We start from the raw sequence: 110201 nt of genomic DNA, 5'->3' as shown, positions 1-110201 counted from the left end.
CGTGGGCTGAACGCCTGTTCCTGCCCGAAGTCGACGAGCGGCAGTACCAGGTCGAAGGTGTAGATGGCGGCCTGGAAGCGGGGCGGCTTGCCCGGGTCGACGGGCTGCGGGGGCCAGCGGGTGAACAGCAGGATCCCGCTCAGCACGATCGCGCACAGCCACCAGACGGCGCGCATCGGCAGATAGCCGTAGCCGACGGTGATGTCCTGGAGGCCGCTCCACACCCGCCCCGGCCACGGCAGGGTGGTGCGCAGCCGCCGCTGCTTGGCGAGCAGGACCGTACGGGCGTCGCCGTCGTGCCCGTGCTGGCGGTAGGCGGCGGCCAACTGCTCGTAGGGCTGTGGGGTGAAGCCCTCGGGGTCGCGGGTGAGCAGGGGAAGCCGTTGCGCGGCGGGGAGTTGGGGCAGCAGGCTGTCGTAGACCACGCCCTCCATGCGCAGCGCCGTGGGCCAGCTCTCGGGGGTGCCGCTCAGGACGGTGACGCGGGTGTGGCTGAGGTCGACCGTGCCGCGTACGGGTGCGCGGAAGCGCATGTCGAGTTCGGAGGCGGTGGAGCGGCGGCTGAGGAGGGCGGGCTGTCCGACGGGGGCGTCGATGAGTCCGTCCTTGAAGCAGAACCGGCTGCGTACGGTGACGCTGCTCATCGAGAGCCGGCCGCGCGCGGTGAAGCCGTCGCAGAGGTTGAACTCGGCGCCGACGTCTATGCCGTGGGCGCGCAGCGCGGGCCCGTGCTCCGCGGTCAGCGAGGCGTCCTCGAACAGCGCGCCGCCACCCACCCGGGCGTCGCACAGATCGACCGTGCCCTCGGCGACGAGGCCGCCGCGGCAGTTCAGGTCGCCCCCGATGTGCAGCCGGTTGGCCTTCAGCGCCATCCCGGACGGGTTGCGCAGCTCGGCGCGCTTGAGCACGACGCTGCCCCGTACGGAGGTGTCGCGCAGGTCGGTGCAGCCGTCGACGCGCAGGCCCGAGCCCGCCTGGATGTCCCCTCCGACGGTGGCGCACAGCAGTTGCAGCGCGCCTTCGCCGCGGCGCTCGCCGTGCCCGGTGAGCCGGCTGTCCTCCAGGTGCAGGGTGCCGCCGATCGAGGCGCCGTAGAGATCGATGGGGCCCGCCACCCGGCACCGGGTGAGTTCGCACTGCCGGCCGATCGTGACGCCGACCGCGGAGAGCCCGGGCAGCTCGCAGTCGCGGAGCTCCAGCGCCCCCAGGGAGGCGCCGTCGAGGCAGGGGACCTGCTCGAAGCGGCAGGAGCGCAGCCGTAGCGTCCCCGCGACGAGCGCCTCGGCCAGGTCGAGTCGCCCGGTGATCCGTACGTCCCTGAGCCTGAGCCTCGGCAGGTGGCCCGGTTCGGCGGGCGGCGGCGCGAGCAGCAGCCGGCGCACCACCGACGCCCGGACCTCGCCCCCGTCCGCGTACCACTCCCCCCTGCGGAACGCGGCCCACATGCCCCGCTCGTTCCCGCTCCAACCACCCGGCGCGAGGCTGCCCGACACGTCAACTCCCCCTACGGCAACGGAAAACGCAGCATCGCTACCCCAGGGGGCGCACGGGGCAACCTGAAGCGCCCCGCGACTTCCTGGACAGCCGTCCAGCTATAGTGGACACCTGTCCAGGAGATATCTGTCCAGGAACGCCGTGGACAGCCGTGTACGAGGGAGCTTGCTGACGATGGAGACGGTCGCGAACGTGCTGGTGGGCCTGGTGGCCGCGCTGCACGCGTACATACTCGTGATGGAGATGTTCCTGTGGGAGAAGAAGCCGGGGCGCGGCCTGCACGGCTTCGACCCGGAGATGGCCCGGGCGACCGCGCCGTTGGCCGCCAACCAGGGGCTCTACAACGGGTTTCTCGCGGCGGGCCTGGTGTGGGGGCTGATCGCCGCCGATCCGACCGGGTTCCGCGTCCAGGTCTTCTTCCTGGTGTGCGTCGTGGTCGCCGGGGTGTACGGGGCGCTCACCGCCAACCGCCGCATCCTCTTCGCGCAGGCCCTGCCCGGCGCGCTCGCCCTGGCCGCCGTCCTGCTCGCGCGGTGACGCCCGAGGACCCGCGGGCCGCCCGCACCCGCGAGAAGCTGCGCCGGGCGCTCCTCGCGGAGTGCGCCGAGCACCCGCTGGAGGAGGTCGGCGTCGCCGCGCTGGTGCGGCGGGCCGGGGTCGGCCGGGCCACCTTCTACGTGCACTACGCCGACCTGGAGGCACTGGCCGTCGACGCCTGCGCCGATGTCGTACGGGAGGCCGTGGAGGCGCTGCACGCGTGGCGCGGGCGGCCCGACCCGGTGTCCGCGCCGCCCGCCCTGCTCGCGTTCTTCGCCGACCTCGCCCCGCACGCCGGCCTCTACCGCGCGCTGCTCAGCCCGGGCGGGGGCGGCCCGCTCGGGCACGTCCTCCATCGCGACCTGCGCGCCCGAAGCCTGGCCGAGCGCACCCTCGCGGGCGCCGCGGACGCCCCGCTGGTGGCCTCCGCGGTCGCCGCCACGTTCGCGGGGGTGCTCGCGGACTGGCTGCACGGACTCCTTGAGGGCACCCCGGAGGAAGTCGCCGACCAGGTCTGGCAGTTGCTGGTCGCCCTGCACATGAGCCGCTGAAGTCTCATCTGCAGGCCACCTGCTCCTTCGTGGCGGGCCATGCCTCCACCCCGTGGTTCGTGCGTACGTACGCCGTGGCCTTGTCGTCCGTCAGCCAGAGCGCCCAGCCGTGGAAGCGGTATCCGGTGTCGTGCGCGACGGCGGGCATACGGACGTCCCCCTTGTACGCCGCGGTGAGCAGGTGGCTCCCGAGCACCCCGCGCGGATCGCGGGCGTACTGCCTGACGTCCTTGCGGCCGCCCAGCGCGAGGAAGTGGACGCTCTCCCAGTCGCAGTGCTCCGGCCCCGTCGAGCTGCTCACCGTCGTGGTGGGCAGGCGACGGCCGTCCCGGTCGGTCCAGATCTCGAACCTGCCGTCCGTGAAACTCGCGGGGAGTTCGGCCGGGTCGCAGGAGGCGTAGGTCTCCGGGCCCCAACCGGGGCGCTGCGGCTGGTCCTCGGCGACGACAACGGCGATCTTGGTCCTGCCGTCGACGTCGTACGAGAACAGGACGCGGCCCGCCGCCCTGCGCTCCACCCGGTAGCCGTGATCGGGCAGTTCGGGCTGGTCCATGTCGACATACGCGTTCAGGCCCTCCTCCGGCGTCGAGCCGCCGTCACGCTCGGCCCACCCGTCGCCCCCACCGCCCGAGTAGATCGCGCCGTCGCACTCCAACGCCCGGCCGGCGGCGCCCGAGCTCTCCTCGAATTCTCGGGCGCTGCCGTCCGCGCCCTCCCTGAACGGCAGGTCCAGCCGTCCCGCGTACGGCGTTGCCGGGGGCGTACCGGTGACGACGAGGTCCTCGCGCACCCCGTCGTCGTCGCACCCCACCGCCGCCAGTCCCACCAGCGCCACCGCCGCCACGATCCCTCTGCGCATCCCGCCCCCTGTTCGACGCACACTCGCTGTCCCTCCTCCGACGCACGAGGGACCCTGATCGTTCGTACGAGGGACGGTGAGCGTTCACACGAGGGACGGTGAGGGCTCGTCGCTCAGCGAGCCGCCTGGAACGTGCGCCGGTAGGCCCCCGGCGAGACGCCGATCGCCGCGTGCAGGTGCTGACGCAGCGAGGTGCCCGTCGCGAAGCCGACCTCGCCGGCGATCTGGTCCACCGAGAGGTCGCTGGACTCCAGCAGATGGCGGGCCCTGACGACACGCTGCTGGATGAGCCAGCGGCCGGGACTCATGCCCACCTCGTCGTTGAAGCGGCGGGCGAAGGTGCGCAGGCTCATGCGGGCGTGACCGGCGAGATCGGCCAGGGTCAGCGGGTCACCCAGTCGGGCGAGAGCCCACCCACGGGTCGCCGCCGTGCTGGTCGCCGCCGCGTCCGGCACGGGCTGCTCGATGTACTGGGCCTGACCGCCGTCGCGCCAGGGCGGCACCACACACCGCCGGGCCACCTTGTTGGCCAGCTCACTGCCGTGGTCATTGCGCAGGATGTGCAGACAGACGTCGACGCCGGAGGCGGCACCGGCGGAGGTGAGGATCGTGCCGTCGTCCACGAAGAGCACGTCCGCGTCCAGGAGCACCCCCGGGAACAGGCGCCGGAACTCGTCGGCCACCTGCCAGTGCGTGGTCGCCCGCCGCCCCTCCAGGAGACCGGCCGCCGCCAGCACGAAGGCGCCCGTGCAGATGGAGACGATGCGGGTGCCCGGGCGGATGAGCGCGAGCGCCGCGGTGACCTCGGCGGAGAGCTCCGCGGTCACGGCGGCCGGGTCGATGGCGGGGATCACCACCGTGTCCGCCGTGCCCAGCACCTCGGGGCCGTGCTCGACGGTGACCGAGAAGTCCGCGTTGCAGCGCACCGGGCGACCGTCGACGGTGCAGGTCAGCACCTCGTACCGGCCGTCCGCGGCGCCGAAGATCCGGCTGGGGATGCCCAGCTCGAAGGGGTAGACGCCGTCCAGTGCCAGGACGGCCACGCGCTCGACACGCTCCACTCGACTCATGGCACGATCTTATCGAAGGTTGGCAATCTTGCCATTTCGCGGAGCGCGCCGGCCCGGCACGCTGTGTTCATGAGCACTGCGAACACGATGCGCGCGATCAGTCAGGACGTCCTCGGCGGGCCCGAGGTACTCAAGGAAGTGGAGACGGAGCGGCCGGCCCCCGGGCCGAGCGAGGTACTGGTGCGGGTGCGGGCGGCCGGGGTCAACCCGACCGACTGGAAGCACCGGGCGACGGGCGGGTTCCTGGGGCAGCCGCCCTTCGTCCTGGGCTGGGACGTCTCCGGAGTGGTGGAGGCCGTCGGAGTCGGCGTCACCCTGTACGAGCCCGGCGACGAGGTCTTCGGCATGCTGCCCTACCCGTTCGGGCACGGCTCGCACGCCGAGTACGTCACCGCGCCCGCCCGCTCCTTCGCGCCCAAGCCGGCCGGGATCGACCACACGGAGGCCGGCGCCCTGCCGCTGGTCTCGCTGACCGCCTGGCAGGCGCTGGTCGACACGGCCGATCTGCGGCCGGGGCAGCGGGTGCTGATCCACGCCGCGGCCGGCGGCGTCGGGCATGTGGCCGTGCAGATCGCCAAGGCGCGCGGCGCGTATGTGATCGGCACGGCGAGCTCGGGCAAGCACGAGTTCCTGCGCGGTCTCGGCGCCGACGAGCTGATCGACTACCGGGAGACCGACTTCACCGAGGCGGTCCGCGACGTCGACGTCGTCCTGGACACGATCGGCGAGGAGAACACCTTCCGTTCGCTGCGGGTGCTGCGCGAGGGCGGGATCGTGGTGTCGATCCTGCCGATGGGGTCGGAGGAGCTCTACAAGGAAGCCGCGGCGCTCGGCGTGCGGGCGGCGCGGATGCTGGTGGAGGCGGACCACGCGGGCATGCGGGCGGTCGCGGACCTCGTCGACGCGGGCAAGCTGCGCGCGACGATCGCCGGTTCGTTCCCGCTGGCCGATGCCGCCGAGGCACACGCGCTCGGCGACACCGGCCGGACCACGGGCAAGCTCGTGCTCACGGTCGACTAGAAGGTCGGTACGGGTTGTCGACTAGAAGGTCAGTACAGGCTTGATCGTCTTGCCCGCCTTCATGTCCCGCACCGCCTGCTCGATGTCCGCGAACGGATAGTGGCCGATCAGGCGGTGCAGCGGGAGCCGCCCCTCCTTCACGAGCTGGACCAGCGCGGGGATGAAGGTCTGGGTCTCGCCGTCCCCGAGGGTGAGGCCGACGATCCGCCTGCCGGGGATCAACCCGTTGACGTCCAGGGCGACTTCGGTACCGAAGGGCGGGGCGCCGACCACGACCAGGGTGCCGCGCGCGGCGAGCGCGTCGGCGCCCTGGCGCAGTACGGCGACGCTGCCGGTGGTCTCGACGACACCGTCGGCACCGTGACCGTCCGTCAGCAGCGCGACGGCCTCGCCGAGGTCGGCCTCACCCGCGTCGATCGTGCGCGTCGCACCCAACTCCTCGGCCAGGGTGAGGCGTTCGGCGACCCGGTCGACCACGATGATCCTTGTGGCGGGGGTCAGGGCGGCGGCCATCACCGCGGACAGGCCGACCGCTCCGGCGCCGAGCACGACGAGGGTGTCGCCGAGCCTGGGCTTCAGCACGTTCCAGACCGCACCGACCCCGGTCTGCACCCCGCAGCCCAGGGGGGCGATGGACTCCAGCGGCACATCGGGGTCGACCTTCACCAGGCTGCGCGCGTCGACCAGCGCCCGCTCGGCGAAGGAGGACTGCCCGAAGAAGTGTCCGCCGAGCGGGGCTCCGGCGCGGCTGATCGTGCTGGTGCCGTCGGCGCGCCGGCCGCCGATGAGGTTCAGCGGCAGCCAGGTGGCGCAGTAGGCGGGGTGTCCGTCACGGCAGTTGTGGCAGCCGCCGCAGGAGGTGAAGGACAGGACGGCATGGTCGCCGGGGACGACGCCGGTGACGTCCGGTCCGACGGCCTCGACGACGCCCGCTCCCTCGTGACCGAGGACGCCGGGCAGGGGGAAGGGCAGACCGCCGCTCGCCACACCGAGGTCGGTGTGACACAGGCCGGTCGCCACCATACGGACGAGGACTTCGCCGGAGCCCGGCTCGTCGAGTTCGACATCGGCGAGCGTGAACGGCGCGCCCGAGGACTCGACCACGGCCGCGCGGGTGGGGGTGGACATCGTACGAACTCCCTTTGGTGGTGGTGCGCGGTTCAGCCGAGCGAGACGACGACGGACTTGACCTTGGTGTAGGAGGCGAGGGCCTCGGGCCCGTACTCCCGGCCGAAACCGGAGTCCTTGACCCCGCCGAAGGGCACCGCGGGGTCGAGCATCGCCCAGTCGTTGATCCAGACGATGCCCGCCTGGAGCCGGTCGGCGACGCGGTGCGCGCGGGTGAGGTCGCTGGTCTGGATGCCCGAAGCCAGGCCGTACGGGGTGGAGTTGGCGAGTTCGACCGCCTCGTCCTCGGTGTCGAAGGGCTGGACGGTGAGGACCGGGCCGAAGATCTCCTCCTGGATCACGCGGGAGTCGTTCGGCAGGCCCGCGAGGACCGTGGGCTTGTAGTAGTAGCCGCCGTTCAGGTCGAGCCGCTCACCGCCGCAGACGATGCGGGCACCCTCCTTGCGGGCCAGTTCGACGTACTCCTCGACCTTCCGGAGGTGCTTCTCCCCCGCCATCGGACCGACGACGGTCTCGGGGGCGCGGGGGTCGCCGACCGGGACGCCGGGGACGGCGTCGGCGAGGATGTTCAGCAGGGTGCTGTACACCGGGCGTGCCACCAGCAGCCGCGGGCCGCCCATGCAGAACTGCCCGGTGTTGAAGACGAATCCCTTGATGACCGCGCCGACCGCCTTCTCCAGGTCGGCGTCCTCGAAGACGACGTGGGCCGCGTTGCCGCCCAGTTCCATGGTGACCGGCTTGAGCGCCTCGCCCGCGACGCTCGCGGCGTGCCGGCCGACGGCGGTCGAACCGGTGAAGGCGAGCTTGTCGATGCCGGGGTTGCGCAGCAGGGCCTCGCCCGCGACCGGTCCGCTGCCGGTGACGACGTTCACCACACCGTCCGGGACTCCGGCCTCCTGGAGCAGGCGGGCCATGTACAGGGCGCTGAGCGGGGTCTCGTCGGCGGGCTTGTGCACCACGGTGTTCCCGGCCGCGAGAGCCGGGGCGAGCTTCGAACTGGACAGGATCAGCGGGAAGTTGAAGGGCGTGATCGCGGCGACCACGCCGAGCGGTCCCCGGCGTGTGTAGGCGAAGGCGCCCAGCGGGGTGTCGCGGGTGGCGCCGTCCAGGGTCTGGGCGAGCGCGGCGCAGTACTCGTACTCGTCGGCCGCCGTGAGCACGTCGACGGGGCGGCACAGGGATATGGGCTTGCCGACGTCGAGACTCTCCAGGGCGGCGAGCTCGTCGGCGTTCTCGCGGATGAGCTCCGAGACGCGGTGCAGCACCCTGCCCCGCTCCCGTCCGCTCAGACCGGCCCAGGGGCCGTGGTCGAAGGCCTCCCGTGCGGCGCGTACGGCGGCGTCCACGTCCGCCGCACCCGCCTCGGCGACCGTCGCGACCACCTGGCCGGTGGAGGGGTCGATCACGTCCGTACGCGCTCCGTCGGCCGCCTCGCGCCACTGTCCGCCGATGAACAGCCGCCCGGGCCCGCTCTCGAAGGTGGTCGTCATTGCCCACTCCTCAGCCTTGATCGGCAAGATTTCAACCATCAGGATTCCTGTTGGTTCGCAGTCTCATTACGGACAGGTTTCCTGTCAATGCCCTAGGCTGAACCCATGGTCGGCACCCAGGTAACGAAGGCACCTCCATCCCTGCTCTACATGGTCAAGCGGGTGGAGCTCGTCGTGCGCTCCCACCTCGACGAACTGGTGAAGCCGGCGGGGATCACCGCACTGCAGTACACGTCACTCACCGTGCTGGAACGACACGACGGCCTCTCGGCGGCCCAGCTCGCGCGGGACTCCTTCGTGACCGCACAGTCGATGGCCGACCTGGTGCGCTCACTGGAGAACCGCGGACTGATCCGCCGCGAGCGCAATCCGCACAACCGGCGCGAGCTGCTGATCCTGCTCACCGACGAGGGGCGCGAGCTCCTCGCGCGGTACACCGACGCGGTACGTGAACTGGAGGAACGCATGGTGCGCGAGCTCAGCGCACACCAGACGGATCAGTTCCGCCAGGCCCTGTCCAAGGCGTGGCACGCCCTGTCGTGATCCGCGTGGCCGACACGAGGGGCGACTTGCCCTTCAAATCGCAGACATATGTCAATCGAACATGCTGGAATTCACTCCAACGAGGGTAACTTGCAGAGCAGGGAACGGTTTTGCGGGCCCTGCCGCCAGGAGTGGGTCAGCAGCCGGTTGGAGGCGATGTCGCCGTGACGTACGACCCCGCACCGCCCACCCGCCATCTGCGCGTCCGCCTGGACCGGGGTCACACGGTGCTGGAGTTCCACGGGGAGATCGACATCGTCGCGGCGCTGGAGATCACGCCGTACCTGGACGCGCTGACGGGTCATCCGGAGCCGCAGATCGTGATCGACCTGCGGCCCGTGGACTTCTTCGACTGCTCCGGGCTGCGCCTGCTCTACCGCGCCAGGAGCCGCGTTCTCGACCGGGGCGGCCGGCTGCACCTGATCTGCACCCGGCCGCTGACACTGCGCGTCCTCAAGGTGACCGGCCTGGCCAAGCTCCTGCCGCCCTCGGCGTCGCTGGACGCGGCGCTGGGGCAGCCGGAAGCCACGTCGGGCACCTTATGACCCCTGCCGACCGGACGGTGTGACCTCGGCCGGCTGCCCCTCGCTCACTTCAGGATCTTGGTCACCTGTCCCGCCCCTACCGTCCTGCCGCCCTCCCGGATGGCGAACTTCAGGCCTTCCTCCATGGCGATGGGCTGGATGAGCTGCACGTTCATGGTCGTGTTGTCGCCCGGCATGACCATCTCCGTGCCCCTGGGAAGAGTCACGACACCCGTCACGTCCGTCGTGCGGAAGTAGAACTGCGGCCGGTAGTTGTCGAAGAAGGGCGTGTGCCGTCCGCCCTCGTCCTTCGACAGGATGTACGCCCGCGCCTCGAACTGCATGTGCGGGGTGACCGAACCCGGCCTGATCACGACCTGCCCCCGCTCCACGTCGTCGCGCCTGACCCCGCGCAGCAGCAGGCCGACGTTCTCCCCCGCCCGGCCCTCGTCGAGGAGTTTGCGGAACATCTCGATGCCCGTGACGGTCGTCTTCGTCTTCTGCTCGTGGATGCCGATGATCTCGACCTCGTTGTGGACCTTCAGCACCCCGCGCTCGATCCGGCCGGTGACGACCGTGCCGCGACCCGTGATGGTGAAGACGTCCTCGATCGGCATCAGGAAGGGCCGGTCGACGTCCCGGACCGGCTCGGGCACGAACTCGTCTACGGCCGCGAGCAGTTCGAGAACGGAGGCACTCCACTTCGGGTCACCCTCCAGCGCCTTGAGCGCGGAGACCTGGACGACCGGAACGTCGTCGCCGGGGAACTCGTACTCGGTGAGCAGCTCACGCACCTCGAGCTCGACGAGTTCCAGGATCTCCTCGTCGTCGACCATGTCCGTCTTGTTGAGGGCGACGACGATGTACGGGACGCCGACCTGCCGGGCGAGCAGTACATGCTCCTTGGTCTGCGGCATCGGCCCGTCCGTCGCCGCGACCACCAGGATCGCGCCGTCCATCTGCGCGGCCCCGGTGATCATGTTCTTGATGTAGTCGGCGTGCCCCGGACAGTCGACGTGCGCGTAGTGCCGGGCTTCCGTCTGGTACTCGACATGGGCGATCGAGATGGTGATGCCGCGCTGGCGTTCCTCCGGCGCCTTGTCGATCTGGTCGAACGGCGTGAAGGGGTTCAGGTCGGGAAACCGGTCGTGCAGAACCTTCGTCACGGCCGCCGTGAGTGTCGTCTTCCCGTGGTCGATGTGCCCGATGGTGCCGATGTTGACATGCGGCTTGGTCCGCTCGAACTTCGCCTTGGCCACTGCGAGCCCTCCTGATCGCCTGGGTGACGCCGAGCGTTGCTGCGCCGCTTCCTGGCGGGGGGCCGAGCGAGGTACCGAACGCTGAACGAGGTCAGGAAGGGTCGCTCTTCCTGTTTATTCGCTCGGGGGCGCGTCGAACAGGGCGCTGACGGACTCACCGTTGTGAATGCGGCGCACGGCCTCGGCGAGCGCCGGGGCGATGGACAGGATCCGCAGCTTCTCGGTGTGCTCCTCGTCCGGCACCGGCACGGTGTTGGTGCACACGATCTCCAGGACGTCCTCCTGCTCGCTCAGCCGCTTGAGCGCGCCCGCCGCGAACAGCCCGTGGGTGCAGGCGACCCTGATGGACCGCGGCCCCAACTCCCGCAACCGCTCGAGGAGTTCGAGGACCGTACTGCCCTTGGCGATCTCGTCGTCGAGGACGATGACATCGCGCCCGGTGATCTCACCGATGACGGAGCTGATGCTCACCCGGTCGTCGGCGAACCGCTGCTTGGCACCGGCGGCCACCTGGGCGCCGATCAGCCGGGCGAAGGCCGCGGCCTCCTTGGCGTTGCCCAGGTCCGGCGACACGACCGTCGTACGCGACAGATCGTGACCGCGGAAGTGCGCGGCGAGCTCCCGCAGGGCGTGCAGATGGTCGACCGGCACCGAGAAGAACCCGTGGACCTGCGGGGAGTGCAGCGTCATCGCGAGGACGCGGCTGGCCCCGGCCGCCACCAGCAGGTCGGCGACGAGCCGCCCGCCCATGGAGATCCGCGGCATGTCCTTCTTGTCCGAACGGGCGTACGAATAGTGGGGCATGACCACGGTGATCCGCCCCGCGGAGGCACCCCGCGCCGCGTCGCACATCATCAGCAGTTCGACGAGGTGCTCCTGCACGGGAGTGACCAGCGGTTGCACGAGGAACACATCGCGCTCGCGACAGTTGGCCTGGAGCTGGACCTCCAGGCAGTCGTTGGCGAACCGGCTGACCCGGGTCGGGCTGAGGGGCACGCCGAGATGGGCGCAGACCTCTGCCGCCAGCTCGGGATGGGCACTACCGCTGAACACGGCGATGTCACGCACGACCGCTCCTCGCAAGATCGATCCGGGTGCGCCGCCGGTTGGCATGATCGACCCGGGATGCGTGCCTCATGCTACTGGGCCCAGCCCAGGTACTCCCACCGGGGGAAATTCGGTTGCGCACGGTCACGGGGCATACGCCAGGATGGTCCGGCCAGCACCCCCACCCATGGGAGAACGACATGCGCCGATTCCTCGGAACTTCTCAGCGCCCCCACCGGACGACTGTTCCCGAGGACTCGACCACGCATGGACACTCTGAACATCGGCATTCTGGCCCACGTCGACGCGGGTAAGACCAGCCTCACCGAGCGGCTGCTCTTCGACGCCGGCGCCATCGACCGGCTCGGCAGCGTCGACGCCGGTGACACCCGCACGGACGACGGGGAGATCGAGCGCCGGCGCGGGATCACCATCCGCTCGGCCGTCGCCGCCTTCACCGTCGGCGACGTCCAGATCAACCTCATCGACACCCCCGGGCACGCCGACTTCATCGCCGAGGTCGAGCGCGCCCTGGAGGTCCTCGACGGCGCCGTGCTGCTCCTGTCCGCCGTGGAGGGCGTACAGGCACAGACGCGCGTCCTGATGAAGACCCTGCGACGGCTCGGGCTGCCCACCCTGATCTTCGTCAACAAGATCGACCGGGCGGGTGCGCGGGAGGCGGGGCTCCTCGACGACATCCGGCGCCGCCTCACGCCGTACGTCGTCCCGCTCGTCGGTGTGCGCGGCCTCGGCACCGCGCGTGCCCGTCTCGTCCCGCGTCCGCTGGACGAGACGGCGGCCGGCACACTCGCGGAGGTGGACACGGACGTCCTCGCCGCGGTCGTGGACGGCCCCGCGCCGACCCCGGACGACCTGGCGGCCGCGCTCGTCGCGCGCACCGCCGACGGCTCCCTCCACCCGGTCTTCTTCGGGTCCGCCCTGGGCGGGCAAGGGGTTGCCGAGCTGGTCGAGGGGCTGAGCCGGCTCGTCCCGCGCCCGACGGCCTCCGACTGCGCCGAGCCACGAGGCACGGTCTTCGCCGTGCGCCCCGGACCCGGCGGCGAGCGCACGGCGTATCTGCGGCTGTACGGGGGTGAAGTGACGCACCGTCAACGCCTCACGTTCACCCGGCGCGAGGCCGACGGGCGCACCACGCAGGTCCCCGGCCGGGCCCAGGAACTGGAGGTCGTGGGGCGGCCGGGGGCGGCCACCTTGACCGCGGGAAACATCGCCGCGCTCCGGGGCGTCGCCGGCATCCGTGTCGGCGATCGGCTCGGTGAGCTCACCGAGCGTGCGCCGCAGTTCGCGGCGCCGACCCTGGAGACCCTCGTCCGGGCCCGGCACCCCGCCCAGGCGGCCCCGTTGCGCTCGGCCCTCCTCGCGCTGGCCGACCAGGACCCGCTGATGCACGCCAGGGCCGCCGCGTCCGGCAGCACCGCGCTCCTCCTCTACGGCGAGGTGCAGAAGGAGGTCCTGGCGGCCACGCTCGCCCAGGACTTCGGCATCGAGGCGGAGTTCGAGCCGAGCCGGGTGCGGTTCCTGGAACGGCCGGACGGCACCGGCGAGGCCTGCGAGGAGATCCAGCGGCACGGGCACGCCGGATTCTGGGCCACGGTCGGGCTGCGGATCGAGCCCGGACCGCACGGCTCCGGCGGCGTCTTCACGTACGAGACCGAGCTCGGCGCCCTGCCCCGGGCCTTCCACCAGGCGATCGAGGACACGGTCCACGCGACCCTGCTCTCCGGTCGGCACGGCCGGCCGGTCACCGACTACCGGGTGACGCTCGTGCGTTCCGGATTCGTCGCGCCGCTCAGCACGGCAGCCGACTTCCGCGGCCTCACCCCGGTCGTGCTGCGCCGCGCGCTGGAGCGGGCGGGGACGCGGGTGTACGAGCCGTACCACGCCTTCGAGGTGGAGCTCCCGCTCGATGCGCTGGCCCCGGTAACGGCTCGGCTCGCCGCGCACGGCGCACGCTTCGGGGAGACGACCGGCGGCCGGACCTGCTGGCTCGTCACCGGCGAGCTGCCGGCCCGGCAGGTACGGGAGGTCGAGCTGCTGCTGCCGGGGCTCACCCACGGCGAAGGGGTCTGGTGGTCCCGCCCGTCGGGGGACCGCCGCGTGTAGTGCGGCGGATGCGGTACGGCCGGCGGACACGGCGCTCATTCGGCGTACGGCGATGGGCGGTGACCGGTGCCGCCGGAGTGGACGCGCTCCCGCCCGCGCTCCCCATCAGCGACATCAATCCGCCAACAGGGTGGCCTAGTAGGTGATTTGGGGGGCATCCGGTGAGCAGGAAGGAGGACCGCCGAATGACGACGTCCATCAAGCGCCTGCCCAGGCGCATGCCCGCGTGGGCCAAGGCGATCACCGCCGTCGTGCTGGTGCTCGTGGTGCTGTTCGCCGGGCTGCGCCTGGCCGTTCTGCCTGGGCTGCGCGACCTGTTCGGCACCCAGACGCACGACCGCTCCGGACCAGCCCTCCTCAAGTCGATCCAGGACATGAGCCGTTACGACGCCGCCTCGGGCAACTTCCAGGTGGTGGTGGACCTGGAGAAGGATGCCAAGTACCTGCCCGACGCGATCCGCGGCACCCGCACGCTGTACGTGGGGGCCGGCACGGTCGAGGCGTATGTCGACCTCGGTTCGCTCGCCAAGAAGGACGTGACGGTCGACGCCGACCGCACCACGGCCACCTTGCGGCTGCCGCACGCGTTTCTCGGCAAGCCCGCGCTCGACCCCAACCGTTCGTACGCCGTCTCCAAACAGCGTGGTCTGCTCGACCGGCTCGGCGACTTCTTCTCCGACAACCCGGACAGCGAACAGGCCGTGCAGAAGCTCGCGGTCAAGCACATCGGCGACGCGGCGAAGGACAGCGAGCTCACCAAGCGGGCCGAGGAGAACACCACCGGCATGCTCGACGGCCTGCTGCGCTCCCTCGGCTTCAAGGAGGTGAGCGTGAGCTACGGCGCCTGAGCCGGGCCGCACTCCGTCGAGGGTCCAGTGGGCTCGGCATCGAAGGGCGCTTCGCGGGTAACCGCCCTTACCTGCAGAACAGTTGAAACCGGGAGAATCGAATGGTCCGTACGGCGTCACTCATGAGCACCCTGCGCACCACCGGTACAGCGAAATCCGGTCGACGGTCGTCGGTACCCGCGCAGGAGCGCAAGGCGCTCCCGCTGCCCGTGCGGCTGCTCGTGATGCTGCTGGCCTTCGTGGCCATGGTGGCGTTCGCGGTCGCGCTGGCCCGCCTGACGCTGGAGCCGTCACCGGCGTCGAAGGCGCTGATCCACACCAATCTGCACCCCGGCAGTTCTCTGCGGGCCTATCTCGACCAGCCGGCGCTGCGCGACGCCGTGAAGCAGATCGGCGGGAACGTCGTGCTCGGTGTGCCGTTCGGCGTGCTGGTGCCCGTGCTGATTCCCAAGGCCCGGGGGATCCTGCGCGTTCTGCTGCTCACCGCGGTGGTGATGCTGCTGGTCGAGTTGGTCCAGGGCACGCTGATCACCGGACGCGCCTTCGACATCGACGATGTCATCCTCAACACGTCCGGAGCGCTGGTGGGCTATCTGCTGCTGGGACGACGGATCGGCCGGGCGGTGCATCCCAAGCGCCGTCGGCAGGGCCGGCGCAACCGGCGCGAGGCCCCGAAGGCATGAGGGTCCGCATGTCATGACCGTCCGCCCGCGGCCCCCACCGCGGGCGGCCGGAGTCGATCGGCCGGAGTCGATCGACCGGGGGCGATCGACCGGGGTTGGCCTCTCAGCAGCCCATGGACCAGGTGTGCGAGTCACCGCGGTCGTTCGCCACGGCGTTGTAGCCGACCTCCTCCCCCGGTCCGAGACAGATGGTCATGGCGCCGCCCTGCCAGGCGTCCTCGTAGACCTTCACGTGGTCCTTGACGCCGGGGCCCGAGATGCCGTGGTTGGCCCAGGAGGAGTCGGTGTCGGCGATCCAGCTCTCCCACCACCCGTCGTCCCCCGACCAGTTGGCGCGCTGGCCGTCGAAGTTGGCGTTCTCCCAGACGCAGAAGTTGCCGCTGGGACAGTCGGCCGCGCCGGAGGGGGTGGCCAGGGCGAGACCGCCGGTGAGGGCGAGCAGGGCCGCGGCGGCGGAAAGGGCGAGACGCTGGGTGATCACGAAGGGTCACTGCCTTTCTTCAGGGTTACCTGGACGGTCCGCTCGGCATACAGATCCGCCGCGCGGCGCAGTGCGCGGGTGCGCAACTGCCGGTAGGTGGTCAGTTGTCCGTGCCGCTCGGCGCGGACCCGGGCCAGCAGGGCCGGTTCCAGCCGCGCCCGCAGCCGGGTGAGGCCGCTCTCACGTGCACAGCGCGTGGAGACGGCGGGGTCGGGGCGGCCGGGGCGGGCCCCGTGCGCCGGGGCGACACAGCGGGTCCAGCGGGCGGTTGCGGCGCGGTAGCCGGGATCGCGCTTCATGCGCTGCTGGGCCTCGGCCCGCAGGTTGTTCACCACGACCCGAGTACGGAACCAGAGCCGCTGGTCGCCGTAGAGATCGCGCTCGGCGGCGGCGAGGCAGCCGTCCGTGTGTGCGGTGACGGTGTAGCCGGTGGCGAGGGTGACGGAGAGCTCGGGGTGGCCGCGGCCGAAGAGAGCGCCCTGCAGTCGGCGGTCCTGCGGGGCCGTGGCGCTGTGGTCCTGTTGGGCCGAGGCGTTCGGGAGGGTCAGTCCCTGCCTGGCCAGACAGCGGTCGACGAGCACCTGCTGGGCGGTGTCGATGAGGTCGTCGCGGTCGCGCTCGGTCCTGGGCAGCGGGGGCAGCGTCCGCTGCGCCGTCGCCGTGGAGCACCCCGTCAACGCCAGCACCGCGAGCGCGGCGGCGGCGAACGCGCGAAGGAGTCGCACGGGTCAGCCGACCTCGCAGCCCATCCTGGTGTCGGCGACGCCGTCGAGCCGGGCGCCCCAGGGCCAGTTGTCGGCCAGGTCGTGCGCCCGGATCAGCCGGGCGTAGCAGGTGCCGCGGCCCCAGTCGATGGCGTACACGGCGGTGTCGGCGTTGGACCTGAAGGATGCGGCCTTGTCGTGCAGGAACTCCGGGACGTCCGTATAGCCCGGTGGGGTGTAGCACCACGACGAGCCGTGCTGTCCGGAGGCGGTCCAGAAGCACACGTCTCCGGCCCGCGACGCGCCGTACGTCGCCGCGCTCGCCGGTACGGCGGCGAGGAGGGCGGTCGAGACCAGCAGACCGGTCGAGGCGAGGAGGGCGGCGGCGGGCACGGCGAAGCCACGGGGCATGACGACTCCCGGAGGGAAGAGGGGACGCCGGGGCGGTCGCGATCACCCGGCAAGATCAACCGTGCCCTCGCGGGGATCGGCCCATGCCGGGTTCCCGCCTTTTGGTGATCTCTCCTGGGGTGCGGGGTCATTCCCCCCGCGACAGCTCACACCGGCGCGAACCCCGAGGTCCGCGCGCTCCCCACGCCTCGGCCCAACTGCCCGGCGCCGCGACCTGATCCTCGGACCGGCCCTGGCGCGCTGATCCGCCGGATCGGCCCTAGTGCCCTGATCCGCCGGACCGGCTCTGGTGCGCCGCCCAGGTGAACTTGTCGCCGCCCACCCAGCGCACCACGTCCGGGTCGTCGAGATCGTGGATATGGATCCCCTGGGAGCCGGCGAACGTCAGGACATCGGTGATCGACTTCGCCTCGCCGACCATTTCCCCGTCGATCTCCACGATCCGAAACGGCGGGTCGGACGGTTGCACCCCGAGCACCATGACCCGCGGGTAGGAGATGTGGGGGCTCGAGATTTCGGTCATGCCTAGAGCGTACTAGAACGTAGATCGAATCCCGCGAGCGGGTCGGGGCGAGTGACACTCCGCCGTGCGGGCCGACGGCGGCTGGGCAAGGCTTGGAGGGCTTGAAAGGGGCGAAAGGCTCACGGAAGGTGGTGCCGATGGATCCCGTCGAGGCCCTGGACCGGATCGCGTTCCTGCTGGAGCGCACCCAGGCCCCCACCTATCGCGTACGGGCCTTCCGCACCGCGCAGGCCGTGCTGGCCGCGCTGCCCGCCGGGGAGGTCGACAGGCGCGTCGCCGCCGGAACCCTGGAGTCGCTGAAGGGCATCGGACCGAAGACGGCGCAGGTCGTGCGCGAGGCGGTGGCCGGTCAGCCGCCCGGCTATCTCGAGACGCTGGAACAGGAGGCCGCGGGCCCCCTCGCCGAGGGCGGTGAACACCTGCGAACGCTGCTGCGCGGCGACTGCCATCTGCACTCCGACTGGTCGGACGGCGGCAGCCCGATCGAGAAGATGGGCCGGACCGCCGCGCGCCTCGGGCACGAGTGGGCGGTGCTCACGGACCACTCACCGCGGCTGACCGTGGCGCGGGGCCTGTCCCCCGAGCGGCTGCGCGAGCAGTTGGCGGTGGTGGCGGAGCTCAACCGCCGGTGGGCCCCCTTCCGGCTGCTCACCGGCATCGAGTGCGACATCCTCGACGACGGATCGCTCGACCAGGAACCGGAATTGCTGGAGTCGCTGGACGTCGTGGTGGTGTCGGTGCACTCCAAGCTGCGTATGGACGCCAGGTCGATGACCCGCCGTATGGTCACCGCCGTACGCAATCCGCTCGCAGACGTGCTCGGTCACTGCACCGGCCGGCTGCTCACCGAGCGGCGGCGGCCCGAGTCGGAGTTCGACGCGGACGCGGTCTTCGCCGCCTGCGCGGAGTCCGGTACCGCCGTGGAGATCAACTGCCGCCCGGAACGGCTCGACCCACCGCGCCCGCTTCTGCGCCGGGCGCTCGACGCGGGCGTGCTCTTCTCGATCGATACCGACGCGCACGCCCCCGGCCAGCTCGACTGGCAGATCCACGGCTGCGCGCGGGCCGAGGAGTGCGGGGTGCCCGCCGAGCGCGTGATCACCACCTGGAGCGAGGACGAGCTGCTGGCCTGGACCCGGTCGAGGACCGCGCCGACCCGCATGACCAGCACCTGACGGGCGTAGGCTGGACGGCGAGAGCAAACCCGCGCCCGAGCCCCCGGACGCGTGAAGTCGTACGGCGAGCCGAGACGTGACTCGTACGGCGACCCGAGAACCGTCCGCCCCCTTGCCCCTCCGGGTGACGCAGATCACCGCTCCTGCCCTGGTCACGCGGGAACACCCCTCGGTAGTTCCCCGTTAAACCAACCGTGGGTGCGGATGGGACAGTGTCCCCGGGCCTCACCTTTTGCCCACAGGGACGATCGTTCGGCTGAAGCCCTGTGGAGCCTCTCGCCGAGAGGTGACCGCCATCCGGGCCCACCACAGACGGCCCCGACCGAGATTCCCCCGTCCGGTCGGGGCCTTTTCATGTCCCGCGCCAGGCCCGGCCCGCCGTGGGCGGCTGCCTCCGCTTGACTTCGAGTGCTCTCCCATCCGTAGCGTCGGAACATGACCACTGCACAGCACAAGATCGGCTCGGGGTTCGGCGCCCGCAGCACCGCCGACGACGTCCTCCAGGGCATCGACCTGACCGGGAAGCTCGCGATCGTCACCGGCGGGTACTCGGGGCTCGGCCTGGAGACCACCCGCGCGCTCACCAAGGCGGGCGCCCACGTCGTCGTTCCGGCGCGCCGCCCGGACGTGGCCCGGGAGGCGGTGGAGGGCATCGAGGGGGTCGAGGTGGACGAGCTCGACCTCGGTGACCTCGACAGCGTCCGCGCCTTCGCCGAACGCTTCCTCGCCTCCGGCCGCACCATCGACATCGTCATCGACAACGCCGGGATCATGGCCTGCCCGGAGACCCGCGTCGGTCCCGGCTGGGAGGCGCAGTTCGCGACCAACCACCTCGGCCACTTCGCGCTCGTGAACCGTCTGTGGCCCGCGATCGAGCCGGGCGGCGCACGGGTCGTCTCCGTCTCCTCGGGCGGTCACCACAACTCGGGGATCCGCTGGGACGACGTGCACTGGCGCACCGGCTACGACAAGTGGGAGGCGTACGGGCAGGCGAAGACCGCGAACATCCTGTTCGCCGTCCACCTCGACCGGCTCGGCCGGGAGTCCGGCGTACGGGCCTTCGCCCTCCATCCCGGCGGCATCCTCACCCCGCTGCAGCGCCACCTCGCCAAGGAGGAGATGGTGGAGCGCGGCTGGATCGACGAGGACGGCAACCCGCTGAACCCGTCCGGCTTCAAGTCGCCCCAGGAGGGTGCGGCGACCCAGGTGTGGGCCGCGACCTCACCCCAGTTGGCCGGCCTGGGCGGGGTGTACTGCGAGGACTGCGACATCGCCGAGGTCGCTCCGGCGGACGGCGAGCGGACCGGCGTACGGGACTACGCGATCGACCCCGAGCAGGCCGCGCGGCTGTGGACGCTGTCGGCGGAGCTGACCGGGGTGAACGCGTTCGCGTGACGCGCCCGGGGTGTCAGTCGCGGGCCGTGAACTCCCGCAGATCCGCGAGGAGTTGTTCCGCGTGTGTGGCGAAGAGGCCGTGGCCCGCGTTCTCGTAGACCTTGAGTGTGCCGTTGGGGAGCAGTTCGGCCGCCCGGCGGCCGGTCAGGTCCAGCGGCGCCGACGTGTCGTGGGTGCCGTGGACGACCAGTGCGGGCAGGTCGAGCTTGGCCAGTTCGGGGGCGACGTTCAGGGTGGCCGCGAGGTCTCCCAACGCCGCCCCGCCGCGCGCGGTGGCGCCGTGGCAGCGGTTGATCATGGACTGCACATAGGCCGGGGAGAGCTGGTTCCCGGGGAGGTCGAGGGCGAAGAACGAGCGGGCCCCGTCCACGAAGAAGGCGGCCCGGTCGCGGCGGAAGACCTCGTTGCCGGCCTCGACGACGCCCGGGTCGATGCCCTCCGGATGGTCCGCGGACCGGACGGCCCCGGGCGCCATGCCTGCGACGAGTGCCACCCTCGCCACCCGCTCGACCCCGTGCCGGGTCAGGCAACGTACGACTTCCGCGGTCCCGATGGAGTGCCCGACCAGTGTCACCCCGGACAGGTCGAGGTGGCGCAGCAGCCCGTCGACGTCGTCGGCCAGAGTGTCGAGGTCGAACCCGCCCCACACGTCGTCGGACCGACCGTGGCCGCGCCGGTCGAAGCCGACGCACCGGTAGCCCTCCGCGGCGAGCGGCAGCATCTGGTACTCCCACATCTCCGTGCCGAAGTAGGCGCTGTTGACGAACACGACGACCTGCCCGGTGGCGGGACCGTAGTCGACGAAGTGCAGTCGGGTGCCATCGACGGGGCTCTCGAAGTACGGCATGGGAAACCTCCCGGAATCCGGTGGCGGGACGAGTGGGTACGTCCTTCATGGTTCCGGAGGGCTGGGGCGGGGTCGATTACCCCTGAGGTCATGTCACCTCGTCGTCAGCTCGGCCGGCCGATGGCCCGCAAGGGGCACCCGGTGTCGACGCGCGTGGCGAGTTCGGCCCGCAGGGTGGCGAGTTCGGCCATGCGGGCGTCGATGACCTGGATCTTCTGCTCGAACAGCACGGACAGCGCATCCGCGGAGTCCGGCGCCTCCCGCAGCTCCTCGCCGTGCCGCGCGATCTCCGCGAGCGAGAATCCCAGCGTCTGCGCGGTGCGGACGTAGTGCAACCAGGGCACCGCCTCGGGCGGGAAGTCGCGATATCCGTTGGCCAGTCGGCGACCCGTGACGAGGCCGACCTTCTCGTAGAACCGAATGGTGTCCCTGCTCATGCCCGCCTGCGCGGCGAGCTCTCCGATACGCATGTCCCTCCAGCGGACGGCGACCTTGACCTTGGACCGTACTCCACTGTTTAGCGTGAGGCGTCGCTGTCCCGAGACGAGTTGGAGCCTCATCGTGATCCGGACCCTCGCCCCCGAACGCCCCGCCTATCTGCGCGCCGTACGGGCAAGCGCCTGGTACGACCTCGTCGTCACCGCGGGCTTCGCGACGCCCTGGACGTACGCGCTGGTGCACGATGCGCTGTCGTCGTCGGGCAACGCGCTCGGGCTGGGAGCCCTGCCCGAACTCGACCCGGTGCAGACCCTGTACGCGAATCTGATGGGCTCGGTCGTGGTGGTCTGGGCCGTCCTGCGCATCGTCCGGCCGCTGCCGGTGCACGGACTGCTCGACGGCATCGCGCGCACGCTGTTCGCGGCGTGGCAGGCGTACGCGCTGGCCCACGGTGCCATGCCGCTGCTGTGGCTGTTCTTCGGCGTCGAGGTGATGTTCGGCCTCGTCCAGCTGGTGCCGTGGTCGCGAAACCGGAACACGAACCCGTTGGCCGTCGAACGCCCCTAGTGCGCGGCGGCGTGCCCTGCCACGTGCCCCATAGACCCTCGTCGACCCGAAACCCGTACGGCGAGACTGCCTACTCGTGAGGCGTGCTGATCCCCACCGGGAAATCCTGGTCATCCCAGGGCCCCGGCGTCATCGCGCCGCGCGCTCGACTCCGCGGCCGGATCCGTCAGGACGCCGGGGCTGTCACCCGGTCCATCACGGCCGAAGAACGCCGAACAACGCCGAAGAACTAGGCGTAGCCGTGTGCGCAGCGACGACAGCCCGCCCAGCCACCGCGGTGCCACTCGACCTCGTTCGGAAAACGTTCTGGAGACAAACCCGATGAAGCTCGCCAAGCGTCTCATCCTCACCACGACGGCTGTCGGCGCCGTGACCGCCGGCACGCTGTTCGGCGCGACGGTCGGCCAGGCCGCGACCTCGCAGCCCGCCCGCACCGGCGTCGGCGCTCCCGCCGCACTGAAGGTCCCCGACGGCAACCGGCTCACCGGCGTCTTCTCCGCCGCCGGCGTCCAGACCTACACCTGCGCCGACGGCGCCTGGAAGCTGCTGGAACCCGCCGCCACCCTGTGGGCCGGGCACGACCGCTCCCACCGCCCCCTCGCTCTCCACTCCCGCGGCCCCGTCTGGGTGTCCACGGTGGACGGCAGCGCGGTCAACGCCGCGGCCGTCGCCAACTCCCCCAAGACCGGCACCATCCCCGAGCTCCTCCTGCGGGCCACCGCCACTCGCGGCACCGGGGTCTTCGCCGGCGTCTCCTACGTCCAGCGCCTCGACACCCACGGCGGCGTCGCCCCCATCACCGCCTGCACCGGTACCGACCAGATCAGCGTCCGTTACTCCGCCACCTACGCCTTCTACAAGCCCGCCAAGTGATGCGGTAGGAGCGACGGCAGGGGCCCTCCGGACGATCCCAAGGGCCCCTGTCCTGCTGCGGGTCGGCGGGGCGGCTGTCGTGCGTCGTGAACCCCCGGCTGCGGGTCAGTGCGGGGCGCGCTCCTCCAGGGCGGTGCGCCAGGCCGGGGAGGGGCTCTCGCTCACCGGCTCGGCGCGTCGGCCGCCCCGCGCGAAGAAGTCGGCGAGCGGCAGGATCGCGGCACCGACGGTGACCGCGTCCGGGCCGAGCCGGCCGAGGTCGATGGAGACGCGCTCGGCCGGATAGCGCAGGGCGTACGAGGCCGCGTACCGACGGACGGCGGGCAGAAAGCGGGTGCCGAGCTGGAGGCCCGCCCAGCCGCCGATCAGGATCCGCTCGGGCTGGAAGAGGTTGATCAGGTCGGACAGGCCGGCGCCCAGGTACTCGGCGGTCTCCTCCAGGACGGCGAGCGCGACGGGGTCGGCCTCGACACCCTCCTCGGCCGGGTAGGCCGCGGTGAGCATCGCGGTGAGCGCGGTCTCCTCGTCGGTTCCCTCGGGCGGGCGTCCGCCCTCCTCGCGCCAGCGGTCGAGAAGCGCCTCCGCGCCCGCGTACGCCTCCAGACAGCCCAGGGCACCGCACCGGCAGCGGCGCCCCCTGACCCGTACCGTCAGGTGGCCCCACTCCACCGAGCGGCCGTGCTCCACGTCCTCGGTGACCAGACAGGCGCCGACGCCCGAGCCGAAGAGGACGACGACCGCGTTGCGCGCGCCGCGTCCGGCGCCGAACCACATCTCGGCCTGGCCCAGGGTCCGGGCGCCGTTGTCCGCGAAGTACGGGACGGTGTCGGGGAGTTGGCAGGCCGAACGGAGCAGGGACTCCAGCGGGACGGCGTCCCAGCCGATCGTCTGACCGTGCACCACCGCCCCCTCCTCGGGCGTGCGGGCGACGATTCCCGGGACGCCGATACCGACGCCGAGCAGCCGCTCGGGAGCGATGCCCGCCTCGTCCAGCACCTCGGCGACGCCGTCCCGGATGTGCCCGACGATGACATCGACGTCGTACTCCCGACGCTTCGACGACGGTCCGCCGCCCGGCGACGGGTCCTCCCCCTGAGCCTGTCCGTCGCCCTCCGACGCCCAGTCACCCCCGTACCCCTGCCGCTCCAGCGGCCGCTCCGTGCGGGCGAGTTCGGTGAGGGTCAGGTCGAAGAGTTCGACGCGGACGCGGGTTTCGCCGACGTCGACGCCGATCATGTGGCCGCTGCCGGGTACGACCCGCAGCAACGTGCGTGGGCGGCCGCCGTCGGAGTCGACGCTTCCGGCCTCCTCGACCAGACCGTCCGCGACGAGTTCCGCGACCACGTTGCTGACGGAACCGGAACTCAGGCCGGTGGCCGGGCCCAGCTCGAAGCGGCTCAGGGGGCCGTCGAAATACAACCGTTGCAGCACGGCGGTGCGATTGCCGCGCCGCAGGTCACGCACTGTTCGCCCGTTCCGCACCGCCATGAGAATCCCTTCCGGCCCGCCCGACCTGCAAGATACCCCTGCGCGATCCCTTGACGCGACTTTCTTCCGGGTCTTAACTCACGTCCTAAATTAAGACATGAGGGTCGTTCGGGAAGTGAACGCGGGCGGCCCTCGTGGCTCTCCCTCCGGGAAAGGGACATACGCAGCCATGCGCAGAATCCGAGCCGCGGCCGCCGGTGCGGTCACCGTCTCCCTGCTGACCGCCGTGACCGCCTGTGGTGGCGGCTCGTCGACGGGCGGCGGGTCCAACGACTCGCCGAAGACGCTCACCTACTGGGCCTCCAACCAGGGCGCCAGCATCGAGGTCGACAAGAAGGTCCTCCAGCCCGAACTCGACAAGTTCGAGAAGCAGTCCGGGATCAAGGTGAAGGTGGAGGTCGTCCCCTGGTCGGACCTGCTGAACCGGATTCTCACCGCGACCACGTCGGGCCAGGGCCCCGACGTCCTGAACATCGGCAACACCTGGAGCGCCTCGTTGCAGGCCATCGGCGCGCTGCTGCCGTGGGACGCGGGCAACTTCGCCAAGATCGGCGGCAAGGACCGCTTCGTCGACTCGGCGCTCGGCTCGACGGGCGCGCAGGGCAAGGACCCGGCCGCGGTCCCGCTGTACTCGATGGCGTACGCGCTCTACTACAACAAGAAGATGTTCGCCGACGCGGGGCTCGCGACGCCGCCGGCCACCTGGGACGAGCTGGTCGCCGACGGCAAGAAGCTGTCCAAGGGCGGCAAGTGGGGCCTGGGGGCCGAGGGTTCGAACCCCTCGGAGAACATCCACCACGTCTTCGTCTTCGCCAAGCAACACGGCGCCGACTTCTTCACCGCCGACGGCAAGCCGGACTTCACCTCGGACGGCACTGTCGCGGCGGTCAAGCAGTACATCGACCTGATGGCGAAGGACAAGGTCATCGCGCCCGGCAACGCCGAGTACGCGCAGAACCAGTCCGTGAGCGACTTCGCCAAGGGCAAGAACGCGATGCTGCTGTGGCAGTCGGCGTCCGCCAACCTCAAGTCGCAGGGCATGAGCGATGACGCGTACGGAATCGCCCCGGTCCCCGTGCAGTCCGGCACCCCGGGAACGGGCACCAACGTCAACTCGATGGTCGCGGGCATCAACCTGGCCGTCTTCAAGAACAGCCACAACCTCGACGGCGCCACCAAGTTCGTGAAGTTCATGACCAGCGACGCCGAGCAGAAGATCCTCAACACGGCGTACAGCTCGATCCCGCCGGTGAAGACGGCCCAGACGGACGCCACCTTCAACACCCCGGCGAACGCGGTCCTCAAGGACACCCTGGCCAAGAGCGCCGCCGCGCTTCCGCAGGTCGCCGACGAGTCCCAGTTCGAGACGACGGTCGGTACGGCCGTCAAGGCGCTGTTCGCGGACGCGGCCGCCGGACGCGCGGTGACCACGGAGTCGGTGAAGGCGGAGCTCGAGAAGGCCCAGCAGCAGATGCCTGCGAAGTGAGCGCGGACTCCCTCATGACCACTACGACCGCCGCCTCCGCCGATTCCGGCGAACGGGCGGTGCCCAAGGACTCTCCCGGGGCGGCGCGCGGGCCGCGCCGCCCCGGGCGGATCCGGCGCATCGCACTGCCCTATCTGCTGCTCCTGCCCGCCCTGATCCTCGAACTCCTGGTCCACCTGGTGCCGATGGTGATCGGCATCTTCATGAGCTTCAAGGAGCTCACCCAGTTCTACATCCGCGACTGGGGCACCGCGCCCTGGTCGGGATTCGACAACTACAAGGTGTCGGTGGACTTCAGCGCGCCCGTCGGCAAGGCGCTGCTGCACTCGTTCCTCGTCACCGTCGGCTTCACCCTGCTGTCGGTGGGCCTGTGCTGGCTGATCGGCACGGCGGCCGCGATCTACATGCAGGACTCCTTCCGCGGCCGCGGTCTGCTGCGGGCGCTCTTCCTCGTCCCGTACGCGCTGCCCGTGTACGCGGCGGTCATCACCTGGGTGTTCATGTTCCAGCACGACAACGGCCTGGTGAACCACGTCCTGCACGACCAGCTGCACCTCACCGACAAGCCGTCCTTCTGGCTCATCGGCGACAACAGCTTCTACGCCCTGCTCACCGTGTCGGTGTGGAAGGGCTGGCCGTTCGCGTTCCTCATCGTCATGGCCGGCCTCCAGAACATCCCCGGGGAGCTGTACGAGGCCGCCGCGCTCGACGGCGCCGGTCTGTGGCAGCAGCTGCGGCGCATCACCCTGCCGTCGCTGTGCCCGGTCAACCAGGTGCTGGTGCTGGTCCTGTTCCTGTGGACGTTCAACGACTTCAACACGCCGTTCGTCCTGTTCGGCAGGACCGCTCCGGAGGCCGCGGACCTCATCTCGGTGCACATCTACCAGGCGTCGTTCGTCACCTGGAACTTCGGCACCGGATCCGCGATGTCGGTCCTGCTGTTGCTCTTCCTGCTCGTCGTGACGGGCGTCTACCTGCTGCTGACCTCCCGAGGAAGGAAGACGGCCGATGTCTAGCACCGCGCAGACGGCGTCCCGCGCCTCGAAGGCGACCCGCTCGCCGATGGCTCCCCCGCCGTCCTTCCTCTGGTCCCGCAGGATCTTCCTCACCCTGCTCACCGGCTTCGTCCTGGTACCGGTGTACGTCATGGTCTCCAGCTCGCTGAAGCCGCTCGCGGACGTCTCGGGGAAGTTCCGCTGGCTGCCGAGCGGGCTGACGATCCGCCCGTACATCGACATCTGGTCGACGGTCCCGCTGGCGAGGTACTTCGTGAACTCGCTGATCGTGGCGGGCGCGGCGACGGTCTGCTCGGTGGTGATCGCGGTCTTCGCGGCGTACGCGGTGAGCCGCTACAGCTTCCGCGGCAAGCGCGTCTTCACGGTGACCGTGCTCTCGACGCAGATGTTCCCCGGCATCCTCTTCCTCCTGCCGCTGTTCCTTCTCTACGTCAACATCGGCAACGCCACGGGCATCGCGCTGTTCGGCTCGCGCGGCGGCCTGATCCTCACGTATCTCACTTTCTCCCTGCCGTTCTCGATCTGGATGCTGATCGGGTACTTCGACTCGGTGCCGCGCGATCTGGACGAGGCGGCGCTGGTGGACGGCTGCGGGCCGCTCGGCGCGCTGCTGCGGGTGGTCGTGCCCGCCGCGATCCCCGGCATCGTCGCCGTCGCCGTCTACGCCTTCATGACCGCCTGGGGCGAAGTGCTGTTCGCATCGGTGATGACCAACGACACCACGCGCACGCTCGCCGTCGGGCTCCAGGGCTACTCCACGCTCAACAACGTGTACTGGAACCAGATCATGGCCGCCTCGCTCGTGGTGAGCGTCCCGGTGGTCGCGGGGTTCCTGCTGCTCCAGCGCTACCTCGTCGCCGGCCTGACGGCCGGAGCCGTCAAGTGACCGACTCCTCATCCCCTGAAGGGACTTCCGTGACCATCGACCTTGCCGCACTCCCCGAGGACTTCCTGTGGGGCACGGCCACGTCGGCCTACCAGATCGAGGGAGCCGTCGCCGAGGACGGCCGCTCGCCGTCCATCTGGGACACGTTCTCGCACACCCCGGGCAAGATCGACAACGGCGACCACGGTGACATCGCCTGCGACCACTACCACCGCTGGCGCGAGGACATCGCGCTCATGCGCCAACTGGGCACCAACGCCTACCGGTTGTCCATCGCCTGGCCACGCGTGGTGCCGGGCGGCGACGGCCCGGTCAACACGAAGGGGCTCGACTTCTACGACCAGTTGATCGACGCCCTGCTGGAGGCGGGCATCACCCCCTCCGTCACCCTCTACCACTGGGACCTGCCGCAGGTGCTCCAGGACCGCGGCGGGTGGGCCGCACGCGACACGGCACACCACTTCGCCTCGTACGCGGCGGTCGTCGCGGAGCGTCTGGGCGACCGCGTCCACCACTGGACGACGCTGAACGAGCCGCTGTGCTCGGCCTGGATCGGCCACCTGGAGGGCCGGATGGCTCCCGGCCTCGCGGATCTGGCGGTCGCGGTCCGCGCCTCGTACCACCTGCTCCTGGGCCACGGCCTGGCCGTGCAGGCCATCCGCGCCGCCGCACCGGGCGCCCAGGTGGGCATCGTCAACAACCTCTCCAGCATCGAGGCCGCCACCGACCGCCCCGAGGACGTCGCGGCGGCCCGCCGACTGGACGGACACACCAACCGCTGGTGGCTGGACCCGGTACACGGCCGCGGGTTCCCCGCGGACATGCGTGAGGTCTACGGCGTCGAACTCCCCGAAGTGCCGGGCGACTTGGAGACCATGGCGCAGCCCCTGGACTGGCTGGGTCTCAACTACTACTTCCCGTCCACGGTCGCCGACGACCCCTCGGGCCCCGCGCCGCGCGTGCGCACGGTGCGCCGCCTGGGCGTTCCCCGCACCGGCATGGACTGGGAGGTCGACGCCTCCGGCATCGAACGCCTGCTGCTGCGCCTCACCGACGACTACGGCGCCCGTAAGCTGTACGTCACCGAGAACGGCTCCGCCTATCCCGACGTCGTCCGCCCCGACGGCACCGTCGACGACCCCGAGCGCACGCGGTACCTGGAGCAGCACCTCGCCGCCTGTGCCGCGGCGGCCGGCAAGGGCGTTCCCCTCGCCGGGTACTTCGCCTGGTCGCTGCTCGACAACTTCGAGTGGGCCTACGGCTACGACAAGCGCTTCGGCCTCGTGCACGTCGACTACGAGACCCAGCGGCGCACGGTGAAGGGGAGCGGGCACCGGTACGCGGACATCATCCGGGCCCACGGGGAGCGCAGGCGCAGCGCGGCCTGACGTACGCCCCGGCCTTCGCGCTGGACGCGCGTGATACCCCGACCGGAGTACGCGTCCAGCCGAAGGCGAGGGTGCGAGGTCATCCGTTGGACCGGTCGGCTCCACGCCGACCGATGTCGTCCAGGGCCGCCACGAGCTGCGGAGCCACCGCCTCGCGGGTCCAGGCGGCATGGTCGCCGTCCACGGCGCGGGGCACGGTCTCGATGAGCATGATCAGGTAGAGGTAGCTGCGGTAGAGGGCGAGGCGCCGGCGGGCCGCGGTGTCGAAGTCGGCGCGGCCTCCAGCGTTCTGATAGCCGGTCAGGAAGGCGGGGTCCCGCTCGATGTCGCCGAGGAGCGCGAGGGAGACGAAGTCCGCCAGGGGGTCGCCCCAGAACATGCGCTCGCCGTCGATGAGGCCCCCGATCCGGGGTGTACCGTCCGAGCGGTCCACAAGGATGTTGCCCCGCCACAGGTCGAAGTGGACCAGGCGGGGGTCGGTGACCTCGTCCAGGGCGTCGTAGGCCGCCTTCGCGGTGCGGGCCACCTCCTCCACGGGCCGGGGCAGCCAGGCCCGGTAACGGCGGGCGTCGTCCAGGACGGCGTCGTACATGGTGGTGAAGGCGGTACGCCAGTCGGGGGCGAGCGGGCCGAGGGCCCCGGAGGGGTAGCCGAAGCCGGGCCCGGTGACCTGGTGGAGCCGGGCCACGAGGACACCCAGCTCCGTGCGCAGGTGGGTCTGTTCAAAACCGGTGACCGTGTCGTCCCATGCCTGGCCCGGGCAGGCCGTCATCAGGAGGTGACGGCCCCCGGTGGCCACGACGCGCGGTGCCGGTACGTCGACGGTGGCCGCCGCCCGGTAGAACTCCGCCTCGGACACCAGGAGTTCGCGCTCATGGCGCATGCCCGGGGCGGTCTCCGGGGGCGGGACCTTCAGCACATGGCGGGTGCCGTCGGTGAGGAGGAGTTCCTCGACGGTGTTGTAGGTGCCGCCGTCGAGCGGGCGGCAGCGGGCGAGGCGGTCCGGCGGCAGTCCGGCCGCCGCGAGGATCCGCCGCGCCCGCTCCCAGGAGTCCTCCGTCACGCGCCCCACCCGCCCCTTCGGTCACCCGGCCGCGTACACGTCCTCCACGTAACGCCCGTTCGCGATCAGCTCGTTCAGCCACCTCTCGGCGGTCGCCTCGTCCGCGTCCGGCGTACGGTCCCGGTACAGCGTACGGAAGGCCTCGCGGACGCCGGGTGCCATGCGCGAGCCGTCGCCGCACACGTACACCCGGGCTCCGGCCCGCAGCGGATCCCAGACCTCGTCCGACTCGGCGGCGATCCGGTGCTGCACGAAGGTCACACCGTCGACGGGCGCCGCACTGAAGGCCGGGCGCAGGGAGCCGCCGCGGCGGCCTCGGCGGCGTGGAGTTCCTCCGCGTGGAGGTAGTCCGCGTCCGGGGCGTCGCAGCCGAAATAGCAGACGGCGGGCGGTAGTTCGGCTCCCGTGGCCGGCCGGGCGCGGCGGTCGGCGATGGCGCCGCGGAACGGGGCGAGTCCGGTGCCCGCCGCGACCATCACGACCGGCGCGCAGGCGTCGATCCGGAAGGCCTCCCGGCAGGGCTGGACGCGGGCGAGGACGGTATCGCCGGGCTTGACCGTGTGCAGATGACCGGAGCCGACTCCGGTGTACGTGCCCAGGCCGGAGCGCGCCGGGGCCTCCAAAAGGGAGACCACCCACCTGCGGCGCCTGTCCGGGCGTTGGGGCGCGGCCAACCGTACGGAACTGGTCGCGCGCGCCTACGCACTGGGCGTACTGGCTCCGGGAGTGTGGCCGCCCGCGGCCGTGCCCGCTCCCTGAGGGGCGCCGAAGCGCGCGAGGCAGTGCCACACCTTCTTCAGGTCCTGGAGTTCGTGGCGGCCGGTGCGGGCGGCGTCCCCGATGATCCGGGGATCGAGCAGGCCGTCCTCGGCGATCCGGGCGCCGAGCGCGACGAACTCCGGGCCACGGAAGTCCGGGTGGCGCCGCAGTTCCTCGACCGGGAGCCGGTAGCCGGGGTGCCACTCCACGGGGCACGGGAGCCGCCGGGCCGCCGCCTCGACGGCCGTGCCGCGGTAGCTCGCGTCCAGGACCAGGGCCTCCATGTCCCTCGCCAGGTCGACGGGCCCGTGCACCTGCGCCTCGATGTAGTCGTCCAGCGCGTCCCGCTCGTCCGCCTCGGCCAGCTCGATCAGGGACATCCCGGCGGCGACCCCGAACGCGGACGGCTCGGCCGCGCTGTCCGGATAGCAGAAGGTGGCCCGCGGCAGGGCCGTACCGGTCAGCCGGAAGTGCGAGGAGCCGAAGCGGGGCGCCGCGCCGACGAGTTGGCGGCGGAAGTTCAGTCCGCCGTACACGGGTCTCTCGTGCGGGGGTTCGGCGTCGTACGCCGCGCCGAAGATACGGCTTTCCCAGCGCCAGCGGTCGCCGCCGGGGTGTGCGGTGAGCCCGCCGTTGCTCGTGCCCGTGACGAACTGCGAGACGTACGCGCCGTCCCGGGCCAGTACCTCCAGGACCGGGAGCCCGCCCACCAGCCGGTCGGGGTGGAAGTTCAGCGTGATGCGCAGCGCCGGGTCCACGGCCGGGCCGCGGGAGAGAGCCGCAATGTGGCGCAGCGCCCTCCCCTGAGGTGTGCGGCCGTCCCTGAAGTCCATGCGACCCCTCCCCCGCCCTGTCTCCGCACGCGTTCGCCCCGCTCCGGGACCTTCAGAGATCACTCGTCGGGCGCGACATCCGCAACTCATTTCTCCTGGACGGCCAGCACGATCTTGCCCCGGTTGTCGCGCCGCTCCAGACGTTCGTGGGCCGCGCGCGCCTGGTCCAGCGGGACCACCGTCTCGACCGGCACGCGGTAGGTGCCCGCCGCGACCCGCCGGGCCAGCTCGCGCAGGTCCTCGCGGGGGTCGTAGCCGTGGATCTGCAGATTGGTGAGCTGGAAGCCGAGGACGGCGGCGTTCTTCGGATAGAAGTCGCGGGTGTCGATCGTGCTCGGCTCCAGGGCGACGTTGGCGAGGGCGACCACCCGTCCGCCGTGCCCGACCTCGCGCAGGCTCCGTCCGAAGGCGGGGCCGCCGACGGTGTCGAGGACGACGTCCGCACCGCGCCCGCCGGTCAGGCGCAGCACCTCCTCGACCTCCGCGTCGCCCGGGTACGCGGACGTGTCAAGGGTGTCGTGGGCGCCGAATCCGGCGGCCCAGGCGGTCTTGTCGGGTGAACCCGCGAGCGCGACGACACGGGCGCCGGCCCCGGCGGCGATCTGGACGGCCGCGCTGCCCACCCCGCTCGCGGCGGCCTTCACCACCACGGTGTCGTCCTTGGTCACCTTTGCCAGATGGCGCAGGCAGTACCAGGCGGAGAGCCAGGCCACGGGCAGGGCGGCGGCCTCGGTCAGCTCCAGACCGTCCGGCACGACCGTGACCTGCCGGGCGGGCACGACGGCCAACTCGGCGTAGAAACCGGGTGCGTTCACCCCGTCCAGAGCCATGACCCGCTGTCCGACCTCGATGCCGGTCACCCCCTCCCCCACCGCGGCGACGACGCCGGCCGCCTCCACGCCCGGGATCAGCGGTGGCCGTCCGGCCCGGTGGTACCGCCCGGCGCGGACCAGCGCGTCCGCCCGGTTCACCCCCGCCGCCACGACCCGCAGCAGCACCTGGCCCGGGCCCGCGACCGGGTCGGGGACCTCCACCGGCACCAGCACCTCGGGCCCGCCGAACTCGTCGATCCGCACCGCACGCATACCGCACCTGCTTCCCTGTGGACGCACCGGAGCACTGCGGAATCCGAGGAGACCCACGGGAGCAGTGACACCGGTTGAAGTGGTGTCACCATGCGACACCACTTCAACCGGTGTCAAGGCGCTACACTGCGACCATGCCTTCCGCTCCCGCCGCCACCCCCGAGCCCGCCTCGCCGTTCCCCTTCATCGGCGGACGCCCCTGCCTGAACTTCGTGGCCACGCTCGGCAAGCGGCACGCCACCCCCCTGGAGCGGCTCCCGGACCCCGACGCCCTCGCCCGCTGGATCACCGAGGCGGGCCTGAGCGCCGGGGCGGACGACACCCCGGTGCGCGTCACCGAGGGCGACCTCACCCACGCCCGCACCCTGCGCGAGGCCCTCTACCGGCTCGTACGCGCCGCGATGGCCGGGGAGGCATCCGACCCGGCCGATGTCGCGCGGGCCAACGAGGCGGCGGCCCGCCCCGACCTCGCCCCCCAGCTCCCCGAGCCGCAGGACGAGGGCGCGGGTCCCGGGCAGCCCCTGCGCTGGACGGCCGAGCGTCCCGGACCCGCGGCCCTCGCGACCGTGGCCCGGGACGCCGTCCTGCTGGTCGGCGGCCCGCTCCTCGCCAGGGTCAAGGAGTGCGAGAACCCCGAGTGCTCGCTGCTCTTCCTGGACGACTCCCAGGCCCGTCGGCGCCGCTGGTGCTCCATGGACCGCTGCGGCAATCTCGCGAAGGTGGCCGGCTACCGGTCCCGCAGCCGCGCCGACTCCAGCCGGTGACGGCGGCCACCGGCTGAGAACGCCGCGGGGGTCCCCGCCTCGCGGTCCGCGCGTCAGGACACGGAGGGCGTCCAGTGCGGGTCCCGGCCGAGGAAGGCGAGCAGCGCCTCGGCCCGGCCTGCGGCCGCCGGCACCTCGCGGGCAGCGGCGAACACCCCGTAGGAGTCGCGCAGGTGATCGACGAGCCGATCCGCCGCGAACCCGATCCCCGCCGCCAGCTCCTCCTCCAGCGGCGCGTCCTGGCCGGTGGCGACGGCGATGTCCCAGGCGTGCACGGCGGCGTCCATGGCGGCAGCGGCGGCGGCCAGCGGGAACGGCAACGGCCCGAGGGGGGTCGCGACCTCCGGGGAGTCGGCCGGCAGCTGCGCGTACGCGTCCGCCACGCCCCGCAGCACCTTCTCCAACGCCGTCTGCGCGTCGGAGTCCAGCACGTCGGCGGGCCGGAAGGGGTCGGAGTCGGGCCGGTCGGCGCCGGTGATCGCGGCGCCGTACGCCTGCTGATCCAGTCGCGCGTGGTTGAGGACCTGGCGCACCGTCCACTCGCTGCACGGCGTCGGCGCCCCCCACGCCCGCTCCGGTACGGCGACGGCCACCTCACTCAGGTAGACGTGCGCCCTGGTCAGCAGCTCGAAGCCCGCGAGATCGCTCATTCCTGGTCCCCTCCTGGGTGCCTTCCGGCCGATGAGAACAAACTAGGCTCCCTTGCGGACAGTTACGGTCCTCAATCAGCACGTTCGGTACGCCTGCGAAAAGGGAAAAGGCCAAGGATGCGAGACGTACGTGGTGCGTGGGCCGTGGCAGGCGCACAGCTCCGGAAGTGGCACGAGGAACCCGTGGTCGTCCAGTCGGTGCGGTCGGCGGGGGCCGCGACCGTCGCGTACGTGATCGCGCTGCGGCTCAGTCCGGAGCCCGCGCCGCTCACCGCCCCGCTCACCGCGCTCCTGGTCGTGCAGGTCACGCTCTACGCCACCCTCACCACCGGCATCCGCCGGGTGAACTCCGTGGTGGCGGGTGTCGTCGTCGCCATCGCCTTCAGCGTTCTCGTGGGTCTGACGTGGTGGAGTCTGGCCCTGCTCATCCTCGCCTCGCTGGCCGTCGGCCATCTCGTCCGGGTCAGCGAGTTCGTGCCCGAGGTGGCGATCAGCGCCATGCTCGTGCTCGGCGTGACCAGGGTCGGGGACACGGCCTGGGCCAGGGTGCTGGAGACACTGATCGGCGCGGTGGTCGGACTCGGCTGCAATCTGCTCTTCGCTCCGCCGGTGTGGGTCGGCGCGGCCGGCGAGTCCATCGAGGATCTGGCACGGCGGGTACGGCGGTTGATGCTGCGCATGGGCGAGGAGGCGGCCGGCCGCACTCCCGTCGAGCACGCCACCGCGCGGCTGCACGAAGCGCGCCGCCTGGACCACGACATCGTCCAGGTGGACGCGGCGCTCCGGCAGGCCGAGGACAGCCTCAAGCTCAATCCGCGCGTACGGGAGGGCCTGCTGCACCGGATCGTGCTGCGCACCGGCCTCGACACGCTGGAGATCTGCACGGTGGTACTGCGGGTACTCGCCCGCACCCTCACCGACCTCGCCAAGGAGCGCGATCCCGAGCCGCTGTTCGAGCCTCAGGTGGGGGCGACGCTGGAGCAGCTGCTGTCCGAAGTGGGCGACGCCGTGGTGAGTTTCGCGGTCCTGGTGACCACGGACATCAGTCAGAACGCCGAGTCGGCCGAGGCCCGGCTCGCCGCGGAGCTGTCCACAGCCACGGCGACCCGCGACAAGCTGGCCCAGCTGCTGCTCGACGAGGTGCAGCGGGACGCCCGGCAGTGGCAGCTGCACGGCGCCGTCCTCACCGAGATCAACCGCATCCTGGACGAGCTGGACACGGAGCACCGCTCACGGCGGCTCATGGAGGAGCTCGACCGCGGTACCCGCGAAGAGCGCAAGCGCCGTGACCACCTCGTCCGACTGCGGCAGCGCCTTCGGATGCCCCGCGGGCCGCGACAGCCGCGTTCGGACCGGAACCGTCCCCCCGTCTCCGGTCGTTCTCTCTGAGGACAGCCGTTCCGTTTTCGGGGACGGGGGCGACGACGGGGGGAGCGGACGGATGGCCGACGACGCGGTGCGGATCGACGGGAACACACTGCGGCTGCCGGGCGGGGTGCGGGTCCGGTTCATGCGGACGCTGCGCCTGCCCGAGACGGGCACGCACGAACTGCCGCCGGGGCTCGGCGAGTTCCCCGTGCGCCGCGTCGAGGACCACGCGGACACCGTGCCCGCCGAGTGGCGCTCGCGCGGCGGTGTGATGCTGCCGGTGTATCTGCGCGAGGCCATGTGGCTGAGCTTCGCGGGCTCGACGGAGCCGGCCGCCCTCCAGGTCGGCGCGGGCAAGGTGTGCGCGGTCTCGGGCAGGCCGTGGAGCTCCCTGCTGGCCCAGAACCCGCAGAACTATGTGGTGCTCCCCCGCCAGCTCTGGCTCGACGGCATCAACTCAGGGAAGGGCACGGTCCGCCAGTTCGTGGCCGTGCCGCTGGGGCTCGGCGCCACGGTCGAGGGCCAGGTCACCGGCGAGGAGGTGTGGGGCGGCCTGCAGCTGCAGTCCTTCCGGCTCAATGACGCGGAGCTCGCGAAGTGGCGTGAGCGGGAGCGCCGCCGGTCCGTGAGCACGCGGTCCGTGAAGAGCGTGTCCGCCTATGGCGCCGCCCCGCCGGCTCCCGGCGCCGCCATGGCCGCCGCGCCCGCCCCGGCGGCCCGCGCGAGGAGCGCCCCGGCCATGGGACTCGGCGTGGGAGGCTCGATGCGCCAGGAGGTCTACGCGGACGAGCGCTCGCGCGGCGCCTGGGCCAGGGAGCCCGCCGGCCGGGTGTTCGTGCATCTCGTGACGCCTCCCGAGTGGCGCCGCATCACGGGCGAGGCTCCCCCGCCGTCCCCCGTCGACCGCGCGGCCTACACACGGGCCGGGCTGCCCTGGTTCGAGTACTACGACGACGCGGCCCAGGACGTCGCCCCCACCGACACACTGAGCTCGGTGCGTCCGGTCGGCGAGTGGCTCGGCGACGACCACGAGCCCTGGCAGGAGCCCTCGCCCCACCAGGTGAAACAGCTGGGCGACGCGCCGGGCGAGCCGGTCGAGGACGGTGACTGGTAGACGGCCCCACGCAGTCGTCGGACAACCCCACCTCTCGTTGCACAGGGCGCAACAAGCGTTGCCGTTCTTGCACTTCTCGGGTGTCGCACGCCAAGGTGGCTGTGACGACCGAGGCAACCGACACCCGAGGTGCAGCTATGAACAGTGGCGCGGATCCGGCGCGGGACGCGGGCGGCGGCTGGGGCAGGCGCCGGTTCCTCGGGGCGCTGGCGGGGATCACCGCGGTGACGACGGTGCCGGCACCGGCCGCGCCGCGCACCCGCCCCGCGGCCGCCACGAACCCACCCGCCGGGGGCTCCCCCGCCACCTCGGCCCCCGGGCGGACCTCTTCCTCCCCCACCGTCCGCCGGCTGTTCCTCGGCACGTACACCTCGGTCGAGGGCGGTGGAAAGGGGATCGGCCTGGCCACGTACGACCCGGCGACGGGCACCGTGACGGCCACCGGCACACTCACCGGCATCGGCGACCCGTCGTACCTCGCCACGCATCCGAAGGGCCACACGCTGTACGCGGTCGACGAGCGGCAGGCGGGCGCCGTGACGGCCGTACGGCTCGCCGACAACCGGGTCCTGGGTTCCCGGAGCACCGGTGGCGCGGGCCCCTGCCACCTCTCCGTGCATCCGAGCGGACGGTGGCTGCTGAGCGCCAACTACGCCTCGGGCAGCGTGGCCGTGCACCCCGTCGACGCCTCGGGCGCACTCGGCGAACGCACCGACCTGGTCACGCACTCCAGTCCGGCACCGGGCCCCGGCCAGGACGGCCCGCACGCGCACCAGTTCACGACCAGTCCGGACGGGGGGCACGTCCTCGCCGTCGACCTGGGCACCGACACGGTGTACACCTACCGCCTGGACCAGTCGAAGGGAACGCTGACCGAGGTCTCCCAGGCGCACACCCGGCCGGGCGCGGGGCCACGCCATCTCACCTTCCACCCCGCCGGCCGTTTCGCCTATCTCGCCAACGAGGTCGACAACACGGTCGTGGTCTGCGCGTACGACCCGGCGAGCGGACGGCTCACCCCGGGCGACCCGCAGTCCACCGGCACGGGCACGGGCACGAACTACCCGGCGCAGATCCTGGTGACGTCGAACGGGTCGTACGCCTATCTCGCCAACCGCGGCCACAACACCCTGACGCGGTACGGGGTCGAGGCGGCCGGAGCCCGGTTGAGGCTCCTGGACAGCGTGCCGGTCGGCGGCGACTTCCCGCGCCACCTCGCCTTCTCACCGGACGAACGGCTGCTGTTCACGGCGAACCAGCGCTCGAGCACGGTCAGCGTCTTCCACGTCGAGGGCGCGAGCGGTGAACTCCGGCTCGCGGGCAAGCCGTTCGCCTCACCCGTCGCCGTCTGTGCGCTGCCGCTGTAGCGCGCGGGGGCAGTTGGCGGAGCTCGCCTGCGTGAGCAGCACATGCATCCGCTCGGTGAGCTGCGAGACGTCGTCGGCGGGCGCGTGGAAGGACAGGCGTACGTCGCCGTTGCCGCGCGCCCGTTCGATCCGCAGCGTCAGTCCGTGCCGGTCGACGGCGAGCGGCTGGACGCGGACCGCGCCGTGCAGACTCTCGGGCTCGACGAGACGGGTCAGCCGCTCGACGGCGTCCGGGTGCGCGTCGGCCAGGTGGGTGAGCAGGCTCGCCTCGGCCGTCGCGAGCGGGTCGGGGACGGCGTCCGCGAAGTCGTCGAGGTCCACCACGAGCGCGCCGGACGACTCGCGCAGCACCACGCGCGAGGGCCGGAACTCCAGGTGCGCCTCCGCCAGGACGAACCGGCCGGCCATCCAGAGCCGGGCGCGGATCCGGCTGCGCACCGGCACGGGCGCGACGTCCGCGAACTCCAGGACGGCGGAGGGCTCTGCGCGCGGCGCGCAGACCGCCGCGGCCGTCAGCGCGCTGTCGTCCGGCACATGCAGGAGAACCCGGCCGTCCGCGGTGACGGTGTGCGCGCCGACGAGTTCCTCCCTGCCGCCCTCCGCGGTCACCGCGCAGGACCATGCCGCGGCGAGCACCGAGCGGGCACGCTCGGCGGCGGCGGGCGCGGCCGTCCAGGTATGACGGTCACCCATGCGGTCACCCATCCCAACCTCCCTTAGGTAAGCCTTGCCTAACCTATCGGAGATCCGGGTGTACGCCAACCACGCCACACCTGCGTCCCTCGCACGAGTTACGGCGTGATGGCGCCCATGAGCGCCCGTGCACACAGATCCCGCAACTGCTCCCGGGTCAGCTCCGCACCCCTGAGCCACTCCAGGCACACGGCCGTGGTGAAGGCGAGCCAGCCACGGACGGCGATCCGCAGCTCGGGCCGGTCCTCGATCCCACCGGGAACGTCGGGGGCCGCGTCGAGCGCCGCCAGGATCTGCTGCTCCTGCGCGGCCAGCGCCCGCTGATAGACCCTGCGCACGGCCTGGTCACCGGCCGCGTCGGCGCGATGGAAGGCGCGGAAGCCGTGCGCGTGGGCCTCGACGTACGCCAGGAAGGTCTCGAGTCCGGCGCTCAGCTGCTCGCGGACGGGAATGCCGGGCACCGCGGCCGTCAGCCGCAGCATCCGCTCGCTCTCGCGCTCCACGACGGCCGCGAAGAAGTCCCGTTTGGTGGGGAAGTAGTGGTAGAGGAGCCCGCGCGAGACCCCGGCGATCTCGGCGACCTGCTCGATCCACACCTCGTCGTACGGGCTCTCCGAGAACAGCCGCGCCCCGACGGACAGCAGCTGCTCCCTGCGCTCCTCGGTACTCAGCCGACGGCGCGTCCGTTCCCCTCGCTCCCCCTGTTTGCCCATCATGGCCGCACCTTACTTGACGTCGGTTCAACAACGGGATCACACTGAAAACCGCTATTGAACCCGCGTACAACAGGTCAGGACAGCAGCGTCGACGTGCCACGGGCACAAGGGAGATCGCGTCATGGCGGAGACGACAGGGGCCGTGCTGCCCAAGGGGTTCCGGAGCGCGGAGCTGGGCTGGCCCGAGCTGCACCGCATCCCCCGGCCGCCCTACCGGCTCCCCCTCGTCGGGGATGTGATCGGCGCGAACGTCCGCTCTCCCCTTCAGGACTCGATGCGGTTCGGGCGCAGGCTCGGGCCGATCTTCCGGCGCAAGGGCTTCGGCAAGGAGATCGTCTTCGTGTGGGGCGCCGAGCTCGCGGCCGAGCTGGCGGACGAGAACCGGTTCGCCAAGCACGTCGGCCTCGGGGTCGCCAACCTCCGGCCGGTCGCCGGGGACGGTCTGTTCACGGCGTACAACCACGAACCGAACTGGCAGCTGGCCCACGACGTCCTCGCCCCGGGCTTCAGCCGTGAGGCGATGGAGGGCTACCACCCGATGATGCTCGCCGTGACCGAGCGGCTGATGGACCGCTGGGACGGGGAGCGCGCGGCGGGCCGGGCGGTGGACGTACCCGGCGACATGACGAAACTGACGCTGGAGACGATCGCCCGCACCGGCTTCGGGCACGATTTCGGCTCCTTCGAGCGCTCCAGGCCGCACCCCTTCGTCACCGCGATGGTCGGGACCCTGACCTACGCGCAGCGCCTCAACGTGCTCCCCGCGCCGCTGGCCCCGGTCCTGCTGCGCGGTGCCACCCGCCGCAACGAGGCGCACACGGCGTACCTGAACCAGACGGTCGACGCCGTCGTGGCCGCCCGCCGGCACTCCTCCGGGGAGGGGGACCTGCTCGACCGGATGCTGGAGACCGCCCACCCGGACACGGGGGAACGGCTGGCGCCCGAGAACATCCGCCGCCAGGTGATCACCTTCCTGATCGCCGGCCACGAGACGACCTCGGGCGCGCTCTCCTTCGCCCTGCACTACCTCGCCCAGCACCCGGACGTCGCCGCTCGCGCACAGGCCGAGGTGGACCGGGTCTGGGGCGACACTCCCCTGCCCGCCTACGACCAGGTCGCCAAGTTGCGGTACGTCCGCCGGGTCCTCGACGAGTCGCTACGACTGTGGCCGACGGCGCCCGCCTTCGCGCGCGAGGCCCGCGAGGACACCGTCCTGGGCGGGGTCCACCCGATGCGGACGGGTGCCTGGACCCTGGTCCTGACGGCGCTGCTGCACCGCAACCCGGAGGTGTGGGGCGCGGACGCCGAGGAATTCGACCCGGACCGCTTCGACCCGGGGGCCGTACGGTCCCGGGCCGCCCACACCTTCAAGCCGTTCGGCACCGGGGCGCGGGCCTGCATCGGCCGGCAGTTCGCACTGCACGAGGCGACGCTCGTCCTGGGGCTGCTGCTGCGCCGCTATGAGCTGCGGCCCGAACCGGACTACCGGCTGCGGGTCTCCGAGCGACTGACGCTGATGCCGGAGGGGCTGCGGCTGCACCTCGATGACCGGGCACCCGCGGCGGACCCGGTGTCACTGCGTCCAGTGGCCCGGGCGGGTGACTGACCGCGGCAGCCTGGTCCCGTAGCTGCCCCTGGCCGCGTTCAGCTGGGGCTGGGTCAGGAAGAACGCGTCGGTCAGATCCGCGTCCGTGAGATCCGTGTCGCGGAAGTCGGCGCCGATCAGGTCCGCGCCGCGCAGATCGGCGCCGGTGAGGTCGGCGGCGATGAGGTAGGCGCCGCGCAGGTTGGCACCCCGCAGGTCGGCGCCCCTGAGGCGGGCGCCCATGAGGTCGGCGCCGCGCCGCTCCTTCTTCTTGCCGCGGCCGACTCCCGCGCGCACCAGTTCGCTGGTCCGCAGCAGGAGGGTGTTGACCTGCTGCCGGTGCGCGTTCACGTCCAGCTCCCCGAGCTCCTCGGGGGACTGGTTCGTCAGTCGCTCCGTCTCGGCGAGGGCTCGGCGGATGTCGGCGTGGATCGGGCGGGCCGCGGGGAGGGTCAGGGCCTCGTTCAGATATCGGAGCAGCTCGTGGAGCTGGCGGACGACCGGGAACACGTCGAACATCTGCCGGGCCCGTTCCCGCGGGCCTGTGCGCCAGTCCTGACCGCCGAAAGTGACCTGGGAGACCTGCTGGCCGGCGCCGAAACAGTCGTACACCGTGCACCCGTTGAACCCCTTCTCCCTCAGCTGCGTGTGGATTCCGCACCGGGAGTCCGTCCGCAGGTTCTGGCAGGGCTTTCCCGCGTCCTTGTCGATCGCGAAGTCCGCCGAGCGGGTGAAGGGCAGGGCGACGCAGCACAACCCGAAACACCGACCGCAGTCGGCCCGCAGCTCAAGGAGCCGGTCATCGACTGCCGCCACACTGTCTTCTCGCATGTCACCAGCCTACTGAGCCGTCGGGGGCACCCCTGCGGTGCGTTCTCCGGCTGCGGGTGGGGCGGGGCTGATCGCGCAGTTCCCCGCGCCCCTGGAAGAGCGCTGCGCGCGTCTTTCCAGCGGAAACGGTGGCTCAGCCCTCCAGTCCGGCGAGGTTCACGTGGGTCAGGCGTTCGGGGTCGGCGAGGATGTACATCTCGACGACGCGGCCGTCGGTGATGGTGACACCCATGACGGACAGCGGGCGGCCTTCGGGGGCCGTGACGACGCCGATCGCCCCGTTGACCAGCGCGAGCCGGGAGAACTCCGCGAACTGGCGGAACATGAGCGCCTGTTGGGCGACGCCGGTCGCACCGTGGACCACCTTGGACGCCGCCGCCCCGCCGACGAGCACACCGGAGTCGACGCGGAGCACGACATCGGGATGAAGGACGGACACCAGTGCCTCGAAGTCCCCGGCGCGCGAGGCCGCGAGGAAGGCGTCGAGGACCAGTTTCTGCCGGGCGGGATCGAGCTCGGGCTCCGGCGCGGCAGCGTCCCGTACCCGCCGCCGCGCCCGACTCGCCAGCTGCCGCGTCGCGGCCGACGAGCGGCCCACGACGGGCGCGATGTCGTCGAAGGGCACCGCGAACATGTCGTGCAGGACGAACGCGAGGCGCTCTGCGGGCTCCAGTGTCTCCAGGACCACCAGCAGGGCCAGCCCCACCGAGTCGGCGAGCAGCACCTCCTGCTCGGGGTCGATCCGCTCCAGAGGGCTGACGAGCGGGTCGGGGACATAGGTGTCCAGCGGCTCCTCGCGGCGCGCGGCACGCGAACGCAGCAGGTCCAGACAGACCCGGCCGACCACCGTGGTCAGCCAGCCCGCGAGGTTTCTGATCTCACCGACGTCCGTGCGGCCGAGCTTCAGCCACACCTCCTGGACCGCGTCGTCCGCCTCACTCAGCGAGCCGAGCATCCGGTACGCCACCGCCCGCAGGCGACCGCGGTGCTCCTGGAACCGATCCGCGAGGTGTTCGAGGAGTTCGTCTTCGTCCATCGCGTTGTCCTCTCCCCCGAAAGGCGCCCGTTCAGACCTCGTCGCGCGACAGCGCCAGCAACCGGTCCAGAACGCGCGACCCCCCGGCCCGTACACCGTCGTGCTCGAACTCGTCGGTCACCCAGGTCCGCAGACCACCGATGGCACGGGCCGTGCGCAGGGAGTGCCCCGGGTCGACGTACATGTCGTCGTGGTAGACCGCCGCGGCCACCGGCACCTCGTTGGCGGCGAGGCGGGCGGGGTCGTACAGCGGCCGCCAGTCGGTGCGCGCGGCGAGTTCCTCGGCGGTCTCGCGGAGGGGACGCAGCGCGGGGTCGGTGTCGAACACCCAGGGGTGCACGGACTCGCCGGTGAACAGCAGCGGTCCGTCGTCCGCGAGGGCCTTGGCCGCGTCGAACTGGGGGAACTCGGCACGCACCCGCTCTGCGGACCAGGCGGTCGGCCGGTCGTCCTGGGCGTAGCAGGCCTCGTGGACGAGTGCGTACAGGGGGTGGCCGGCGTACGAGAGGAGGCCCTGCGCCTCCTCCTGGAAGGCGTCGGAGAGGGCCGGGCCCTGCGGGGTGCGGACGAAGGCCTCCTCCAGGAGGTAGTGCAGCCGGTGGCTGCCCTCTCCACCGCCGAGGAGGATGCCGAGGGACTGGAAGGCCTCGACGGTCAGGCGGTAGCCGTTGCTCAGGACGGTCTCGTGGCGGAGGAGGTGGTCGGCGATCTGCCGGGCCCGCTCGACGTCCTGGGGGTAACGCGCGTAGTGCGCCGCGACCTTGCGTTCGATACGGGGGTACGCGGCCCGGTAGACGTCGTCCGCGTGCGCGTCGAGGGAGGGCAGGCCGCCGGTGATGAGGGCCGCGCGCAGACCTTCGGGGGCGGTCGAGAGGTAGTGCACGACGCAGAAGCCGCCGAAGCTCTGGCCGAGTACGGTCCAGGGGTCGCCGCCGGTGAGCCGGGGGCGGATGGCCTCGCAGTCGCGGACGATGGAGTCGGCGCGGAAGCGCGCGAGGTAGTCGGCCTGCGCGCCGGGACCGCCGCGCAGCGGCAGCGTCTGGCGATTGGCGGGCGTGGAGTGGCCGGTGCCGCGCTGGTCGAGCAGCAGCACCCGGAACTCCTTCAGCGCGCGGCCGAGCCAGGCCTGCTTGCCGACGAAGCGGTTGGCGCCGAAGCCGGGCCCGCCCTGGAGGTAGACCATCCAGGGGAGGTCCTGGTGCGCCTTGTCGCTCGCGACGACCTCGCGGGCGAACAGTTCGATGCTCTCCCCCGCCGGGTCGTCGTGGTCGAGGGGCACGGTGAAACGGTGGTCGGTGAGGACGACACCGGGCTGGCGGTAGCTGACGCTCAACAGGGCTCCCGAGACGTACGGATCCAGGCTGCGTCCCAGTTGAGCACATGATCCCCGACCGGCCGAGACCGGGGATCAAGAAAGTCGTACTGAATGGTCGCTCAGCAGGCCGGGCGCGTGGAGCGTGCCGCGCGTCAGCGCGCCGACAGGCTGGAGCGGCGCACGACCAGCTCCGGCTGGAGCACCACGCGCCGGTGCTCGTGCGGTGTGGGTGCCGTCTCGGCCTCCGTCTCCTCCAGCAGCAGTTCGGCGGCGAGGGCGCCCATGGTCATGGCGGGCTGCCGTACGGAGGTGAGCGGGACGGCCGCGGCGGCGGCGAACTCGATGTCGTCGTAGCCGACGATCGCGAGGTCGTCGGGGACGCCGACGCCCGCCGCGTACATGGCCTGCAGGACGCCGAGCGCGAGCAGGTCGTTGGCGCAGAAGACGGCGGTCGGGCGCTCGGCGAGGCCCAGCAGCCGGGCGCCCGCGTCGCGGCCCGCGGCCACGTCGAGGCGCTGGGTGGGCAGCTCCCGCATCGCGGTGGGCGGGAGGCCCGCCTCGGCCAGCGCGTTCAGGGCGCCCACGCGACGGTCCCTGACCTGGTTGAGGCCGGGCGGCCCACTGACGTACGCGATCGATCGATGGCCCGCGTCGACCAGATGCCGTACGGCCAGCGCGCCGCCGGCCACGTCGTCGACCGAGACCGAGCACTCGGTGGTGCCCTCGGCGACCCGGTCGACCAGGACGAAGGGGATGCCGTTGCGGCGGAACGTCGCGATGTTGCGCCCGGTCGCATCCGCGGGCGTCAGCAGCACGCCGCGTACCCGCTGCTCGGCGAAGAGCGACAGGTAGTCGGCCTCCTCGCTGGCGCTCTGCGCGCTGTTGCAGACCATCACGCCGAGCCCGGCGTCCCGCGCGGCGCGCTCGGCGCCGCGGGCGACGTCCACGAAGAAGGGGTTGCCCATGTCCAGGACGAGCAGGCCCATGATCCGGCTGCGTCCGGCCCGCAGCTGGCGCGCGGACTCGCTGCGGACATAGCCGAGCCGGTCTATCGCCGACTGGACACGGGCCCGGGTCTCGGAGGCGACGCTGTCCGGGCGGTTGATGACGTTCGAGACCGTGCCCACGGAGACTCCGGCGGCTCGGGCGACGTCCTTGATACCCACCGACTGTGCCATCAGGCAGGAACCTCCAGGGGGACGAGAAGCGGCGGGCGGGCCTTCACATTACCCGCGAGTCCGCCGACTTCGCTGGTCATGCGGGCAGCCGGAAGTCGACGACGTGGAGCGCCGAGGGCGTGGTCCCGCTGGACTTCTCCTGGTACATGACCGAGAGCGTCCCGTCCTGTGAGACGCGCGTCTCGTCGATCACCACCTCGCCGAAGGCGTCGAGGCCGCTGCCGTCGTACAGGAGTGTCCAGTCCGTGTACCCGGAGGACTTCGAGGCGCCCGCGATCCGGCCGAAGGGCATGATCGCGTAGGCGTTGTCGTACGTGTCCAGGATCAGCTTCGTGCGCTGGCTGGAGCCGAGGGCGATCGGGATCTCGGTCTTCGTCCAGCTGCCCGAGGCGTTCTTGCGGAGGTGGAAGGCGCGGCCGTTGTTCGTCCGGTCGGTGACGTAGTTCGTGGTGCACTGGCCGAAGCGACCGGGCACATAGCTGATGATCGCGTGCGGCAGGCCGGTGGAGTCGGTGGCCTGGCTCTCCTGGTTCATGAGGGAGTGGTCGGGGTTGAGCGCGTCGACGACGAGTCCGGCGTCGTTGACACCCACCGTGTCGGAGCCGCCCGTGGTGCCGACGACGGTGCCCGCGTTGTTGCGCCAGGTACGGCCGCGGTCGGTCGAGTAGACATAGCCGGTGTCGTGGTTGGTGATGCCGCCGCTGTTGCACATCACGGCGCCGTTCTGCTCGCGCCAGGTGAAGAAGGAGTGCAGGCGTCCGTCGACGTCGTAGTCGATGCCGTGCAGGTACATGTTGCGGGCGGTGCTGGAGCCGTGCTCGCTGGTATACGTGCCGGTCGAGCCCGACCACTCCCCGAGAGCGGTCCAGGACGAGCCGTCGTACTCCGCGAGGGCGTTGCGCCCGTTTCCGGAGATACCCACGCGGTAGCTCAGCTGGAGCTTGCCGTCGGGCGTGGAGACGAACTGGGGGTAGGTGAACTGCGTGGTGAGCGCGAGGCCGTCCAGCGAGGTCTGTACGGCTCCGAAGACGGCTGAGGTCCAGGCGGCGGAGCCGGGGTTGTCGAGCAGGCCGGCCACCGACTTCACGTAGAAGAAGCCGTCGCTGTGGGAGTCCATGTTGAGGTGCAGCCGGCCGTCGGTCTTCGACACGCCCATGGAGATCACGTTGTGCGAGTCGGAGCTCTTGAGCCGATGGGCGAGGGTGACCGTCGACCAACCGGACGCGCCGAGCGCCCGGCGGGCGACGACCGCGCTGCGGTCGGCGGTGTACCAGACGGCGTACTGGTAGCCCTTGTAGGTAAGCAGACCGTTCTTCTGGAACGAGTTGTTGTTGACCAGGCCGTCGTACGACACGAAGAACAGGGCCTGGGCGTCGAGTTGGGTGCTGCCGGTGAGGGAGACCGAGGGGCCGGGGTCGGCCGCGCGCGCCGTACCGGCGCCGATTCCGGGGCCTGCCACACCGGTCAGCAGGGCGGTGGCCAGCAGGGTGCGTCTCTTCATGTCCGGACTCCTGGGGAGGGCTTCGCGCGGATACCAGCGGGTGGTGACGGGGGTGCCGGGAAGGGGTTTGTCAGGCGAGGTGGAAGACCTCGGTGAGGCGTTTCATGGCCTCGTCGGGTCTGGCGCCGTCCAGCGATTCGAAGAACGGCGCCATCTCCGCCTGCCAACGGGCATTGATGTCGGTGGCTTCCATGCCTGCCTGCGCGGCCGCGAAGTCCTCGGTCTCCAAGTAGCCGACCAGCAGGCCGTCCTCGCGCAGGAAGAGCGAGTAGTTGTGCCAGCCGGTGGCCGAGAGCGCGTCGAGCATCTCGGGCCACACGGCGGCGTGCCGCTCGCGGTACTCGTCGAGGCGGTCCGCACGGACCTTCAGCAGAAAGCACACACGTCGCATCAAGGGACCCCTGGATCCTAGAAGTTGAACTGGTCGATGTTCTTGGCGTCGAAGACGGTCGGCTTGCCCAGGTTGATCACGCCGTCCTTGGCTATGGTGAACGAGCCCATGTCACCGGCCTTGAAGGTCTCACCCTCGGCTCCGGTGATCTGCCCCGAGGACAGCGCCACGGCCGTACGCGCGGCGAGTTCGCCGAGCTTCGCCGGGTCCCACAGCTCGAAGGCGTCGACGGTGCCGTTCTTGACGTACTTGCGCATGTCGTTGGGGGTGCCGAGGCCGGTCAGCTTGACCTTGCCCTTGTACTTGGAGCCGGACAGGTACTGGGCCGCGGCCTTGATGCCGACGGTGGTCGGGGAGATGATCCCCTTGAGGTTCGGGTGCTCCTGGAGGAGACCCTGGGTCTGCTGGAAGGACTGCTGGGCGTCGTCGTTGCCGTAGGCGACCTTGACCAGCTTGATGTCCTTGTACTTGGGGTCCTTCAGCTCCTCCTTCATGAAGTCGATCCAGGTGTTCTGGTTCGTCGCGGTCTGCGCCGCGGACAGGACCGCGATCTCGCCCTTGTAGCCGATCTGCTCGGCGAGCAGCTGGACCTCGGTGCGGCCCAGGTCCTCGGCGCTGGCCTGCGAGACGAAGGCGTTGCGGCACTCGGGCTTGGTGTCGGAGTCGTAGGTGACGACCTTGATCTTGTTGCTCATGGCCTGCTTGAGCGCGGTGCACAGGGCGCCCGGGTCCTGCGCGGAGACGGCCATCGCGTTGACCTGCTGCTGGGTGAGCGTGTTGACGTAGCTCACCTGGCCGGAGGTGTCCGTGGCGCTGCTGGGGCCGACCTCCTTGTACGTGGAGCCCAGCTCCGTCAGCGCCTTCTCGCCGCCCTTGTCCGCCGAGGTGAAGTACGGGTTGTTGACCTGCTTGGGCAGGAAGCCGACCTTCAGGCCCTTCTTGGTGGCCGCGTTCGGGTCGGCCTTGCCGGTCGCGGCGGCCGAGCCGCCCCCGCTCTTCACGTCGTTCTTGGTGGTGCCGCCGCAGGCGGTGACGGCCAGGGCGAGCGAGGTGACGGCGGCGAGCGCCGCTCCGGTACGGCGGAGGGATGACTTGCGCATGGCGGGTTCCTTTTGACGGAGGTGAGTGCGGCGCGCCCCTGAATGGGCACAGGGCTGTATCGGACATGCGGCTCCGCCGCGTGGACGCGAGCGGCCACGGATGGTCCGCGGTTCTCGAACGGTCTATGCAGCGGTGCGTGCCGCCCTCGCTACGGAGATCTGCCGGGCGACCCGGGGGCCGAGCACGGAGATGACGAGCAGAACGCCGGTGACGACGATCTGCGACTGCGCGGAGACGTTCAACAGGCTCATCACGTTCTGCAGCGCGCCGAGCAGGAAGACTCCCGCGATCGCGCCGCCCAGCGTGCCCTTGCCGCCGTCGAAGTCGATGCCGCCGAGCAGGACGGCGGCGACGACGGAGAGTTCGAGGCCGTTGGCGTTGTCGTAACGGGCACTGGCGTAGTGCAGGGCCCAGAAGATGCCGGTGAGTGAGGCCATGAAGCCGGTGGCGACGAAGAGGATCAGCTTCTGCCGCTTGACGCGGATGCCGGCGAACCGGGCGGCCTCCTCGTTGGCGCCGACCGCGAAGGCCGAGCGCCCGAACGGGGTGGCGTGCAGGACCACCACCGCGATCGCCAGGAGGACGAGGAAGGGCAGGAAGGCCTGCGGGATGAAGGTGTTCCCGATGCGTCCGGCCGCGAAGTCCTGGTACTGGGTGGGGAAGTCGGTGACCGCGTCCGAGCCGAGCACGATCTGTGCGATGCCCCGGTAGGCGGCGAGGGTACCGATCGTGACGGCGAGGGAGGGCAGCCCGAGCCGGGTCACCAGCAGGCCGTTGACCAGTCCGCACACCAATCCGAGGAGCAGGCAGATCGGGATGATCGTCTCGATCGCCATGCCCTGGTTCCACAGGGCGCCCATCACCGAGCCGGACAGGCCGGCCGTGGAGGCGACCGAGAGGTCGATCTCCCCGGCCACCACCAGCAGGGTCATCGGCAGCGCGATCAGCGCGATGGGCAGGGTGTTGCCGATCAGGAACGACAGGTTGAGCGCGTTGCCGAAGCCGTCGACGAAGCCGAACGAGAACAGCAGCAGGACGATGAGGAGGGCGCCGACGACCGTGTCCCAGCGGACGGCGCGCGCGAGGGACGAGTCAGCCATGGCGGGCGTTCCTCTTCTTCAGTGCGGAGGCCACGCGCAGCGCGACGATCCGGTCGACCGCGATGGCGAGGATGAGCAGGATGCCGTTGATGGCGAGCACCCAGACGGAGCTGACGCCGAGGGCGGGCAGCACACTGTTGATGGAGGTCAGCAGCAGCGCGCCGAGCGCGGCACCGTAGACGCTGCCGGAGCCGCCGGTGAAGACGACACCGCCGACCACGACCGCGCTGACGACGGTGAGTTCGTAGCCGGTGCTGGTACCCGAGTCGACGTTGCCGAACCGGGCCAGATACATCGCGCCCGCGAGTCCGGCGAGGCCGCCGCACACGACGTACGCGGTGAGGATCCGCTTGCGGACGGGGATGCCGGCGAGCCGGGCGGCCTCCGGGTTGGAGCCCAGCGCGTACAGCTCACGGCCACTGCCGAAGTGCTTGAGGTAGTACGCGGTGACCAGCAGGACCGCCAGTGCGATCAGGGCGAGGTACGGGACCGCGGAGATGCCGCCGGAGCCGAAGTCGACGAAGCCGCCGGGGAGGTCGGCCGCGGTGATCTGGCGGGAGCCGACCCAGATGGAGTCGACGCCGCGGATGATGTAGAGCGTGCCCAGGGTGACGACCAGCGCGGGCACCTGGCCGAGGCTGACCAGCAGCCCGTTGACCAGTCCGCAGCCGATGCCGAGCAGGACGGCCAGGACGACCGCGACGACGGGGTTTCCGCCGCCGTGCAGATAGGTGCCGGCGGCGAAGGCGCTGATGCCGAGGGTGGAGCCGACCGACAGGTCGACGTTCCGGGTGATCACGACCAGCGACTGACCGGTGGCGACCAGTACCAGGATCGTCGCGTTCAACAGCAGGTCCTTGATGCCCTGTTCGGACAGGAACTCGCTGTTGCCCATCTGGGTGATGGCGATCATCACCAGGAAGACGACCAGGATGGCGAGTTCACGCATCTTGAAGACACGGTCCACCAGCCGGGTACCACTCGACTTGGGCACCTCGGCGGCGGGCGCGGGATTGGGTGCGGTCACCGTCATGCCGTCCTCCTTTCGTTCTCCCCCGGACTCCGTCCGGGGGCACCCCCGTCTCCGCCCGCGCGGCGCAGAGGTGCGGGCATCGTGTTCATCTGCGGCCCGGCGGCCGGGCCGATGGCTCCGGACTCCCTATCGACGGCCCGCTCAGCGTTCTCGGGGGCGAACCGACGGCCCGCCCCGACCGCTGCCGGTGCTGCGTCGAGGGTGGCGCGCCTGGTGGCTGTCACGCGGCAACCCTCCCCGTCGCGGCGGCCATCACGGTCTCCTCGGTGGCTTCGGAGCGGGGTATCTCGGCGGTGAGCCGGCCCTCGTGCATCACCAGCACCCGGTCGGCCATGCCGAGGATCTCCGGCAGGTCGGAGGAGATCATCAGGACGGCCACCCCGTCGGCGGCCAACTCGGAGAGCAGCCGGTGCACTTCGGCCTTCGTGCCCACGTCGATGCCCCGGGTGGGCTCGTCGACGATCAGCACCTTGGGGCCGGTGGCGAGCCACTTGGCGAGGACGACCTTCTGCTGGTTGCCGCCGGAGAGCGTGTTGACCGTGTCGGCGATCCGGGCGTACTTCACCTGGAGCTTGACCGCCCAGTCGAGGGAGCGGCTGCGCTCGGCGCCGCGGTCCACCAAACCCGCCTTCACGGTCGTCCGCAGCCCGGTGAGCCCGATGTTGCGCTCGATGGACATGTCCATCACCAGGCCCTGGGCGCGCCGGTCCTCGGGGACGAGGGCGAGCCCCGCGGCCATGGCCATGGAGGGCGCGCCGTTCGTCAGTGCCTTCCCGTCGATCTCGACCTCTCCGGCGTCCCAGCGGTCGACGCCGAAGACGGCCCGGGCGACCTCCGTACGCCCGGCGCCGACGAGTCCGGCGAGACCGACGATCTCGCCGCGCCGCACGTCGAAGGAGACGTCGGTGAAGACGCCCTCGCGGGTCAGCCGGCGCACGCTCAGGGCGACTTCGCCCGCCTCGACGTCCTGCTTGGGGTAGAGCTCGTCGAGGTCGCGGCCGACCATCCGGCGTACGAGGTCGTCCTCGGTCATACCGTCGAGGAGCTCGCTGGAGATCCGGGCGCCGTCGCGCAGGGTCGTGACCCGTTGGCAGATCTGGAAGATCTCCTCCAGGCGGTGCGAGATGAACAGCACCGCCGAACCCTGTTCGCGCAGGGTGCGCACGACACCGAAGAGACGGGCCACCTCGCTGCCGGTCAGGGCGGCGGTCGGCTCGTCCATGATCAGGACGCGGGCGTCGAAGGAGAGCGCCTTGGCGATCTCGACGATCTGCTGGTCGGCGATGGACAGTCCGCGCGCCGGGCGGTCGGGGTCGAGTTCGACACCGAGTCGCTTCATCAGGGCGGCGGTCGCCTCATGGGTGGCCTTGTGGTCGATACGGCCGAGGGCGCGCCGGGGCTGGCGGCCCATGAAGATGTTCTCCGCGATCGACAGGTCGGGGAAGAGGGTGGGCTCCTGATAGATCACCGCGATGCCCGCGTCGCGGGCGTCGGCGGGACCGTGGAAGACGGTGGGCTCACCGTCCAGCAGCACCCGACCGGCGTCCGGTCGGTGCACGCCGGCGAGCGTCTTGATGAGGGTCGACTTGCCCGCGCCGTTCTCACCGGCGAGAGCGTGCACCTCGCCGGGGAACAGTTCCAGGGACACGTCCCGCAGGGCGCGTACCGCGCCGAAGGACTTGGAAATGTCCTCCAGCGCCAGTACGGGGGCCGGACCCGCGTCGGACCGGTGGGTCATGTGAGCTCCTCAACGACGCGGGCGGCGAGGCCTCACGACGTCGTGAAAGGTTTCAACTAGGTTGCCGGGACGTTAGGCAGGTAGCCCAGGTCACGTCAATGGGTCCGGGTCGAAATTTTCGATAGCCGATGGTCACAACCGAGTCACGGACGACGGTCTTCACCCAGGGGCTTGACACGCCTTCGGACGGCTCATAGCTTCGGCCTTCTGAATCGTTTCAGATCGTTTCAGGCGGAAGAGCTGTTCCGATCAGGCAGAAGTGCAGTTCGGACCCGACTCCACAAGTCGTTCGAAACCGAAGCCACACCCGAAGTCACAGGAGCCCCGAAGTGACCGAGCTTGCCGCGGTGAAGACCGCCCTCAAGACCCAGGCAGTAGAGACGCCCTCGTGGGCGTACGGGAACTCGGGAACCCGCTTCAAGGTGTTCGCGCAGCCCGGAGTCCCGCGCAATCCGCGCGAGAAACTGGACGACGCCGCCCAGGTGCACGCCTTCACGGGGGCCGCGCCGACCGTCGCGCTGCACATCCCCTGGGACAAGGTCGACGATTACGGGGCGCTGGCGAAGTACGCGCAGGAGCGCGGCCTGAAGCTGGGCGCGATCAACTCCAACACCTTCCAGGACGACGACTACCGGCTCGGCTCGATCTGTCACCCGGACGCCGCCGTCCGCCGGAAGGCCCTCGATCACCTGCTCGAGTGCGTGGACATCATGGACGCGACGGGTTCGAAGGACCTGAAGCTCTGGTTCGCCGACGGTACGAACTATCCCGGTCAGGACGACATCCGTGAGCGCCAGGACCGGCTGGCCGAGGGCCTGGCCCAGGTCTACGGGCGACTCGGGGACGACCAGCGGATGCTGCTGGAGTACAAGTTCTTCGAGCCCGCCTTCTACATGACGGACGTCCCGGACTGGGGCACGGCGTACGCGCACTGCCTCAAGCTCGGCCCGAAGGCTCAGGTCGTCGTCGACACCGGGCACCACGCGCCCGGCACCAACATCGAGTTCATCGTCGCGACGCTGCTGCGCGAGGGGAAGCTCGGCGCGTTCGACTTCAACTCCCGGTTCTACGCCGACGACGACCTGATGGTCGGTGCGGCCGATCCCTTCCAGCTGTTCCGGATCATGTACGAGGTGATCCGCGGCGGTGGCTTCACGCCGGACGTCGCCTTCATGCTCGACCAGTGCCACAACATCGAGGCGAAGATCCCGGCGATCATTCGTTCCGTGATGAACGTGCAGGAGGCGACGGCGAAGGCGCTGCTCGTGGACGGCGCGGCGCTGGCCGACGCGCAGCGTACCGGGGATGTGCTCGCGGCCAACGCGGTGATCATGGACGCGTACAACACCGATGTCCGGCCGTTGCTGGGTGAGATGCGCGAGGAGCTGGGGCTGGACTCCGACCCCATCGCCGCATACCGGCGGTCCGGGTGGGCGGAGAAGATCGCGGCGGAGCGGGTGGGCGGGCAGCAGGCGGGGTGGGGGGCGTGAGCACTGCGTTGCGTCTGCCGGGTGAGGTCGGCCGCAGGCTGCGGGCCGCACAGGGCTGGTCGCGCAGTTCCCCGCGCCCCTTCGGGGCACTTCAGCACAGGTTTGTCAGCTCTCTTCACTCTTCTTTTCTCTAAGGACCAGGAACATGGCATCCCATCCCGAAGCCGCCGCTCTGTTGGCCCGCTCGCACCGGCTCGGTGCCGATCCTCGCAATACCAACTACGCGGGCGGCAACGCCTCCGCGAAGGGCACCGACACCGACCCTGTGACCGGCGGTGATGTCGAGCTGATGTGGGTGAAGGGGTCGGGTGGGGATCTCGGCACCCTGACCGAGTCGGGGCTCGCCGTGCTGCGGCTCGACCGGCTGCGGGCGATGACAGAGGTCTACCCGGGGGTGGAGCGCGAGGACGAGATGGTCGCCGCGTTCGACTACTGCCTGCACGGCAAGGGCGGCGCGGCCCCGTCCATCGACACGGCGATGCACGGGCTGGTGGACGCGGCCCATGTCGACCATCTGCACCCCGACTCCGGGATCGCGCTGGCGTGCGCGGCGGACGGCGAGAAGCTGACCGCCGAGTGTTTCGGCGACCGTGTGGTGTGGGTGCCGTGGCGCCGGCCCGGCTTCCAGCTGGGTCTGGACATCGCGGCGGTCAAGGAGGCCAACCCGCGGGCGATCGGCTGCGTCCTGGGCGGGCACGGCATCACGGCGTGGGGCGACACGGCGGACGAGTGCGAGCGGAACTCACTGCACATCATCCGCACCGCCGAGGCGTTCCTCGTCGAGCGTGGCAAGGCGGAGCCCTTCGGGCCCGTCGTCGAGGGGTACACGGCCCTGGAGGCGTCCCGGCGCCGGGAGCGGGCCGCGGCGCTGGCGCCGTACGTCCGTGCCCTCGCCTCGCAGGACAAGCCGCAGGTCGGCCACTTCACCGACTCCGACGTCGTCCTCGACTTCCTGGCGAGCGCCGAGCACCCGCGCCTCGCCGCGCTCGGCACCTCCTGCCCCGACCACTTCCTGCGCACCAAGGTCAGGCCGCTCGTCCTCGATCTGCCGCCGACCGTGGAACTGGACGCGGCGATCGCCCGGCTGAAGGAGCTGCACGGCGAGTACCGCGAGGAGTACGCGGCCTACTACCAGCGGCACGCCGGCGCGGACTCCCCCGCGATGCGCGGCGCGGACCCGGCGATCGTGCTGATCCCCGGTGTCGGCATGTTCTCCTTCGGCAAGGACAAGCAGACCGCGCGTGTGGCCGGCGAGTTCTACGTCAACGCGATCAACGTGATGCGGGGCGCCGAGGCGGTCTCGGCGTACGCGCCGATCGAGGAGTCGGAGAAGTTCCGCATCGAGTACTGGGCGCTCGAGGAGGCCAAGCTCCAGCGGATGCCGAAGCCGAAGCCGCTCGCCACCCGGGTGGCGCTGGTGACGGGGGCGGGCAGCGGGATCGGCAAGGCGATCGCCGAGCGGCTCGTCGCCGAGGGCGCGTGCGTGGTGATCGCCGATCTCGACGCGGAGAACGCCGCCGAGGTCGCCTCCTCGCTGGGCGGGCCCGACAAGGCCGTCGCCGTCACCGTCGACGTGACCTCCGAGGAACAGATCGCCGAAGCCTTCAAGGCGGCGGTGCTCGCCTTCGGCGGCGTCGACCTGGTGGTGAACAACGCCGGTATCTCCATCTCCAAGCCGCTGCTCGAGACCACCGCGAAGGACTGGGACCTCCAGCACGACATCATGGCCCGTGGCTCCTTCCTGGTGTCGAGGGAGGCGGCGCGGGTGATGATCCAGCAGAAGCTGGGCGGGGACATCGTCTACATCGCGTCCAAGAACTCGGTCTTCGCCGGTCCGAACAACATCGCCTACTCCGCCACCAAGGCCGACCAGGCGCATCAAGTACGACTCCTTGCCGCCGAGTTGGGCGAACACGGCATCCGGGTGAACGGCATCAACCCCGACGGGGTCGTGCGCGGCTCGGGCATCTTCGCGGGCGGCTGGGGCGCACAGCGCGCGGCGACGTACGGCATCGAGGAGGAGAAGCTCGGCGAGTTCTACGCCCAGCGGACCATCCTCAAGCGCGAGGTGCTGCCCGAGCACGTGGCGAACGCCGTGTTCGCCCTGACGGCTGGAGATCTGACCCACACCACCGGTCTGCACGTCCCGGTCGACGCGGGTGTCGCGGCGGCCTTCCTGCGATGAGCGAGCACGTGAAGAGCTTCGCCGCGGCCGACCTCGGCGCGTCCAGCGGGCGCGTCATGGTCGGCCGCGTCGGCCCCGAGACGCTGGAGCTGACGGAGGCGCACCGCTTCCCGAACCGGCCGGTGCGGGTCCCCGAGGGGCTGCGGTGGGACATCCTCTCGCTGTACGCGGGGGTGCTCGACGGACTGCGGGCGGCCGGGCAGGTCGACTCCGTCGGCATCGACAGCTGGGCCGTGGACTACGGGCTGCTGGACGCCGACGGCGCGCTGCTCGGCAACCCGGTGCACTACCGCGACGCCCGCACCGAGGGGGTCGCGGAGAAGGTGTGGGCCACCGTGCCCGCCGCCGAGCTGTACGCGGCGACCGGGCTCCAGTACGCGCCCTTCAACACCCTGTACCAACTCACGGCGGCCCGCTCGACGGCGCAACTCGCCGCCGCCGATCGGCTGTTGCTCGTTCCCGACCTGCTGGCGTACTGGCTCACGGGCGAGGCGGGCACGGAGATCACCAACGCCTCGACCACCCAGCTGATCGACCCGCGCACCCGTGACTGGTCCCACGACCTCGCGGACCGGCTCGGCATCGACCTCAGGCTGTTCGCGCCGCTGCGGCAGCCGGGCGACCCGGCCGGTCTGCTGCTCCCGCGGGTCCTGGAGGAGACCGGGCTGAGAGGCCCGGTCCCGGTGACGACCGTCGGCTCGCACGACACCGCGTCCGCGGTCACCGCCGTCCCGGCGGCGGGCGAACGGTTCGCGTACATCTGCACCGGCACCTGGTCCCTCGCGGGCCTGGAGCTGGAGCGGCCGGTCCTCACCGAGGCTAGCCGCGCGGCCAACTTCACCAATGAACTGGGCCTGGACGGCACGGTCCGCTATCTGCGGAACATCATGGGTCTGTGGCTGCTCCAGGAGTGTGTACGGGAATGGGGGCAGCCCGATCTGGGTGAGCTGCTGCGGACCGCCGCCGAGGTGCCCGCGCTGCGGTCGGTGGTGGACGCGGGCGACGCCGCCTTCCTGGCCCCCGGCCGGATGCCGGACCGGATCACCGACGCCTGCCGGGAGTCGGGACAGCCCGTGCCCGAGTCGCGCGCCGAGATCACCCGCTGCATCCTCGACTCCCTCGCGCTCGCCCACCGCAGGGCGATCCGGGAGGCCGAGGCTCTCGCCGACCACCCGGTCGACGTCGTCCACGTCGTCGGCGGCGGCACCCGCAACGAGCTCCTGTGCCAACTGACGGCCGACGCCTGCGGACTACCGGTCGTGGCCGGCCCGGCGGAGGCCGCCGCGCTCGGCAACGTCCTCGTCCAGGCCCGCGCACACGGTCTGGTCGGCGACCGCACGTCGATGCGGCGGCTCCTCGCCCGTACGCAGCCGTTGCGGCGGTACGAGCCCCGGGGCGACGCGGCTGCCTGGCGCGCCGCGGAGGACCGGCTCACCCGTCCGTGAACGGCGACTCGCCGCTGTCCATGAGCGGGGGCTCCCCTGCCGCTCGCCCTCCGCGTACTCTGCACTCATCCGATGATCGATCCCAAGGAGCTGCGATGCGTGTCGCCCTGTTCCTGACCTGTGTCAACGACACGCTCTATCCGGACACCGGCCGCGCTGTGGTGAAACTGCTGACCAGGCTGGGCGTCGAGGTCGACTTCCCGATGGCGCAGACCTGCTGCGGGCAGGCCCACTACAACACCGGGTACCGGCATGAGGCCGAGCCACTGGCCCGGCATTTCTCCGATGTCTTCGGTGAGTACGAGGCGATCGTGACGCCCTCCGGGTCGTGCGGCGCGATGGTGCGGGAGCTGTATCCGCGGATGGGTGAGCGGGCGCGGGCGGAGGGCCGCGGGGACACGCTCGCGGCCACCCTCGCCCCTGTCGTGCCGAAGACGTACGAGCTCACCGAGTTCCTGGTGGATGTGCTCGGCGTGACGGACGTCGGCGCGTACTACCCGCACACCGTCACCTACCACCCCACCTGTCACGGGCTGCGCAGTCTCGGGCTCGGCGACCGGCCGCGCCGTCTCCTCCAGGCCGTCAAGGGGCTCGAACTGCGCGAGTTGCCGGGCGCGGACGAATGCTGCGGCTTCGGCGGGACGTTCGCCGTCAAGAACGCCGACGTCTCGGCCGCGATGGGCGCCGACAAGGTGCACCACGCCGAGTCGACGGGCGCGGAGGTGCTGTGCGCCGCCGACAACTCCTGTCTGATGCACATCGGCGGCACGATGGCCCGGCTGGAGACGCGGATGCGGCCCGTGCACATCGCGGAGATCCTGGCCAGTACGGAAGAGGAGCCGGCGGCATGAGCGGGACGTTCGTCGGCATGCCGGCGTTTCCGAAGGCCGCACACGAGGCGGTCAACAACCCGACCCTGCGTGGCAATCTGCGCCACGCCACCCACACGATCCGCGCCAAGCGGGCGGTCGCCGTCGCGGAACTCGACGACTGGGCCGCGCTGCGCGAAGCCGGCAAGCAGATCAAGGACCACACGCTCCGTCATCTCGACCGCTACCTCGTGCAGTTGGAGGAGTCGGTCACCGCGGCCGGGGGCATCGTGCACTGGGCCGCCGACGCCGACGAGGCCAACCGGATCGTCACCGACCTGGTGAAGATGACCGGGGAGAGCGAGGTCGTCAAGGTCAAGTCGATGGCCACGCAGGAGATCGGCCTCAACGAAGCCCTGGAGGCCGAGGGCATCCACGCCTACGAGACCGATCTCGCCGAGCTCATCGTGCAGTTGGGCAAGGACCGGCCCTCCCACATCCTCGTCCCGGCCATCCACCGCAACCGCGGCGAGATCCGCGACATCTTCGCGCGCGAGATGGGCGAGTGGGGCCGCCCGGCGCCGGAAGGCCTCACCGACACGCCCGCCGAACTGGCCGAGGCCGCCCGACTGCACCTGCGCGAGAAGTTCCTGCGCGCCAAGGTCGGCATCTCCGGCGCCAACTTCATGGTCGCCGAGACCGGCACCCTGATGGTCGTGGAGTCCGAGGGCAACGGCCGGATGTGCCTGACCCTCCCCGAGACGCTGATCTCGGTCGTCGGCATCGAGAAGATCGTGCCGACCTGGCAGGACCTGGAGGTCTTCCTCCAGACCCTCCCCCGCTCCTCGACCGCCGAGCGCATGAACCCGTACACCTCGATGTGGACGGGCACCACGGATGCGGACGGCCCCCAGACCTTCCACCTGGTCCTCATCGACAACGGCCGCACCGACACGCTCGCCGACGAGGTCGGCCGCCAGGCCCTGCGCTGCATCCGCTGCTCGGCGTGTCTCAACGTCTGCCCGGTCTACGAGCGCGCGGGCGGCCACGCCTACGGCTCGGTCTACCCCGGTCCGATCGGCGCGATCCTCAGCCCCCAGCTCCGGGGCACCGCGAGCGAGATCGACGCCTCGCTCCCGTACGCCTCCTCGCTCTGCGGCGCCTGCTACGAGGTCTGCCCGGTCGCCATCGACATCCCGGAGGTCCTCGTCCACCTGCGCGAACGGATCGCCGAGGGCGGTCAGGTGACGCGGGAGGGCAACAAGGTCGTGCTCAAGCCCTCCAAGGGGCACGCCGCCGAGCGGGCGGCGATGCGGGCGGCACGCTGGGCGTTCAGCCACCCCGGCGCCCTGCGCACCGGCCAGCGGCTCGCCTCCCGGACGCGCCGCTTCCACCCGCGCTCGCTGCCCGGCCCGGGCAAGGCGTGGAGCGGCACCCGGGATCTGCCGACGGTCCCCGCGGAGCCCTTCCGTGACTGGTGGCAGCGTACGCACGGCGGGAACACCGACAAGGGAGCGGCGAAGTGAGCGGCAGGGATCTGATCCTGGGGCGGGTGCGGCGCGCGCTCGCCGACGTACCGCGGGACGACACGCCGTACGAGCAGGCCGTCGAGCGGGGGTATCTGCGCGAGCACGGGGGGCGGAGCGTCGAGCAGACGGTGGATCTGCTGGCGGAGAACCTCGCCGACTACCGGGCGCTGGTGCACCGCTGCGCGGCCGACGAGCTGGCCCCCACCATCGCCGGACTGCTCGCCGGACACGGTTCGACGTCGGTGGTCGTCCCGGCGGGCCTGGACGCGCAGTGGCTGTCGGCGTCGGACGTGACGCGTGTCCCGGACCGGGCCGAGGACACCTCGGGCGAGCTGGACCGCGTCGACAGCGTCGTGACCGCGTGCGCGCTCGCGATCGCCGAGACCGGCACCCTCGTCCTGGACGGCGGCCCGGACCAGGGGCGCCGTCGCATCACGCTGGTCCCCGATCACCACATCTGTGTCGTCCGCATCCCCGACCAGGTCGTCTCCTCCGTGCCCCAGGCCCTGGAGCGCCTGGCTCCGACCCGCCCGCTGACCTGGATCTCCGGCCCGTCGGCGACCAGCGACATCGAGCTCGACCGGGTCGAGGGGGTGCACGGTCCGCGCACCCTGGAAGTGGTGCTGGTGAGCGGGGAGTGACGTGCGCGGTTAGCGTGAAGGGATGATCCGGTTCGAACAGGTCACCAAGCGCTATCCGGACGGCACGACGGCCGTGGACGGCCTCTCGTTCGAGGTCGCGGAGGGCGAACTCGTCACGCTCGTCGGCCCGTCGGGCTGCGGCAAGACGACGACCATGATGATGGTGAACCGGCTGATCGAACCGACCTCGGGCCGGATCTTCGTGAACGGCCAGGACGTCGCCACGGTCGACCCGGTGCGGCTGCGGAGGCGTATCGGGTACGTCATCCAGCAGGTGGGCCTGTTCCCGCACCGGACGATCCTCGACAACACGGCGACCGTGCCGACACTCATCGGCTGGAAGAAGGCGAAGGCGCGGACGCGCGCCGCGGAGCTGCTGGATCTGGTGGGCCTGGACCCGAAGACGTACGGCTCGCGCTATCCGGAACAGTTGTCGGGCGGCCAGCGCCAACGGGTCGGGGTGGCCCGGGCGCTCGCCGCCGATCCACCCGTACTGCTGATGGACGAGCCCTTCGGGGCCGTCGACCCGGTGATCCGGGAACAGTTGCAGGACGAGTTCCTGCGCATGCAGGAGGCCGTGCGCAAGACCGTGCTGCTGGTCACGCACGACATCGAGGAGGCGGTACGGCTCGGCGACCGCATCGCGGTGTACGGGCAGGGCCGCATCGAGCAGTTCGACACGCCGGGGGCCGTGCTGGGCACTCCGGCCACCCCCTACGTCGCCGAGTTCGTCGGCGCCGACCGCGGGCTGAAGCGGCTGTCGGTCACCGACATCGAGCCCGACGACCTGGAGCAGCCGCCCGTCGCCCGCCTGGACGAGCCCGCCGGGACGGCGGTCGCCCGCTTGCACGCGCAGGGCGCGCGATGGGCGGTCGTCCTGGATACGGACGACGAGCTGCACGGGTGGGTGGGCGTCGACGAGTTGGCGGCGGGCGGGTCCGTCGGCGACCGCGCCCACCGGATGAACTCATGGGTCCCCGTGGGCGCCCCGCTGAAGCAGGCCTTCGGTGTGATGCTCCAGCACGATGCGGGCTGGGTCGCGGTACTGGACGGGGCCCGCTTCCTCGGCGTACTCACCCCGGCGAAACTGCACGAAGCACTGCGGCGGTCGGTGGACGCGGATGCGCGGGGGGTGCGGCGGGGACAGGTGTCGTTCGACTCGATCTCCGATGCGTGAGCGCTCCGCTGGGTGGGGCGGGGGATGCGGGTTGTTCTGCCTTGAGGGTTGTGCGACGCTGCGGGTTCGGTGTGGCTGGGCGCGCAGTTCCCCGCGCCCCTTTGAGGTGCCCCGGCACGGCTCAGGGCAGGGCGTTCTGCAGGTCGAGGAGTACGGTGTGTGCCAGCTCGGCCGCTCCGGTGCCGGCGCCCGCGGCAGCCCCCGTGGCCGCACCGGCCGCCACCGCTGCGAGTACGGCCCTGATCCGACCCAGCAGACCGCGCAGGCGTCCCACGTCCGGCTGGGACCGGACGGCCTCCGCCAGGGCGGCCTCGGCGTCCTGGCGCACGGCGGTCTCGTCCTCGGTGGCCAGGCCGAGCGTCTCCAGCGCCGCGAGCAGCGACCGTACGGCCTCGGCGAGCCGGGCGCTCGCCCCCTCGTCGGCCGTCACGTACTGATGCTGGGTCACGTGGTGACCGCCGATCGCGATCTGGCTGCCGTGAATGGGCCCGTGGAACTGGGCACCGCCCGGACTCGTCAACGTGCGCCTCCTGAACCGGAGTTCTCTTCCGTCGCGCTACTGAAGACAGCGTCCAGGCGAGCCGCCAGGGCTGTCAGACGGGCGGTGAGTGGGGCGCCGCCCAGCTGCCGAGCCAGGCAGGCGAGGATCTGATCGACGGCCCTGCGGACGCGTTCCTCATTGATCGGGGGGCGGGCCAGCTCCACCTTGATCACCGCCGCGGCCTGCCGAATGACGTACTGCGAGTAGAGGTCGAGCCCCAGCCGATCGGCCTCGACCCGCAGCGTTTCCACCACCTGTACGGGATCGGCACGCCGCGCCGGCTGGAAGTGCGCCCGGTACAACTGCTCGGGCCGTACGTCGGTCCGATTCTGGGTCACATTCCCTTGGGAGTCGATCGCCACCTGGCTGTCGGTGATCGGGCCGAAGACATAGACCAACGGAGTCGTCGGCTCGCCGGAACGCAGGGGGCTGATCTGGTCGGGACTCGGCTCACGAGCCAGGCGCAGCAACCTGTCGTAGTCGGCGTAGTCGATGAGCGGGAGCACGCCCGAGTCGTCCCGCACGCGCCGAACCTCCCGGACCCGGCTGGTCGACTGCCTCGGCGGCGACCCAGCCTCCTGCCCCCGACCGGTCAACTGCCCCGGCGGCAGCCCAGCCTCCTGCCCCCGACCGGTCAACTGCCCCGGCGGCAGCCCAGCCTCCTGCCCCCGACCGGTCAACTGCCTTACAGGCCGCTCAACCTCTGCCCCCCGACCGGTCGACTGCCTTCCTTCCGGCTCAGTCTTGGTGGTGGGCCGGGACGTGGCCCCGGCCTGAACCGCGTTGCTCTGAGTCCGGAATCGCGCACTGCCCATGTGAACCCCCCGGTGGCAAGCATCCCTCTCAAGCGTAGCGAGCCAAGGGCCGGGAGGAAGGCCTCATCCGGCATCGGAGTACCGCAATCTGGCCACTCCCGCACACGTGTGTCTCTCCGATGCGAGGGCACCCGTTCCGCGGGAGGTCCACATGAACGTAAGCGCGACGGCACGGACCGGACGCGTCAAGGCTCGGCGCGCGGCGAGAGGCTCGGGGGTGGAGTACGCCGCCCGGGCGGGTCTGGCGGCGCGGGGCGTGATCTACCTGCTGGTCGGTGTGCTGGCGCTGCGGATCGCCTTCGGGGACGGGAAGAAGCAGGCGGACCGCGACGGCGCCGTCGCGGAGATCGCGCGGCAGCCCTTCGGCGCGGTGCTGCTGTGGGCGCTGGCTGTCGGCCTCGTCGGCATGGCGTTGTGGCGGCTGTCCGAGGCGTGCTTCGGATCCGCCGGTCCGGACGGCCGGGCGGCGAGGAAGCGACTGCTGTCGGCCGTGCGCTTCGCCTTCTACGCGTTCGTCGCCTACTCGGTGCTGTCGTTCGCGGCGGGCTCGGGCAGTGGCGGGAAGGGTTCGAGCGACCAGCAGTCGCAGGATGTGACGGCCAAGGTGCTGGATCTGCCGGCGGGACAGTGGATCGTCGGAGCCGCCGGAGCCGGCATCGTCGTGGCGGGTCTGCTGATCGGCGGACGGGCCGTGTTGCGCAAGTACCACAAGAAGCTGAAGCTCGGTCAGATGTCGGCGCGCACGCGGCGGCTGGTGGATGTGACCGGCGTGGCCGGTGGCGCGGCGCGCGGGCTGGTGTTCGCCGCGGCGGGCTGCTTCGCGGTGCGCGCGGCGATCGACTACGAACCCGACCGGGTGAAGGGGCTGGACGACACGATCCGCTCGTTCGCCCACACCCCGGTGGGACCGTGGCTGCTGGTGTGCGTCGCCGCCGGACTCGTGCTGTTCGGGCTGTTCTCCTTCGCGATGGCACGCTGGCGCCGGGTCTGAGGGCGCGTCAGTGCGTCCGAGGACGTCTGAGGACGTCACTTCAGCAGACCCCTGTCCTTCAGATAGGTCCGCGCCACGTCCTCGGGCAGCCGCCGCCAGCTGTCCACCTGCTGGTTCATCGCTGCCAGGTCCGCCGTGGTGAGTACGTCGTTGAGCTTGCCGAGTGCCTTGGTGACGCCCTCGCTGCCGGCGCGCGAGCGGTTGACGACGGGCACGATGTAGTCGGCGTTCTGCAGATGTTTGTCGTCGGCGAGGAGGACGAGACCGAACTCGTCGAGCGTCGCGTCCGTCGTCGTGGTCAGGACCATCTGGTCCTGACCACTCTGCACCGCCCGCTTCGCCTGGGTGGTGCCCACGCCCTTCGGGTCGACGCCGGTGATGTCGATGCCGTACGTCTTCTTCAACCCCGGCTCGCAGTAGGGCCGTTGGACGCACTCGTCGCCCGCCGCGAGCCGTACCGGAAGACGGGACGCGCCGAGGTCGCTGAGAGTCTTCAGGTGATGCTGCCCGGCATACGCCGCCGTCACCGCGAAGGCGTTCTGGTCGACGGCCCTGCCGGGGTCGAGGACGGTGAGGCCGCGCGGTGTGGCGAGCGACCGGAGCGCCTTCATCGTGTCGGCGAGATCGGGTGAGCCGACGGGCGGCGCGTCCGCTCCGTGGGTCTTGGCGTTCAGCCAGTCCGCGAAGGTGGCCGCGTACTCCGGTACGACGTCGATCTGGCCGGATTCCAGGGCGGGTTCGTAGAGTTCGCGGTTGGCGACCGTCAGCATGGAGGTCTTGTATCCGGCCTGGTCGAGCAGCAGCGCGTACATCTCGGCCAGCAGGTCGCTCTCGGTGAACCCGGCCGAGCCGATGGTCAGGTGCTTGCTGTCGCCGGGTGGCCCGGTGACCGCGCCGCGGTTCTCCAGGGACGGGCCGGTGCCGCAGCCGGTCAGCAGGATCAGGCTCAGCAGGGCGCCGCCTCGCCTCATCGGATGCCCCTCGCCCAGCGCGGTGCCAGCCGTTCGGCGATCTCGAAGATCCCCTCGACGATCAGGGCGAACACGGCGACGAGTATCGCGCCGGCGACGACCTGCGGAGTACTCGCCAGGTTGAAGCCCGCGGTGATGATCCGGCCGAGTCCGCCGCCGCCCGCGAGCGCGGCGATCGTGGCGGTCGCGACGAGTTGGACCGCTGCGATCCGTACGCCGTTCATGACCATGGGAAGCGAAAGGGGCAACTCTACGTGAAACAGCATCTGTCGGCCGGTCATCCCCATGCCTCGCGCCGAGCGCACCACGCTCCGGTCGACCTCGCGCATCCCGACGTAGGCGTTGGTGAGCAGCGGTGGTACGGCGAAGAGGACCAGCGCGACGACGGTCGGGCCCTCACCCCACTTGCCGAGCGGGGTGAGCAGCAGGAGGACCAGTACGGCGAAGGTGGGGACGGCGCGGCCGATGTTGGAGATGTTGACGGCGAGCGCGCCGCCCTTGCCGAGGTGGCCCAGGACCAGGGCGACGGGCAGCGCGATGAGGCAGCTGACGACGAGGCAGACGACGGTCAGGACGAGGTGCTGGGCGAGGCGGTGCCAGACGCCGTCGTCCCCGGACCAGTGCGCGGGGTCGCTGAGCCAGTCCCAGGCCCCGGTCAGGGCGTTCATCCGCGGGCCGCCCGGGTCCAGGGGGTGATGAGCCGCTGCACCGCGAGCAGGAGGAGGTCCGCGGCGACGGCGATGACGACGCAGAGTACGGACGCGGTGAGGACCTGCGCCTTGAAGTAGGTGTTCATGCCCGTGTAGATGAGATTGCCGAGTCCCCCGAAGCCGACGATCGCGCCGACCGTCACCAGGGAGACCGCCGAGACGGTGGCGATACGCAGTCCGGCCATCGAGGCGGGCACCGCGAGCGGCAGTTCCACGGTGAGCAGGAGGCGGATGGGCCCGTATCCCATGCCGCGGGCGGCCTGCCGGGTCTCCTCGGGGACGGCGCGCAGGCCCGCGAGGATGTTGCGGACGAGGAGGGTCAGCGAGTAGAGGACGAGTCCGGAGACCACCAGTGTGGCCGACAGCCCGTACACGGGCAGGAGCAGCGAGAACATCGCGAGGGACGGGACGGTGTAGAGGATCGTGGTCACCGCGAGGACGGGTCCGGCCGCCCAGCCCCAGCGCCGGGCGAGGACGGCCAGCGGCACCGCGATGACGAGTCCGACGAGCACGGAGACCGCCGTGAGCTGGAGGTGCTGGACGACCGCGTCGAGGAGGATCTGACGGCGCGTGCTCAGATACTCACCGCAGATCCACTCGTTGCGGGCGAGACAGTCGTCCGGAGGCGCGGTCACGCGTCCATTCCATCGGAGGCGGGCGGGAGTCGGCGCGTTCTGGTGCCCCGTACGGGGTGTCGCTGAGTACACCCCGCGATACGGGTTCTGCGCCCCATGTGGGTCGAGCGTTCGCTCCGTAGCGTCGTGAGCGAGGCACAGGGCGTGCCGAACGGAGAGTGATGACGATGTTTCGCCGCACCTCGCGACGTGCGAACGAATCGGAACCCGCCCGGGAGGCGCTGCGGCTGGTCAAGGTCGGCAAGACCTACGGCGCCGGGGAGAGCGCCGTGACCGCGCTGGACGGGGTGAGCCTCGGCCTGGCACGCGGCAGCTTCACCTCGGTCATGGGGCCCTCGGGGTCGGGCAAGTCCACGCTGCTGCGGTGCGCGGCGGGGCTGGAGCGGCCCGACAGCGGCATCGTGCGGGTCGACGGTGTGGAGATGACGGGCGGCGGGGAGGCCGAGCTGACGAGGTTCCGGCGCGACCGGATCGGTTTCGTCTTCCAGCAGTACAACCTGCTGCCGACGCTGACCGTCGCCCAGAACACGATCCTGCCGCTGAAGCTCGCCGGGCGACGCGTCGACCGGGCCAGGGCGCGGGAGATCCTGACGGCGGTCGGTCTGGGCGACCGGCTCGGCAGCCTGCCCGACCAGCTCTCCGGCGGGCAGCAGCAGCGCGTGGCGATCGCCCGGGCGCTGGTCGCCGAGCCTCGGGTGATCTTCGCGGACGAGCCGACCGGCGCCCTCGACAGCCGCGGCGCACGGGATGTGCTGCGGCTGCTTCAGGAGGCGGTACGGGTGCACGGCAGGACGGTCGTCATGGTGACGCACGACCCCCTCGCCGCCTCGTACGCCGACGCGGTCGTGTTCCTCGCGGACGGACGGATCGCCGGCCGGCTGCCCGCACCGACGGCGGACGCCGTGGCCGAGCGCCTGGCGCACCTCGGCGACGACACGAGGGTGGGGGTGTGAGCCGTGTTCGCTCTGGCCCTGCGTTCCCTCCGGCAGCGCCCCGGGCGCGCCACGGCGACCCTGCTGTCCGCCTTCCTCGGCGCGGCGGTCGTCATGACCTTCAACTCCCTGCACGACACGGCCGCGCGGCCGGGCGTGGACTCCGTGAGCGCGGAGTCGCTGTCCACCGCGGCGGACGTCGTCGGCGGCTACGGCACCCTGCTGGTGTTCTTCGCGATCGCCTCGACCCTGACGGTGAACGTCCGTCAGCGCGGCGCCGAGATGGAGCTGCTCAGGTGCTCCGGGGCGACTCCCGCGCAGATCAGTCGGATGGTCGTGGGTGAGGCGGTGACGATCGCCCTGGTGGGCGCGGTACTGGCGATCGGTCCGGCGATGCTCGGCGGACGCGCCCTGCTGGGCGTCTTCCAGGACAGCGGCCAGGTCGCCCGGTCCGTCGACCACTCCTTCGGCCCCGTCGCCCTCGGGTCGGGCATCGGGATCACGGTGCCGGCCGCGGCGGGCGCGGCCTTCCTCGCGGTGCGGCGGGTGACGCTCCGCCGTCGCCCCCGGGGCCGGTCTCGGACGTTCCTCGCGTACGCGGCTCTGCTCGCCGGTGGTGCGGCGGTCTGTTCCACCTTCGCGTTCTCGGCCGAGGACGCCGCGCTGATGGCGCCTCCCGCGTACGGGGCGATCCTGTTGTCCGTGGGGTGCGCGCTGCTGGCGCCGCGGCTGCTGGAGGGCCTGCTCGACCGGCTGCCCCTGGCAGGCCCGAGCGGGTATCTGGCCGTACGGAACCTGCGTCGGCGTGCCGCGGAGATGTCCGGTGTCCTCATGCCGCTGATCCTCTTCACCTGCGTGGCGTCGGCGACGCTGACCATGCAGGCGGTCGAGAGCGACGCGCTCAGGGCCTCCGGTGTTCCGAAGTCGGTCGACGCGAAGAACCTCGAGACGCTCAACCTCACGGTCGTCGGCGTCATCGTGGTCTTCTGCTGCGTCATGCTGATCAACTCCCTGTACGCGGCGACGGCTTACCGCGGCCGGGAGTTCGGGCAGCAGCGGCTGGTGGGTGCGACACCGGGGCAGGTGCTCGGGGTGGTTGGCGCCGAGGGTGCGATCTTGACGGTGACGGGCGTTTTCTTCGGCACCCTGGCCGGGCTCGCCGGGGTCCTCGCGTTCAGCGCCGTGCGCACGGACTCCCCGTGGCCGGGCCACGGACCTGGTATCTGGCTCGCCGTCGTCGCGGTCGCGGCGGCGGTGACCCTGGGGACCGTCCTGTTCACGGCCCGGCGCACCCTGCGGACGCCGGCCGTGGCGGCGGTGACCCTGGTCGCGTGAACGGGCGGCGGACCGTGCGGAGGGGCGCGGTACGGGGGGCACGGTCCGCACTGGCACCTGACCGGCGGAGTGGCCACGATGGACTCCAAGGACGACGGTTTGCGCCGCCAGGATCCAGGCCCACGGAGGGGACGATGACGCCAGACGCCCGTTCGGGAGGCGCCGAACCGTGCGACGCGCCGCAGGAGTCGGCTTCCCCTTCCGACGCGGCGGACCGGATGGTCGAGCTGCGGGAAGAGGTCGACCAGCTGAAGGCGGCCGTCACCTCGCACGCCACGGTGGACCAGGCCATCGGCATGATGGTCGCCCTCGGCCGGGTGTCGCCCGACCAGGGCTGGGCCGTACTCCGGGAAGTCTCCCAGCACACCAACGTCAAGCTGCGCACTGTCGCGGACATGATTCTCGTCTGGGGGCGGCGGGGAGATCTGCCGCCCGATATTCGCGCGGCCCTGGAGGACACGCTCGACAAGTACGGGCCCACGCAGATCCCCGACGGTCACCCCGCCCCGTAGGCGCGGAATTTGTTTGGATCTGATCCACCCAGGTAGTTCAGAAAGAGGTGGCCCACTGGCCAACCGCTCCCGGGAGGGTTCGGCAGTGAGCTCGCCTCCGACCGCCCGGACGGGACAACCCCCCGGGCGGCCGGGTGTGTCCACCGCCCGCGGGCTATGCCGCATCGGCGAGCACCTGTTCGCGCAGGGTGGCGCAGCATTCGCTGAGAAGGCGCGAGACGTGCATCTGCGAGATGCCGAGCTGGTCGGCGATGCAGCTCTGCGTCATGCCCTGGAAGAAGCGCAGGTAGAGGATGGCCCGTTCGCGCTCGGGGAGCTCGTGCAGGGCCGGTTTCACCGACTCGCGATCGATGACCAGGTCGAATCCGGTGTCGCGCGCGCCCAGCGCGTCGTTGAGCGCGTAGCCGTCGTCCCCGCCGGGCAGTTCGGCGTCCAGGGAGAGGGCGGAGAAGCTGTCCAGGGCCTCGAGACCGGTACGTACCTCGTCCTCGCTCAGGTGCGCGTACGCGGCGATCTCGGCGACGGTGGGCCGTTGGCCCTGCATCGTCTGCGAGAGGTCCTTGAGGGCCACGCGCACCCTGTTGCGCACGTCCTGGACGCGGCGCGGGACGTGCAGGGTCCACATGTGGTCGCGGAAGTGGCGCTTGATCTCGCCGGTGATGGTCGGGACGGCGTAGCTCTCGAAGGCGTTGCCGAGCTCGGGGTCGTAACGATCGACGGCCTTGACCAGGCCGAGCGCGGCCACCTGGTTGAGGTCCTCGACCGACTCGCCCTTGCCCCGGTAGCGGCCGGCGACACGCTCCGACATGGGCAGCCAGGAGCGGATGATCTCCTCGCGAAGCATCTGCCGCTCGGGCCCGGCCGGCAGTTCGGCAAGGCGGACGAAGGCCGCGGCGGTGTCCGGGGCGTCGTCATGGGGGTGTCTTTTGGTGCCGGACGTCATGCGCATAGTGCTCACAACTCCCTCAGGGGTTGCCGACGGGGCAGTCCCCATGGGAGGGCACACACAAAAAGCCGGACGGGAGACATCCGGTGATCTGGCGGACCAGCTCCCACGGACGTGCCTCCTGTCCGAAGCACTGCTAGGACAATTCCCTCATATCGGTCACCCAAACAAGCGCGAGACAATCCCGGTCAATCATCCAAGGGGAGTGACACCGGGCGAGGGGGCGATTCTGGAGCGTCACGCGTCGTCCGCGAATCCATATTCGTAGGCCGCGAATTCACCGCATGACCTCCGCGCGATTTCCATGCCCCCCGGCACCACCGTCGAGCAATTCCCCGCGCAATGCGTCGCGCGAACGCGCGCGCGAGTCGCACCCCACCGACCCGCCGCCGCGACATCGCGACCCCGGCGACGGCCCCGCACGCGACCCCGGATTCACCCGGACCCCCACCGACCGTTGACTGGGCAGCCACACCGTGGAAATCTGATACTCCATGAAGAGAATGCAGTTCTCACCTGCCCGGCCGTAACGGTTCAGGCAACGCCCGTATCGGAGGACTGACGCGATGGCCCTTCATCCGAAGCCGGCCGAGGGCAGCTGGACCGAGCACTACCCGGACCTGGGAACGGGAGTGGTGTCCTACGAGGACTGCGTGTCAGCCGAGTTGTGGAGACCTGGTGCCCGGCCACCGAGCCCGAGCGCTACGAGCGCCGCCCGGCGAGCGGCATGACCGAACTTCAGGCGCTCTACGACGCCGGGTTCCCCCGCATCGAGGAAGCGCTCGCGCACTGCGACACGTTCCCGCTCGACGCGCTGCCCGACCGGGCACGCCGAGATCCACCGCGTCGCCGAGCCGCTGCCCTGACCCGGCCCGGCGACCGCCCAAGCCCAGCCGACCCACCACTCACGACCACCGGGACCCACACGTTGCGGTGCCGAAGGGAGCGTTGCACACGGTGAACGACTTCGAGGCGATGAACTTCTTCCGGGACGACGGGCTCGTCGCGGACCCCTACCCGTACTTCGAGGCGATGCGCGGGAAGTGTCCCGTACAGCGCGAGAGCCACCACGACGTGGTGATGGTGACGGGGTACGACGAAGCGGTTCAGGTGTTCAACGACAGCGAGACGTTCTCGTCGTGCCTCTCGGTGACCGGCCCCTTCCCGGGGTTCCCGGTCCCGCTCGAAGGGGACGACGTGAGCGAACTCATCGAGCTGCACCGCGCCGGACTCCCCTTCAGCGACCAGCTTCCGACCCTCGACCCGCCGACGCACACGGACCACCGCGCGCTGCTGATGCGGCTGATCACCCCGCGACGCCTCAAGGAGAACGAGGCGGCGATGTGGCAGCTGGCCGACCGCCGCCTCGACACGTTCCTCGCCCCGGGCGAGGGCGACTTCATCAGCGGGTTCGCGGGCCCGTTCACCCTGCAGGTCATCACCGACCTGCTCGGCGTGCCCGAAGAGGACCGCGAGGAGTTCGTCAGGGGGCTGGAGCACCGGCCGCAGGCGGACGGCGGTGTGGGCAGCACGGAACGGGAGATGGAGCACACGCCACTGGAGTACCTGTACGAGCGGTTCGCGTCCTATGTCGAGGAGCGGCGCCGCGAGCCGCGCGACGACGTGCTCTCCGGTCTGGCCTCGGCGACGTTCCCGGACGGCTCGACGCCGGACGTCGCCGATGTGGCCCGGGTGGCGACCAATCTCTTCGCGGCGGGCCAGGAGACCACGGTCCGGCTGCTCAGCTCCGCCCTCAAGCTGCTCGTCGAGCGCCCCGGGCTGCAGCGGCGACTGCGCGAGGAGCGCGCCCTGATCCCCAACTTCATCGAAGAGGCGCTGCGGATGGAGAGCCCGATCAAGGGCGACTTCCGGCTGTCCAGGGTGCCGACCACGGTGGGCGGTGTCGGCATACCGGCGGGCACCACGGTGATGGTCCTGAACGGGGCCGCGAACCGCGACCCCCGCCACTTCGAGGAGCCGGACACCTTCGACCCCTCCCGCGCCAACGCCCGCCACCACATCGCGTTCGGCCGGGGCATCCACACCTGCCCCGGTGCGCCGCTGGCCCGCGCCGAGGGCCGGGTGGCCATCGAGCGGCTCCTCGACCGCACGGCCGACATCAGGCTCTCCGAGCGCGTGCACGGACCCGAGGGCGCGCGCCGCTACCACTACATCCCGACGTACATCCTGCGCGGTCTGACCAACCTGAACGTCGAGTTCACCCTCGCCGAGGAGCCGGCGCGGTGAAGGCGAACGTCGACGAGGACCGCTGCCGGGGACACGGGGTCTGCTGGTCGCTCTGCCCCGAGGTGTTCGACCTGACCGACGACGGCTACGCGGTGGTGCTCACGCCGGAGGTACCCGCCGAGTTCGAGGACACCGTGCGTACGGCGATGGGCAGTTGCCCCGAGCGCGCCATCACGCTGGACTGACGGTCGCGGCCCGTGCACACCGCGCGGGCCGCGACCGGCAAGGCTTCTTCACGCGGATCGCGACGGCGTCTCGAACCCGGAGACGATCACGGCGTTGCAGTCGGCCGCTGCCAGCCGCAGCGCCTTCGCCTCCGCGTACGCGTCCGACTCGTACCAGGCAGGCGCCGCTTCCACACTCTCGAATTCGAGGACGACCGCACGGTTGCCGTGCCAGCTGCCCTCCAGGACCTGGGGCTGCACGCCTGCGGACTCACGTGCGGCCGGCCCGGGTCCGGACGGCGGCGCACACACCGCCGTCCACGAGGAGGTCGATCCCGCTGAGGAATCCGGCCTCGGACGACAACAGGAAGGCGACCGCCGCGGCGACGTCCTCGGGCCGCCCCTGCCGACCGAGCGGGGTCTGCCGCAGCAGCAGCTCCATCCCCGGATGGCTCGCGGATTCCTGCCGCCCCTGAGGAGTGTCGATCAGCCCGGGGGACACCGAGCAGACACGGGCACCGAGCGGCCCGATGCGCACCGCCTCACGCTGGACGAAGCGGTGCACCCCGCGCTTGGCCCACGCGTACGCGATTCCGGTGTCCTCGATGCCCGGCCCGACGGCCTCGCGGACGCGGTCGAGGAACCGCTCGTCGAGCGGGTCGTCCAGCACCGCGTCGACGGCCGGGTCGGGACCGGTGCCGCCGAGCAGCGGGGCCATCGACGCGAAGCACACCAGGGCCGTTCCCTCGGTGGCGAGCGGACGGAGCGTCCGGGCCAGCAGCGCGGTCCCGACGAGGTCGACGGTGAAGATGCGACGCCAGTCGGCCATGGTGGGCGAGATACCCGCGGCGTGGGCGACGGCGCGCAGGGTGCCGAGCTCGCCGACGCGTGCGGCGAGCCCGGCCAGGCCCGCGGCATCGGTGATGTCGAGGACGAACGGTTCGACGACGGCCCCCTGCCCGGTGGCGGAGAGGTCCTTGGCGGCCGCGGTCACGCTCGCCTCGTCCCGGTCGACGAGGACCAGCCTGTCCACCTGGTCGACGAGCCGCTGCGCGCAGGCCAGCCCCATCCCGCGGCCGGCGCCGGTGACGATCCCGACGGTCGTCATGCGCTCATCCCCCAGAACCGTTCCAGGCTCTGCTGTGCCACCCGGCTCACCAGCTCGACGCGGTAGCCGCTGGCCCGGCTGCGGAGGAACGCGAACGGGGCGCCGTCGGCACCCTTGCGCGTCGCCTCCCGCACGAAACCGTGGCGTTCCAGTTCGGCGGCGTCGGCGGCGACGTCGTCAGACCAGTAGCCGACGTGATGAACGGCGCCGCCGGCCGCCGGCTCCCACAGGGTCCCCGGGACGCGCCGGACGATCTCGAGACGGGGTGTCGTCGTCGAGAACACGCACCCGAGCTCGACCACGGCGTCTCCGTGCGGCAGCGTGACCGGGACCGGTCCGCCGATCTCGCCGCACCACGTGTACCCGAACAGGGAAGAGAACTCGGCCAGGGTCGTCTCGAAGTCCTCGACGACGATACCGAGATGGAACTGGTCCTGAGCCTTCAGCACCCGGTCGACGGCCGCCTGCCCGTACTCCGTCGCTTCCAACGTGTCTCCCTCGTCGTTGAGTTCAACCACAGCAAAGAAGTTCATTCTTCGAAATGAGAACGATATTCTCACGTGTGGTCGGGGAGCGCAATGGAGGGACGGGGGCCGTCGCGAGGCCCGGCGACGACCTTCCTTCGTATCATCGGACGCGCGCCGATTCCCAACGGATCCGGGGGTCACGGCGTGGGTGTTCAGGTTGTGTTCAGGCCCCTCGCGGGCCCTGGCAACTCCTGCACCAGAAGCCCCAAAGCAATGGTAAAGACCCCTGTGGCCAGCGCTGTTCGCCATGTCATCGTGCGGGCATGAGCACAGAGCACCTCACCCGCCGTCGTCGCGCCGCCGGCCCCACCCATCTGGCGAGCAAGGTTCCGGAAGTCACCGTCTACTTCTGGGTGATCAAAGTGCTGACCACCGGCATGGGTGAGACCGCCTCGGACCTCCTCGCCAAGAAGCTCGGGCCGATCCCCGCCGTCGGCCTCGGCGGCCTGGCCCTCGTGGTGGCGCTCTGCGTCCAGCTCAAGGCCCGTCGCTACGTCGCCTGGATCTACTGGACGGCGATCGTGATGGTCAGCGTGTTCGGCACCATGGCCGCGGACGTCCTGCACGTCGGCCTGGGCGTCCCGTACACGATCTCCACGCCCTTCTTCATGGCCGCGCTGGCAGCCGTGTTCGCCGTCTGGTACGCCAGCGAGAAGACCCTCTCCATCCACAGCATCCACACCCGCCGCCGCGAGCTCTTCTACTGGGCCACCGTGCTGGCGACCTTCGCGCTCGGCACCGCCGCCGGTGACCTCTCCGCCACGATCGGCCTCGGCTACCTCGGCTCGGCCGTGCTGTACGCCGTCGCCATCGCCGTCCCTGCCGTCATGCACAAGTGGGGCGCCCTCAACGCGGTGGCCGCCTTCTGGACCGCGTACGTCCTCACCCGCCCGCTCGGCGCCTCGGTCGCCGACTGGATGGCCCTGAGCCACGCCCGCGGCGGCCTCGACCTCGGGCTGGGACCGGTCACCCTGTCCTGGACCGTCGCCATCATCGGCTTCGTCGGCTATCTGGCCGTGTCCCGCAACGACGTCGGGGACGCCGAGCGCCTCGCGTAGGACAGCGGCCGACGTGGGGTTCACCCTCTGACGCCCGCGCCGCCGTCCCGTCACGCGTCAGCAGATTCTCGGCAGCTGTTCCCCGATCGGCAGGTCGACCACCCGGGTGCCGCCCAGCCCGGTGCGGGCCACCACCATGCCCGGATGGGCGTCCACGACCTCGCCGATGATCCTCGACTCCGTACCCAGCGGGTGCGACCGCATGGCGTCCAGGACGGCGTCGGCGTGCTCGCGGGGCACGAACGCCACCAGCTTGCCCTCGTTGGCCACGTACATCGGGTCGAGGCCCAGCACGGCGCAGGCGTTGGCGACGGCCGGCGGGACCGGGACGTCACGCTCCCGGATGACGACGCCGGTGCCCGAGGCCGCCGCGATCTCGTTCAGGGCGGCGGCCAGCCCGCCCCGGGTGGGATCGCGCAGCACATGCAGATCCGGGGTGACGGCGAGCATGGCGTCGACCAGACCGCCGAGCGCCGCACAGTCGCTCTCGATCTCCACCCCGAACTCCAGGCCCTCGCGCACGCTCATGATCGCCACGCCGTGCACGCCGATCGCACCGCTGACCATCACGACATCGCCGGGCACGACCCGCTGCGGGCGCAGATCGACGCCCGCCGGGATGAGCCCGACACCGGCCGTGTTGATGAAGATCCCGTCCCCGTGACCGGCCTCCACCACCTTGGTGTCGCCGGTCGCGACCTCGACGCCCGCGGCCCGCGCCGCCGTGCCGAGTGCCGCGGCCACGCGGGCGACGGTCTCCATCTCGACGCCCTCCTCCAGGATGAAGCCGCAGGAGAGGTAGGCGGCCCGGGCGCCGCTCATGGCGAGGTCGTTGACGGTGCCGTTGACGGCGAGGTCACCGATGCTGCCGCCGGGGAAGAACAGGGGCCGCACCACGAAGGAGTCGGTGGAGAAGGCCATCCGGACACCGCCGAGCGACAGTGCCGCGGCGTCGCCCAGCTGGGCGAGCACGTCACCGCCGAACGCGGGCGCGAAGACGTGCTGGACGAGTTCGGCGGACAGGGCTCCGCCTCCCCCGTGCCCCATGACGATCCGCGGCTGGTCGCGCAGCGGGGCCGGGCAGGTCCAGGCGGCGGGGTCGAGTACGGGCGTACGGAGTTCGGTGGTGCCGGTGGTCTCAGACAACGGGGGTCGCCTCCCGGGGCGCGGGGGTGAGGTCCAGGCGCCGGTAGAGGTAGTACGCGGCGCAGGCGCCCTCGCTGGAGACCATGGTGGCGCCGAGCGGGGTGCGGGGGGTGCAGAGCGTGCCGAACGCCTCGCACTCGTGCGGCTTGAGCAGGCCCTGCAAGACCTCGCCGCTGCGGCAGGCGGCCGGTTCGCGGGTCTGGATGCCGTCGACCGAGAAGCGGTGCTCGGCGTCGTACTCCCGGTACTTCGGGGACAGCCGCCAGCCGCTGTCGGGGATCACCCCGATGCCGCGCCAGGCCCGGTCGGTGACCTCGAAGACATCCTCCAGCATGGCCCGCGCCGCCGGGTTCCCTTCCGGGCGGACGGCACGGGGGTAGGCGTTGTCGACGGTGTGTTCGCCACGCTCCAGCTGCGCCACGGTCCGGCGTACGCCTTCGAGGATGTCCAGGGGTTCGAATCCGGTCACGACGATCGGGACCCGGAAGCGCTCCGCCAGTTCCGGGTACTCCCCCACCCCCATCACGCTGCACACGTGCCCGGCCGCCAGGAAGCCCTGGACGCGGCAGGTCGGTGACTGCATGATCGCCTCGATGGCGGGCGGGACGCGGACGTGGGACACCAGCATGCTGAAGTTCGGGATGCCGAGCTTGCGGGCCTGATACACCGTCATCGCGTTGGGCGGCGCGGTCGTCTCGAAACCGATGCCGAAGAAGACGACCTCGCGGCCGGGGTTCTGCTGGGCGATCCGCAGGGCGTCGAGCGGGGAGTACACGACCCGTACGTCGCCGCCCGCGCCCCGCACCTGGAACAGGTCCCGTCCCGTGCCGGGCACCCGGAGCATGTCGCCGAAGGAACAGAAGATCACCCCGGGCCGGGAGGCGATCTCCAGCGCCTTGTCGATGACCTCCAGCGGGGTCACACACACGGGACACCCCGGGCCATGGATCAACTCGACCTGGTCCGGCAGGAGTTGGTCGATGCCGTGGCGGATGATGGTGTGCGTCTGTCCGCCGCAGACCTCCATCAGCGCCCATGGCCTGGTCACCGTGGAGTTGATGTCGTCGAGCAGCCGACGTGCCAGGTCGGGGTCCTGGAACTCGTCGATGTACTTCACTTGCGCGCCTCCTCTCCCGCGGACGGCAGGGCCTCGCCCGCCTCCGCGGCCAACTCCCAGGGGTCGCCGAACTCCTCCTGCAGCAGGCCGAGGGTCGCGAACAGTTCGAGCGTCTGCTTCGCCGACTCCTCGTCGAGGCGCTGCAGGGCGAATCCGACGTGCACGATGGCGTACTCGCCGACCTGGAGGTCGGGCAGGTACTCCAGGCACACCTCCTTGACCACACCGCCGAAGTCGACGTTGGCCATCCGGGTGCCGTCCCGTTCCTCGATGTCCAGCACTCTGCCGGGTACCGCCAGGCACATGAACCTCTCCTCGCTCTTGGTCAGTCGTTGGCTCGGGTACGGTCCTCGGCGCGCGCGGCCACCACGAGCTGCCCGAGGGCCAGACCGCCGTCGCCCGGCGGAACCAGGCGGTGGCGCAGGACCGTGAAACCGTCCGCGCCCAGGGCCGCCGCGCAGGCGGAGGACAGCAGCGAGTTGGCGAACACCCCGCCGGTCAGGGCCACCGTCTCCAGCGCGTGCCGTTCGCGCGCCAGCACGCAGACGCGGTGCACGAGAGCGGCGACGGCCCGATGGAAGCGCGCCGCGACGACGGCCGGTCCGGCCCCCGACCGCAGGTCCTCGACGATCGCCGCAAGCACAGGTGCGGGATCCGCGAGGACGGGGCCCTCGTCCACACCGCCGGGTGAACCCTGCGCGGGGCGGGCACCTCCGCCCGGCCCTGAGTCGGCGGCCGCCGGTGACGCACCGCCGGTCGGACCTGCCGGTCGTAGGGCGAACGCATACGCGACCGGGTCCCCGGCGGGAGCCTCCAGCGCTGCGGCCTCCAGCTCCATCGCCGCCTGGGCCTCATAACCGGCCGCATGGCACACGCCCACGAGGGAGGACACCGCGTCGAAGAGGCGGCCCATGCTGGAGGTGGGGACACAGTTCAGGTCGCGCTCCAACTGCCGCTCCAGCACGCGCCGTTCGTCGGACGGACAGGCGCTCACGCAGGCCAGCTCCTCCGACCAGTCGATCCCCGCCGCACGCAGATGCGCGAGCGCCATCCGGTACGGCCGTCGCACCGCCGCGTCACCGCCGGGCAGCGGCACAGGGGCGAGGTGCCCGAACCGGGTGAAGCCGTCGTAGTCGGCGAGCAGGATCTCCCCGCCCCACACGGTCCCGTCGTCGCCGTAACCCGTGCCGTCGAAGGCGACGCCGATCACCGGACGGCTGCCGTCCAGCCCGTGTTCGGCCATCGCGGCGGCGACATGGGCGTGGTGGTGCTGGACGCGTACGACGGGCCGGCCCGACGCGTTCCGGTCGGCCCAGCGCACCGAACGGTATGCGGGGTGCCGGTCCGCCGCGAACAGTTCCGGACGTACGGGGGTGATGGACTCCAGTTGAGCCACGGCGCGTTCGAAGGCGTGCTGGGTGGCGAGGTCGTCCATGTCTCCGATGTGCGCGGACAGCCAGGCCCGGCGGCCCTCGCCGAGGCAGAGCACGTTCTTGAGGTCCCCGCCGACGGCGAGGGCCGGGCGCACCGGGACCGGCAGGGTCAGCGGCAGGGGCGCGTAGCCGCGGGCACGGCGCAGCGGCAACAGCGCGCCGTCGCACACGCGGACCACGGAGTCGTCGCACGGCACATGGATCGGCCGGTCGTGGGTGAGCCAGCCGTCGGCGAGCCGCGCCAGTCGCTCCAGCGCCTCCCCGTCGTCGGTGACGATCGGCTCACCGGACACGTTGCCGCTGGTCATGACGAGCAACGAGGGCCCATCGGGGTCGCCGGGCAGTCCGAACAGGAGGTGGTGCAGGGGGGTGTACGGCAGCATGACGCCGAGGTCGGGGCTGCCGGGCGCGACGGAGTCGGCGGGCCGTGGCGCCCCCGCCACGGGCACCTTCCTACGGCGGCGCAGCAGCACGATGGGCCGGGTGGCGCCGTCGAGCAGGCTCCGCTCCTCGGCGCCGATCCGTACCAGGTGCCAGAGGTCGTCGAGGCTCCGGGCCATGACGGCGAAGGGTTTGTCCCCTCGGGCCTTGCGGCGGCGCAGCAGCGCGACGGCTTCGGAGTTCGTGGCGTCGCAGGCCAGGTGGTAGCCGCCGAGGCCCTTGACCGCGAGGATCGCGCCGTCCGCCAGGAGCCGGCGGGCCTCGGTGACCGGGTCCGCTCCGGCGACGGGCTCCGGAGGGCCGCTCACGCCCGGCCGTGGGACGAGCAGCCGCAGTTTCGGGCCGCAGGCCGGGCAGGCGACGGGTTGCGCGTGGAAGCGGCGGTCGGCCGGATCGGCGTACTCGCGGGCGCAGTCGGAGCACATCGGGAAACCGGCCATGGTGGTGTGGGAGCGGTCGTAGGGCAGGCCGGTGACGATGGTGAACCGGGGGCCGCAGTGCGTGCAGTTGATGAAGGGGTGGCGGTGGCGCCGGTCGGCGGGGTCGGCGAGTTCGCGCAGGCAGTCGGCGCAGGTGGCGGTGTCCGGTGGGATCAGGGTGCCCGCCGGGCCGCCCGTGCGGGAGGCGAGGATGGTGAACGCGGCGTCACCGGTGACGGGTACGTCGTCGTGGTGCACGGAGTCCACGCGGGCCAGCGGCGGTGCCTGGACGGCGATGCGGTCGCAGAAGCGGGCGACGGCCGAGGGGGCGCCCTCGACCTCCGCGATGACGCCCTCGGGGGTGTTGGTGACATGGCCGGACAGTTCGAGGCCGGTGGCCAGGGTGTAGACGTACGGGCGGAAGCCGACGCCCTGCACCACACCCCGTACGGTGACCCGTCGGCGCAGCGGTGTCCCGTCGGCGACGGCGGCCGGGGAGAGCGGACCGCTCACGAGTGGGAGTGCGCCATGGCGCCGGTGCCGTGCGGGTGCTCGTGGCCGTGATGTCGGTGGGTGGGTGAGGTGCCGTCGGGTCGGCGTGCCATCACCGGTTCATGGAGCGGGACGCCGTCCGCGGCCGCCAGCGCCCGGTCGAGCAGGGCGCCGACGCCCCGGTCCCGGCGGGCCGAGGTCAGCAGCACGTCCACTCCGGGGTTGACCCGCTCGACGTTCGCGCGGAACGCCGCCTCGTCGAACTCGACGGCCTCGGCGATGTCGGTCTTGGTGACCACCACCAGGTGGGCGAGACCGAAGGCGGTGGGGTATTTGAGCGGCTTGTCCTCGCCCTCGGTCACGGAGGCGAGCACCACTCTCAGGGTCTCCCCGAGGTCGTAGGAGGCCGGGCAGACGAGGTTGCCGACGTTCTCGACGAACAGCAGCCGGGTGTCGTCGGGCAGCCAGCCCTCCAGGTGGCGGCCGAGCATTCCGGCCTCCAGATGGCACAGCCCGTCGGTGAGGACCTGCTTGACCGGGACGCCCGAGCGGGCCAGCCGCTCCGCGTCGTTCTCGGTGGCCAGGTCGGCGGTGAGCGCCGCGACCGGCACGGACCGCTCGCGCGCGAGCCCCAGTTCCCGTTCCAGCAGGGCGGTCTTGCCGCTGCCGGGGCTGGAGAGCAGGTTGACGACCGTGGTGCCGCGGGCCGCAAGACCCGCGCGCAAGGTGTGCGCGGTCTCGTCGTTCTTGGCCAGGACGGCTTGCTGCAGGTCGACCACACGGCACATGGTTCAGCGCTCCTCGGAGATCGGTTCGCGGGGATGGGCGTGCGCCGGGCCGTCCTCCCAGTGCACGCTGAGGATCTGGAGTTCCCGGCCCGCCAGCAGCTCTGTGGTGGCGCCGCCGCACCGCGGGCAGGTCAGCGCGGGCGGCATGCCGACGGCCCATTCGTGCGCGCAGGGTGCGCAGCGGGCCCGTCCCGGCACGGCTTCGGTGACCAGTTCGGCGCCCTCCAGCACGGTTCCGGCGCAGGCCAGTTCGAAGCAGAAGGAGAGGGCGTCGGGTACGACACCGGCGAGCTCGCCCACCTGAAGCCGCACCGAGCGCACGGCCGTGACGTCGCCGGCCCGCCGCGCCGCCTCTTCCACCTGGCCGATCACCGCCATCGCGAGGGACATCTCGTGCATCGACCGGTCTCCGTCTCGGGCAGGGCGTCCGCCGCCCCTCATTAGAGGGGAGGCGTCCGAGGGCGGCGGACCGGCACGCCGTCGCCGGCCGGCCGCGTACGCCGTTCGCCGCAACGGCAGGGCGCGGCACGGCAGAGCACGGCAGAGCACGGCAGAGGGCGTACGAGCGGCGGGTGTCGGTTCACATGCTCCGGATCCGCAGATAGCGTCTGAGGTCGGGCAGGATCTGCACGAGGACGGCGGTGACAGCGGCGGCCAGCGCGCCGCCGACGAGGGTCTTGATCATGGCTTCTCTCCTCACTTCGCTGCTTCGCCGGCCGTGGCCCGCGGCGCGGACTCTCCCGGTTCGTCGGCCCGCAGCAACTCTTCGATCAGCCGGACGGCCTCCGGAACGGCGGCCGACACCGGCGGGGTGAGCCCGATGCCCTCCTCGACGGACGCGGGTTCGCACCCCACGACCACCGTGCGGCGCGGCGGCTGCCCGCCGATTGTGGCGCAGAGGGTCCCCAGCAGCGCGAGCACCGTGTCGGGGGTCATCCGGTGGCCGTCGAGCGGGACGCCGTGCGGCTCGCCCGCGTCGGCGCTGTCGTGTTCGATGACGTACAGGGTGCCGGGGCGCTCGCCGCGCGCGGTGGCGTCCACCAGGATCAGGGTGTCGTAACCGTCGATGACCTGGTACGCGAGGTGCACGCCCCGTACGCCGATGTCCACGGCCTCGACGTGCGGGGGCAGTTGCCGCCCGGTGAGCGCGCGCACGGTTTCCACGCCGAAGCCGTCGTCCCCGAGGAAGATGTTCCCGATCCCGGCGACGAGGACCTTGCCGCTCTCCTGGCGGGGTGGGTCCGCGGGTGGGCTCATGCCTCGCCCTCCAGCGGTTCGACCTCGTCGGGCTGGAAGTAGAGGAAACGGCCCTGTTCGCGGCGGATGTCGGCGCCCGGATCGTCCTCGACCGTCACCGCCAGGTGCACTCCGCCGTCCACGTCGTGCAGCACGGCCTCGACCTTCGCCGTACGGCCCGCCAGGAACAGGTCCTGTGCGTCGGTACGGCGCAGCCCGGGCCGCAGCAGCACCCTGCTTCCGGCGCCCAGCGAACGGCCGTCGACGGTGATCCGGTCCTGCCCGGGGTCGAAACCGGCGTCGCTCGCCGGGTCCCACCACGGGGTGTCGGGACGCGGCACGCCGAACTCGTCGGGGAAGCCGTCCACGCCCGGAGCGGACGCCGTTCCCGCTCCCTCGCCCGCTCCTGTCACCTCGCGCAGACTGCGCACCGCCCCGTGCAGGCGCTCCAGGACCTCGGGCGGCATCGTGTCCGCCAGGTCGATCACGGCGGCCGCCCGGTCGTCGGTGCCCCGGGCCTCGCGCTTCTCCTCGTCGGTGAGCGCGGCGGTGCGCAGGGCGAGGATCTCGTCGATCTCGGTGGCGTCGTACAGGGCCCCGGGGCTCTCCGGGGCGATCGCCGGGTGGTCCTCCAGGATGATCGGCGAGGACAGCACCACGTCACGGCGCCCGGGTTCACCGGCGAGGACCGGCCAGGTGTGCAGATTGCGGCAGGACGCGACCGCGCCCTTCGCCCATTCGGGGGGATCCGTCATCGACAGGAACGACCCCGCGCCGAGCCCCATGAGGAGGTGGGTGGCGACCAGGGAGCGCGGGAGGGCCGCGTCCCGGTCGGCCGCGGTGCCGTCCGGGGGTGTCCAGGTGCTGGTGTTCTCGACGATCGCGGTCAGCCGCAGCACGCGGTAGGGCCCGTCGAGTTCGCTCGCGGACAACCGGAGTAGGCCGCTCGTCTCCTCGTAGCGGCGGACCATCCGGCCGACGACGCGACCGCAATCGTCGAGGACGGGCTCGGTGTCCTCACCCGCGGGGCGGTCGAAGGGGACCCGCACGCCGTCGCCCAGGAGTTCATCGACGGGCACGACCGCCTCGACGCGCTCTTCCGTTCCCTCGTCCCAGGGGACGAGCGTCCGGTCGCCGAGCCGGAGTTCGGGGACCGTCTCGAAGCCGCCGTCCGGGCGCGCCTGCTGGACCGTGCGGCGCCGGGCGCGCAGGAAGCGCAGCTCGACCGCGAGGGTGGCGTCCGCCTTGGGTTCCATCAGGCATTCGGTGTGCTGGAATTCGTGCTCCTCGCAGTCGGCGCCCCAGGCGGGCGGGACGAGCACGCCGAACTGCCAGCGCAGCCGGTTCTTGGCCGCGGAGGCACGGTACGGGTAGAGCACGTAGCCCTCGAAGAGGACGGCGTCGGCCACCTGCCGGGCGACGGCGAGGCGGGCCTCGGTCTCCGGGGCGAACGTGGTCACGCTCACGGAGCGGTCCTTCCGGTGGTGCTGCTGATGCCGGTGAGACTGAATCTTCGGGGTGGTGCGGGAGCCGCCCCGCCGCTCTCGTCGAGCAGGGCTCGCACGGTCGCCTCCCAGGAGGGCAGGGCCCGTCGGGAGCGGAAGGCGAGCAGGGCGTCCATGGTGTCGCGGGGCAGCCGGATCCAGCCGCAGCCGGGGAAGTGCTGTTCGACCATCTCCCGCCAGGTGGCCACCGGCATCCGGAAGACCGCCTCCCGGTCCCACGGGACGGGTTCGACGCGGAAGCCGCCCGCTCCGGTGAACGCCGTGCCGGAGAACAGCATCAGCAGCGGCACCTCGCCGCTGGTCAGCGCGTCGAAGTAACGGGTCGCTGCGATGTCCATGTCGTAGGTGCACGGCACGACGAGGTCCGTCTCGGTCTCCCCGGTGAAGGCGGGGACCATGACGGAGACCTGGGCGAACTGCACCGGCTGGAGGGTGCTGCCCCAGCGCGAGCGCTCGCCGAAGAGATCGGCGAGCCCCTCGGCCTCCGCGGTCTCGTAGCCTCGCTTGGCGGGCTCGATACGGATCTGGCAGCGCAGCGCCATGGCGTGGACCGGTTCGTCGCCGGTCGCGGTGATGCGCAGCCGGAAGACCAGGGTCGGTCCGGCGGCGAACCGGTCCGCGCGCACGCCGGTGCAGGTGAAGGCGAACTCCGTCACGCCGGGCCCTCCTCGCGTACGGCGCGGGCGCGTCGTCCGACGTGTGCGAAGAAGGTGTCGAGGGCGGCGCGGGCCTCGGCGCCGCCGTCGAAGCCCTGCCACAACAGGCGCATCCGGCCTACCAGTTCGTAGCAGATGTCGACGGGCACGAGATAGCACTCGCAGCGGCCCTCGTGGCGGCGCAGCAGCAGCGCCTCCACATCGGGTTCGAGCAGTCCGGCGAGGCGGCTGTCGCCGAGGACGGCGCTCCACGTCGCCGGGTCGAGTTCGCTCTCGGTGGCTCCGGCCGGGCTCGGATAGAGGGCCACCAGCCGGTCGAGCGCGGCGTTGCGGAAGAAGAAGGCGACGCCGACCGGGATCTGCAGCGCCTCCCAGGCACCCTCGTCGAGGTGGTGGTCCGGGTCGGTGAGGTAGCGGTCCGGAACCGCCCGGAATCGGCCGCGTGCGGCGCCCGGCTGTTCCATCAGCAGGGCGCAGGACGTACAGGCGCAGACGATGGCCCGCTGCTCGGTGTCCACCAGGTGGCGGTGACGTTCCTCGTCCACCGCCACCGCGCACAGTCCGCACCGCTCCGGCCGCGGTTCACGTCCGGTCAGGAACCTGCGCAGCCCGGAGTCGCGCGTGGCCGGCCGGGAAGCCGGGGGCGCGTTCATGGGGCCTTCGCCGGGGCTGGGCCCGCGGTGGCGGCGGCGCGGGTTCCGGGGCCGGTGCCGATCTGGAGCAGCGTGGGCTCCCCCGAACGGCCGGCGGCCTGTAGCTCGACCGCGGTGACCTCCGGCGCGAAGCAGGCCAGCGCGCCCTCGGCCGCCTGCTGGGCCGTCGTACCGCTCGCCGCGCAGCCGCATCCGCCGCCTCCGGCCGCCCGCAGCCGGAGGGTGCCCGTCTCCTCGTCGAAGTCCACGACGTCCAGTTCGTGGTCGCGGATGCTGTCGAGCGCGCGGGTGATGCGGGTCGTCCGGTCCTCGGGGTGCAGGTCGTGCAGGACGAGGAGGCTTGCGACCAGTTCGTCGCCGAGCAGGCCCGCCAGGGGGTCACCGGGGGTTCTGCGGCCCACGGGCGTGGACAGCAGGTGGAGCATCCGGGCCAGGCCCGCACCGTAGAAGTCCATGAGGGCCTGGACGAGTTCCTCGGCCGCCGCGCGGGCTGCCGGGTCACCGGTGGTGGCGAGCCGGTCGAGTACGTCCTCGATCCGCTGCCCGGTGCGCACCGCGTCGACCGCCGGTGCCGCCTTAGTCGCGTCGATGGTCGTGCCCGCGCTCATCCGCCCAGTCCGCTCAGGCCGGTGGGCATGTGCATCTTCTGGACGGTCTTGCCGCCACCGACGTACATGTGCACGCCGCACGGCAGACAGGGGTCGAAGCTGCGGACGGCACGCATGATGTCGATGCCCTTGAAGTTCTCCGGGGAGTTCTCCTCGAAGATCGGCGTGTTCTGCACGGCGTCCTCGTACGGGCCGGGCGTGCCGTAGGTGTCCCGGGTGCTGGCGTTCCACGGGGTCGGCGGGTACGGGTGGTAGTTGGCGATCTTGCCGTCGCGGATCACCATGTGGTGGGAGAGGACGCCGCGGACCGCCTCGGTGAAGCCGACGCCGATGCTCTCGTCGGGCACCTCGAACTTCTCCCAGGTCTGGGTGCGTCCGGCGCGGACCTCCTCCAGCGCCTTCTCCGCGAAGTGCAGGGCGACGGCGGCGGTGTAGGCCTGGAAGTAGGTGCGGGCGCGGTTGCGTTCCAGCGCGTTGCTCCAGCGCGGGATCTTCCACTCGAAGGTGGTCTCGGGCTTGGTCATGGTGCGCGGCAGGTTGATGACCACGCTGTGGCCGGTCGCCTTCACATAGCCCGTGTCGACGAGGCCGGACAGGGCGGTGGACCACAGACGGGCGATGGGGCCGCCGCCGGTGTCGAGGGCGAGGTGGTCCTTGCCGTCGAACCAGCGGGGCGACATGACCCAGCTGTACTTGTCGTCGAAGTTCCGCTTCTGCGGGGCGGGGATGGTGTGCTGGTTCCACGGGTGGCGCGGGTCGACCGGGTTGCCGAGCGGGTCGTGGGTGACGAACTGCTCCTGGCCCTCCCAGTCCTCGTAGTACGAACTGCCCAGCAGGATGCGGATACCGAGGTTGATCTTGGTGAGGTCGTTGGTGACGAGCTTGCCGTCGACGATGACGCCGGGGGTGACGAACATCCGCCGGCCCCAGTCCGTCATGTTGGCGTAGGTGAAGTCGCAGTACTCGGGGTCGTTGAGCGCGCCCCAGCAGCCGAGCAGCACCCGTCGGCGTCCCACTTCCTCGTACCCGGGCAGGGCCTCGTAGAAGAAGTCGAACAGGTCGTCGTGGAGGGGGACGACCCGCTTCATGAACTCCACGTAGCGCATCAGACGGCTGAGGTAGTCCGTGAAGAGCTGGACCGAGGCGATGGTGCCGACGCCGCCCGGGTAGAGCGTGGAGGGGTGCACATGGCGGCCCTCCATGAGGCAGAACATCTCCCGGGTGTAGCGGCTCACCTGGAGCGCCTCGCGGTAGAACTCGCCTTCGAGGGGGTTCAGGGACCGCATGATGTCGGCGATCGTGCGATAGCCGTGCTCGGCGGCGTGCGGCGCCTCGGTACGCTCGGCGAGTTCGAGGACCCCCGGGTTGGTCTCCTTGACCATCTTCTCGCAGTAGTCGACCCCGACCAGGTTCTCCTGGAAGATGTTGTGGTCGAACATGTACTCGGCGGACTCCCCGAGGTTGATGATCCACTCACCGAGGTGCGGGGGCTTCACGCCGTACGCCATGTTCTGCGTGTACACCGAGCAGGTGGCGTGGTTGTCCCCGCAGATCCCGCAGATGCGGCTGGTGATGAAGTGCGCGTCGCGAGGGTCCTTGCCGCGCATGAAGACGCTGTAGCCGCGGAAGACGGACGAGGTGCTGTAGCACTCCGCGACCCGCTTCGCCTTGAAGTCGATCTTCGTGTGGATGCCCAGGCTGCCCACGATCCTCGTGATCGGGTCCCAGGCCATCTCCATCAGGCCGCTACCGTCGCCGGCCGGCTTCGTCTTCGGTGCCATCGTGTGTGTCGTGCCCTTCTTCGCGGGTGGTCCGGGAGGGTGTGGACGGGGTGGTGGAGCTGCGCCTCAGGTGGGGCGGGGATTCACCACGGCGGCCGGTATCCGGTGGTGATCTTGTCTCCCGTGTGGCGCCACTTCGGCTCCTTGTCCACGGTGTTGGTCGTGAGCGACCTGAGTCGGCGGATCACCGCCCCGTAGGCGCCGCTGGCCGTGACGGACAACTTCGCACCCGGAGGCTCGTCCATGAACGGCATGAACTTGTCGGGGAACCCGGGCATGGTGCAGGCGATGCAGATGCCGCCGACGTTCGGACAGCCGCCGATGCCGTTCATCCAGCCCCGCTTGGGCACGTTGCACTTGACGACCGGTCCCCAACAGCCCAGCTTCACCAGGCACTTGGGTGAGTCGTAGGTGGTCGCGAACTCGCCCTGCTCGTAGTAGCCCGCGCGGTCGCAGCCCTCGTGCACGGTGGCGCCGAACAGCCAGGACGGGCGCAGCTTGTCGTCGAGCGGGATCATCGGGGCCGAGCCGGCCGCCTGGTAGAGCAGGTACGTCAGCGTCTCGGCGAAGTTGTCGGGCTGGATGGGGCAGCCCGGGACGCACACGATGGGGATGCCCGCGTGCGACGTCCAGTCCCAGCCGAGGTAGTCGGGTACGCCCATCGCGCCGGTCGGGTTGCCCGCCATGGCGTGGATGCCGCCGTACGTGGCACAGGTGCCGATCGCCACGACGGCGAGCGCCTTGGGTGCGAGCCGGTCGATCCACTCGCTGGTCGTGATCGGCTGGCCGGTCTCGGGGTTGTCGCCGAAGCCGCACCAGTAGCCCTCGGGCTTGATCGACTCGTTGGGGATGGACCCCTCGACGACCAGCACGAACGGATCGATCTCGCCCCGCTCTCCCTTGAAGAACCACTCGATGAACGTGTCCGCGCCGCCGACCGGACCGCATTCGAAGTCGATGAGGGGCCAGTGGACGGCGATCTTGGGCAGACCCGGCAGATCGCTGAGCGCGATCTGTTCGATGCTCGGCTGCATGGCCGCCGTCAGCGCGACGGAGTCGCCGTCGCAGCTCAGCCCGGCATTGATCCAGAGGACGTGGATCGTGGGCGTCTCGTCGGCGGGCGCACCACCGGCGTTCGTCGCGCCGGCCGTACTGGGTGTCGCCGCTGTCATGGGACCGCCTCCTCGGGGAGGTGAGGGACAAAAGCCTATATTTCGACCATCAGCTCTCTTGGTACCAGTCATCCGGCCGACGCGAGAGGTCATCCAGGGCCGTTCCAGTGACGTGCGCCCTCGTGGACCGGTCCGCTCCCGCCGCCGTCCTCGCGGCCATGGTCACCGCGAGGCCGAGGTGCGGCGGGGTGGACTCCGGTCGTCGCTTGTGGACGAACGCGCGGCGCAGTGCGTGATAGGAGGCGTCCGGGTCGTCGAAGGTGCGGCGCATCCTGCTCAGCTCCCGCTCCCGGAAGGCGGCCAGGGGCTCGCCGCACTCCTGGCGTTCCAGTTCGGCCTTCTTCGCGGCGATCCGGGACGGTGATCCCGGCAGCGCCGCCAGCCGGACCGCGAGGCGGCCGACCTCGGCGGCGAAGTCCCCGGGGCCGCAGTCGACCACCCGGTCGACGAGCCCGAGGTCGCGGGCGCTCGCCGCGCTCATCGGCAGGGCCTCGCCCAGCAGCCGGTCGGCCGTCGCCGCACCCACGCGGCGCGGCAGGGTGTACGTCCAGTACTCCGAGCCGTACAGGCCCATGAGCCGGTAGTGCGGGTTGAGTACGGCGCCGGCACGGCACCAGACCTCGTCGGCCGCGAGGGCGAGCATCATCCCGCCCGCCGCGGCGTTGCCCGCGACCGCGGCGACCACGAGACGGTCGGTGGTGGTCAGCACCGCCTCGACGAGGTCGTCGATGGCGTTGATGTTGGCCCAGGACTCGGCGGCGGGATCCTCGGCGGCCTCGATGACGTTGAGGTGGATTCCGTTGGAGAAGAAGTCCCGCTGCCCGCCCAGCACCAGCACCGAGGTGGGCCGCGCGCACGCCTGTCGGTAGGCGTCGAGCAGGCGTCGGCACTGCGTGGTGCTCATCGCGCCGCCCGGGAACGAGAACGAGAGGACTCCGACGCTCCCCTCCTCCCGGTACCCGATGTCCCTCCAGGTGTGCCGGCGCGGATCCGCGCAGTCCGGTGCGGCGAGCTCCGGCAGGGACGGCAGCCGGTCGCCGAGGGCCTGTACGGCGGGCAGTCTGTACGTGGGCGGCTGTCCCGGAGCGCGCCTGCGCCGCAGCTCGGGGATCCACACGGCGCCGTCCGTCGTGGCCCGGCAGATCGCGCCGGCCCGGGTGGCCAGCAACTCCCCCGGGGCGCCGCGCAGGCCGCCCTCGCGGTGGCCGCCGTGCAGGTACCACTCGGCGCCGCACAGCACGTCCAGCACGCCGGGCTGCGAGTCCGCCGCGCGCAACTTGCGCAGGACGGTCTCCGTGGAGTCGGCGTCCCAGTCGATGCGCCGGACGCTCTGGTCGAGGTACGGGCGGATGCGCACCGGGGTGTATTCGGCATGGGCCGGGCCCTGTGGGCGCGGGATGTGGGTCCCGCCGGCGACGCGTTCCACGGCGAGCAGGACGGCCGTGAGCGCGGCGTCGGCGATCTCGCCCCGGTACAGGTCGCTCTTGCTCACCGGCGGGACCACGCAGTCGACGGAGGCCCAGACGTCCCCGGCGTCCATGTCGTCGACCGCCTGAAGGACCGTCACCCCCCATCGGTCGGCACCCCGCTGGATCGCCCAGTCCAGCGAGGACGGCCCCCGGTCCCCGAAGGGCCCCGGGTGGACGATGAAGCACGGGTACGCGGCCCACACCTCGCGGGGGATCGCCGTCTTCAGCATCGGCGCGAGCACGAGGTCCGGCGCGTGCCGTCGGACGGCCTCGGCCAACGGGCGCTCGGGCAGCGCGAGTTCCACCGCGACCGTGTGCCCGCGGTCGCGCAGTTCGACGTGGACGCGCTGGGTGAGGCTGTTGAAGGCGCTGGCCACGAGCAGGATGTGCACGGCGAGCTCCGGCGGCGGACGGTGCGGGCGGCGACGCCCCGGTCGACTGCGATGCTCGGACACGCCGGACCGCCGGGCCCCGACGACAGGCTGAGGGGTCACCCGAAAGCGGACGCCTACCCGCCACCCGGCGGCCCCGCGGCCCGGGCCTGGTCCGAGCGGCAGGCCCTGAGCGGGTCGGGCGAAGTCCGCCGCGGTTCGACAGCGCCCTGAAGGGGCGCGGGGGACTGCGCGACCAGCCACGAGGGCACCGCAGACGACCGACGGCACATCCCGGCACTTCCAGCGGAGCGCTCAGGTGCGGTACGTCGTCTCGTCGAAGTCGGCGGGCAGACCGCTCCCGGTCAGGTCCCAGGCCCAGAGTCCGACGAACGCGCCGGTGAACCCGAGGGCGCGGATCCGCTCGCCCTCCATCTCCTCGGCGTGTTCGTCGGAGAGCACGGTCGCGTCGAGTGTCCGGCCGAGGGGACGCCAGCCGGCGCCCGTGTCGTAGCGGAAGCGCAGGGCGGATCCGTCGAGGTCGAGACCGAGGCGCAGCCGCGTGGTGTCGCCGAGGGGTTCCCCGCCCGCTTCGTCGACGGTGAGCCCGCCCCGGTCGCAGGCCGCCACGCGCAGCACCGCACGCCCCTCGTCGTCCGCGGTGACATGCAGGAAGTACCAGTTGCGGGTGTTGTAGTACGCGGTGATCCCGGCCAGTTGCTGGAAGGTCCGGGGCCGGTACTCCATCGTGGCCTCGAACGCGCAGCACGCGGCGGTCACCCGGCGTGCCACCAGGCTGGGGGCGATGAGGCTCTGCGGGGAGCGGCCGCCGCTCAGCCGCAGGTGGGAGGCGCGGTCGGTCAGCGACAGCCAGTCGGAGGCCGGGGGCCGGCGCAGTGTGGACCACTGGGGTCCCAGCACCGGCCGGTCGAAGCCGTCGGAAGCCGCCGGGTCCCCCAGGTCGTCGTGGTCGTCCGGGCGTGGGCCCGTGCCGTCGGCAAGTGGGTCGGGGGCCGGTATCTCCAGGGCGGGCAGGCCGCCGGGGGTGCGCGGCCATCCGTCCGGGGTCCAGGTGACGGGTGCCAGCGCGGTCTCGCGGCCCAGGACGCACGGTCCGTGCCGTGTGTACGGCCGGGCGACGAGGTAGGCGAGGTACGACAGGCCGCCGGGGGTGTCCACCAGGCTGCCGTGCCCGGCCTTCTGGAGGGGCAGGTCCGGGTGGTGGCGGGCGGTGATCAGGGGGCCCGCGGGATCGCGTTCGTAGGGGCCGGTCAGGGTGCGCGAGCGGGCGACGGTGACCTGGTGGTCGTAGCCCGTGCCGCCGTCCGCGGTCAGCAGGTAGTACCAGGGGCCGCGGCGGTAGAGGTTGGGGCCCTCGATCCAGCCGGCCCCGGGCGGCAGCACGACGGGGTCGGGCTCGCCGACCAGGCGACGCGTGGCCCGGTCGTAGCGGGTCGCCTCCAGGCCGGCCGAGCCGCCATGGCCCGGGCGCCAGTCGTGGACCAGGTTCACCAGCCGGCTGTCGGCGCCGTCGTGGAAGAGGGAGGCGTCGAAACCGCGCGCGTGCAGCGGCACCGGGTCGGACCAGGGCCCGTCGATCGACTCCGCGGTGACCAGGTGATTGGGGCTGTCGGTGAAGCCGCCCGCGTACGTCGACACATTGCTGTACACGAGGTGGAACAAGCCGTCGGCGTGGCTGAGGTTCGGCGCCCACACCCCGCCGGAGTCGGGACACCCGGTCAGGTCCAGCAAGCGGGTGCTGTCCAGGGCGCCGCCCAGGGGCCGCCAGTGCACGAGGTCCCTGGAATGGTGCAGCCGTACCCCCGGACACCACTCGAACGTCGAGGTCGCCAGGTAGAAATCGGCTCCCACGCGGAGGATGGACGGGTCCGGATGCGAGCCGGCCAGGACCGGGTTCCGGACGACCTGCGCGGTCCGCTGCCGCATGCGTCTCCTTCGACGGGCGATGATCGAGAGCGGGTGATGATCGAGAGCGGGTGATCGAAGACGACCGTAGTGTCGAACATGTTCGCAGGCAACGGTGGTTCCGCCGCCGGCGGCCCGTCCACACCGAAGGGATCGGAATCGATGAACGACGTCACGACCGAGAACCAGGTCCGCTCGCTGAAGGAGTCCGTCGGGCGGTACGGCATCTGGAGCATGGGCCTGCGCTCGGAGGATCCGCAGGGGCGTGGCGAGCGCGCCGAGGCAGCCGCCGAGCTGGAACAACTCGGCTTCGGCGCGGCCTGGTTGGGCGGCAGCGGCACCGCGCGGAACGCGGCACCGCTCCTCGCGGCGACCGAACGGCTCGTCGTGGGGACCAGCATCCAGAGCATCTGGACGCAGGACACCTTCGCGAGCGCGGCGGGCTTCGCGGAGCTGGAGACGGCCCATCTCGGCCGCTTCGTGCTCGGCCTCGGGGTGAGCCACGCGAAGACGGCGGACCAGTACCGTCGCCCCTTCGCGAGCATGGTCGCGTATCTGGGCGAGCTGGACGCGAAGGGAGTGCCCGCGGGACGCCGGATGCTCGCCGCCCTCGGCCCGAAGATGCTGGAGCTCTCACGGGACCGCGCCGCCGGGGCGCTCCCCTACCTCGTGACGCCGGAGCACACCGCACAGGCCCGCGAGATCTTGGGCGAAGTCCCGCTGCTGGCACCGGAGTTCAAGGTCGTCCTGGAGACGGACCCGGACCGCGCCCGCACTCTCGCCCGGGGCGTCCTCGCCTTCTATCTGTCGCTGCCGAACTACACCAACAGCTTTCTGCGGCTGGGCTTCGCCGAGTCCGACTTCGCGGACGGCGGCAGCGACCGCCTCGTGGACGCGATGTTCGCCTGGGGCGACGAGGACCGTATCCGCGCCCGTGTCGAGGCCTTCCACGCGGCGGGCGCCGACCATGTGGCGCTCCAGGTGGTGACCGGACAGACCCCCGACTCCCTCCCGCGCGAGGAGTGGCGCCGACTGGCGGGCATCCTGCTCTGACTATCCCCCCCCCCGTGTTTCCAGGTCCTCGCCGGCCCCTCCGTGGTGGCTCACATGGTGTAACGCGCTACACCATCGATCCGGGGGGCCGGTCCCTCGTGGCGGCGGGCGGGCGACGGGATCGTTGACGGCAGAGATCGCTACGGACGTGCGCGTCCCCTGCCGAAGGAAAATCCCGTGAAGTCACTGCTCGCCGCCGTGCGGTCGTTCGTCGCCAACCTGCTGCTCTGGTCGTCCTTCGTGGGCGGCCTCGCAGCGAGTTCCGCCTCCGGCGCCGTCCTCGACGGCACGCAGAAGGACGTGGCCACGTACGCCGGTATCGGCGTGTCACTGGTGGCCGGCTCACGCATCGCGAAGAAGCCGAAGATCAAGGCGTTCCTGTCGACGCCGCCGGTGCTGTGGTTCCTGTTCCTGTTCAACGGCGCTGTGGCCGCGGTCTGCTACTTCACCATGGACGGTGTGAAGGGGATCATGGCCGCCGTCGGCATGGGTCTGGTCTCGCTGGGCGCCGCCGGCGGCCTCGTCGCCGGCCGCCGGAAGAAGCCGGTCCAGGCGGTCGACCAGCCCTGGTACTGACCGGCCGGCCCACTCCGTTTCCGCTGCTCCCTCGCCCCGTCACGCCCGCATTCCTCTGAAGGGACCCTTCCATGCCCGCCCACCGCCGACGTGGACGCCGCGTCGCCACCCTCGCCACCACCCTGGCCGCCGTCGCCCTGGCCGCCGGGCTCGCCACCGGCTGCGACGGCGTCGACAACTCACTGGACTGCCTGCAGAACGCCGACACGATCGCCGACAGCCTCAAGGCGATCAACGAGGCCGGCCTGGACGCGGCGAAGGATCCCACCCGGACCGACAAGTCCATCGAGACCATCGACAAGAACCTCGACAGGATCGGCGACAAGACGGACGACGGCAAGGTCGACAAGGCGGTCGACAAGCTCGACAAGGCCGTCGCCGACTACAACAAAGCCATCCTGAACGGCGACACGAACCCGGACGCCGGCAAGATCAATGACGCGGCCGACGAGCTGAAGACCGCCTGCACGTCGTGACGTCAGGTGCGGCGTGCGGCCCACACCCTGCGCTCGGTGCGCACACTCAGGTCGATGCGGCGCAGGATGCTGTGCGGGCTGCCGGTGTCGAGCAACCGGTCGAGAGCGGCCAGGTCCTCGGCCGTCAGGGCGGATGCGACGCCGCCGCGCATGCGGCGCAGACTGCTGAGTGCGTAGCGGCCTGCCGCGTCGGTGCGGGGCGGGCCGATGTCGACGGTGACGGTGCGCTCGTCTTCGACGGTGAAGCCGGCCTGTGTCAGCTTGGTTCCCCAGTCGGCGCCGCGGTGGGGAACCTGCTCGGCGTGATGGTGGTCGAGTGCGGCATGGCAGCGCTCCTCCAGACCGGGAGCGTCCTCCGGGGCGTCTTCGGGCAGGAACCGGGGGAAGCCGGCCGGCTCGACGACGGCGAACAGCCCGCCCGGTGCCACCAGGTCGTGGACCTGGCGCAGGGTGCGGTCGGGGTCGGGCATGTGGTGCATGGAAGCCGATGCCCAGACCAGCTCCGGCGTACCGAGTTCGGGCCACGCCGTCCCGTCGAGGTCGGCCCGCACGATGCGCACGCGGTCGGCCGCACCGACTGCGGCCGCTTTCTCCCGCAGACGGTTCAGGTGGGCGGCCGACAGGTCGACAGCCGTCAACTCCGCCTCGGGAAAACGCTCGAGCAGAGCGAGGGTGCCGGCTCCGGTCCCACAGCCCAGATCCACGATGCGGCGGGGACTGGTCCCGATGGGCAGCCAGGCGGTGATGGACGCGATGTGTTCGGCGAGCACTTCCGCGTCCAGGTCGAGGATCTCCACCTGATCGCCTGCATCGTGCTCGTGCTCGTGCTCGTGCTCGTGCTCGTGCTCGTGCTCGTGGACATGGTGCGTGCCGTGGGGCGCTGTGTGCGGGGAGGGGTGGTTCATGCGCCCACGCTAAGCGTGCCGTCCGCGGGTGCCCTGGCGGGTTGCTGAATGCGCAAGACGATGGCCTGCTGGGCTGCGGAACACGCAAACGGTCACGCTGACGGGCGGTTCGCTTTCCCGACGTCGTCGCCACGCTGGTGCCCGCGGCGGGCGTCGCGGTCGAAGATGCCCAGGATCTCGCACGGCCCGCCCTCGGCGCCGATGGCGTGCGGGAGCATCGTGGGGAACTCCGCCGCCTGGTTGGTCTCGATCCGCAAGCGCCGATTGCCCAGAAGCAGGCTCGCGGTGCCGGAGAGGACGACGAGCCATTCGCGGCCCGGGTGGGCGCGCATGCGCGAGGGGTTGTCGGGCGGCGGGTCGGTCATGCGCTGGCGTACGACGGTCATGCCGGGTTCCGCCTTGATGGGCCAGCGCATCAGCCCGTGGGCCGCGTCGATCATCGGGTGGGAGACGACGTCGTCCGCGGCGGTCTCGACCAGTTGGTCGAGGGTGGTGTCCAGGGCGCGGGCGAGGGTGACGAGCTGGTCCAGCGCCAGGCGGCGCCTGCCGTTCTCGATGCGGCTGAGCGTGGACTGGCTGACCCGGGCGCGGGCGGCCAGTTCCTCCAGGGACCAGCCCTGGGCCACGCGCAGGGCGCGGATGCGTTTGCGTACCAGGCTGTCCAGCTCACCGTCGTCTTGCGCCATGGGCAACATCGTATGCCTTTACGGCAAGGTGCGGTCAGCGTCGTACGCGGTGGAGGACCCCGCCACCAGGGCGGGGTCCTCCACCATGCCGGTCGAGCCGCCGTACGGCTATACGGTCAGCGGCGGAACAGGATCAACGGCGGCCGTCGTGGCGCCCGCCGAGGTCATGACGCCCGCCGACGTCCTGACGACCACCGAGGTCATGGCGGCCACCGACGTCACGACGGTCACCTACGTCGTGACGCCCACCGACATCACGACGGTCACCTACGTCGTGACGCCCACCGACATCACGACGGTCACCGAAGTCGTGGCGCTCGCCGACATCATGGCGCCCACCAACGTCGTGACGGCCACCGACGTCATGACGCCCACCAGCGTCGTGACGCCCACCGACGTCACGGCGGCCATCGTGCTCGCCGCGGTACTCGCCACCACGCTCACCCCGGTGCTCACCGGCACGCCCGCCGCGGTACTCGACTCCGCGCTCGCCCCGGTAGCCGCCGTCACGGATTCCGAGGTGACGGGCGCCCCAGGAGAGGGTGTCGACCAGGCGGCCGTGCTCGTCGCGCAGGGCGGCCGTGTCGGAGCGGTCGCCCCACACGGAGGTGCGGCGGTCCTGGTAGAGGTCGCGGGAGGTGTCGCGGCCCATGCCGGTGTGGACACGGACGACGGAGCGGCCGTCCAGCCGGTAGTGGTGGAAGGTGTACGTGTGACCGTCACGGTCCGACAGCGTCCAGCCGCTCAGGTTCACCGCACGGCGGGCGCCGTTGGTGACCTCCACCCACTCGCTGTTGAGCGACCGGTTGGAGCGGACCCCGTGGCCCACGAGGCCGTGCTGCACGTCGGCGATGCGCACGGCGGCCCGGCGATCCGTGTGGTCGGCCGCGGACGCCGGCAGCGTCGCCGCGCCGGACACCGCCACCACCGTCAACGTGGCTGCGGCGAGACGACGAACGGTCACAAACGCAGAAGCGGACACAAAGCCCTCCTACTGGGTGCTGGCATCCCGCGGCCGTCCTACGCGGTCCGTTCCGGGGTGCGTGTGCGGGTGTGCGGCCTGCTGGCCGACGCGCACACATTGCACTCACCCCTCGATGATTCGGGCGATACATGAGCCCTGTTACCTATCAGCCATATTTCCGTGACACTCGGATGTAACGTCCATTTATGTCCTGAATGCAACGATTTGTCGTTTCGCCAGGCGGCTTTCCCTTGCGGGCACACGCCTCGGACGGGTCCATGTGACGCCCCGCCCCTCCATGCTCGACCCGGCCGTCACCCGAAAGTGGATCACGGCCCCGGGGGCGTCCTGGCCCAACGGACAGGTTTGCACTGTGCTTCCCAGGTCAGGCGTAGTGGTAGAGCGCAGAGGAGAGAGGCATGTGTGCGGAGCACCGGACGAACTCCCCAGACACCAGGACCGTTACCGGCCGACTGCGTTCACCCGGACCGCGCAGCCCGGCCGAGGTGCGCGAGGCGGTCAGGCACGCGCTCGGAGAGGACGTACGACGGTCCGGCGGGCACGACGGCGCGGGCGATGCCGTCGCCGTCGGCGACGCCCTGCTCGTCGCCTCGGAACTCACCACCAACGCGATACTGCACGGCGGCGGTGTCACCGAGTTCGAGGTGATGCTGGGCGACCGGGAAATACGCCTGTCGGTGAGCGACCACAGCCGGGAACTGCCCACACCGGCAGAGCACCCCGACGAACCGGGATCCATGAGGATCGGAGGCCATGGCTGGCCGATCATCTGCCGCCTCGCCCGCGACATCACCATCGCGGAGCTCCGCGCCGGCGGCAAGCGCATCACGGCCGTCGTACCGCTCTCACCGCACTAGAACGGGGATCACCGGGGCTGGGGCCTGTCCTGCGGATCACGCCGTGAGGGTCTGGCGGAGTGTGCCGGTCGCGGAGGGTGCACCGCGCACGACGGGTCGCACCGGGTACGTGGTCTTCGCCGGATCCACCACCGGGTCGCCCAGCTCGATCCGGCCTGTCGCGTGCAGCGCGTCGCACTCGTCCGTGGGCAGAGCCACGTAACAACCACCGCGCCCGGAACCGGGACTGAGGGGCTGCCAGTAGCCGTACCTCCGCCGCCCGTTGGCATGCACGGTGAGGCAGACGGGAACGCGCTGGACGGTGATCAGACGCAGCACCTCGGCACCGCCGGGGCCGAGCGGAGCGGGCGTGCGCGGGAGGGATCGGAGCATCGTCAGCGGTCTCCGTCCAGGGCTCGCGGCTCGGCACGGCGTCGGAGAGCGGGCGTCATGTGCGGGCGGCCTTTCGACGGACGGGTTCGATCGCGTACCGCCGGGAGCGGTGGCGTTCTCGCTGCTCAGCATTGTTGCGTAGGGCACTGACAATGCGGTCGGGGTTGCTTCGGGGTCTGTGCGCGAGGGGCAGCGGGGGCGCGGCGGTCGCGAGCGTCCTGCTCGCCCTGGACGAAGGGGTCGCCGGCGGGGTCGTAGGGTCCCGCGTGGACGGCGAGCGTCCCGGTGACCCGCTCCCACTCCTCGGCCTCCGCCCGTGCGACGACCGCGCCCCGGCCGGTGAGCGAACCGCCGCGAGCCGCCTTCCGGGCGGTGGCCGGCGCGGACCTCGCCTCGTGGTGGCACATTCCCGTGGCCGAGCGGCGTACCCGCGCCCGGGCGGCACGCTCTTCGTCGGAGGGCTCCGGCACGTCGTCACCCGTGTCGTCGACAGGACCGTACGTGCGGTGCTGCTCCAGGCTCACTGCTCCACCTCGTTCGGGTACGTGGGCTGATGTGTCCTTCGGCAGTCCCGTGTGCCCCGGTCACGCGAACCGACACCGGCCGGCGGCGAAGAAGCGCTCACCAGGGCAGAAAGGCATGCACATCCTTGCCGTCGGGCCGCACCACCACGCTCACCTGGTGACAGAGCGCGTGCAGGAGGTGCCAGCCGATTCCGCCCGCGCCGTGCGCCGGGTCGACGCGGCGCGGCGCGGGCGGCGTCGTGCTGCTGTCGCGGAGCGTGACATGCACGCCGTCGAAGGTGGGGCGGATCCGGAGTTCGAAGGGGCCGGGGGCGTACTGGACCGTGTTGGCCGCCAGTTCCGTCACCACCAGCAGGATGTCGTCCCAGTGCTCGGCCGCTCCGGGCGGTGACGTCCGCGCGAGTGCGCACAGATAGTCGTCCGCCATGAGGCGGGCGTCGGTCACGTCGCGCAGCTGTCCGGGAAAGGTGCTGGTGAGGCACGGGGGCTCATCGCCCGGCACCTTCTCGTCCCCGTTCGGGTCGCTTTCCATCGCGCCTCCCCGGTCTCGTCGGCGGGATGTCCTGCTCCACCTCGCCCCACGCGCCTTCGCACAGGGTGTCCGCGCACCGCCCGGGCGTCTCCCACCCTTCGCGACCCGCGTGCCTACGATCCGGTGTCCCGGGACCTGCGGGCGACCGTACGCCGCCTCAGCGCGCGCCGTTCGGTCTCGCTCGTACCGCCCCAGACGCCGATGGTCTGCCCCGTTTCGAGCGCCCAGCTCAGGCACTCCTCACGGACGGGGCAGGGTCGGCAGACGGCCTTGGCCTCCTCGATCTGAGGCAGCGCGGGGCCTGTGCTGCCGATGGGGAAGAACAGATCGGGGTCGACGTTCCGGCAGACCGCGGACTCGCGCCAGTCGTTCATGGGGGGCCTCCTGTGATCGCGATGGTCTTGCGCGATCTGTTGTTCGTGGGACTTCGGTCCTCCTCCGGGTCACCCTTGATCGCACCTGCGAAACAGACGGTTTCGCGGGGACAGCACGGTTTGAACGAGGAACGCCGGGGACAGCCGTGTACGGGCACGGCGCCCCCGCACGCCCGTCCGGCGCGGCGGGGACGCCCGAGTGGCAAAATGGGACCGCGGATGAGCGTCGGCGGCGCTTCGACGAACAAGCAGGTGACACATGTCGCACGAGCCCGGCGAGGTCTGGGAGCAGTTCGCCGTCGCGCTGGCGGAAATGGCGCGGGATCTGCTGGCCCAGGACACGGTCCAGGGCACACTGGACCGTGTCGTGGAGCATGCGACGGTTCTGATCAACGGCTGTGACGACGCCGGCGTCCTCACCGTGCGGCGAGGCGAGGTGCGTCCTCTGGCGGCGACGAGCGACGTGGTGCGACAGGCGGACCGGATCCAGCAGGATCTGCGGGAAGGCCCGTGCTTCGACGCCGTGACCGACCGTCAGCAGATCTACACCATCGAGGACTTGAGCCGGCCGCATGAGCGCTGGTCCCACTTCGCCCCCGAGCTGAGAAGGCTGGGCATGGGGAGCGTGATGGGCTTCCTCCTCTTCACCGAGGACGACGAGCTCGGGGCCCTCAACCTGTACTCCCGCCGGCCGCGCACCTTCGACGAGGCCGCTCAGCGGGCCGGCTGGATCCTCGCCTCGCACGCGGCCGTGGCCTTCTCCGCGGCCCGTACGCATCAGCAGCTCGGTGACGCCCTGGAGACCCGTCACGAGATCGGCGAGGCCATGGGCATCCTCATGGAGCGCTACGCGCTGACCGAGGACGCGGCGTTCAAGCTGCTCAAGAAGGCGTCCCAGGACCACAACATCAAACTGCGAGAGATCGCCCGTCGTATCTGCGAAACCGGCGAAAAGCCCAGCTGACCGCTCCGGTCGCCACGGGCGGCGATCAAGAACGAACGGCCCGGCGCAGACCGTCGAAACAGCCGCCGACCTGCTGTGACTTCGGCCACCCCCTCTTGCCCCGGCAAAGAAGGCATACCTAAGTTTCGTCTCATGGCCCCACATAACCCCCCGCCTCCCGACGACACCCCCGCGCTGGTCGACTTCTCCGTCGACCTCAGCGCACAGGAGGTGCAACGACAGGCCCAGGTCCTGGCCGCTCTCGGCCCCGACTGGGACCCGATGGAGGTCATGCGCGGCGAGGAAGCCGCGTACGACCTGCTGTACTCCGGTCTCGACGAGGAGCAGCAGCGCCTGTACGACGACCTGGTCGCGGCCGGCGTGCTGCCCCCGCGCGGAGGCGGCCATGCTGCCGCTTGACCCGCAGGCGGACCGCGGGCGCCGTGCCTGGGTGAGCTGTCCGAACTGCAACGACAGTCGCGGCTGCGCACCGTGCGAGGAGCGGCGCACCTGCTCCGAGCACTGGCGCTATCTGCTGTCCAACACCGGCAGCCTGCTCCACCTTCAGTGCCCGTCGTGCACGCACGTGTGGGTCCACGAGAGCGGCTTCGGTGCCACCCGCTCCCTGTGGAACCGCCTCACGAGCGGCCGCCCTGACCCTCGCTGACCGATCCGGCTCAGAGCGCGTGCGGGTCGGTGGGTGCCCGCGGTTCGTCGGGGATGTAGCAGGCGATGAGTGCGGCTGTGTCGTCGTTGAGACGGTTGTCGCTGTAGGCGAGCAGATCGTGGTGGAGCCGGTCGAGGAGTTCCCGGGGCGGGAGGACGCCCCAGGAGCGGACGCGCTGGACGAGTGGGTAGAAGGCGCCGTCCTCGTCGCGTGTCTCGGTGACGCCGTCGGTGTACAGCAGCAGCTGATCGCCCGGCCGGAAGGGATGTTCTTCGGCGCGGTAGGGCTCTCCGACGAGCACGCCGAGGTTGAGGGGCGGTGACGCCTGGTCCGTCTCCAGTTCGGTGACTTCGGCGGCGCTGATGAGCAGAGGGGGCGGGTGGCCGCAGTTGACGATCCGCACGACACGGTCGGGGCTCACGATTTCGGCGAAGACCGCGGTGGCGAAGCGCTCGGCCATGTCGCTGCTGGCGTAGTCGGCGGCCCGGCGGCTCATGCTGGTATCCACCCGTTCCGCCAGGGCGGCGAGGTCGGGTTCGTCGTGGGCGGCTTCGCGGAAGGCCCCGAGCAGGGCGGCGGCGGTCTCCACGGCGAACAGCCCCTTGCCCCGGACGTCGCCGATCACGAGGCGGAGGCCGTGCGTCGTGGGCACCGCCTCGTAGAGATCGCCTCCGACGCGTGCCTCCGCGTCGGCGGAGAGGTAGAAGCTCTCCACCAGGATGTCACCGACGCGGTGCGGAACGGGCCTGAGCAGGACGCGCTGGGCGATCTCGGCCACGAAGCGCACGGTGGCCAGCGTGCGCTCCCGTCGCATCCGGCTGACGGCCAGGATGGTCCCCAGGGTGCCGATGAGGACGGTGCAGAAATAGGCGGCCACGTAGTGGCGGTCCCACAGGTAGCCGACGGAACGTCCCGCACAGCACGGGGTACCGGCCAGAACCCCTTCGAACGCCACGGCGAAGACGGTGACACAGACGACCATCACGGGGCCGTGCGCGAAGGCGGCCACCAGCGGGAGAGCGATCAGCAGGAAGCTCACCGGCCACTCCACGGGCGTGATGGGCTCGATCACCAGGACGGCCGCGACGTAGAAGACAGGGAGCCAGCGCATCCACATAGGGGGTGCAGGCAGCGAGCGGCCCGTGCTGTTCGGGTGCGGCGCGGCGTTCTCCGCCTCCGCGCCACGGCCCCGCCACCTCACGGTGTCCCGGGACGCTGTGCGAGAGGCAGGAGCTCTGACACCAGCGAGGCAGGGGGATGCACCGAGAGCGGACCCACCAGCGGACGACACGACTGACGGCTCGTTTCATGCAGCCTGTTCACACGGAACTCCTGGCACACGGTTTCGGCAAGACGCCCAGCCTGCTGCGCCTGGGCACGGCGTACCCGTCATTGCTCCACTCAACGGCATGTCAGGCACCGGACCGTGCCGACGACACACCCGTCACCGCCCCTGTCCCGGGGAGTGCGTGCTTCAGAGTGCCTGGAGCTGGGTGAGCAGGCTCAGGGTGTCGGAGTTGACCCAGTACTCCGCGAACCTGTCGTCCCGCATACGGAGTGTGTCGGTGCCGGTGAAGGTGACCACGGTCCCCGGCCTGGCCTTGGCACCGGGGAAGCCGCCGGTGTAGGTGCCGGTGGCCGTCCAGCGCACCGATGCGTAGCGGCCGTCGACCAGTGGGGGGACCTGAATGGTGAAGCGCAGATCGGGGAATGCCGCGCGGGTCTTACCGATCCAGGCCACCAGGCCGTCGACGCCCCGGATGGAGCTGCCGTCACCGCCGTCGAGGAGGGCGGCGTGGACCCGGAAGCCGGGGGAGATGATCCCCGGGGCCTGCGCGAGATCGCCGTTCCAGAGCCGCAGCCACGCGTCGAGCATCGCCTTCGGCTTCTGCTCGGCCGCCCGACGGTCGTGGGCCGTGGCCGTCCGCCCGGCCGCGGTGGTCGGTGAGGTGTCCGCGGTGGCCGTCGTGGCGGTGAAGACGAGGACGGCGATCGCCGCGGGGACGAGCAGCCGTGCCCGGTGACGCCTCGGGGTGACAGGGGTGGTGGAGGTGGCGGTCATGGCGGTCATGGCGGTTCCTCGCGTTTCGGGTAAGGGAGGACGGACGGCAGGGGCAAGGTGTGTGATCGGCGGCGAGGTGCGCGATCGGCGGCTGCGGAAGAACCTGCTACGGGTTCAGTACGACCTTCCCGGCGACGGTGCCGGACTCGGCCAGTCGCAGGGCGTCGGCGACGCGGGTGAGGGGCAGTTGGGCGGCGATCTGCGCGGTGACGTCGCCGCGCTGGAGGGCTCCGAAGACCTGGGTGAGGTCGGCGCGCAGCTGGGCCCGGAACCGGTTCTTGGCCAGCGCCCGTCCGGCCCAGACGTTGAAGAAGTAGGCGCGGCGGCCGTTGGGCAGCGCGTTCCACAGCCACACCCGGCCGAGCAGCTTGAGCACGGGCCACTGCTTGGAGCCCTCGTCGTCCCGGGTGGAGGCGCTGCCGTACGAGACGAGCGTGCCGCCGGGCGCGAGGAGGCGCCAGGAGTCGACCGCGCTGCGACCGCCGACGTGGTCGAAGACGGCGTCCACCCCGGCGGGGGCGAGCTCGCGGACCCGTGCGGCCACGTCCTCGGTGCGGTAGTCGACGGGGATGACGCCCCGCTCCCGCAGCGCGTCGTGGTGACGCGCGGACGCCGTACCGATCACCTTCACGTCCGCGGCCCGGGCGAGCTGGACCAGGACCGAGCCGACGCCGCCGTTGGCACCGTGGACCAGGACGGTCTGCCCCGCGCGGACGCGTGCCTTGCGGTGCAGCATCTGCCAGGCGGTGATGCCGTTGACCACCACGGTCTCCGCCTCCGCCGCTCCGATCCCGTCGGGCACCGGCACCACGTCCGCCGCGTCGACGAGCACGTGGCTCGCCCAGCCGCCGACCTTGACCAGCGCGGCCACCCGGGTGCCGGCCAGCGCGGGCTCGACGCCCTCGCCGGTCGTGAGGACGGTGCCGACCAGGTCGTAGCCGGGCACGAAGGGGAAAGCCGGCTGGTCGTAGTACCGGCCGCGGCGCATCTGCTGCTCCGCGAAGGAGACCCCGGTCGCCTCCATCCGGATCACGACCTGGCCGGGGCCCGCGACGGGCACGGCTCCGTGCCGGATCTCCAGCCCTTCCGGCTCCACCTTGCCCGGCAGTACGACCTCGACGAGTCCTTCGGCGTTCATGACGACCTCCACTGCTCTCCGCGTTGGTTACTCACTTTTGCGTTCGTTAGAAGTTATAACGCAACACGAAAGAGAGAGTCAAGAAGTTTGGTGATACCTTCTAACTGTATCTTGAACCTCTATCTTCGTGACTGCGGAGACTCCGCGACCGCGGAAAGGCGGCTGGTCATGGTCGACACGGGCGCGCAGACCCCGCGCGAGCGCTACCGCGCCCACGTACGTGCGGAGATCAGGGAACGCGCATGGGAGCAGATCGCCACCGCGGGGGCTTCCGCGCTCTCCCTCAACGCGATCGCCAAGCAGATGGGCATGAGCGGACCCGCGCTCTACCGGTACTGCGCCGGGCGCGACGAGTTGATCACCGAGCTCGTCAGGGAGGCGTACCGAAGCCTCGCCGACACCTTCCGCGCGACCGCGGCCTCCGGGTCCGGTCCCGGACCGGCCGCTCTGGCTCATGCCCTGCGCGGGTGGGCCCTGGCCGACCCCCAGCGGTACTTCCTCGTCTACGGCACCCCCGTCCCCGGCCACCACGCGCCCGACGACGTCACCGCGATCGCGTCAGAGATCATGACGACCCTGCTCGACGCCTGCGCCGCGCCGCCCCCGGACGGCCCCGAGGCCCTGCGCCGGACCCTGACCTTCTGGACCCGGCTGCACGGACTGCTTTCCCTGGAACTCGCCGGCCACTTCACCGGGATGGACGTCGACCCCGCCCTGATGTTCGCCGCCGAACTGGACGACCTGCCGCGGCACCGAGGAGACCGACGCCCCGCTCCTCGTACTCAGTGAAGCGCGGCCCCCTCCGGAACGACCACCTGGTCGGCCATGCGCTGGATCTGTTCCGTGGGGAGGGCAACCGCCATGGCCCAGTAGTAGACGGCGAGGCTGAGGACCGTGACCGCCGCCATGTCCCACCACATGGGGAACCACGGATGCTCGAGGGGGCCGAAGTCGCTGGCGTAGACGATGAGGCCCATGCCGATCAGGTAGGCGGGGAGCCACTGGGCGGCACGCAGATCGAGTCGGGGCGTGATCGGGTTCATCCTGAACACGCGGTTGGCGATGAGGACGACGTAGCCGATCAGGATCGCGATGCCCAGTTTCCAGTCCGTGGTCCAGCCCGACCACAGGATCAGGAAGTTGGCGACGACGAAGGCCAACGGGGACATCCAGCCGCCGCCGGGCAGCCGGTACGGACGGTCGACGTGCGGGAGGCGGCGGCGGAAGACCCCGAAGGACAGGGGCGCACCGGCGTACATCAGCACGCTGGCACTGGTGATCAGCCCCACGAGCGAGCGCCAGCTCGGGAACGGCAGGAAGCACACGCAGCCGACCACGAAGGCGACGATGAGACCGACCCACGGCACCCCGCTCCGGTTGGTCGCCTCGAAGACCGACGGCACATAGCCGTTGCGGCTGAGTCCGTAGGAGACCCGCGAGGAGCCGGTGATGTAGATCAGGCCGGTGCCCGCGGGCGAGACCACCGCGTCGAGGTAGAGGACCGTGGCCAGCCAGCCCAGACCGATGAGCGTGGCGACCTGCGCGAACGGACCGGTGAGGGTGTTGAAGGCTGCGGTGGCCCAGGTGCTCTGGATCTGGGAGGCGGGAAGCGCGGCGAGGAACGCGATCTGAAGCAGGATGTAGATGATCGCGCCGATCACGATGGAGCCGATCACCGCACGCGGGATGTCGCGTTTCGGGTTGGCGCTCTCACCGGCGAGCTGGTCGGCCTGTTCGAATCCGAGCAGCGCGAAGACGATGCCGCTGGAGGAGACCGCGGACAGGATGCCTTTGGCGCCGTAGGGGTTGAACCCGTCGGCGGCGGTGAAGTTGCCGACATGGAACTGGGCGAGGGCGAACACGAAGATCGTCAGCAGCGGGATGCCGACCTTCCACCAGGTCGCCGCGCTGTTGGTGCGGGCCAGCAGGCGGATGCTGAGGAAGTTGACGGCGGTGATCACCGCCATCAGCCCGACCGCGACGGCGATCCCGGAGGCGGTCAGGATGTGCTGGCCCCCCTGGGTCTTCAGCCAGCCGTTCGCTCATGAGTAGTGCCGGCCGTACGTGATCATGGCCAGCACCTCGATCGGTGCCACCGTGGCCGCCTGGAGCCAGGAGAACCAGCCGAACGACGCTCCCGCCGCGCCGCCGAACGCGTAGTGCGGGAAGCGGGCCGTACCGCCGGACACCGGGTACATACCGCCGAGTTCGGCGTGCACCAGGGCCAGGATGAGGATCGCGACACCACCGATCCCCCAGGAGATGATCGCGGCCGGACCCGCCGCCGCCAGGGCGCCCTGTGCGCCGAACAGCCAGCCGGAGCCGATGATCGACCCCTCCGAGGCCCAGATCAGCCCGATGAATCCGACTTCTCGCCGCAGGCCGGGGGGTCCGGCCTGTGTGGCGGGTGCCGCTTCGGTAGTGCCCATGACCCTCACCCCCGCACCAAAGGGGACGAACATCGCAATAGGACGATATTGACACTTTAACGTCCGCGCGATGTGAGCACGAGAGGGTGCGACGGGCCCGTTCCACCTCGACGACCATTGACATGCACGCAACATGCTTCCAACACTGAACCCCAAAGGTCCATACCTTCTCCGGCAGTTGAGAATGGAAGGGGTTCACCCATGCGACGTGTTACGCGTCTTCGCTGGGGCCTGTCCCTCCTGTTAGCCCTCGGCACCTGCACTCTGGGGCTGTTGCCCGTCGACACGGCGACGGCACAACCGTCCGGTCCCCGCCCCCTCTCCCCCGGCCTGGTCACCGCCATGCAGCGGGACCTCGGCCTCAGCGCGTCGCAGGCCCGCACCAGGGGCGAGCGTGAAACCGCCGCCGCCGGGCTCGCGCCGCGGGCCGAACGGGCGGCGGGGCGGACGTTCGGCGGTTCCTGGTACGACCCGGCGCGCGGCACCCTCGTCGTCGGAGTCACCGACACGGGCACCGCGACGGCCGACGCGGTACGAGCCACCGGCGCCACGGTCGTACGGGTCGCGCACAGCGCCCGGACGCTGGACGCGGCCAAGGCCGCCCTCGACGACACCGCCACGTCGGACGGCGCCCCCACAGCCGTCCGCAGTTGGCATGTCGACCCCCGTACCAGCAGCCTGGTGGCCGAGGTCCGAAAGGGCGCGGAACACAGCGCCGCGGTGACGGCGTTCCTGGCGCCCGCGCGCGAGGCAGGTCTGCTCACGGTCCACACCTCCGCGACCGCGCAGACGCCGCGCACGTTCTCCGCGGGCACCGTCGGCGGCGACCCGTACTACATCAACGGCAACACCCGCTGCTCCATAGGCTTCTCCGTGGTGGGCGGCTTCGTGAGCGCCGGGCACTGCGGCTCGGCCGGCAGTTCGGTGGCCGGCTGGGACGGCTCGGCGATGGGCACCTTCGCCGGATCGTCGTTCCCGGGCAACGACTACTCGTACATCCGGATCGGCAACGGCTGGTGGACCGTACCGGTGGTGCTCGGCTGGGGCACCGTCAGCGACGTACTGGTCCGCGGCTCGGCCGTGGCCCCCGTCGGCTCGTCCATCTGCCGCTCCGGCTCCACCACCCACTGGCACTGCGGCACCGTGCTGACCCAGAACGAGACCGTCAACTACAGCCAGGGATCCGTCTACGGCCTGACCGGCACCAGCGTCTGCGCCGAACCCGGGGACTCCGGCGGCTCGTTCATCACCGGCGACCAGGCCCAGGGCGTGGCCTCGGGCGGCTGGGGCGACTGCACGAGCGGCGGCCAGACCTGGTTCCAGCCCGTGAACGAGATCCTCAGTACGTACGGACTCACCCTCGTCACCGCCTGACCGCCACGGGCCGCGGGCCGAGCGTTCCCCGCTCGGCCCGCGGTCGGCCCGTCGTCGGGGAGAAGCGCTCCCGCGGTCACCGGCAGGTCACTGCTGACGGAGATCCTTCACCCGGCGGAGCTTGCCCAGGGAGCGCTCCAGGGTCTCCGGGTCGACGATCGCCACCTCGACGGTGACCCCCACGCCGTCCTTGACCCCCTGGGCGATCGTCTTCGCGGCCGCCTCCCGCTGCTCGGTCCCGGCCCCGGGACGCGCCTCGACGCGTACGGTCATGTGGTCCATCCGGCCGCGCCGGGTCAGCTGCACCTGGAAGTGCGGGGCGACTCCGGGTGTGCGCAGCACGATCTCCTCGATCTGGCTGGGGAAGACGTTCACGCCGCGCAGGATGATCATGTCGTCGGAGCGGCCGGTGATCTTCTCGATGCGGCGGAAGGCGGGCCGGGCGGTGCCGGGCAGCAGCCGGGACAGGTCGCGGGTCCGGTAACGGATGATCGGCAGGGCCTCCTTGGTGAGGGAGGTGAAGACCACCTCGCCCTCCTCGCCCTCGGGCAGCACGGCGCCGGTGAACGGATCGACCACCTCGGGGTAGAAGTGGTCCTCCCACACGTGCAGCCCGTCCTTGGTCTCGACGCACTCCTGCGCCACCCCCGGGCCGATGACCTCGGACAGGCCGTAGATGTCGACCGCGTGGATGTCCATGCGCTCCTCGATCTCACGGCGCATCGCCTCCGTCCACGGCTCGGCCCCGAAGATGCCCACCTGGAGGGAGGTCGTGCGCGGGTCGACGCCCTGCCTCTCGAACTCGTCGAGCAGGGTGAGCATGTAGGACGGGGTGACCATGATGATCTCGGGCTCGAAGTCCTGGATGATCTGAACCTGACGGGCCGTCATGCCGCCGGAGGCGGGGATCACCGTACAGCCGGCGCGCTCGGCGCCGTAGTGCGCGCCCAGGCCGCCGGTGAACAGGCCGTAGCCGTAGGAGATGTGCACCTTGTGCCCGCGCCGGCCGCCGGCCGCACGGATGGAGCGGGCGATCATGTCGGCCCACATGGAGAGGTCGTTCTCGGTGTATCCGACGACCGTGGGGCGGCCCGTGGTGCCGCTGGAGGCGTGGATGCGCCGCACGTCCGCCATCGGGACGGCGAACATGCCGAAGGGGTACGTCTCCCGCAGATCCGCCTTGGTGGTGAAGGGGAACCGCGACAGGTCCTCCAGGGAGCGGCAGTCGTCGGGCTTGATCCCGGCCTCGTCGAACTTCCTGCGGTACAGCGCCACGTTGTCGTACGCGTGCCGCAACGTCGCCCGCAGCCGGTCGAGTTGGAGCTCCCTCAGCTGCTCTCGGGTGAGGCGCTCGCCCTCGTCCAGCAGTTCCTGCGGAAGCGGCTCTCCCCGGCGGGCCGGGCGGGGTCCCGTGGCCGCGCCGGCCGTCGCTGCGGTGTTCATCGCGACTCCTTCGTCGTCGTGCCTCTGATACTGCGGCTGCGTCCGCGGAACTCCGCGATCACCTCGTCGCCGCGCAGCACGCTCACGTCGTAGATGCCGCTGCGGCCGAACCGGGTGCGCTCCCGTGCCGTGGCCACCAGAACATCACCCTCGTACGCCGGGGCGACGAAGTCGATGTCGGCCCCGGCCGCGACGGTCACGGGTCCGTGGCTGTTGCAGGCGCAGGCGAAGGCGGTGTCGGCGAGCAGGAACAGATAGCCGCCATGGGCGATCCCGTGTCCGTTCACCATCGCCGGCGTCAGGGTCATCCGGAGCACGGCGGTCCCTTCACCCTGCTCGAGAAGCTCGATGCCAAGCGCCCGGGACGCCTCGTCCCCGGCGAACATCGCCTCGGCGGGCGTCGCCCCGGTCGATGTCGCTCCTATGGCCTGCGTCACCTTTTTCACCACCTTGTGTCCCGACCGAACATTCGGTTAGCGTGCGGCACGGCTTAGTAATCCAGCATCACCACTGCCTGTCAAGAGGTGGAACGCATGCCCCGGAACCTCCCCGAGCGTCCGGACTTCTTCGCCCGTCACCATGATCGGCCGGGCACTCCCTTCGAGCTGCCCGGCCACCAGGCGAGCGGCCCCCGGCCTGCCGCGGGCCCCGACGTCCGGGCCGGTGCGGCGGCGGAGATCCCGGCCCGGCTGAACGCCGCGAGCTGCGAGATCGCGCACGCCGTGCGGCAGACCACCGGCCAGGCCTT

The 110201-nt window shown here is 71.2% G+C and carries 112 protein-coding genes and 3 pseudogenes (2 of these 115 cut by a window edge); 46 read left to right on the top strand and 69 right to left on the bottom strand.

From position 1 onward, the window contains the following. On the bottom strand, positions 1 to 1493 hold the 5' portion of the coding sequence (locus ACZ69M_RS11285) for an oxidoreductase (protein WP_470048792.1). 100 nt of this gene lie to the left of the window's left edge; only the first 1493 of its 1593 coding nucleotides appear in the window; its start codon is at positions 1491 to 1493; its stop codon lies off the left edge, out of view. Positions 1494 to 1668: 175 nt separating this feature from the next. Here ACZ69M_RS11285 and ACZ69M_RS11280 point away from each other — a divergent pair, with 175 nt between their 5' ends. After that, positions 1669 to 2031: a DUF1304 domain-containing protein gene (locus ACZ69M_RS11280; RefSeq protein WP_470048790.1), complete on the top strand. Its 363-nt coding sequence runs from the start codon at positions 1669 to 1671 to the stop codon at positions 2029 to 2031. Beyond that, positions 2028 to 2582, top strand: a complete 555-nt coding sequence (locus ACZ69M_RS11275) for a TetR/AcrR family transcriptional regulator (protein ID WP_067360187.1) — start codon at positions 2028 to 2030, stop codon at positions 2580 to 2582. Before ACZ69M_RS11280 ends, ACZ69M_RS11275 begins: the two co-directional genes overlap by 4 nt. 4 nt (positions 2583 to 2586) lie before the next feature. On the opposite strand, the gene ACZ69M_RS11270 is transcribed toward ACZ69M_RS11275, so the two are convergent. Further along, positions 2587 to 3441, bottom strand: coding sequence for a hypothetical protein (locus ACZ69M_RS11270; protein ID WP_470048788.1), 855 nt, complete (start codon positions 3439 to 3441; stop codon positions 2587 to 2589). A gap of 113 nt (positions 3442 to 3554) precedes the next feature. Continuing rightward, a complete protein-coding gene (locus ACZ69M_RS11265; protein ID WP_470048786.1) occupies positions 3555 to 4511 on the bottom strand; it encodes a GlxA family transcriptional regulator in 957 nt (318 codons plus the stop codon). A 69-nt stretch (positions 4512 to 4580) separates the two neighbouring features. Here ACZ69M_RS11265 and ACZ69M_RS11260 point away from each other — a divergent pair, with 69 nt between their 5' ends. Then, positions 4581 to 5531: an NADP-dependent oxidoreductase gene (locus ACZ69M_RS11260; RefSeq protein WP_470048784.1), complete on the top strand. Its 951-nt coding sequence runs from the start codon at positions 4581 to 4583 to the stop codon at positions 5529 to 5531. A gap of 21 nt (positions 5532 to 5552) precedes the next feature. On the opposite strand, the gene ACZ69M_RS11255 is transcribed toward ACZ69M_RS11260, so the two are convergent. Continuing rightward, positions 5553 to 6659 carry an NAD(P)-dependent alcohol dehydrogenase gene (locus tag ACZ69M_RS11255; RefSeq protein WP_470048782.1) on the bottom strand — a complete coding sequence of 369 codons (1107 nt, stop codon included), beginning with the start codon at positions 6657 to 6659 and terminating at the stop codon, positions 5553 to 5555. 32 nt (positions 6660 to 6691) lie between these two features. Next, entirely contained in the window at positions 6692 to 8149 is a 1458-nt protein-coding gene (locus tag ACZ69M_RS11250) for an aldehyde dehydrogenase family protein (RefSeq protein ID WP_470048780.1), read from the bottom strand. Positions 8150 to 8254: 105 nt separating this feature from the next. Here ACZ69M_RS11250 and ACZ69M_RS11245 point away from each other — a divergent pair, with 105 nt between their 5' ends. Together ACZ69M_RS11245 and ACZ69M_RS11240 are read left to right on the top strand one after the other, a co-directional pair. Continuing rightward, positions 8255 to 8692, top strand: a complete 438-nt coding sequence (locus ACZ69M_RS11245; protein WP_470048778.1) for a MarR family winged helix-turn-helix transcriptional regulator — start codon at positions 8255 to 8257, stop codon at positions 8690 to 8692. 164 nt (positions 8693 to 8856) lie between these two features. Continuing rightward, the gene (locus tag ACZ69M_RS11240) at positions 8857 to 9237 is read left to right on the top strand and encodes an anti-sigma factor antagonist (RefSeq protein WP_470048776.1); all 381 of its coding nucleotides are present in this window, start codon (positions 8857 to 8859) and stop codon (positions 9235 to 9237) included. 44 nt (positions 9238 to 9281) lie between these two features. Here the strand turns inward: ACZ69M_RS11240 and tuf are convergent, their stop codons facing one another. Together tuf and ACZ69M_RS11230 are read right to left on the bottom strand one after the other, a co-directional pair. Beyond that, positions 9282 to 10475 (bottom strand): elongation factor Tu, encoded by a 1194-nt coding sequence (tuf, locus tag ACZ69M_RS11235; RefSeq protein ID WP_470048774.1) that lies wholly within the window; start codon positions 10473 to 10475, stop codon positions 9282 to 9284. Positions 10476 to 10589: 114 nt separating this feature from the next. Then, a complete protein-coding gene (locus tag ACZ69M_RS11230) occupies positions 10590 to 11543 on the bottom strand; it encodes a ribose-phosphate diphosphokinase (protein WP_266418006.1) in 954 nt (317 codons plus the stop codon). 246 nt (positions 11544 to 11789) lie between these two features. Here ACZ69M_RS11230 and otr(A) point away from each other — a divergent pair, with 246 nt between their 5' ends. From otr(A) to ACZ69M_RS11215, 3 genes are all read left to right on the top strand, one after another. Then, complete coding sequence (otr(A), locus tag ACZ69M_RS11225) at positions 11790 to 13646, top strand: tetracycline resistance ribosomal protection protein Otr(A) (protein WP_470048772.1); 1857 nt, start codon at positions 11790 to 11792, stop codon at positions 13644 to 13646. Between the two features lie 185 nt (positions 13647 to 13831). Continuing rightward, positions 13832 to 14494 carry a DUF4230 domain-containing protein gene (locus tag ACZ69M_RS11220; protein WP_470048770.1) on the top strand — a complete coding sequence of 221 codons (663 nt, stop codon included), beginning with the start codon at positions 13832 to 13834 and terminating at the stop codon, positions 14492 to 14494. 122 nt (positions 14495 to 14616) lie between these two features. Then, positions 14617 to 15177 (top strand): VanZ family protein, encoded by a 561-nt coding sequence (locus tag ACZ69M_RS11215; RefSeq protein WP_470048768.1) that lies wholly within the window; start codon positions 14617 to 14619, stop codon positions 15175 to 15177. 103 nt (positions 15178 to 15280) lie between these two features. On the opposite strand, the gene ACZ69M_RS11210 is transcribed toward ACZ69M_RS11215, so the two are convergent. From ACZ69M_RS11210 to ACZ69M_RS11195, 4 genes are all read right to left on the bottom strand, one after another. After that, positions 15281 to 15658, bottom strand: a complete 378-nt coding sequence (locus ACZ69M_RS11210) for a peptidase inhibitor family I36 protein (RefSeq protein ID WP_067360281.1) — start codon at positions 15656 to 15658, stop codon at positions 15281 to 15283. Beyond that, positions 15655 to 16383: a hypothetical protein gene (locus ACZ69M_RS11205; RefSeq protein ID WP_470048766.1), complete on the bottom strand. Its 729-nt coding sequence runs from the start codon at positions 16381 to 16383 to the stop codon at positions 15655 to 15657. The genes ACZ69M_RS11210 and ACZ69M_RS11205 overlap by 4 nt, the downstream gene beginning before the upstream one ends. A gap of 3 nt (positions 16384 to 16386) precedes the next feature. Beyond that, positions 16387 to 16773 (bottom strand): hypothetical protein, encoded by a 387-nt coding sequence (locus tag ACZ69M_RS11200; protein ID WP_470048764.1) that lies wholly within the window; start codon positions 16771 to 16773, stop codon positions 16387 to 16389. A 259-nt stretch (positions 16774 to 17032) separates the two neighbouring features. Beyond that, entirely contained in the window at positions 17033 to 17296 is a 264-nt protein-coding gene (locus ACZ69M_RS11195; protein WP_470048762.1) for a hypothetical protein, read from the bottom strand. 137 nt (positions 17297 to 17433) lie between these two features. Here ACZ69M_RS11195 and ACZ69M_RS11190 point away from each other — a divergent pair, with 137 nt between their 5' ends. Together ACZ69M_RS11190 and ACZ69M_RS11185 are read left to right on the top strand one after the other, a co-directional pair. Then, the gene (locus tag ACZ69M_RS11190; protein WP_470048760.1) at positions 17434 to 18471 is read left to right on the top strand and encodes a PHP domain-containing protein; all 1038 of its coding nucleotides are present in this window, start codon (positions 17434 to 17436) and stop codon (positions 18469 to 18471) included. Between the two features lie 435 nt (positions 18472 to 18906). After that, positions 18907 to 19866: an SDR family NAD(P)-dependent oxidoreductase gene (locus ACZ69M_RS11185; RefSeq protein WP_470048759.1), complete on the top strand. Its 960-nt coding sequence runs from the start codon at positions 18907 to 18909 to the stop codon at positions 19864 to 19866. A 13-nt stretch (positions 19867 to 19879) separates the two neighbouring features. Here the strand turns inward: ACZ69M_RS11185 and ACZ69M_RS11180 are convergent, their stop codons facing one another. Together ACZ69M_RS11180 and ACZ69M_RS11175 are read right to left on the bottom strand one after the other, a co-directional pair. Beyond that, on the bottom strand, positions 19880 to 20713 hold the full coding sequence (locus ACZ69M_RS11180) for an alpha/beta fold hydrolase (protein WP_470048757.1): 834 nt from the start codon (positions 20711 to 20713) through the stop codon (positions 19880 to 19882). Between the two features lie 104 nt (positions 20714 to 20817). Then, entirely contained in the window at positions 20818 to 21183 is a 366-nt protein-coding gene (locus ACZ69M_RS11175) for a MerR family transcriptional regulator (protein WP_470048755.1), read from the bottom strand. A 91-nt stretch (positions 21184 to 21274) separates the two neighbouring features. On the opposite strand from ACZ69M_RS11175, the gene ACZ69M_RS11170 reads away from it, so the two are divergent. Further along, positions 21275 to 21718: a hypothetical protein gene (locus tag ACZ69M_RS11170; RefSeq protein WP_470048753.1), complete on the top strand. Its 444-nt coding sequence runs from the start codon at positions 21275 to 21277 to the stop codon at positions 21716 to 21718. A 321-nt stretch (positions 21719 to 22039) separates the two neighbouring features. Continuing rightward, the gene (locus ACZ69M_RS11165) at positions 22040 to 22591 is read left to right on the top strand and encodes a DUF3455 domain-containing protein (RefSeq protein WP_470048751.1); all 552 of its coding nucleotides are present in this window, start codon (positions 22040 to 22042) and stop codon (positions 22589 to 22591) included. A 105-nt stretch (positions 22592 to 22696) separates the two neighbouring features. Here ACZ69M_RS11165 and ACZ69M_RS11160 read toward each other — a convergent pair whose 3' ends face one another. Then, the gene (locus ACZ69M_RS11160) at positions 22697 to 24079 is read right to left on the bottom strand and encodes an ROK family protein (protein ID WP_470048749.1); all 1383 of its coding nucleotides are present in this window, start codon (positions 24077 to 24079) and stop codon (positions 22697 to 22699) included. Between the two features lie 169 nt (positions 24080 to 24248). Between ACZ69M_RS11160 and ACZ69M_RS11155 the strand changes: the two genes are divergently transcribed. From ACZ69M_RS11155 to ACZ69M_RS11140, 4 genes are read left to right on the top strand one after another with little or no spacing between them, the layout of a single operon-like run. Then, positions 24249 to 25565 carry an ABC transporter substrate-binding protein gene (locus ACZ69M_RS11155; protein ID WP_470048747.1) on the top strand — a complete coding sequence of 439 codons (1317 nt, stop codon included), beginning with the start codon at positions 24249 to 24251 and terminating at the stop codon, positions 25563 to 25565. Between the two features lie 14 nt (positions 25566 to 25579). Then, on the top strand, positions 25580 to 26581 hold the full coding sequence (locus tag ACZ69M_RS11150) for a carbohydrate ABC transporter permease (protein ID WP_470048745.1): 1002 nt from the start codon (positions 25580 to 25582) through the stop codon (positions 26579 to 26581). A gap of 46 nt (positions 26582 to 26627) precedes the next feature. Continuing rightward, positions 26628 to 27467, top strand: a complete 840-nt coding sequence (locus tag ACZ69M_RS11145; RefSeq protein ID WP_470049333.1) for a carbohydrate ABC transporter permease — start codon at positions 26628 to 26630, stop codon at positions 27465 to 27467. 29 nt (positions 27468 to 27496) lie between these two features. Further along, positions 27497 to 28855: a GH1 family beta-glucosidase gene (locus ACZ69M_RS11140; RefSeq protein ID WP_470048743.1), complete on the top strand. Its 1359-nt coding sequence runs from the start codon at positions 27497 to 27499 to the stop codon at positions 28853 to 28855. A gap of 79 nt (positions 28856 to 28934) precedes the next feature. Here the strand turns inward: ACZ69M_RS11140 and ACZ69M_RS11135 are convergent, their stop codons facing one another. Both ACZ69M_RS11135 and ACZ69M_RS11130 read right to left on the bottom strand, forming a co-directional pair. Then, positions 28935 to 29918, bottom strand: a complete 984-nt coding sequence (locus ACZ69M_RS11135; RefSeq protein WP_470048741.1) for a phosphotransferase family protein — start codon at positions 29916 to 29918, stop codon at positions 28935 to 28937. A gap of 21 nt (positions 29919 to 29939) precedes the next feature. Then, positions 29940 to 30553 (bottom strand): annotated as a pseudogene (locus ACZ69M_RS11130) (ferredoxin reductase domain-containing protein); the annotation flags it as partial. On the opposite strand from ACZ69M_RS11130, the pseudogene ACZ69M_RS11125 reads away from it, so the two are divergent. Further along, a pseudogene (locus ACZ69M_RS11125) lies at positions 30549 to 30677 on the top strand (diguanylate cyclase); the annotation flags it as partial. The pseudogenes ACZ69M_RS11130 and ACZ69M_RS11125 sit on opposite strands and share 5 nt — an antisense overlap. Here ACZ69M_RS11125 and ACZ69M_RS11120 read toward each other — a convergent pair. Both ACZ69M_RS11120 and ACZ69M_RS11115 read right to left on the bottom strand, forming a co-directional pair. Next, positions 30617 to 31510, bottom strand: a complete 894-nt coding sequence (locus tag ACZ69M_RS11120; protein ID WP_470048739.1) for a DUF3626 domain-containing protein — start codon at positions 31508 to 31510, stop codon at positions 30617 to 30619. The pseudogene ACZ69M_RS11125 and the gene ACZ69M_RS11120 sit on opposite strands and share 61 nt — an antisense overlap. An 86-nt stretch (positions 31511 to 31596) precedes the next feature. Then, entirely contained in the window at positions 31597 to 32595 is a 999-nt protein-coding gene (locus ACZ69M_RS11115) for a quinone oxidoreductase family protein (protein ID WP_470048737.1), read from the bottom strand. Positions 32596 to 32729: 134 nt separating this feature from the next. Between ACZ69M_RS11115 and ACZ69M_RS11110 the strand changes: the two genes are divergently transcribed. After that, entirely contained in the window at positions 32730 to 33359 is a 630-nt protein-coding gene (locus ACZ69M_RS11110; protein ID WP_470048735.1) for a CGNR zinc finger domain-containing protein, read from the top strand. Positions 33360 to 33412: 53 nt separating this feature from the next. Here ACZ69M_RS11110 and ACZ69M_RS11105 read toward each other — a convergent pair whose 3' ends face one another. Continuing rightward, on the bottom strand, positions 33413 to 34009 hold the full coding sequence (locus ACZ69M_RS11105; protein ID WP_470048733.1) for a TIGR03086 family metal-binding protein: 597 nt from the start codon (positions 34007 to 34009) through the stop codon (positions 33413 to 33415). Positions 34010 to 34126: 117 nt separating this feature from the next. Here ACZ69M_RS11105 and ACZ69M_RS11100 point away from each other — a divergent pair, with 117 nt between their 5' ends. From ACZ69M_RS11100 to ACZ69M_RS11090, 3 genes are all read left to right on the top strand, one after another. Next, positions 34127 to 35398, top strand: a complete 1272-nt coding sequence (locus ACZ69M_RS11100; RefSeq protein ID WP_470048732.1) for an FUSC family protein — start codon at positions 34127 to 34129, stop codon at positions 35396 to 35398. Positions 35399 to 35450: 52 nt separating this feature from the next. Beyond that, entirely contained in the window at positions 35451 to 36491 is a 1041-nt protein-coding gene (locus ACZ69M_RS11095; protein ID WP_470048731.1) for a hypothetical protein, read from the top strand. A 137-nt stretch (positions 36492 to 36628) separates the two neighbouring features. After that, positions 36629 to 37858, top strand: coding sequence for a lactonase family protein (locus ACZ69M_RS11090; RefSeq protein WP_470048729.1), 1230 nt, complete (start codon positions 36629 to 36631; stop codon positions 37856 to 37858). Here the strand turns inward: ACZ69M_RS11090 and ACZ69M_RS11085 are convergent. Beyond that, positions 37826 to 38551 (bottom strand): DUF2470 domain-containing protein, encoded by a 726-nt coding sequence (locus ACZ69M_RS11085; protein ID WP_470049331.1) that lies wholly within the window; start codon positions 38549 to 38551, stop codon positions 37826 to 37828. The two genes, ACZ69M_RS11090 and ACZ69M_RS11085, sit on opposite strands and share 33 nt — an antisense overlap. Positions 38552 to 38649: 98 nt before the next feature. Further along, on the bottom strand, positions 38650 to 39267 hold the full coding sequence (locus tag ACZ69M_RS11080; protein ID WP_470048728.1) for a TetR/AcrR family transcriptional regulator: 618 nt from the start codon (positions 39265 to 39267) through the stop codon (positions 38650 to 38652). A 121-nt stretch (positions 39268 to 39388) separates the two neighbouring features. On the opposite strand from ACZ69M_RS11080, the gene ACZ69M_RS11075 reads away from it, so the two are divergent. Continuing rightward, positions 39389 to 40873, top strand: a complete 1485-nt coding sequence (locus tag ACZ69M_RS11075; protein ID WP_470048727.1) for a cytochrome P450 — start codon at positions 39389 to 39391, stop codon at positions 40871 to 40873. Here ACZ69M_RS11075 and ACZ69M_RS11070 read toward each other — a convergent pair. From ACZ69M_RS11070 to ACZ69M_RS11025, 10 genes are all read right to left on the bottom strand, one after another. After that, complete coding sequence (locus tag ACZ69M_RS11070) at positions 40841 to 41683, bottom strand: pentapeptide repeat-containing protein (protein ID WP_470048725.1); 843 nt, start codon at positions 41681 to 41683, stop codon at positions 40841 to 40843. The two genes, ACZ69M_RS11075 and ACZ69M_RS11070, sit on opposite strands and share 33 nt — an antisense overlap. Before the next feature lie 133 nt (positions 41684 to 41816). Continuing rightward, positions 41817 to 42719, bottom strand: a complete 903-nt coding sequence (gene sigJ / locus ACZ69M_RS11065) for an RNA polymerase sigma factor SigJ (RefSeq protein ID WP_470048723.1) — start codon at positions 42717 to 42719, stop codon at positions 41817 to 41819. Positions 42720 to 42750: 31 nt separating this feature from the next. Continuing rightward, a complete protein-coding gene (locus ACZ69M_RS11060) occupies positions 42751 to 44052 on the bottom strand; it encodes an alpha/beta fold hydrolase (protein ID WP_470048721.1) in 1302 nt (433 codons plus the stop codon). Between the two features lie 134 nt (positions 44053 to 44186). Then, positions 44187 to 45212: a LacI family DNA-binding transcriptional regulator gene (locus ACZ69M_RS11055; RefSeq protein WP_075028038.1), complete on the bottom strand. Its 1026-nt coding sequence runs from the start codon at positions 45210 to 45212 to the stop codon at positions 44187 to 44189. 76 nt (positions 45213 to 45288) lie between these two features. Continuing rightward, complete coding sequence (locus ACZ69M_RS11050) at positions 45289 to 46713, bottom strand: BNR repeat-containing protein (RefSeq protein WP_470048719.1); 1425 nt, start codon at positions 46711 to 46713, stop codon at positions 45289 to 45291. Between the two features lie 70 nt (positions 46714 to 46783). After that, a complete protein-coding gene (locus ACZ69M_RS11045; RefSeq protein ID WP_470048717.1) occupies positions 46784 to 47104 on the bottom strand; it encodes an L-rhamnose mutarotase in 321 nt (106 codons plus the stop codon). Between the two features lie 17 nt (positions 47105 to 47121). Then, positions 47122 to 48204, bottom strand: a complete 1083-nt coding sequence (rhaS, locus tag ACZ69M_RS11040) for a rhamnose ABC transporter substrate-binding protein (RefSeq protein WP_470048715.1) — start codon at positions 48202 to 48204, stop codon at positions 47122 to 47124. 123 nt (positions 48205 to 48327) lie between these two features. Then, complete coding sequence (locus ACZ69M_RS11035; RefSeq protein ID WP_470048713.1) at positions 48328 to 49305, bottom strand: ABC transporter permease; 978 nt, start codon at positions 49303 to 49305, stop codon at positions 48328 to 48330. Then, a complete protein-coding gene (locus ACZ69M_RS11030) occupies positions 49298 to 50338 on the bottom strand; it encodes an ABC transporter permease (RefSeq protein ID WP_470048711.1) in 1041 nt (346 codons plus the stop codon). The genes ACZ69M_RS11035 and ACZ69M_RS11030 overlap by 8 nt, the downstream gene beginning before the upstream one ends. Before the next feature lie 220 nt (positions 50339 to 50558). Next, positions 50559 to 52076, bottom strand: coding sequence for a sugar ABC transporter ATP-binding protein (locus ACZ69M_RS11025; RefSeq protein WP_470048703.1), 1518 nt, complete (start codon positions 52074 to 52076; stop codon positions 50559 to 50561). A gap of 329 nt (positions 52077 to 52405) precedes the next feature. Between ACZ69M_RS11025 and rhaI the strand changes: the two genes are divergently transcribed. The 7 genes from rhaI (at position 52406) to ACZ69M_RS10990 (ending at position 61352) form a co-directional block, all read left to right on the top strand. Then, entirely contained in the window at positions 52406 to 53566 is a 1161-nt protein-coding gene (gene rhaI / locus ACZ69M_RS11020) for an L-rhamnose isomerase (RefSeq protein WP_470048699.1), read from the top strand. 145 nt (positions 53567 to 53711) lie between these two features. Further along, entirely contained in the window at positions 53712 to 55751 is a 2040-nt protein-coding gene (locus tag ACZ69M_RS11015) for a bifunctional aldolase/short-chain dehydrogenase (protein ID WP_470048698.1), read from the top strand. Then, a complete protein-coding gene (locus tag ACZ69M_RS11010) occupies positions 55748 to 57196 on the top strand; it encodes a rhamnulokinase (RefSeq protein ID WP_470048696.1) in 1449 nt (482 codons plus the stop codon). The genes ACZ69M_RS11015 and ACZ69M_RS11010 overlap by 4 nt, the downstream gene beginning before the upstream one ends. Positions 57197 to 57291: 95 nt before the next feature. Next, positions 57292 to 58047, top strand: coding sequence for a (Fe-S)-binding protein (locus tag ACZ69M_RS11005; protein WP_470048695.1), 756 nt, complete (start codon positions 57292 to 57294; stop codon positions 58045 to 58047). Continuing rightward, positions 58044 to 59531 (top strand): LutB/LldF family L-lactate oxidation iron-sulfur protein, encoded by a 1488-nt coding sequence (locus tag ACZ69M_RS11000; protein WP_470048693.1) that lies wholly within the window; start codon positions 58044 to 58046, stop codon positions 59529 to 59531. The genes ACZ69M_RS11005 and ACZ69M_RS11000 overlap by 4 nt, the downstream gene beginning before the upstream one ends. Next, positions 59528 to 60175 (top strand): LutC/YkgG family protein, encoded by a 648-nt coding sequence (locus ACZ69M_RS10995; protein WP_470048691.1) that lies wholly within the window; start codon positions 59528 to 59530, stop codon positions 60173 to 60175. Before ACZ69M_RS11000 ends, ACZ69M_RS10995 begins: the two co-directional genes overlap by 4 nt. 22 nt (positions 60176 to 60197) lie before the next feature. Beyond that, on the top strand, positions 60198 to 61352 hold the full coding sequence (locus ACZ69M_RS10990; RefSeq protein WP_470048690.1) for an ABC transporter ATP-binding protein: 1155 nt from the start codon (positions 60198 to 60200) through the stop codon (positions 61350 to 61352). A gap of 121 nt (positions 61353 to 61473) precedes the next feature. On the opposite strand, the gene ACZ69M_RS10985 is transcribed toward ACZ69M_RS10990, so the two are convergent. Both ACZ69M_RS10985 and ACZ69M_RS10980 read right to left on the bottom strand, forming a co-directional pair. Beyond that, a complete protein-coding gene (locus ACZ69M_RS10985; protein WP_470048688.1) occupies positions 61474 to 61872 on the bottom strand; it encodes a hypothetical protein in 399 nt (132 codons plus the stop codon). Further along, a complete protein-coding gene (locus ACZ69M_RS10980; RefSeq protein ID WP_470048686.1) occupies positions 61869 to 62417 on the bottom strand; it encodes a hypothetical protein in 549 nt (182 codons plus the stop codon). Before ACZ69M_RS10980 ends, ACZ69M_RS10985 begins: the two co-directional genes overlap by 4 nt. Before the next feature lie 442 nt (positions 62418 to 62859). Here ACZ69M_RS10980 and ACZ69M_RS10975 point away from each other — a divergent pair, with 442 nt between their 5' ends. Then, entirely contained in the window at positions 62860 to 63699 is an 840-nt protein-coding gene (locus ACZ69M_RS10975; protein ID WP_470048684.1) for a DUF1206 domain-containing protein, read from the top strand. A 35-nt stretch (positions 63700 to 63734) separates the two neighbouring features. On the opposite strand, the gene ACZ69M_RS10970 is transcribed toward ACZ69M_RS10975, so the two are convergent. The 3 genes from ACZ69M_RS10970 to ACZ69M_RS10960 are packed head-to-tail and all read right to left on the bottom strand — an operon-like array spanning position 63735 to position 66015. Then, complete coding sequence (locus tag ACZ69M_RS10970; RefSeq protein WP_470048682.1) at positions 63735 to 64670, bottom strand: ABC transporter substrate-binding protein; 936 nt, start codon at positions 64668 to 64670, stop codon at positions 63735 to 63737. Next, on the bottom strand, positions 64667 to 65338 hold the full coding sequence (locus tag ACZ69M_RS10965; RefSeq protein ID WP_470048680.1) for an ABC transporter permease: 672 nt from the start codon (positions 65336 to 65338) through the stop codon (positions 64667 to 64669). The genes ACZ69M_RS10970 and ACZ69M_RS10965 overlap by 4 nt, the downstream gene beginning before the upstream one ends. Beyond that, positions 65335 to 66015, bottom strand: a complete 681-nt coding sequence (locus ACZ69M_RS10960; protein ID WP_470048678.1) for an ABC transporter permease — start codon at positions 66013 to 66015, stop codon at positions 65335 to 65337. The genes ACZ69M_RS10965 and ACZ69M_RS10960 overlap by 4 nt, the downstream gene beginning before the upstream one ends. A 161-nt stretch (positions 66016 to 66176) precedes the next feature. On the opposite strand from ACZ69M_RS10960, the gene ACZ69M_RS10955 reads away from it, so the two are divergent. The 3 genes from ACZ69M_RS10955 (at position 66177) to ACZ69M_RS10945 (ending at position 68794) form a co-directional block, all read left to right on the top strand. Next, entirely contained in the window at positions 66177 to 66968 is a 792-nt protein-coding gene (locus ACZ69M_RS10955; protein WP_470048676.1) for an ABC transporter ATP-binding protein, read from the top strand. Between the two features lie 3 nt (positions 66969 to 66971). Continuing rightward, entirely contained in the window at positions 66972 to 68282 is a 1311-nt protein-coding gene (locus ACZ69M_RS10950) for an FtsX-like permease family protein (RefSeq protein WP_470048674.1), read from the top strand. A 218-nt stretch (positions 68283 to 68500) separates the two neighbouring features. Continuing rightward, positions 68501 to 68794: an ANTAR domain-containing protein gene (locus ACZ69M_RS10945; RefSeq protein WP_470049329.1), complete on the top strand. Its 294-nt coding sequence runs from the start codon at positions 68501 to 68503 to the stop codon at positions 68792 to 68794. A 154-nt stretch (positions 68795 to 68948) separates the two neighbouring features. Here ACZ69M_RS10945 and ACZ69M_RS10940 read toward each other — a convergent pair whose 3' ends face one another. Then, on the bottom strand, positions 68949 to 69743 hold the full coding sequence (locus ACZ69M_RS10940) for a SigB/SigF/SigG family RNA polymerase sigma factor (RefSeq protein WP_470048672.1): 795 nt from the start codon (positions 69741 to 69743) through the stop codon (positions 68949 to 68951). A gap of 954 nt (positions 69744 to 70697) precedes the next feature. Here ACZ69M_RS10940 and ACZ69M_RS10935 point away from each other — a divergent pair. Next, entirely contained in the window at positions 70698 to 71987 is a 1290-nt protein-coding gene (locus tag ACZ69M_RS10935) for a cytochrome P450 (RefSeq protein ID WP_470048670.1), read from the top strand. Further along, positions 71984 to 72172, top strand: a complete 189-nt coding sequence (locus ACZ69M_RS10930) for a ferredoxin (protein WP_470048668.1) — start codon at positions 71984 to 71986, stop codon at positions 72170 to 72172. The genes ACZ69M_RS10935 and ACZ69M_RS10930 overlap by 4 nt, the downstream gene beginning before the upstream one ends. Positions 72173 to 72220: 48 nt before the next feature. Here ACZ69M_RS10930 and ACZ69M_RS10925 read toward each other — a convergent pair whose 3' ends face one another. The 3 genes from ACZ69M_RS10925 to ACZ69M_RS10915 are packed head-to-tail and all read right to left on the bottom strand — an operon-like array spanning position 72221 to position 73777. Beyond that, positions 72221 to 72412, bottom strand: coding sequence for a DUF1330 domain-containing protein (locus tag ACZ69M_RS10925; protein WP_470048666.1), 192 nt, complete (start codon positions 72410 to 72412; stop codon positions 72221 to 72223). Between the two features lie 10 nt (positions 72413 to 72422). Beyond that, a complete protein-coding gene (locus ACZ69M_RS10920; RefSeq protein ID WP_470048664.1) occupies positions 72423 to 73259 on the bottom strand; it encodes an SDR family oxidoreductase in 837 nt (278 codons plus the stop codon). Beyond that, positions 73256 to 73777, bottom strand: a complete 522-nt coding sequence (locus ACZ69M_RS10915; protein ID WP_470048662.1) for a VOC family protein — start codon at positions 73775 to 73777, stop codon at positions 73256 to 73258. The genes ACZ69M_RS10920 and ACZ69M_RS10915 overlap by 4 nt, the downstream gene beginning before the upstream one ends. Positions 73778 to 74049: 272 nt before the next feature. Between ACZ69M_RS10915 and ACZ69M_RS10910 the strand changes: the two genes are divergently transcribed. After that, positions 74050 to 74844 carry a COG4705 family protein gene (locus tag ACZ69M_RS10910; protein WP_470048660.1) on the top strand — a complete coding sequence of 265 codons (795 nt, stop codon included), beginning with the start codon at positions 74050 to 74052 and terminating at the stop codon, positions 74842 to 74844. A gap of 57 nt (positions 74845 to 74901) precedes the next feature. On the opposite strand, the gene hypE is transcribed toward ACZ69M_RS10910, so the two are convergent. The 16 genes from hypE to ACZ69M_RS10830 all read right to left on the bottom strand — a co-directional run bounded on the left by hypE (position 74902) and on the right by ACZ69M_RS10830 (position 92078). Next, positions 74902 to 75990, bottom strand: a complete 1089-nt coding sequence (gene hypE, locus ACZ69M_RS10905) for a hydrogenase expression/formation protein HypE (protein WP_470048658.1) — start codon at positions 75988 to 75990, stop codon at positions 74902 to 74904. Beyond that, positions 75983 to 77107, bottom strand: a complete 1125-nt coding sequence (hypD, locus tag ACZ69M_RS10900; protein WP_470048656.1) for a hydrogenase formation protein HypD — start codon at positions 77105 to 77107, stop codon at positions 75983 to 75985. Before hypD ends, hypE begins: the two co-directional genes overlap by 8 nt. Continuing rightward, positions 77104 to 77412, bottom strand: a complete 309-nt coding sequence (locus ACZ69M_RS10895; RefSeq protein ID WP_470048654.1) for a HypC/HybG/HupF family hydrogenase formation chaperone — start codon at positions 77410 to 77412, stop codon at positions 77104 to 77106. Before ACZ69M_RS10895 ends, hypD begins: the two co-directional genes overlap by 4 nt. A 20-nt stretch (positions 77413 to 77432) precedes the next feature. Beyond that, positions 77433 to 79913 carry a carbamoyltransferase HypF gene (hypF, locus tag ACZ69M_RS10890; RefSeq protein WP_470048652.1) on the bottom strand — a complete coding sequence of 827 codons (2481 nt, stop codon included), beginning with the start codon at positions 79911 to 79913 and terminating at the stop codon, positions 77433 to 77435. Then, positions 79910 to 80680, bottom strand: a complete 771-nt coding sequence (gene hypB, locus ACZ69M_RS10885) for a hydrogenase nickel incorporation protein HypB (RefSeq protein WP_470048650.1) — start codon at positions 80678 to 80680, stop codon at positions 79910 to 79912. Before hypB ends, hypF begins: the two co-directional genes overlap by 4 nt. Positions 80681 to 80683: 3 nt before the next feature. Further along, on the bottom strand, positions 80684 to 81079 hold the full coding sequence (gene hypA, locus ACZ69M_RS10880) for a hydrogenase maturation nickel metallochaperone HypA (protein WP_470048648.1): 396 nt from the start codon (positions 81077 to 81079) through the stop codon (positions 80684 to 80686). Positions 81080 to 81260: 181 nt separating this feature from the next. Then, positions 81261 to 81365 carry a DUF6893 family small protein gene (locus ACZ69M_RS10875; protein WP_388393894.1) on the bottom strand — a complete coding sequence of 35 codons (105 nt, stop codon included), beginning with the start codon at positions 81363 to 81365 and terminating at the stop codon, positions 81261 to 81263. A gap of 11 nt (positions 81366 to 81376) precedes the next feature. Continuing rightward, entirely contained in the window at positions 81377 to 81937 is a 561-nt protein-coding gene (locus ACZ69M_RS10870; protein WP_470048646.1) for a hydrogenase maturation protease, read from the bottom strand. Continuing rightward, positions 81934 to 83382 carry a hypothetical protein gene (locus tag ACZ69M_RS10865; protein WP_470048644.1) on the bottom strand — a complete coding sequence of 483 codons (1449 nt, stop codon included), beginning with the start codon at positions 83380 to 83382 and terminating at the stop codon, positions 81934 to 81936. Before ACZ69M_RS10865 ends, ACZ69M_RS10870 begins: the two co-directional genes overlap by 4 nt. Further along, positions 83379 to 84077: a DUF6084 family protein gene (locus tag ACZ69M_RS10860; RefSeq protein ID WP_470048642.1), complete on the bottom strand. Its 699-nt coding sequence runs from the start codon at positions 84075 to 84077 to the stop codon at positions 83379 to 83381. Before ACZ69M_RS10860 ends, ACZ69M_RS10865 begins: the two co-directional genes overlap by 4 nt. Next, positions 84074 to 84730 carry a DUF5947 family protein gene (locus ACZ69M_RS10855; RefSeq protein WP_470048640.1) on the bottom strand — a complete coding sequence of 219 codons (657 nt, stop codon included), beginning with the start codon at positions 84728 to 84730 and terminating at the stop codon, positions 84074 to 84076. The genes ACZ69M_RS10860 and ACZ69M_RS10855 overlap by 4 nt, the downstream gene beginning before the upstream one ends. Continuing rightward, on the bottom strand, positions 84727 to 85338 hold the full coding sequence (locus ACZ69M_RS10850; protein WP_470048638.1) for a hypothetical protein: 612 nt from the start codon (positions 85336 to 85338) through the stop codon (positions 84727 to 84729). The genes ACZ69M_RS10855 and ACZ69M_RS10850 overlap by 4 nt, the downstream gene beginning before the upstream one ends. Further along, positions 85335 to 87119, bottom strand: coding sequence for a nickel-dependent hydrogenase large subunit (locus ACZ69M_RS10845; protein ID WP_470048636.1), 1785 nt, complete (start codon positions 87117 to 87119; stop codon positions 85335 to 85337). The genes ACZ69M_RS10850 and ACZ69M_RS10845 overlap by 4 nt, the downstream gene beginning before the upstream one ends. An 83-nt stretch (positions 87120 to 87202) precedes the next feature. Continuing rightward, entirely contained in the window at positions 87203 to 88291 is a 1089-nt protein-coding gene (locus tag ACZ69M_RS10840) for an NADH-quinone oxidoreductase subunit B family protein (protein WP_470048634.1), read from the bottom strand. 49 nt (positions 88292 to 88340) lie between these two features. After that, entirely contained in the window at positions 88341 to 90152 is a 1812-nt protein-coding gene (locus tag ACZ69M_RS10835; RefSeq protein WP_470048632.1) for an enoyl-CoA hydratase-related protein, read from the bottom strand. Between the two features lie 294 nt (positions 90153 to 90446). Beyond that, positions 90447 to 92078 (bottom strand): glycoside hydrolase family 43 protein, encoded by a 1632-nt coding sequence (locus tag ACZ69M_RS10830; protein WP_470048630.1) that lies wholly within the window; start codon positions 92076 to 92078, stop codon positions 90447 to 90449. Positions 92079 to 92219: 141 nt separating this feature from the next. On the opposite strand from ACZ69M_RS10830, the gene ACZ69M_RS10825 reads away from it, so the two are divergent. The 3 genes from ACZ69M_RS10825 (at position 92220) to ACZ69M_RS10815 (ending at position 94162) form a co-directional block, all read left to right on the top strand. Further along, positions 92220 to 93110, top strand: a complete 891-nt coding sequence (locus ACZ69M_RS10825; RefSeq protein ID WP_470048628.1) for an LLM class F420-dependent oxidoreductase — start codon at positions 92220 to 92222, stop codon at positions 93108 to 93110. Between the two features lie 177 nt (positions 93111 to 93287). After that, positions 93288 to 93686 (top strand): hypothetical protein, encoded by a 399-nt coding sequence (locus ACZ69M_RS10820; protein WP_470048626.1) that lies wholly within the window; start codon positions 93288 to 93290, stop codon positions 93684 to 93686. A 71-nt stretch (positions 93687 to 93757) separates the two neighbouring features. Next, a complete protein-coding gene (locus tag ACZ69M_RS10815; RefSeq protein ID WP_470048624.1) occupies positions 93758 to 94162 on the top strand; it encodes a hypothetical protein in 405 nt (134 codons plus the stop codon). Between the two features lie 2 nt (positions 94163 to 94164). Here the strand turns inward: ACZ69M_RS10815 and ACZ69M_RS10810 are convergent, their stop codons facing one another. From ACZ69M_RS10810 to ACZ69M_RS10800, 3 genes are all read right to left on the bottom strand, one after another. Then, the gene (locus ACZ69M_RS10810; RefSeq protein WP_470048622.1) at positions 94165 to 95067 is read right to left on the bottom strand and encodes a class I SAM-dependent methyltransferase; all 903 of its coding nucleotides are present in this window, start codon (positions 95065 to 95067) and stop codon (positions 94165 to 94167) included. A 92-nt stretch (positions 95068 to 95159) separates the two neighbouring features. After that, positions 95160 to 95753, bottom strand: a complete 594-nt coding sequence (locus ACZ69M_RS10805) for a helix-turn-helix domain-containing protein (protein ID WP_470048620.1) — start codon at positions 95751 to 95753, stop codon at positions 95160 to 95162. A gap of 133 nt (positions 95754 to 95886) precedes the next feature. Then, positions 95887 to 96507, bottom strand: coding sequence for a lamin tail domain-containing protein (locus tag ACZ69M_RS10800; protein ID WP_470049327.1), 621 nt, complete (start codon positions 96505 to 96507; stop codon positions 95887 to 95889). Positions 96508 to 97136: 629 nt separating this feature from the next. Here ACZ69M_RS10800 and ACZ69M_RS10795 point away from each other — a divergent pair. After that, positions 97137 to 97595 (top strand): ATP-binding protein, encoded by a 459-nt coding sequence (locus ACZ69M_RS10795; RefSeq protein WP_470048618.1) that lies wholly within the window; start codon positions 97137 to 97139, stop codon positions 97593 to 97595. A gap of 36 nt (positions 97596 to 97631) precedes the next feature. On the opposite strand, the gene ACZ69M_RS10790 is transcribed toward ACZ69M_RS10795, so the two are convergent. The 4 genes from ACZ69M_RS10790 to ACZ69M_RS10775 all read right to left on the bottom strand — a co-directional run bounded on the left by ACZ69M_RS10790 (position 97632) and on the right by ACZ69M_RS10775 (position 99397). Further along, positions 97632 to 97967 (bottom strand): hypothetical protein, encoded by a 336-nt coding sequence (locus ACZ69M_RS10790; protein WP_470048616.1) that lies wholly within the window; start codon positions 97965 to 97967, stop codon positions 97632 to 97634. A gap of 125 nt (positions 97968 to 98092) precedes the next feature. Next, positions 98093 to 98491: a hypothetical protein gene (locus tag ACZ69M_RS10785; RefSeq protein ID WP_470048614.1), complete on the bottom strand. Its 399-nt coding sequence runs from the start codon at positions 98489 to 98491 to the stop codon at positions 98093 to 98095. A gap of 97 nt (positions 98492 to 98588) precedes the next feature. Further along, positions 98589 to 99023 carry an ATP-binding protein gene (locus ACZ69M_RS10780; RefSeq protein WP_470048612.1) on the bottom strand — a complete coding sequence of 145 codons (435 nt, stop codon included), beginning with the start codon at positions 99021 to 99023 and terminating at the stop codon, positions 98589 to 98591. A gap of 113 nt (positions 99024 to 99136) precedes the next feature. Next, the gene (locus ACZ69M_RS10775; RefSeq protein WP_470048610.1) at positions 99137 to 99397 is read right to left on the bottom strand and encodes a WhiB family transcriptional regulator; all 261 of its coding nucleotides are present in this window, start codon (positions 99395 to 99397) and stop codon (positions 99137 to 99139) included. A 259-nt stretch (positions 99398 to 99656) separates the two neighbouring features. Between ACZ69M_RS10775 and ACZ69M_RS10770 the strand changes: the two genes are divergently transcribed. The 3 genes from ACZ69M_RS10770 to ACZ69M_RS10760 all read left to right on the top strand — a co-directional run bounded on the left by ACZ69M_RS10770 (position 99657) and on the right by ACZ69M_RS10760 (position 101007). Next, positions 99657 to 100361 carry a GAF and ANTAR domain-containing protein gene (locus ACZ69M_RS10770; protein WP_470048608.1) on the top strand — a complete coding sequence of 235 codons (705 nt, stop codon included), beginning with the start codon at positions 99657 to 99659 and terminating at the stop codon, positions 100359 to 100361. Between the two features lie 132 nt (positions 100362 to 100493). Beyond that, on the top strand, positions 100494 to 100760 hold the full coding sequence (locus tag ACZ69M_RS10765) for a DUF6400 family protein (protein WP_470048606.1): 267 nt from the start codon (positions 100494 to 100496) through the stop codon (positions 100758 to 100760). Then, positions 100747 to 101007, top strand: coding sequence for a hypothetical protein (locus ACZ69M_RS10760; RefSeq protein ID WP_470048604.1), 261 nt, complete (start codon positions 100747 to 100749; stop codon positions 101005 to 101007). The genes ACZ69M_RS10765 and ACZ69M_RS10760 overlap by 14 nt, the downstream gene beginning before the upstream one ends. A gap of 10 nt (positions 101008 to 101017) precedes the next feature. Here ACZ69M_RS10760 and ACZ69M_RS10755 read toward each other — a convergent pair whose 3' ends face one another. The 3 genes from ACZ69M_RS10755 to ACZ69M_RS10745 form a co-directional block, all read right to left on the bottom strand. Next, entirely contained in the window at positions 101018 to 102118 is a 1101-nt protein-coding gene (locus ACZ69M_RS10755) for a PP2C family protein-serine/threonine phosphatase (RefSeq protein WP_470048602.1), read from the bottom strand. A 363-nt stretch (positions 102119 to 102481) separates the two neighbouring features. Then, the gene (locus ACZ69M_RS10750; protein ID WP_470048600.1) at positions 102482 to 103078 is read right to left on the bottom strand and encodes an ester cyclase; all 597 of its coding nucleotides are present in this window, start codon (positions 103076 to 103078) and stop codon (positions 102482 to 102484) included. A 97-nt stretch (positions 103079 to 103175) separates the two neighbouring features. Continuing rightward, positions 103176 to 104207, bottom strand: coding sequence for a medium chain dehydrogenase/reductase family protein (locus ACZ69M_RS10745; RefSeq protein WP_470048598.1), 1032 nt, complete (start codon positions 104205 to 104207; stop codon positions 103176 to 103178). A 168-nt stretch (positions 104208 to 104375) separates the two neighbouring features. Between ACZ69M_RS10745 and ACZ69M_RS10740 the strand changes: the two genes are divergently transcribed. After that, on the top strand, positions 104376 to 104996 hold the full coding sequence (locus tag ACZ69M_RS10740; protein ID WP_470048596.1) for a TetR/AcrR family transcriptional regulator: 621 nt from the start codon (positions 104376 to 104378) through the stop codon (positions 104994 to 104996). On the opposite strand, the pseudogene ACZ69M_RS10735 reads toward ACZ69M_RS10740, so the two are convergent. Further along, a pseudogene (locus tag ACZ69M_RS10735) lies at positions 104990 to 106636 on the bottom strand (APC family permease). The gene ACZ69M_RS10740 and the pseudogene ACZ69M_RS10735 sit on opposite strands and share 7 nt — an antisense overlap. Before the next feature lie 201 nt (positions 106637 to 106837). On the opposite strand from ACZ69M_RS10735, the gene ACZ69M_RS10730 reads away from it, so the two are divergent. Then, a complete protein-coding gene (locus ACZ69M_RS10730) occupies positions 106838 to 108010 on the top strand; it encodes a S1 family peptidase (RefSeq protein ID WP_470048594.1) in 1173 nt (390 codons plus the stop codon). An 87-nt stretch (positions 108011 to 108097) separates the two neighbouring features. Here the strand turns inward: ACZ69M_RS10730 and paaK are convergent, their stop codons facing one another. Together paaK and paaI are read right to left on the bottom strand one after the other, a co-directional pair. Next, positions 108098 to 109453 carry a phenylacetate--CoA ligase PaaK gene (gene paaK / locus ACZ69M_RS10725; RefSeq protein ID WP_470048593.1) on the bottom strand — a complete coding sequence of 452 codons (1356 nt, stop codon included), beginning with the start codon at positions 109451 to 109453 and terminating at the stop codon, positions 108098 to 108100. Beyond that, a complete protein-coding gene (gene paaI, locus ACZ69M_RS10720; protein ID WP_470049325.1) occupies positions 109450 to 109839 on the bottom strand; it encodes a hydroxyphenylacetyl-CoA thioesterase PaaI in 390 nt (129 codons plus the stop codon). Before paaI ends, paaK begins: the two co-directional genes overlap by 4 nt. A 147-nt stretch (positions 109840 to 109986) precedes the next feature. On the opposite strand from paaI, the gene ACZ69M_RS10715 reads away from it, so the two are divergent. After that, positions 109987 to 110201, top strand: partial view of a hypothetical protein gene (locus ACZ69M_RS10715; protein ID WP_470048591.1) — the 5' portion only. Its footprint extends 76 nt past the window's final position; the window shows 215 of its 291 coding nt (coding positions 1–215); the start codon lies at positions 109987 to 109989; its stop codon lies off the right edge, out of view.

This window comes from Streptomyces sp. NPDC107454, assembly GCF_055582885.1.
The sequence above is the reverse complement of the archived record's forward strand: the minus strand, read 5'-3'. Positions and strand labels throughout refer to the sequence as shown.

Excerpts from the sequence above, each read along its gene's own strand:
- ACZ69M_RS10790 (WP_470048616.1), bottom strand. The coding sequence starts at position 97,967 with ATGCTCCGATCCCTCCCGCGCACGCCCGCTCCGCTCGGCCCCGGCGGT.
- ACZ69M_RS11100 (WP_470048732.1), top strand. The coding sequence starts at position 34,127 with ATGCGAGACGTACGTGGTGCGTGGGCCGTGGCAGGCGCACAGCTCCGG.
- ACZ69M_RS11190 (WP_470048760.1), top strand. The coding sequence starts at position 17,434 with ATGGATCCCGTCGAGGCCCTGGACCGGATCGCGTTCCTGCTGGAGCGC.
- ACZ69M_RS10850 (WP_470048638.1), bottom strand. The coding sequence starts at position 85,338 with ATGAGCGCGGGCACGACCATCGACGCGACTAAGGCGGCACCGGCGGTC.
- ACZ69M_RS11110 (WP_470048735.1), top strand. The coding sequence starts at position 32,730 with ATGCCTTCCGCTCCCGCCGCCACCCCCGAGCCCGCCTCGCCGTTCCCC.
- ACZ69M_RS10755 (WP_470048602.1), bottom strand. The coding sequence starts at position 102,118 with ATGCGCTGGCTCCCTGTCTTCTACGTCGCGGCCGTCCTGGTGATCGAG.
- ACZ69M_RS10965 (WP_470048680.1), bottom strand. The coding sequence starts at position 65,338 with ATGAACGCCCTGACCGGGGCCTGGGACTGGCTCAGCGACCCCGCGCAC.
- ACZ69M_RS10955 (WP_470048676.1), top strand. The coding sequence starts at position 66,177 with ATGACGATGTTTCGCCGCACCTCGCGACGTGCGAACGAATCGGAACCC.
- ACZ69M_RS10780 (WP_470048612.1), bottom strand. The coding sequence starts at position 99,023 with ATGGAAAGCGACCCGAACGGGGACGAGAAGGTGCCGGGCGATGAGCCC.
- ACZ69M_RS10760 (WP_470048604.1), top strand. The coding sequence starts at position 100,747 with ATGCTGCCGCTTGACCCGCAGGCGGACCGCGGGCGCCGTGCCTGGGTG.
- ACZ69M_RS10825 (WP_470048628.1), top strand. The coding sequence starts at position 92,220 with ATGAACGACGTCACGACCGAGAACCAGGTCCGCTCGCTGAAGGAGTCC.
- ACZ69M_RS11195 (WP_470048762.1), bottom strand. The coding sequence starts at position 17,296 with ATGACCGAAATCTCGAGCCCCCACATCTCCTACCCGCGGGTCATGGTG.
- ACZ69M_RS11245 (WP_470048778.1), top strand. The coding sequence starts at position 8,255 with ATGGTCGGCACCCAGGTAACGAAGGCACCTCCATCCCTGCTCTACATG.
- ACZ69M_RS10730 (WP_470048594.1), top strand. The coding sequence starts at position 106,838 with ATGCGACGTGTTACGCGTCTTCGCTGGGGCCTGTCCCTCCTGTTAGCC.
- ACZ69M_RS10810 (WP_470048622.1), bottom strand. The coding sequence starts at position 95,067 with ATGAACCACCCCTCCCCGCACACAGCGCCCCACGGCACGCACCATGTC.
- ACZ69M_RS11270 (WP_470048788.1), bottom strand. The coding sequence starts at position 3,441 with ATGCGCAGAGGGATCGTGGCGGCGGTGGCGCTGGTGGGACTGGCGGCG.
- ACZ69M_RS10975 (WP_470048684.1), top strand. The coding sequence starts at position 62,860 with ATGAACGTAAGCGCGACGGCACGGACCGGACGCGTCAAGGCTCGGCGC.
- ACZ69M_RS10795 (WP_470048618.1), top strand. The coding sequence starts at position 97,137 with ATGTGTGCGGAGCACCGGACGAACTCCCCAGACACCAGGACCGTTACC.
- ACZ69M_RS11070 (WP_470048725.1), bottom strand. The coding sequence starts at position 41,683 with ATGCGAGAAGACAGTGTGGCGGCAGTCGATGACCGGCTCCTTGAGCTG.
- ACZ69M_RS10940 (WP_470048672.1), bottom strand. The coding sequence starts at position 69,743 with ATGCGCATGACGTCCGGCACCAAAAGACACCCCCATGACGACGCCCCG.
- ACZ69M_RS10945 (WP_470049329.1), top strand. The coding sequence starts at position 68,501 with ATGGTCGAGCTGCGGGAAGAGGTCGACCAGCTGAAGGCGGCCGTCACC.
- ACZ69M_RS11200 (WP_470048764.1), bottom strand. The coding sequence starts at position 16,773 with ATGCCCCGTGGCTTCGCCGTGCCCGCCGCCGCCCTCCTCGCCTCGACC.
- hypB (WP_470048650.1), bottom strand. The coding sequence starts at position 80,680 with ATGTGCCGTGTGGTCGACCTGCAGCAAGCCGTCCTGGCCAAGAACGAC.
- ACZ69M_RS11180 (WP_470048757.1), bottom strand. The coding sequence starts at position 20,713 with ATGCCGTACTTCGAGAGCCCCGTCGATGGCACCCGACTGCACTTCGTC.
- ACZ69M_RS11115 (WP_470048737.1), bottom strand. The coding sequence starts at position 32,595 with ATGCGTGCGGTGCGGATCGACGAGTTCGGCGGGCCCGAGGTGCTGGTG.
- ACZ69M_RS11280 (WP_470048790.1), top strand. The coding sequence starts at position 1,669 with ATGGAGACGGTCGCGAACGTGCTGGTGGGCCTGGTGGCCGCGCTGCAC.
- ACZ69M_RS10805 (WP_470048620.1), bottom strand. The coding sequence starts at position 95,753 with ATGGCGCAAGACGACGGTGAGCTGGACAGCCTGGTACGCAAACGCATC.
- ACZ69M_RS11030 (WP_470048711.1), bottom strand. The coding sequence starts at position 50,338 with ATGACGGTGACCGCACCCAATCCCGCGCCCGCCGCCGAGGTGCCCAAG.
- ACZ69M_RS10875 (WP_388393894.1), bottom strand. The coding sequence starts at position 81,365 with ATGATCAAGACCCTCGTCGGCGGCGCGCTGGCCGCCGCTGTCACCGCC.
- ACZ69M_RS10815 (WP_470048624.1), top strand. The coding sequence starts at position 93,758 with ATGCCCGCCCACCGCCGACGTGGACGCCGCGTCGCCACCCTCGCCACC.
- paaK (WP_470048593.1), bottom strand. The coding sequence starts at position 109,453 with ATGAACACCGCAGCGACGGCCGGCGCGGCCACGGGACCCCGCCCGGCC.
- ACZ69M_RS11015 (WP_470048698.1), top strand. The coding sequence starts at position 53,712 with ATGGCATCCCATCCCGAAGCCGCCGCTCTGTTGGCCCGCTCGCACCGG.
- ACZ69M_RS11075 (WP_470048727.1), top strand. The coding sequence starts at position 39,389 with ATGGCGGAGACGACAGGGGCCGTGCTGCCCAAGGGGTTCCGGAGCGCG.
- ACZ69M_RS11085 (WP_470049331.1), bottom strand. The coding sequence starts at position 38,551 with ATGGGTGACCGTCATACCTGGACGGCCGCGCCCGCCGCCGCCGAGCGT.
- ACZ69M_RS11220 (WP_470048770.1), top strand. The coding sequence starts at position 13,832 with ATGACGACGTCCATCAAGCGCCTGCCCAGGCGCATGCCCGCGTGGGCC.
- ACZ69M_RS11025 (WP_470048703.1), bottom strand. The coding sequence starts at position 52,076 with ATGACCCACCGGTCCGACGCGGGTCCGGCCCCCGTACTGGCGCTGGAG.
- ACZ69M_RS11215 (WP_470048768.1), top strand. The coding sequence starts at position 14,617 with ATGAGCACCCTGCGCACCACCGGTACAGCGAAATCCGGTCGACGGTCG.
- ACZ69M_RS11250 (WP_470048780.1), bottom strand. The coding sequence starts at position 8,149 with ATGACGACCACCTTCGAGAGCGGGCCCGGGCGGCTGTTCATCGGCGGA.
- ACZ69M_RS11000 (WP_470048693.1), top strand. The coding sequence starts at position 58,044 with ATGAGCGGGACGTTCGTCGGCATGCCGGCGTTTCCGAAGGCCGCACAC.
- paaI (WP_470049325.1), bottom strand. The coding sequence starts at position 109,839 with ATGTTCGCCGGGGACGAGGCGTCCCGGGCGCTTGGCATCGAGCTTCTC.
- ACZ69M_RS10775 (WP_470048610.1), bottom strand. The coding sequence starts at position 99,397 with ATGAACGACTGGCGCGAGTCCGCGGTCTGCCGGAACGTCGACCCCGAT.
- ACZ69M_RS11260 (WP_470048784.1), top strand. The coding sequence starts at position 4,581 with ATGAGCACTGCGAACACGATGCGCGCGATCAGTCAGGACGTCCTCGGC.
- ACZ69M_RS10855 (WP_470048640.1), bottom strand. The coding sequence starts at position 84,730 with ATGAACGCGCCCCCGGCTTCCCGGCCGGCCACGCGCGACTCCGGGCTG.
- ACZ69M_RS10745 (WP_470048598.1), bottom strand. The coding sequence starts at position 104,207 with ATGAACGCCGAAGGACTCGTCGAGGTCGTACTGCCGGGCAAGGTGGAG.
- ACZ69M_RS11120 (WP_470048739.1), bottom strand. The coding sequence starts at position 31,510 with ATGGACTTCAGGGACGGCCGCACACCTCAGGGGAGGGCGCTGCGCCAC.
- ACZ69M_RS11090 (WP_470048729.1), top strand. The coding sequence starts at position 36,629 with ATGAACAGTGGCGCGGATCCGGCGCGGGACGCGGGCGGCGGCTGGGGC.
- ACZ69M_RS11105 (WP_470048733.1), bottom strand. The coding sequence starts at position 34,009 with ATGAGCGATCTCGCGGGCTTCGAGCTGCTGACCAGGGCGCACGTCTAC.
- ACZ69M_RS10990 (WP_470048690.1), top strand. The coding sequence starts at position 60,198 with ATGATCCGGTTCGAACAGGTCACCAAGCGCTATCCGGACGGCACGACG.
- ACZ69M_RS10740 (WP_470048596.1), top strand. The coding sequence starts at position 104,376 with ATGGTCGACACGGGCGCGCAGACCCCGCGCGAGCGCTACCGCGCCCAC.
- ACZ69M_RS11155 (WP_470048747.1), top strand. The coding sequence starts at position 24,249 with ATGCGCAGAATCCGAGCCGCGGCCGCCGGTGCGGTCACCGTCTCCCTG.
- ACZ69M_RS11150 (WP_470048745.1), top strand. The coding sequence starts at position 25,580 with ATGACCACTACGACCGCCGCCTCCGCCGATTCCGGCGAACGGGCGGTG.
- ACZ69M_RS11035 (WP_470048713.1), bottom strand. The coding sequence starts at position 49,305 with ATGGCTGACTCGTCCCTCGCGCGCGCCGTCCGCTGGGACACGGTCGTC.
- ACZ69M_RS10765 (WP_470048606.1), top strand. The coding sequence starts at position 100,494 with ATGGCCCCACATAACCCCCCGCCTCCCGACGACACCCCCGCGCTGGTC.
- ACZ69M_RS11160 (WP_470048749.1), bottom strand. The coding sequence starts at position 24,079 with ATGGCGGTGCGGAACGGGCGAACAGTGCGTGACCTGCGGCGCGGCAAT.
- ACZ69M_RS11045 (WP_470048717.1), bottom strand. The coding sequence starts at position 47,104 with ATGCGACGTGTGTGCTTTCTGCTGAAGGTCCGTGCGGACCGCCTCGAC.
- ACZ69M_RS10895 (WP_470048654.1), bottom strand. The coding sequence starts at position 77,412 with ATGTGCCTGGCGGTACCCGGCAGAGTGCTGGACATCGAGGAACGGGAC.
- ACZ69M_RS10970 (WP_470048682.1), bottom strand. The coding sequence starts at position 64,670 with ATGAGGCGAGGCGGCGCCCTGCTGAGCCTGATCCTGCTGACCGGCTGC.
- ACZ69M_RS11050 (WP_470048719.1), bottom strand. The coding sequence starts at position 46,713 with ATGAAGAGACGCACCCTGCTGGCCACCGCCCTGCTGACCGGTGTGGCA.
- ACZ69M_RS11185 (WP_470048759.1), top strand. The coding sequence starts at position 18,907 with ATGACCACTGCACAGCACAAGATCGGCTCGGGGTTCGGCGCCCGCAGC.
- ACZ69M_RS11010 (WP_470048696.1), top strand. The coding sequence starts at position 55,748 with ATGAGCGAGCACGTGAAGAGCTTCGCCGCGGCCGACCTCGGCGCGTCC.
- ACZ69M_RS11255 (WP_470048782.1), bottom strand. The coding sequence starts at position 6,659 with ATGTCCACCCCCACCCGCGCGGCCGTGGTCGAGTCCTCGGGCGCGCCG.
- ACZ69M_RS10910 (WP_470048660.1), top strand. The coding sequence starts at position 74,050 with ATGAGCACAGAGCACCTCACCCGCCGTCGTCGCGCCGCCGGCCCCACC.
- ACZ69M_RS10870 (WP_470048646.1), bottom strand. The coding sequence starts at position 81,937 with ATGAGCCCACCCGCGGACCCACCCCGCCAGGAGAGCGGCAAGGTCCTC.
- ACZ69M_RS11005 (WP_470048695.1), top strand. The coding sequence starts at position 57,292 with ATGCGTGTCGCCCTGTTCCTGACCTGTGTCAACGACACGCTCTATCCG.
- ACZ69M_RS10845 (WP_470048636.1), bottom strand. The coding sequence starts at position 87,119 with ATGGCACCGAAGACGAAGCCGGCCGGCGACGGTAGCGGCCTGATGGAG.
- ACZ69M_RS11175 (WP_470048755.1), bottom strand. The coding sequence starts at position 21,183 with ATGCGTATCGGAGAGCTCGCCGCGCAGGCGGGCATGAGCAGGGACACC.
- ACZ69M_RS10830 (WP_470048630.1), bottom strand. The coding sequence starts at position 92,078 with ATGCGGCAGCGGACCGCGCAGGTCGTCCGGAACCCGGTCCTGGCCGGC.
- ACZ69M_RS11265 (WP_470048786.1), bottom strand. The coding sequence starts at position 4,511 with ATGAGTCGAGTGGAGCGTGTCGAGCGCGTGGCCGTCCTGGCACTGGAC.
- sigJ (WP_470048723.1), bottom strand. The coding sequence starts at position 42,719 with ATGGACGAAGACGAACTCCTCGAACACCTCGCGGATCGGTTCCAGGAG.
- ACZ69M_RS11095 (WP_470048731.1), top strand. The coding sequence starts at position 35,451 with ATGGCCGACGACGCGGTGCGGATCGACGGGAACACACTGCGGCTGCCG.
- ACZ69M_RS11080 (WP_470048728.1), bottom strand. The coding sequence starts at position 39,267 with ATGATGGGCAAACAGGGGGAGCGAGGGGAACGGACGCGCCGTCGGCTG.
- ACZ69M_RS11165 (WP_470048751.1), top strand. The coding sequence starts at position 22,040 with ATGAAGCTCGCCAAGCGTCTCATCCTCACCACGACGGCTGTCGGCGCC.
- rhaS (WP_470048715.1), bottom strand. The coding sequence starts at position 48,204 with ATGCGCAAGTCATCCCTCCGCCGTACCGGAGCGGCGCTCGCCGCCGTC.
- ACZ69M_RS11055 (WP_075028038.1), bottom strand. The coding sequence starts at position 45,212 with ATGGCACAGTCGGTGGGTATCAAGGACGTCGCCCGAGCCGCCGGAGTC.
- ACZ69M_RS10920 (WP_470048664.1), bottom strand. The coding sequence starts at position 73,259 with ATGACGACCGTCGGGATCGTCACCGGCGCCGGCCGCGGGATGGGGCTG.
- ACZ69M_RS10750 (WP_470048600.1), bottom strand. The coding sequence starts at position 103,078 with ATGACCGCCATGACCGCCACCTCCACCACCCCTGTCACCCCGAGGCGT.
- ACZ69M_RS11145 (WP_470049333.1), top strand. The coding sequence starts at position 26,628 with ATGGCTCCCCCGCCGTCCTTCCTCTGGTCCCGCAGGATCTTCCTCACC.
- ACZ69M_RS10840 (WP_470048634.1), bottom strand. The coding sequence starts at position 88,291 with ATGACAGCGGCGACACCCAGTACGGCCGGCGCGACGAACGCCGGTGGT.
- ACZ69M_RS10770 (WP_470048608.1), top strand. The coding sequence starts at position 99,657 with ATGTCGCACGAGCCCGGCGAGGTCTGGGAGCAGTTCGCCGTCGCGCTG.
- hypA (WP_470048648.1), bottom strand. The coding sequence starts at position 81,079 with ATGCACGAGATGTCCCTCGCGATGGCGGTGATCGGCCAGGTGGAAGAG.